Origin of the sequence: Mucilaginibacter panaciglaebae, from assembly GCF_039539265.1 — a bacterium.
GTDB lineage: Bacteria > Bacteroidota > Bacteroidia > Sphingobacteriales > Sphingobacteriaceae > Mucilaginibacter > Mucilaginibacter panaciglaebae.
Map to the genome: position 1 here is coordinate 1 of NZ_BAABCV010000004.1, position 115,343 is coordinate 115,343.

Annotated in this window: 104 protein-coding genes and 1 tRNA gene (1 of these 105 running past the window's edge); 70 read left to right on the forward strand and 35 right to left on the reverse strand. The window is 42.8% G+C overall.

The features are described 5' to 3' along the window. Nucleotides 1-504: 504 nt before the first annotated feature. The 9 genes from ABD772_RS06045 (at nucleotide 505) to ABD772_RS06085 (ending at nucleotide 11,616) form a co-directional block, all read left to right on the forward strand. Complete coding sequence (locus ABD772_RS06045) at nucleotides 505-1,314, forward strand: PI-PLC domain-containing protein (RefSeq protein WP_345101784.1); 810 nt, start codon at nucleotides 505-507, stop codon at nucleotides 1,312-1,314. A gap of 77 nt (nucleotides 1,315-1,391) precedes the next feature. Beyond that, on the forward strand, nucleotides 1,392-2,360 hold the full coding sequence (locus ABD772_RS06050; protein ID WP_345101786.1) for a DUF4271 domain-containing protein: 969 nt from the start codon (nucleotides 1,392-1,394) through the stop codon (nucleotides 2,358-2,360). 23 nt (nucleotides 2,361-2,383) lie between these two features. Next, nucleotides 2,384-3,142, forward strand: a complete 759-nt coding sequence (locus tag ABD772_RS06055) for a uroporphyrinogen-III synthase (protein WP_345101788.1) — start codon at nucleotides 2,384-2,386, stop codon at nucleotides 3,140-3,142. A gap of 269 nt (nucleotides 3,143-3,411) precedes the next feature. After that, nucleotides 3,412-4,758 (forward strand): T9SS ring complex lipoprotein PorK/GldK, encoded by a 1,347-nt coding sequence (gene porK, locus ABD772_RS06060; RefSeq protein ID WP_345101790.1) that lies wholly within the window; start codon nucleotides 3,412-3,414, stop codon nucleotides 4,756-4,758. A gap of 47 nt (nucleotides 4,759-4,805) precedes the next feature. Continuing rightward, on the forward strand, nucleotides 4,806-5,612 hold the full coding sequence (porL, locus tag ABD772_RS06065; protein ID WP_345101792.1) for a type IX secretion system motor protein PorL/GldL: 807 nt from the start codon (nucleotides 4,806-4,808) through the stop codon (nucleotides 5,610-5,612). Between the two features lie 50 nt (nucleotides 5,613-5,662). Beyond that, on the forward strand, nucleotides 5,663-7,201 hold the full coding sequence (gene porM / locus ABD772_RS06070) for a type IX secretion system motor protein PorM/GldM (RefSeq protein WP_345101794.1): 1,539 nt from the start codon (nucleotides 5,663-5,665) through the stop codon (nucleotides 7,199-7,201). Nucleotides 7,202-7,207: 6 nt separating this feature from the next. After that, nucleotides 7,208-8,194, forward strand: coding sequence for a type IX secretion system ring subunit PorN/GldN (porN, locus tag ABD772_RS06075; protein WP_345101797.1), 987 nt, complete (start codon nucleotides 7,208-7,210; stop codon nucleotides 8,192-8,194). A 211-nt stretch (nucleotides 8,195-8,405) separates the two neighbouring features. After that, the gene (gene fabG, locus ABD772_RS06080) at nucleotides 8,406-9,149 is read left to right on the forward strand and encodes a 3-oxoacyl-[acyl-carrier-protein] reductase (RefSeq protein ID WP_345101799.1); all 744 of its coding nucleotides are present in this window, start codon (nucleotides 8,406-8,408) and stop codon (nucleotides 9,147-9,149) included. A gap of 379 nt (nucleotides 9,150-9,528) precedes the next feature. Next, on the forward strand, nucleotides 9,529-11,616 hold the full coding sequence (locus ABD772_RS06085) for a vWA domain-containing protein (protein ID WP_345101801.1): 2,088 nt from the start codon (nucleotides 9,529-9,531) through the stop codon (nucleotides 11,614-11,616). Nucleotides 11,617-11,742: 126 nt separating this feature from the next. On the opposite strand, the gene ABD772_RS06090 is transcribed toward ABD772_RS06085, so the two are convergent. After that, nucleotides 11,743-12,366 (reverse strand): YdeI/OmpD-associated family protein, encoded by a 624-nt coding sequence (locus tag ABD772_RS06090; protein ID WP_345101803.1) that lies wholly within the window; start codon nucleotides 12,364-12,366, stop codon nucleotides 11,743-11,745. Between the two features lie 41 nt (nucleotides 12,367-12,407). After that, the gene (locus tag ABD772_RS06095; RefSeq protein WP_345101805.1) at nucleotides 12,408-13,373 is read right to left on the reverse strand and encodes an NAD-dependent epimerase/dehydratase family protein; all 966 of its coding nucleotides are present in this window, start codon (nucleotides 13,371-13,373) and stop codon (nucleotides 12,408-12,410) included. Between the two features lie 226 nt (nucleotides 13,374-13,599). Here ABD772_RS06095 and ABD772_RS06100 point away from each other — a divergent pair, with 226 nt between their 5' ends. After that, nucleotides 13,600-14,781: a formimidoylglutamase gene (locus ABD772_RS06100; RefSeq protein WP_345101807.1), complete on the forward strand. Its 1,182-nt coding sequence runs from the start codon at nucleotides 13,600-13,602 to the stop codon at nucleotides 14,779-14,781. 55 nt (nucleotides 14,782-14,836) lie between these two features. After that, nucleotides 14,837-15,988, forward strand: coding sequence for a redoxin domain-containing protein (locus ABD772_RS06105; RefSeq protein ID WP_345101809.1), 1,152 nt, complete (start codon nucleotides 14,837-14,839; stop codon nucleotides 15,986-15,988). Nucleotides 15,989-16,082: 94 nt separating this feature from the next. Here ABD772_RS06105 and ABD772_RS06110 read toward each other — a convergent pair whose 3' ends face one another. Beyond that, nucleotides 16,083-17,732, reverse strand: coding sequence for an NAD+ synthase (locus ABD772_RS06110; protein WP_345101811.1), 1,650 nt, complete (start codon nucleotides 17,730-17,732; stop codon nucleotides 16,083-16,085). Nucleotides 17,733-17,801: 69 nt separating this feature from the next. On the opposite strand from ABD772_RS06110, the gene gldB reads away from it, so the two are divergent. Continuing rightward, nucleotides 17,802-18,836, forward strand: coding sequence for a gliding motility lipoprotein GldB (gene gldB / locus ABD772_RS06115; RefSeq protein ID WP_345101813.1), 1,035 nt, complete (start codon nucleotides 17,802-17,804; stop codon nucleotides 18,834-18,836). A 75-nt stretch (nucleotides 18,837-18,911) separates the two neighbouring features. Here gldB and ABD772_RS06120 read toward each other — a convergent pair whose 3' ends face one another. Both ABD772_RS06120 and ABD772_RS06125 read right to left on the reverse strand, forming a co-directional pair. Further along, a complete protein-coding gene (locus ABD772_RS06120; RefSeq protein ID WP_345101815.1) occupies nucleotides 18,912-19,097 on the reverse strand; it encodes a hypothetical protein in 186 nt (61 codons plus the stop codon). 255 nt (nucleotides 19,098-19,352) lie between these two features. Beyond that, entirely contained in the window at nucleotides 19,353-20,336 is a 984-nt protein-coding gene (locus ABD772_RS06125; protein WP_345101817.1) for a type I phosphomannose isomerase catalytic subunit, read from the reverse strand. A gap of 66 nt (nucleotides 20,337-20,402) precedes the next feature. On the opposite strand from ABD772_RS06125, the gene ABD772_RS06130 reads away from it, so the two are divergent. Beyond that, complete coding sequence (locus tag ABD772_RS06130) at nucleotides 20,403-21,176, forward strand: hypothetical protein (RefSeq protein ID WP_345101819.1); 774 nt, start codon at nucleotides 20,403-20,405, stop codon at nucleotides 21,174-21,176. 48 nt (nucleotides 21,177-21,224) lie between these two features. Here ABD772_RS06130 and ABD772_RS06135 read toward each other — a convergent pair whose 3' ends face one another. Continuing rightward, on the reverse strand, nucleotides 21,225-22,454 hold the full coding sequence (locus tag ABD772_RS06135; protein ID WP_345101821.1) for an NADP-dependent isocitrate dehydrogenase: 1,230 nt from the start codon (nucleotides 22,452-22,454) through the stop codon (nucleotides 21,225-21,227). Between the two features lie 216 nt (nucleotides 22,455-22,670). Here ABD772_RS06135 and ABD772_RS06140 point away from each other — a divergent pair, with 216 nt between their 5' ends. Both ABD772_RS06140 and ABD772_RS06145 read left to right on the forward strand, forming a co-directional pair. Continuing rightward, a complete protein-coding gene (locus tag ABD772_RS06140; protein WP_345101823.1) occupies nucleotides 22,671-23,378 on the forward strand; it encodes a hypothetical protein in 708 nt (235 codons plus the stop codon). A gap of 69 nt (nucleotides 23,379-23,447) precedes the next feature. Continuing rightward, nucleotides 23,448-23,876, forward strand: coding sequence for a hypothetical protein (locus tag ABD772_RS06145; RefSeq protein WP_345101825.1), 429 nt, complete (start codon nucleotides 23,448-23,450; stop codon nucleotides 23,874-23,876). Nucleotides 23,877-23,911: 35 nt separating this feature from the next. On the opposite strand, the gene ABD772_RS06150 is transcribed toward ABD772_RS06145, so the two are convergent. The 3 genes from ABD772_RS06150 to ABD772_RS06160 all read right to left on the reverse strand — a co-directional run bounded on the left by ABD772_RS06150 (nucleotide 23,912) and on the right by ABD772_RS06160 (nucleotide 26,800). Beyond that, a complete protein-coding gene (locus ABD772_RS06150) occupies nucleotides 23,912-24,469 on the reverse strand; it encodes a hypothetical protein (RefSeq protein WP_345101827.1) in 558 nt (185 codons plus the stop codon). Nucleotides 24,470-24,563: 94 nt separating this feature from the next. Continuing rightward, nucleotides 24,564-26,384: a DNA polymerase III subunit gamma/tau gene (locus tag ABD772_RS06155; protein ID WP_345101829.1), complete on the reverse strand. Its 1,821-nt coding sequence runs from the start codon at nucleotides 26,382-26,384 to the stop codon at nucleotides 24,564-24,566. Nucleotides 26,385-26,512: 128 nt separating this feature from the next. Beyond that, nucleotides 26,513-26,800 (reverse strand): hypothetical protein, encoded by a 288-nt coding sequence (locus tag ABD772_RS06160; protein ID WP_345101831.1) that lies wholly within the window; start codon nucleotides 26,798-26,800, stop codon nucleotides 26,513-26,515. Nucleotides 26,801-26,990: 190 nt separating this feature from the next. Here ABD772_RS06160 and rpsF point away from each other — a divergent pair, with 190 nt between their 5' ends. The 7 genes from rpsF (at nucleotide 26,991) to ABD772_RS06195 (ending at nucleotide 32,956) form a co-directional block, all read left to right on the forward strand. Beyond that, nucleotides 26,991-27,356 carry a 30S ribosomal protein S6 gene (gene rpsF / locus ABD772_RS06165; protein ID WP_345101833.1) on the forward strand — a complete coding sequence of 122 codons (366 nt, stop codon included), beginning with the start codon at nucleotides 26,991-26,993 and terminating at the stop codon, nucleotides 27,354-27,356. After that, entirely contained in the window at nucleotides 27,356-27,619 is a 264-nt protein-coding gene (gene rpsR / locus ABD772_RS06170; protein WP_095705209.1) for a 30S ribosomal protein S18, read from the forward strand. Before rpsF ends, rpsR begins: the two co-directional genes overlap by 1 nt. 19 nt (nucleotides 27,620-27,638) lie before the next feature. Continuing rightward, a complete protein-coding gene (gene rplI / locus ABD772_RS06175; RefSeq protein WP_345101840.1) occupies nucleotides 27,639-28,082 on the forward strand; it encodes a 50S ribosomal protein L9 in 444 nt (147 codons plus the stop codon). Nucleotides 28,083-28,402: 320 nt separating this feature from the next. Next, nucleotides 28,403-30,325 (forward strand): DNA primase, encoded by a 1,923-nt coding sequence (gene dnaG, locus ABD772_RS06180; protein ID WP_345101842.1) that lies wholly within the window; start codon nucleotides 28,403-28,405, stop codon nucleotides 30,323-30,325. A gap of 3 nt (nucleotides 30,326-30,328) precedes the next feature. Further along, complete coding sequence (locus ABD772_RS06185; protein WP_345101844.1) at nucleotides 30,329-30,703, forward strand: YraN family protein; 375 nt, start codon at nucleotides 30,329-30,331, stop codon at nucleotides 30,701-30,703. Then, nucleotides 30,700-31,761, forward strand: coding sequence for a glutaminyl-peptide cyclotransferase (locus tag ABD772_RS06190; protein ID WP_345101846.1), 1,062 nt, complete (start codon nucleotides 30,700-30,702; stop codon nucleotides 31,759-31,761). Before ABD772_RS06185 ends, ABD772_RS06190 begins: the two co-directional genes overlap by 4 nt. 94 nt (nucleotides 31,762-31,855) lie before the next feature. After that, nucleotides 31,856-32,956 (forward strand): glutaminyl-peptide cyclotransferase, encoded by a 1,101-nt coding sequence (locus ABD772_RS06195; RefSeq protein WP_345101848.1) that lies wholly within the window; start codon nucleotides 31,856-31,858, stop codon nucleotides 32,954-32,956. 62 nt (nucleotides 32,957-33,018) lie between these two features. On the opposite strand, the gene pgi is transcribed toward ABD772_RS06195, so the two are convergent. Then, entirely contained in the window at nucleotides 33,019-34,665 is a 1,647-nt protein-coding gene (gene pgi, locus ABD772_RS06200; RefSeq protein ID WP_345101850.1) for a glucose-6-phosphate isomerase, read from the reverse strand. Nucleotides 34,666-34,918: 253 nt separating this feature from the next. Between pgi and ABD772_RS06205 the strand changes: the two genes are divergently transcribed. The 8 genes from ABD772_RS06205 to ABD772_RS06240 all read left to right on the forward strand — a co-directional run bounded on the left by ABD772_RS06205 (nucleotide 34,919) and on the right by ABD772_RS06240 (nucleotide 43,289). Then, complete coding sequence (locus tag ABD772_RS06205) at nucleotides 34,919-35,350, forward strand: hypothetical protein (protein ID WP_345101852.1); 432 nt, start codon at nucleotides 34,919-34,921, stop codon at nucleotides 35,348-35,350. A 96-nt stretch (nucleotides 35,351-35,446) separates the two neighbouring features. Further along, nucleotides 35,447-36,536 (forward strand): peptide chain release factor 2 gene (prfB, locus tag ABD772_RS06210; RefSeq protein WP_345101854.1). Its coding sequence is split into 2 segments (ribosomal slippage): nucleotides 35,447-35,506 and nucleotides 35,508-36,536, totalling 1,089 coding nucleotides; the frame shifts between segments, so codons are not numbered across the junction. Nucleotides 36,537-36,872: 336 nt separating this feature from the next. After that, a complete protein-coding gene (locus tag ABD772_RS06215; protein WP_345101856.1) occupies nucleotides 36,873-38,312 on the forward strand; it encodes a TlpA family protein disulfide reductase in 1,440 nt (479 codons plus the stop codon). A gap of 3 nt (nucleotides 38,313-38,315) precedes the next feature. Continuing rightward, a complete protein-coding gene (locus tag ABD772_RS06220) occupies nucleotides 38,316-40,091 on the forward strand; it encodes a sensor histidine kinase (protein ID WP_345101859.1) in 1,776 nt (591 codons plus the stop codon). Between the two features lie 10 nt (nucleotides 40,092-40,101). Continuing rightward, on the forward strand, nucleotides 40,102-40,857 hold the full coding sequence (locus ABD772_RS06225) for a LytR/AlgR family response regulator transcription factor (RefSeq protein WP_345101861.1): 756 nt from the start codon (nucleotides 40,102-40,104) through the stop codon (nucleotides 40,855-40,857). A gap of 18 nt (nucleotides 40,858-40,875) precedes the next feature. Continuing rightward, nucleotides 40,876-41,781 (forward strand): alpha/beta hydrolase, encoded by a 906-nt coding sequence (locus ABD772_RS06230; protein ID WP_345101863.1) that lies wholly within the window; start codon nucleotides 40,876-40,878, stop codon nucleotides 41,779-41,781. An 86-nt stretch (nucleotides 41,782-41,867) separates the two neighbouring features. Further along, nucleotides 41,868-42,770, forward strand: coding sequence for an alpha/beta hydrolase (locus ABD772_RS06235; RefSeq protein ID WP_345101865.1), 903 nt, complete (start codon nucleotides 41,868-41,870; stop codon nucleotides 42,768-42,770). A 48-nt stretch (nucleotides 42,771-42,818) separates the two neighbouring features. Next, entirely contained in the window at nucleotides 42,819-43,289 is a 471-nt protein-coding gene (locus ABD772_RS06240) for a universal stress protein (protein ID WP_345101867.1), read from the forward strand. Nucleotides 43,290-43,353: 64 nt separating this feature from the next. Here ABD772_RS06240 and ABD772_RS06245 read toward each other — a convergent pair whose 3' ends face one another. Further along, on the reverse strand, nucleotides 43,354-44,643 hold the full coding sequence (locus tag ABD772_RS06245; protein ID WP_345101869.1) for an HAD-IB family phosphatase: 1,290 nt from the start codon (nucleotides 44,641-44,643) through the stop codon (nucleotides 43,354-43,356). A 189-nt stretch (nucleotides 44,644-44,832) separates the two neighbouring features. On the opposite strand from ABD772_RS06245, the gene ABD772_RS06250 reads away from it, so the two are divergent. Next, nucleotides 44,833-45,540, forward strand: a complete 708-nt coding sequence (locus tag ABD772_RS06250; protein ID WP_345101871.1) for a DUF4136 domain-containing protein — start codon at nucleotides 44,833-44,835, stop codon at nucleotides 45,538-45,540. Between the two features lie 549 nt (nucleotides 45,541-46,089). Then, nucleotides 46,090-49,827: a S8 family serine peptidase gene (locus ABD772_RS06255; protein ID WP_345101873.1), complete on the forward strand. Its 3,738-nt coding sequence runs from the start codon at nucleotides 46,090-46,092 to the stop codon at nucleotides 49,825-49,827. A gap of 99 nt (nucleotides 49,828-49,926) precedes the next feature. Here ABD772_RS06255 and ABD772_RS06260 read toward each other — a convergent pair whose 3' ends face one another. Beyond that, the gene (locus ABD772_RS06260) at nucleotides 49,927-50,424 is read right to left on the reverse strand and encodes a hypothetical protein (protein WP_345101875.1); all 498 of its coding nucleotides are present in this window, start codon (nucleotides 50,422-50,424) and stop codon (nucleotides 49,927-49,929) included. Between the two features lie 141 nt (nucleotides 50,425-50,565). Here ABD772_RS06260 and ABD772_RS06265 point away from each other — a divergent pair, with 141 nt between their 5' ends. From ABD772_RS06265 to ABD772_RS06275, 3 genes are all read left to right on the forward strand, one after another. Further along, complete coding sequence (locus tag ABD772_RS06265; RefSeq protein WP_345101877.1) at nucleotides 50,566-51,024, forward strand: MarR family winged helix-turn-helix transcriptional regulator; 459 nt, start codon at nucleotides 50,566-50,568, stop codon at nucleotides 51,022-51,024. 107 nt (nucleotides 51,025-51,131) lie between these two features. Next, on the forward strand, nucleotides 51,132-51,650 hold the full coding sequence (locus ABD772_RS06270; RefSeq protein WP_345101879.1) for an FKBP-type peptidyl-prolyl cis-trans isomerase: 519 nt from the start codon (nucleotides 51,132-51,134) through the stop codon (nucleotides 51,648-51,650). Between the two features lie 33 nt (nucleotides 51,651-51,683). After that, nucleotides 51,684-52,610, forward strand: a complete 927-nt coding sequence (locus ABD772_RS06275) for an FKBP-type peptidyl-prolyl cis-trans isomerase (protein ID WP_345101881.1) — start codon at nucleotides 51,684-51,686, stop codon at nucleotides 52,608-52,610. A gap of 253 nt (nucleotides 52,611-52,863) precedes the next feature. Here the strand turns inward: ABD772_RS06275 and ABD772_RS06280 are convergent, their stop codons facing one another. The 3 genes from ABD772_RS06280 to dapF all read right to left on the reverse strand — a co-directional run bounded on the left by ABD772_RS06280 (nucleotide 52,864) and on the right by dapF (nucleotide 57,799). Next, on the reverse strand, nucleotides 52,864-53,778 hold the full coding sequence (locus ABD772_RS06280; protein ID WP_345101883.1) for a TIGR01777 family oxidoreductase: 915 nt from the start codon (nucleotides 53,776-53,778) through the stop codon (nucleotides 52,864-52,866). 195 nt (nucleotides 53,779-53,973) lie between these two features. Continuing rightward, a complete protein-coding gene (locus ABD772_RS06285; RefSeq protein ID WP_345101885.1) occupies nucleotides 53,974-56,868 on the reverse strand; it encodes a DEAD/DEAH box helicase in 2,895 nt (964 codons plus the stop codon). 139 nt (nucleotides 56,869-57,007) lie between these two features. Next, nucleotides 57,008-57,799, reverse strand: a complete 792-nt coding sequence (dapF, locus tag ABD772_RS06290) for a diaminopimelate epimerase (protein WP_345101887.1) — start codon at nucleotides 57,797-57,799, stop codon at nucleotides 57,008-57,010. Between the two features lie 186 nt (nucleotides 57,800-57,985). Between dapF and ABD772_RS06295 the strand changes: the two genes are divergently transcribed. Together ABD772_RS06295 and ABD772_RS06300 are read left to right on the forward strand one after the other, a co-directional pair. Further along, nucleotides 57,986-59,530, forward strand: a complete 1,545-nt coding sequence (locus ABD772_RS06295; protein WP_345101889.1) for a Do family serine endopeptidase — start codon at nucleotides 57,986-57,988, stop codon at nucleotides 59,528-59,530. A gap of 154 nt (nucleotides 59,531-59,684) precedes the next feature. After that, on the forward strand, nucleotides 59,685-60,872 hold the full coding sequence (locus tag ABD772_RS06300; protein ID WP_345101892.1) for a class I SAM-dependent rRNA methyltransferase: 1,188 nt from the start codon (nucleotides 59,685-59,687) through the stop codon (nucleotides 60,870-60,872). A gap of 88 nt (nucleotides 60,873-60,960) precedes the next feature. Here ABD772_RS06300 and ABD772_RS06305 read toward each other — a convergent pair whose 3' ends face one another. The 6 genes from ABD772_RS06305 to ABD772_RS06330 all read right to left on the reverse strand — a co-directional run bounded on the left by ABD772_RS06305 (nucleotide 60,961) and on the right by ABD772_RS06330 (nucleotide 67,169). Further along, nucleotides 60,961-61,500 carry an AAA family ATPase gene (locus tag ABD772_RS06305; protein ID WP_345101894.1) on the reverse strand — a complete coding sequence of 180 codons (540 nt, stop codon included), beginning with the start codon at nucleotides 61,498-61,500 and terminating at the stop codon, nucleotides 60,961-60,963. Further along, complete coding sequence (gene pnuC / locus ABD772_RS06310; RefSeq protein ID WP_345101896.1) at nucleotides 61,493-62,122, reverse strand: nicotinamide riboside transporter PnuC; 630 nt, start codon at nucleotides 62,120-62,122, stop codon at nucleotides 61,493-61,495. Before pnuC ends, ABD772_RS06305 begins: the two co-directional genes overlap by 8 nt. Nucleotides 62,123-62,425: 303 nt before the next feature. Beyond that, complete coding sequence (locus tag ABD772_RS06315; protein WP_345101898.1) at nucleotides 62,426-63,973, reverse strand: DHA2 family efflux MFS transporter permease subunit; 1,548 nt, start codon at nucleotides 63,971-63,973, stop codon at nucleotides 62,426-62,428. Nucleotides 63,974-64,096: 123 nt separating this feature from the next. Continuing rightward, on the reverse strand, nucleotides 64,097-65,155 hold the full coding sequence (locus tag ABD772_RS06320) for an HlyD family secretion protein (protein ID WP_345101900.1): 1,059 nt from the start codon (nucleotides 65,153-65,155) through the stop codon (nucleotides 64,097-64,099). A gap of 20 nt (nucleotides 65,156-65,175) precedes the next feature. After that, on the reverse strand, nucleotides 65,176-66,534 hold the full coding sequence (locus ABD772_RS06325) for a TolC family protein (protein WP_345101902.1): 1,359 nt from the start codon (nucleotides 66,532-66,534) through the stop codon (nucleotides 65,176-65,178). Between the two features lie 5 nt (nucleotides 66,535-66,539). Next, nucleotides 66,540-67,169, reverse strand: coding sequence for a TetR/AcrR family transcriptional regulator (locus ABD772_RS06330; protein WP_345101903.1), 630 nt, complete (start codon nucleotides 67,167-67,169; stop codon nucleotides 66,540-66,542). Between the two features lie 463 nt (nucleotides 67,170-67,632). Between ABD772_RS06330 and ABD772_RS06335 the strand changes: the two genes are divergently transcribed. The 5 genes from ABD772_RS06335 (at nucleotide 67,633) to ABD772_RS06355 (ending at nucleotide 73,250) form a co-directional block, all read left to right on the forward strand. Further along, nucleotides 67,633-70,110, forward strand: a complete 2,478-nt coding sequence (locus ABD772_RS06335; protein ID WP_345101905.1) for a PIG-L family deacetylase — start codon at nucleotides 67,633-67,635, stop codon at nucleotides 70,108-70,110. A 98-nt stretch (nucleotides 70,111-70,208) separates the two neighbouring features. After that, entirely contained in the window at nucleotides 70,209-70,589 is a 381-nt protein-coding gene (locus ABD772_RS06340; protein WP_345101907.1) for a hypothetical protein, read from the forward strand. Between the two features lie 417 nt (nucleotides 70,590-71,006). Then, a complete protein-coding gene (locus ABD772_RS06345) occupies nucleotides 71,007-71,189 on the forward strand; it encodes a hypothetical protein (protein ID WP_345101909.1) in 183 nt (60 codons plus the stop codon). Nucleotides 71,190-71,297: 108 nt separating this feature from the next. Further along, the gene (locus ABD772_RS06350) at nucleotides 71,298-72,995 is read left to right on the forward strand and encodes a sodium:solute symporter family protein (protein WP_345101911.1); all 1,698 of its coding nucleotides are present in this window, start codon (nucleotides 71,298-71,300) and stop codon (nucleotides 72,993-72,995) included. A gap of 66 nt (nucleotides 72,996-73,061) precedes the next feature. Further along, entirely contained in the window at nucleotides 73,062-73,250 is a 189-nt protein-coding gene (locus ABD772_RS06355; RefSeq protein WP_345101913.1) for a hypothetical protein, read from the forward strand. 626 nt (nucleotides 73,251-73,876) lie between these two features. Here the strand turns inward: ABD772_RS06355 and ABD772_RS06360 are convergent. Beyond that, nucleotides 73,877-74,374 (reverse strand): anti-sigma factor family protein, encoded by a 498-nt coding sequence (locus ABD772_RS06360; RefSeq protein WP_345101915.1) that lies wholly within the window; start codon nucleotides 74,372-74,374, stop codon nucleotides 73,877-73,879. Beyond that, nucleotides 74,371-74,955, reverse strand: coding sequence for an RNA polymerase sigma factor (locus ABD772_RS06365; protein WP_345101917.1), 585 nt, complete (start codon nucleotides 74,953-74,955; stop codon nucleotides 74,371-74,373). The genes ABD772_RS06360 and ABD772_RS06365 overlap by 4 nt, the downstream gene beginning before the upstream one ends. Nucleotides 74,956-75,246: 291 nt before the next feature. Between ABD772_RS06365 and ABD772_RS06370 the strand changes: the two genes are divergently transcribed. Then, nucleotides 75,247-75,612, forward strand: coding sequence for a DUF6249 domain-containing protein (locus tag ABD772_RS06370; protein WP_345101919.1), 366 nt, complete (start codon nucleotides 75,247-75,249; stop codon nucleotides 75,610-75,612). Between the two features lie 47 nt (nucleotides 75,613-75,659). Here ABD772_RS06370 and ABD772_RS06375 read toward each other — a convergent pair whose 3' ends face one another. Both ABD772_RS06375 and ABD772_RS06380 read right to left on the reverse strand, forming a co-directional pair. Further along, nucleotides 75,660-76,169, reverse strand: a complete 510-nt coding sequence (locus tag ABD772_RS06375) for a DinB family protein (protein ID WP_345101921.1) — start codon at nucleotides 76,167-76,169, stop codon at nucleotides 75,660-75,662. Continuing rightward, the gene (locus tag ABD772_RS06380; RefSeq protein ID WP_345102494.1) at nucleotides 76,162-77,382 is read right to left on the reverse strand and encodes a sensor histidine kinase; all 1,221 of its coding nucleotides are present in this window, start codon (nucleotides 77,380-77,382) and stop codon (nucleotides 76,162-76,164) included. Before ABD772_RS06380 ends, ABD772_RS06375 begins: the two co-directional genes overlap by 8 nt. A gap of 184 nt (nucleotides 77,383-77,566) precedes the next feature. Between ABD772_RS06380 and gltX the strand changes: the two genes are divergently transcribed. Then, nucleotides 77,567-79,069, forward strand: a complete 1,503-nt coding sequence (gene gltX, locus ABD772_RS06385; protein ID WP_345101923.1) for a glutamate--tRNA ligase — start codon at nucleotides 77,567-77,569, stop codon at nucleotides 79,067-79,069. A 105-nt stretch (nucleotides 79,070-79,174) separates the two neighbouring features. Here gltX and ABD772_RS06390 read toward each other — a convergent pair whose 3' ends face one another. Further along, nucleotides 79,175-79,651: an Lrp/AsnC ligand binding domain-containing protein gene (locus ABD772_RS06390; RefSeq protein ID WP_345101925.1), complete on the reverse strand. Its 477-nt coding sequence runs from the start codon at nucleotides 79,649-79,651 to the stop codon at nucleotides 79,175-79,177. Nucleotides 79,652-79,816: 165 nt separating this feature from the next. On the opposite strand from ABD772_RS06390, the gene ABD772_RS06395 reads away from it, so the two are divergent. Then, nucleotides 79,817-79,929 (forward strand) — tRNA-Asp (locus tag ABD772_RS06395). Nucleotides 79,930-80,258: 329 nt separating this feature from the next. Here the strand turns inward: ABD772_RS06395 and dcp are convergent. From dcp to ABD772_RS06410, 3 genes are all read right to left on the reverse strand, one after another. After that, nucleotides 80,259-82,391 (reverse strand): peptidyl-dipeptidase Dcp, encoded by a 2,133-nt coding sequence (gene dcp / locus ABD772_RS06400; protein ID WP_345101927.1) that lies wholly within the window; start codon nucleotides 82,389-82,391, stop codon nucleotides 80,259-80,261. A gap of 125 nt (nucleotides 82,392-82,516) precedes the next feature. Continuing rightward, on the reverse strand, nucleotides 82,517-83,800 hold the full coding sequence (locus ABD772_RS06405) for an SGNH/GDSL hydrolase family protein (protein WP_345101929.1): 1,284 nt from the start codon (nucleotides 83,798-83,800) through the stop codon (nucleotides 82,517-82,519). Between the two features lie 135 nt (nucleotides 83,801-83,935). Further along, on the reverse strand, nucleotides 83,936-84,517 hold the full coding sequence (locus ABD772_RS06410) for a porin family protein (RefSeq protein WP_345101931.1): 582 nt from the start codon (nucleotides 84,515-84,517) through the stop codon (nucleotides 83,936-83,938). Nucleotides 84,518-84,653: 136 nt separating this feature from the next. Here ABD772_RS06410 and ABD772_RS06415 point away from each other — a divergent pair, with 136 nt between their 5' ends. The 13 genes from ABD772_RS06415 (at nucleotide 84,654) to ABD772_RS06475 (ending at nucleotide 96,057) form a co-directional block, all read left to right on the forward strand. Next, nucleotides 84,654-84,869, forward strand: a complete 216-nt coding sequence (locus tag ABD772_RS06415; RefSeq protein WP_345101933.1) for a hypothetical protein — start codon at nucleotides 84,654-84,656, stop codon at nucleotides 84,867-84,869. 60 nt (nucleotides 84,870-84,929) lie between these two features. Beyond that, nucleotides 84,930-86,687 carry a S41 family peptidase gene (locus ABD772_RS06420; RefSeq protein WP_345101935.1) on the forward strand — a complete coding sequence of 586 codons (1,758 nt, stop codon included), beginning with the start codon at nucleotides 84,930-84,932 and terminating at the stop codon, nucleotides 86,685-86,687. A 130-nt stretch (nucleotides 86,688-86,817) separates the two neighbouring features. Next, on the forward strand, nucleotides 86,818-87,333 hold the full coding sequence (locus tag ABD772_RS06425; protein WP_345101937.1) for a hypothetical protein: 516 nt from the start codon (nucleotides 86,818-86,820) through the stop codon (nucleotides 87,331-87,333). Nucleotides 87,334-87,424: 91 nt separating this feature from the next. Then, a complete protein-coding gene (locus tag ABD772_RS06430) occupies nucleotides 87,425-88,198 on the forward strand; it encodes a UDP-2,3-diacylglucosamine diphosphatase (RefSeq protein ID WP_345101939.1) in 774 nt (257 codons plus the stop codon). Nucleotides 88,199-88,301: 103 nt separating this feature from the next. Next, nucleotides 88,302-89,375 carry a peptide chain release factor 1 gene (prfA, locus tag ABD772_RS06435; RefSeq protein WP_345101941.1) on the forward strand — a complete coding sequence of 358 codons (1,074 nt, stop codon included), beginning with the start codon at nucleotides 88,302-88,304 and terminating at the stop codon, nucleotides 89,373-89,375. 227 nt (nucleotides 89,376-89,602) lie between these two features. Beyond that, on the forward strand, nucleotides 89,603-90,517 hold the full coding sequence (locus ABD772_RS06440; RefSeq protein ID WP_345101943.1) for an FAD:protein FMN transferase: 915 nt from the start codon (nucleotides 89,603-89,605) through the stop codon (nucleotides 90,515-90,517). 189 nt (nucleotides 90,518-90,706) lie between these two features. Beyond that, nucleotides 90,707-91,033, forward strand: coding sequence for a hypothetical protein (locus ABD772_RS06445; RefSeq protein ID WP_345101945.1), 327 nt, complete (start codon nucleotides 90,707-90,709; stop codon nucleotides 91,031-91,033). A 22-nt stretch (nucleotides 91,034-91,055) separates the two neighbouring features. After that, on the forward strand, nucleotides 91,056-91,931 hold the full coding sequence (locus tag ABD772_RS06450; protein WP_345101947.1) for a hypothetical protein: 876 nt from the start codon (nucleotides 91,056-91,058) through the stop codon (nucleotides 91,929-91,931). 9 nt (nucleotides 91,932-91,940) lie between these two features. Then, nucleotides 91,941-92,624 carry a response regulator transcription factor gene (locus tag ABD772_RS06455; RefSeq protein WP_345101949.1) on the forward strand — a complete coding sequence of 228 codons (684 nt, stop codon included), beginning with the start codon at nucleotides 91,941-91,943 and terminating at the stop codon, nucleotides 92,622-92,624. 2 nt (nucleotides 92,625-92,626) lie between these two features. Continuing rightward, a complete protein-coding gene (locus ABD772_RS06460; RefSeq protein ID WP_345101951.1) occupies nucleotides 92,627-93,961 on the forward strand; it encodes a sensor histidine kinase in 1,335 nt (444 codons plus the stop codon). A gap of 159 nt (nucleotides 93,962-94,120) precedes the next feature. Next, nucleotides 94,121-94,894, forward strand: coding sequence for a DUF6515 family protein (locus tag ABD772_RS06465; RefSeq protein ID WP_345101953.1), 774 nt, complete (start codon nucleotides 94,121-94,123; stop codon nucleotides 94,892-94,894). Nucleotides 94,895-95,018: 124 nt separating this feature from the next. Continuing rightward, nucleotides 95,019-95,789 (forward strand): non-homologous end joining protein Ku, encoded by a 771-nt coding sequence (gene ku / locus ABD772_RS06470; protein ID WP_345101955.1) that lies wholly within the window; start codon nucleotides 95,019-95,021, stop codon nucleotides 95,787-95,789. Between the two features lie 112 nt (nucleotides 95,790-95,901). Beyond that, a complete protein-coding gene (locus tag ABD772_RS06475; protein WP_345101957.1) occupies nucleotides 95,902-96,057 on the forward strand; it encodes a lmo0937 family membrane protein in 156 nt (51 codons plus the stop codon). A 163-nt stretch (nucleotides 96,058-96,220) separates the two neighbouring features. On the opposite strand, the gene ABD772_RS06480 is transcribed toward ABD772_RS06475, so the two are convergent. Further along, the gene (locus ABD772_RS06480; RefSeq protein WP_345101959.1) at nucleotides 96,221-98,020 is read right to left on the reverse strand and encodes a M61 family metallopeptidase; all 1,800 of its coding nucleotides are present in this window, start codon (nucleotides 98,018-98,020) and stop codon (nucleotides 96,221-96,223) included. A gap of 126 nt (nucleotides 98,021-98,146) precedes the next feature. Between ABD772_RS06480 and ABD772_RS06485 the strand changes: the two genes are divergently transcribed. Genes ABD772_RS06485 through ABD772_RS06510 form a run of 6 tightly spaced genes read left to right on the forward strand, consistent with a single transcriptional unit; the run spans nucleotide 98,147 to nucleotide 105,439 of the window. Beyond that, nucleotides 98,147-98,608, forward strand: a complete 462-nt coding sequence (locus ABD772_RS06485; RefSeq protein ID WP_345101961.1) for a MarR family winged helix-turn-helix transcriptional regulator — start codon at nucleotides 98,147-98,149, stop codon at nucleotides 98,606-98,608. 15 nt (nucleotides 98,609-98,623) lie between these two features. Further along, nucleotides 98,624-99,709, forward strand: coding sequence for an efflux RND transporter periplasmic adaptor subunit (locus tag ABD772_RS06490; RefSeq protein WP_345101963.1), 1,086 nt, complete (start codon nucleotides 98,624-98,626; stop codon nucleotides 99,707-99,709). An 8-nt stretch (nucleotides 99,710-99,717) separates the two neighbouring features. Next, nucleotides 99,718-102,834 (forward strand): efflux RND transporter permease subunit, encoded by a 3,117-nt coding sequence (locus ABD772_RS06495; protein WP_345101965.1) that lies wholly within the window; start codon nucleotides 99,718-99,720, stop codon nucleotides 102,832-102,834. After that, nucleotides 102,821-104,167 (forward strand): TolC family protein, encoded by a 1,347-nt coding sequence (locus tag ABD772_RS06500; protein WP_345101967.1) that lies wholly within the window; start codon nucleotides 102,821-102,823, stop codon nucleotides 104,165-104,167. Before ABD772_RS06495 ends, ABD772_RS06500 begins: the two co-directional genes overlap by 14 nt. 37 nt (nucleotides 104,168-104,204) lie before the next feature. Further along, nucleotides 104,205-104,582, forward strand: a complete 378-nt coding sequence (locus ABD772_RS06505; protein ID WP_345101969.1) for a response regulator — start codon at nucleotides 104,205-104,207, stop codon at nucleotides 104,580-104,582. Continuing rightward, nucleotides 104,579-105,439 carry an N-acetylglucosamine kinase gene (locus ABD772_RS06510; protein WP_345101971.1) on the forward strand — a complete coding sequence of 287 codons (861 nt, stop codon included), beginning with the start codon at nucleotides 104,579-104,581 and terminating at the stop codon, nucleotides 105,437-105,439. The genes ABD772_RS06505 and ABD772_RS06510 overlap by 4 nt, the downstream gene beginning before the upstream one ends. Here ABD772_RS06510 and lnt read toward each other — a convergent pair. From lnt to rsmI, 3 genes are all read right to left on the reverse strand, one after another. Further along, entirely contained in the window at nucleotides 105,436-107,070 is a 1,635-nt protein-coding gene (lnt, locus tag ABD772_RS06515) for an apolipoprotein N-acyltransferase (protein ID WP_345101972.1), read from the reverse strand. The genes ABD772_RS06510 and lnt overlap by 4 nt on opposite strands. A gap of 84 nt (nucleotides 107,071-107,154) precedes the next feature. Then, the gene (locus ABD772_RS06520; protein WP_345101973.1) at nucleotides 107,155-107,673 is read right to left on the reverse strand and encodes a DUF1572 family protein; all 519 of its coding nucleotides are present in this window, start codon (nucleotides 107,671-107,673) and stop codon (nucleotides 107,155-107,157) included. A gap of 1 nt (nucleotide 107,674) precedes the next feature. Further along, entirely contained in the window at nucleotides 107,675-108,358 is a 684-nt protein-coding gene (gene rsmI / locus ABD772_RS06525; protein WP_345101975.1) for a 16S rRNA (cytidine(1402)-2'-O)-methyltransferase, read from the reverse strand. Nucleotides 108,359-108,543: 185 nt separating this feature from the next. Between rsmI and serS the strand changes: the two genes are divergently transcribed. Beyond that, entirely contained in the window at nucleotides 108,544-109,815 is a 1,272-nt protein-coding gene (gene serS / locus ABD772_RS06530; RefSeq protein ID WP_345101977.1) for a serine--tRNA ligase, read from the forward strand. On the opposite strand, the gene ABD772_RS06535 is transcribed toward serS, so the two are convergent. Next, entirely contained in the window at nucleotides 109,812-110,219 is a 408-nt protein-coding gene (locus ABD772_RS06535; protein ID WP_345101979.1) for a hypothetical protein, read from the reverse strand. The genes serS and ABD772_RS06535 overlap by 4 nt on opposite strands. A 102-nt stretch (nucleotides 110,220-110,321) precedes the next feature. Between ABD772_RS06535 and ABD772_RS06540 the strand changes: the two genes are divergently transcribed. The 4 genes from ABD772_RS06540 to ABD772_RS06555 all read left to right on the forward strand — a co-directional run bounded on the left by ABD772_RS06540 (nucleotide 110,322) and on the right by ABD772_RS06555 (nucleotide 112,326). Next, nucleotides 110,322-110,657 carry a tRNA-binding protein gene (locus ABD772_RS06540; RefSeq protein WP_345101981.1) on the forward strand — a complete coding sequence of 112 codons (336 nt, stop codon included), beginning with the start codon at nucleotides 110,322-110,324 and terminating at the stop codon, nucleotides 110,655-110,657. Then, a complete protein-coding gene (locus tag ABD772_RS06545) occupies nucleotides 110,654-111,022 on the forward strand; it encodes an SdpI family protein (protein WP_345101983.1) in 369 nt (122 codons plus the stop codon). The genes ABD772_RS06540 and ABD772_RS06545 overlap by 4 nt, the downstream gene beginning before the upstream one ends. 1 nt (nucleotide 111,023) lies before the next feature. Then, nucleotides 111,024-111,491 carry a nucleoside deaminase gene (locus ABD772_RS06550; RefSeq protein ID WP_345101985.1) on the forward strand — a complete coding sequence of 156 codons (468 nt, stop codon included), beginning with the start codon at nucleotides 111,024-111,026 and terminating at the stop codon, nucleotides 111,489-111,491. Between the two features lie 244 nt (nucleotides 111,492-111,735). Beyond that, on the forward strand, nucleotides 111,736-112,326 hold the full coding sequence (locus ABD772_RS06555) for a biliverdin-producing heme oxygenase (RefSeq protein WP_345101987.1): 591 nt from the start codon (nucleotides 111,736-111,738) through the stop codon (nucleotides 112,324-112,326). A 3-nt stretch (nucleotides 112,327-112,329) separates the two neighbouring features. On the opposite strand, the gene ABD772_RS06560 is transcribed toward ABD772_RS06555, so the two are convergent. Next, complete coding sequence (locus tag ABD772_RS06560; protein ID WP_345101989.1) at nucleotides 112,330-114,546, reverse strand: ATP-binding protein; 2,217 nt, start codon at nucleotides 114,544-114,546, stop codon at nucleotides 112,330-112,332. A gap of 229 nt (nucleotides 114,547-114,775) precedes the next feature. On the opposite strand from ABD772_RS06560, the gene ABD772_RS06565 reads away from it, so the two are divergent. Further along, nucleotides 114,776-115,343: the 5' portion of a superoxide dismutase gene (locus tag ABD772_RS06565; protein WP_345101991.1), read on the forward strand. 44 nt of this gene lie beyond the right edge of the window; 568 of the gene's 612 nt are visible here — the first part of the coding sequence; the start codon lies at nucleotides 114,776-114,778; the stop codon falls past the right edge of the window.

Genomic DNA, 115,343 nt, shown 5'->3' on the forward strand with positions numbered 1-115,343 from the left:
AACCGTACTTTAACGCTAAGCTACGAAATGTTAGACCCAACGTTAAATGATCATGCAAGATCTTTTCTTCTTTACTTTTGTTCATCGTTTACACTTTTAATTGTAAACCTATTTCAGGACAAGTCAGACTTTAAAGTTATTTTTTAGATGACTTGTTTTTTTGAAAATATAACCGGACAATGAAAAAGATAGCAGCAATATTTTACTGATTTTAACCAGCAGGCAGTCATCGCGCAGCAAAAGACATTAACTATTGGCCCATTGTTAAACGACAGGGTCAATAAGGACCCCGATGTTCTCTTCCCGACGCCGTACTATATTTCGAAGCTCCAAACCGGTCGCGATTCGTCTGCAGTTTTGCTATGACGACCTCAATTTAAAAGCTACTACGGCATGGCAGGATGAAGAGGAGTTGTTGTCGGCTGCCAAAACCTGTCTATACAGGTGATAAAAATTAACCGTTTGGTAACCTGATTTTTCTCAAAATGTTATAGTTTTATCGGCATGAAAATAAAATTTCCATTGTTGCTGTCGGCGGCTTTGTCTTTTGCCGCATTTGAAGGTATCGCGCAAGCAAAATTTACCCACTCGCATAATGACTATGCCAACAACACGCCATTTTACAAGGCTTATAATAATGGCTTTAATTCTATCGAAGCAGATATATTTCTGGTCGACGGTACATTGCTGGTGTCGCACAGCGATAAATACCTGGAACCCGAACGTACGCTGAAAGGCATGTATCTAGACCCGATACTATATGCATTGCGCCGCGATACTACCCGCCGGCTGAATTTATTGATCGATGTCAAGGACGACCATAAAAAAACACTACCCGCTTTGGTAAAAGAGCTCAAACCTTTGAACGCCTATTTACTAAGCCCTGAAAACCCGAACGGAAGGTTAAAAATCCTTATCAGCGGTAATCGCCCGGTGCCGTCAGATTATAAAGACTACCCCGATATTTTATGGTTTGATGATGATCTGGTTTATCCGCATACCCAGATTGAATGGGACAGGGTAGGGCAAGTGAGCCTTAATTTTGAAAATTGGTCTAAATGGAAAGGCCAGGGGCCCATAGCCGAGGCTGACCGTAAACGATTGAAAAAAACAGTTGACAGTGTGCATACACATACGGGCAAGTTGGTTCGGTTTTGGGGGGCGCCCGATACACAAGAATCATGGGATACACAGATTGGTTTTGGGGCAGATATTATTGGTACCGATAGGATCGAACAATTGGCGGGTTACCTTGCCAAAAAAACATTGCGTAAGCCAGTTACCGCATCTATCCCAAACAAGCAAGCTAAATAGCCATTTTATTTTTTAAGCGTAATCAGCAGAAAAGAAGGGATAATTGCGGTATTTTTACGGCTTAATTAGAGACATAAATGCGTTTTGCCGCTTTTTGTATACTGTTTTTACTTGCGGGTGCTTTTGTTGGTCGTGCGCAGCAGGACACCTCCGGGTGGGTTAACCCGCTAATAACAGCGCCTCAACAGGGAGGTATGCCTGTGCTTGATTCGGTGATCATGGCCACCGTCAAGCGCAAGCAATTTGTCCGGGACTCGCTGGCTTTTTTGTATATTAAATTTCCTGACTCGGCCATGATAAACCAGGCTGCAGCTCAGTATGTCAGGGACAGCCTGTACAGAGGCCATTATTTTTTAGATATTCCGTACAAAGCCAAAAGCACACTGCGTAGCGGCCATGTACGTCAAACCCGCGACCAATGGGTTATTGTAATGATCATCAGCCTGCTGCTCTACACGGCTATACTCAACATCATTATGAATAGGGATATTAAGAACGTGTTTTTGTCGTTTTACAGCAAGCGGGCTGTGATACAAGCCAGTAAAGACGATATACAGATTAATTTCTGGGCTTTTGTTGGGCTGTTTTTACTATTTGGAATGACGTTTGGGCTGTTTTTATATCAGCTGGCGGGTTATAAAAATATTTACTACAGCATCAGCGGTTTCAGGCTGTTCAGTACGCTCGTGCTGATTATTCTGCTGCTTTTTGCATGCAAATTTTTGGTGTTAAAGTTTTTGGGTTTTGTGTTTGATATTCAAAAGTTGGTAACAGATTACGTATCAGTGCTTTACCTTACTTACTTTAATATTGCGTTTGTGTTTTTGCCGGTTACGGTTTGCTTTAGTTTACTGGCGGCACAATTTATACCCGTCTTGCTTATTATTGCCATAATACTCGTTCTGGCTATTTTTACCTGGCTTTATTTGCGCAGCAGCGTGAGCATAATTTCCAATTTTCGATTTCATAAGTTCTATTTAATTATCTATCTTTGTGCCCTCGAAATTTGCCCTGTGTTAATATTAGTTAAGGCACTGAATATATAATTTTTACGTTTAAAATTACAGATTTGGAAGAAAGAAAGAAAAAGGTAAAAAGTATTTTGGTTACATTGCCTAAGCCAGAGAATGACAAGAATCCATATACTGAATTGGCTAAAAAGTTAAACCTGAAAATTGATTTCAGGTCATTTATACATGTTGAGGGTGTGCCGGCTAAAGATTTCCGCAAGGATAAAATCAACCTTGCCGATTTTACTGCCGTGATCTTCACCAGCCGTAACTCTGCTGATCATTTTTTCAGAATATGTGAAGAAATGCGTTTTGAGGTGCCGGTGGAGATGAAATATTTTTGTCTTTCTGAAACTATCGCGTTATATCTTCAAAAATATATTCAGTACCGTAAGCGTAAAATATTCTTTGGCAAACAAACCGCTTCTGATTTAGCCGAGGTGCTTAAAAAACACTCGGGCGAAAAGTTTTTATATCCATGCTCTGACGTAGCTGCAGAAGAAACCCAAAAGTTCCTTTTAGAGAACGGTTATGATTTCACTCCGGCAGTGTTATTTCGCACGGTATGCAGTGATTTGAGCGATCTGGCAGATGTTTTTTATGATGTCATTGCCTTTTTTAGCCCGTCAAGTATACAGTCATTGTACAAAAACTTTCCTGATTTTAAACAAAATAATACCCGTATAGCAGCCTTTGGTGCAACCACCCATAAGGCGGTGCTTGAAGCGGGGTTAATTTTGGATATTCCGGCACCAACTCCGGCTGCCCCCTCCATGACTATGGCTATCGAACAATATTGCAAACAGGTAAATAAATAGTCGCAGGGCAATTTTTTTAATTCCGATGCAACATTTTTTGTAATTTGCCGTATAAGCCCTAAGTTGAATAAGTTGCTATTATAACTAGTTAATTTAAAGAGGTTTGGTATTATAGCCCAAACTGTCCTTTCGTTAATTGATTTGCTTGATTATTTAAAAAGTGTTATATTTCGTTATAAAAAACATTTTTTAGAATTTGGTTAAGCAAATTTTATATATTCGGGGGGCATTTTGTGTTGATTAATGATCAGATTTTTGATTTGTAAAAAATGAAGCAAGTATACTTTTTAGTAGGAATTTTAGGTACGATGGCATTGAGTAGCTGCGGTCTTTTAGGCGGCGGCAAAGGGTCAGACAGAGGGGAGGTTATCGGCGCAAAGGGAAAGACTGCCAGGCAGGAAATCCCATACGGCATGGTTTACATTCCGTCAGGTACTTTCTTAATGGGGCAAACTGACCAGGACATTACTTTCGCGCAAATTGCACAAACAAAACAGGTCACTATTCCCGCCTTTTTTATGGACCAGACAGAGATTTCAAACAGCCAGTACAGGCAGTTTGTAAACTGGGTTCGTGATTCGATTGCGGTTACTAACTACCTTAATGATCCTAAATACTTCATTGGCGGTAATGGAACCAAAAAAGGCGCTGCGGCTCCAAATCCAAACGGACAAAAATATATTGACTGGCAATACGTAAAAAAATACCCGATCTGGGGCAGAGGTAATAAAAAAACCGGTAATGCCAATGGCCAGAAACTACAAGGTATGTACTATCAAGGGCTGGATCGTATATTCGATCGTAATGAGCTTGATGTACGTTTGTTAAAATATAACTATGCCATGCCGCTTTACCGTAAGGCTGCTGATCATAGAAGAGACCCTAATTTCAAGCGTTCAGACGCGATATTCCGTGATACAGTAGCAGTTTATCCTGATACGCTTGTTTGGCTGGCAGATTTCTCATATGCTGCTAATGAGCCAATGGTTGAGGGTTATTTCTCTCATCCATCATTTAAAGATTATCCGGTGGTGGGAGTTAACTGGCTGCAAGCCCGTGCCTTTACCGTATGGCGTACACGCTATAACGAGGCATATAAAGACTCCAGGCATTTACCACACCGGTCTGCTTACGATTTGCCAACAGAAGAGGAGTTTGAATACGCTGCCCGTGGTGGCAGGATAGGTACAGATTACCCTTGGGGCGGCCCGTATATCAGAAATGCTAAAGGCTGTTTATTAGCTAACTTTAAACCAGGCCGTGGTAATTATTCTGACGATGGAGGGACTTACACCGTTAAAATAAATTCATACTTACCAAATGATTATGGTTTGTATTGTATGGCCGGTAACGTAGCTGAGTGGACCTCATCAGCATTCGACCCATCAGCCTCAACCTTTGTTAATGATTTGTCGCCGACCTTCAATTACGAAGCCGGTAAAAATGACCCCGAAGTTATGAAACGTAAAGTAGTACGCGGTGGTTCATGGAAAGACATCGGTTACTTCCTGCAAAATGCATCACGCAGTTATGAATATCAGGATAGTGCTAAATCTTACATCGGTTTCCGTTGCGTTACCCACTTCCAGGGCCGCGATTTAAGAGACAAACGATAATTAAAAAATAAATCAAAAAAATTAAGAGAATATTTTATTAGAATTTTATGGCAGGGAAAAAACATCCATACGGAATTAATAACATTGTATCCTGGGGTGCAACCGTGGTTATTGTAGGTTTATTGTTTAAAATACAGCATTTGCCTTTTGGTGGCTTGTTCATTTCAATAGGTCTGGGTGCAGAGGCAATTTTGTTTTTTATATTGGGCTTTCAAAGAGAATCGGTTGAGATTGATTGGACAAGAGCATATCCTGAATTAGCACACGATTATACAGGCGAATTGCCTACCACTTCGCAACGTGGTGGTGGCGGTGGCGGTAACTTTTCGCAAACCGCCGCTTTAGACAAAATGATGGCCGATGCTAAAATCGGTCCGGAATTGGTTAACAGCCTGGCTGAAGGTTTAAGAACTTTTGGCGATAAGGTTAATGCTATATCAAAAGTCACTGATGCCGGCGAGGCTACTATAGCCTTTACCAACAAAGTAAAGCAAGCTTCGCAAAGCTATGACAACCTGACTGCATCGTTCGAGAAAGCATCAGGCAACTTGTTAGAGTTGGCTAATACTAATGTAGATTCAAAAGCATATCACGATCAGGTAAACAGTTTGGCTAAAAATTTATCGGCCTTAAACGCTGTTTATGAATTGGAACTACAGGACTCAAGCGCCCATTTAAAAGCAATGAACAAGTTTTATCAAAACCTGTCATTAACCATGGGTAATTTTACAGAGTCTATTGATGATTCAAAGCAGTTTAAAGAAGAGGTTAGCCGTTTGGCTAAAAATCTGTCGTCGTTAAATGCTATATATGGCAATATGTTAACTGCAATGAACCAACCACGCCAGGCATAGCCTTTTGTGAATAAACAGGATTTTTAATACAAAATAAAGATATATAACAAATGGCTGGAGGTAAACAGACCCCAAGGCAGCGGATGATGGGTATTTTATACCTGGTATTGCTGGGCCTTATTGCCCTTGATGTTCCGGATAGCTTACTAGATGCTTTTAAAAACATCAGCGACAGCTTATCGGCTTCAAAAACAAACGTGCAGAAAGGTATTGATAATACTTTTGAGGCGTTTGAAAAAACTAAATTAAAAGAGCAGCCTGAAAGGGCAAAGCCGATTTATGAACGGGCTCTGAAAGCAAGAAAACTTGCAGATGATTTGAATGCTTATGTAGAAACATTGAAAAAAATGTTGGTTGATGCGGCCGGCGGTTTTGACGAGGTGACGCAAGATTACAGAGGGCGCGAAAACATCGACATATCTGTGGATCTAATGGTAAATCGTAAAAAAAATGCTTACGAATTACATAAAAAGATCGACGAGACCAGAAAGAACCTACTTGCATTACTTGATCCCAGAGACCGGGCGGGCGTAAAATTACCATTAGAAACTACTCCGCCGCCTCATAGAACAGGTTTTGAAAACAAAAGCTGGGAACAGGCCACTTTTGGCGAAGGTATGCCAATGGGTGCAGCAATGACCGCATTAACCAAAATACAATCGGATACTAAAAATGCTGAAAACGAGGTGGTAAAAAAGATTTTAGGCGAAGTAGATCAGGCGGTTGTTAACCTGGACCAATTCTCGGCGGTGGCAGTGGCGCCAACCAGCTATGTATTGGTGGGTCAGCCATATACCGCCGAAGTGTTCTTAACTGCGTCTGATTCAAAATCATCACCGGATATCACTGTTGAAGGTTCAAGATTGCCAACAGAGGCGGGCCGCGGTAAATACAACGGCAGCACCAGCGCCGAAGGGGTACATACCTGGATAGGTACCATATCGGTTAAACAAAACGATGGTACCATTAAGACATACACAACACAACCCCAAACTTATACGGTAGCAAGACCATCTGCAGTGGTATCGCCTGACAAAATGAATGTATTATATATCGGTGTGCCAAATCCGCTATCGGTATCGGCACCGGGTATTGCTAAAAAAGATTTGCGTGTAAGTATGGCCGGCGGCACTATTACCCCGTCAGGCAATGGTTACATTGCTACGGTTACTGCACAAGGTACGGCAACTGTAAATGTATCTGGCGAGGTGTCAAAAGGTAAAGTCATGACTTTAGGTGCAACAACTTTCCGTGTAAAACGTATACCTGACCCTAAAGCAGAGTTTGCAGCTAAATCTGGCGGAACAACCAGCGCGGCTAATATAAAAGCGCAGGATGCCATATTTGCACGCTTAGAGAATTTTGAGTTTGATGCTAAGTTTAACGTTACACGTTTTACTTTATTAGTAATAAAACCACGTCAGGATCCGTTGAGTTTTACGGGCACCGGAAACCAGCTAACCAGCGCAATGCATTCGGCAATGAACAGCGTTTCGCCAGGTTCGACAGTGGTTTTTAAAGACATTGTTGCAGTTGGGCCAGACGGCACTCAGCGCGGATTAGATAACATTGTATTATTTGCAAATTAAAAGCATATGAAAAGTAGATTTTTGATTTTTGTACTCTGCCTGGCTTGCGTAACAGCGTTTGCGCAATCCAAAAAGAAGAAAGCGCCGGTAAAAAAACCGGTAGCCGGCAAGAATACAACTGCCCCTAATACGGCCAGTAAGCAGACCTCAATGCTTGACACTACTAAAAAGCCAACAGATGCGCCTATCACTGCCGATGCAACACCTGCTAAACCGTTTGACAGGCCTTTAGATGGTTACTATAAAAAGAGCAATATCCAAAATAACAAAGTGACTCCTTACGCTAATGTTCGCGAGTCGGACGTTGTATTTGCAAAACGGGTTTGGGAAGAGATTGACCTGCGCGAAAAAGTAAACGCTTACTTAGGCTCGCCTAAGTCAAGATTAATTGATGTGTTAATGGATGCTATTGCCGCCGGAGAACTGACCGCTTATGATCCGATACCTACCAAGGACGATCCAAATGGCGATGGATTTGCTGTTCCATTGACTCCCGCAAAAGCCAAAGCAAAAATGGCCGATAGCTCTTTGGTTAACATCATTAATGCAAATGGCGAAAAAACTGGGTCAAAAATGGTAGCAGGCGAATTTCAGCCTGACAGCATTATCAAATACCGTATTAAAGAAGACTGGATTTTTGACAAGCAACGTTCAGTATGGGAGCCCCGTATCATCGGTATTGCACCAATGATTAAACAAAAAGTTGAGGGTGCTAACCTTGCGTTAGATTATCAACCGGCGTTTTGGATCTATTTCCCGGCTGCACGCCAGGTATTGGTTACACACGAAGCCTTTAACAGAAACAATGACGCTACCGATCTAAGCTTCGATGATGTGTTCCTGAAACGCTTATTTCATGGTTACGTGGTTAAAGTGTCTAACGATAAGGATGAACGTATTAAAGATTACGCTCAAGGTATTGATAAGCTTTATGAGTCAGAACGTATCAAGAAGCAACTTATGGATTGGGAACTCAACTTGTGGCAGTACTAACCAGATATTAACATACACTTTTAAGCCTTTGCAGAAATGCAGAGGCTTTTGTTTTAAATACTACTTGCCTTTAGTGGTCCCGCTGCCCGAAGTTGCAGACTTCAGACAACAAAGTAAATATCTTGGCAGGTGCCATAGCTATCCTGCTACTTCATTAACTTTTCAACCTAAATTGTTATCTTCGCTGCCCAAACAGAACTGATCAAAGTTTATGAAATTATTAGAAGGAAAAACCGCGTTAATAACCGGAGCGTCAAAAGGAATCGGACGCAAAATTGCTGAAAAATTTGCCGAGCACGGCGCTAATGTGGCTTTTACTTATTTATCATCTGTTGAAAAAGGCCAGGCATTGGAGCAGGAACTGCAAAGCTTTGGCACTAAAATAAAAGGCTATCGCAGCGATGCTTCGAAGTTTGACGAAGCCGATAAGCTGATCAATGATATTATTGCCGATTTTGGTACGCTAAATATCGTGGTTAACAATGCCGGTATCACTAAAGACGGCCTGTTAATGCGCATGACTGAAGAGCAATGGGACGACGTTCTGGAAGTTAACCTGAAATCTATATTCAACGTTACTAAAGCGGCGTCAAAAATTATGATGAAAAACCGCGAAGGCGTATTTATCAACATGAGTTCTGTAGTAGGTGTCGACGGCAATGCAGGGCAAGCTAACTACGCTGCTTCAAAAGCAGGTATCATTGGTTTTTCTAAATCAATGGCTAAGGAGCTGGGCTCGCGTAACATCCGTACTAACGTTATCGCTCCGGGTTTTATCCGTACCGAAATGACCGAGGTTTTAGACCCGAAAGTAGTTGAAGGCTGGGCGGCCTCAATCCCGCTTAAACGCGCCGGCGAGACCGAAGACGTAGCCAATGCCTGCGTTTTCCTGGCGTCTGACATGGCAACCTACATCACCGGCCAGGTTATCCCGGTTGATGGAGGGATGTTGTAGTAGTGATTGAAGATTAATGATTGGTTGCAAAACTGATCAAAGCGGCCGATGTCATACTAAGGCTCCCGAAGTATAAGTGCAAAGGCCCTTATAAATCATATTTAAAACAGCATATTTGATATACAGATATGCTGTTTTTTATGCATAAACTTTTACTATTTCTCTCAGTATTTTGATGCCCGGTTGCCACCAGCCCAAGCTCAATTATCCTGTACCCAGTAAAACCGATATTGATAACATCTTCAAGGCTGTTATTGTAAAGCAATGGGAGACCTGGATTGAGTAACCATACCAATATTATTACACTAAACATTCACGATATTTTTGCATTTTGCAGGTATAACGTAAAACATATCAGGTACAACGTTTAAGCTTAAAGATGCTGCTATTTTCTGTCACATGGGGAACTGTATCCGGATGGTGGGCCATACCTTGCTTGCTGTTGGGTTTACTGTATGCCTGGCTCATGTACCGGCAGCCGCAAAATCTGCCGGATAAATTCAGATACCTGTTAGCTGCATTTCGAGCGTTAGGAGTTTTCCTGATTGCTTTGTTGCTGGTATCGCCGATGGTTAAATCAACCAATTATCAGCCTCAAAAACCGCTGATTTTAATAGCGCAAGATAATTCGCAGTCGGTCAATACATTTCACCCCAGAGATTTTGATGCCGATAAGTTTGTTGATGAATTAGCCAAATTAAAACATCAATTAGGCAATGGTTATGAGGTGCAGGAGTTTAACTTCGGCCATGATCTGAATAGCGGCTTATCAAAATCATTCAACGCTAAACAAACCAATATAGCAGCGGCATTGCGCCAGTTGAATGATCGCTTTGTAAACCAGAACATCGGTGCGCTGATACTTGCTACTGATGGCTCTTACAATCAGGGCGCCGACCCCCAATATGAGGCCCGCAATTTTAAAACAGGCATTTATACCATAGCCTTAGGAGATACCAATGCCAAACGCGATCTGCTTATAGGTAATGTCAATTATAACAAGACCGCTTTTTTAGGAAACGATTTCGAAATAGAAGTATTAACGCAAGCCTACCAAAGTAAAGGCGAGACCATGCATTTATCAGTCACCGAAGACGGCCGCCAGGTAAATGCGCAGATCATCCCGGTAGGCAATGATGCCTTTAAAAAGAATTTAACAATAAAATTGAACGCCGATAAAAAAGGCGTACATAAGTTCAATATCAGCATAACACCGGTTAAGAACGAGCTTTCTACTCAAAATAACACTGAAACCATTTATGTCGAGGTGCTCGATTCAAAGCAGAAGATATTGTTGGTGTATGATGCCGCCCACCCGGACATCAGCGTGATAAAACAAGCCATTGAGGCCAATAAAAACTATGAGTTGAAGACAAGTTTTACCGCGGACATTGGCTCGCTTAAATTAAGCGATTATAGCCTGATTATGCTGCATCAGCCAACTGCCGGCAGCTTTGTCGCGCTGAAAGACATTATCGCCAAAACTAAAACGCCGGTATGGTATTTATTGGGTGATCAGGCAGATATTTCAAACTTTAATACGGCACAAAAGCTAACCAATATCAGCACTACACGGGCGGACATGCAGGAAGTATTTGCACAGCCTGTTCCTGAGTTTACGTCATTTGTTTTGTCGGACTCGACAATGCAAAAGCTGGCCAAAATGCCGCCGTTGCTGGCACCGTTTGGTACTTACACTTTACCTGCAACCACCGGGGTGTTGTTTAAGCAACGGATAGGCACTGTAGCCACCAATTATCCGTTATTGTTATTTGGTGATGAAGGTGGTCGGCGTATAGGCGTATTAACTGGTGAAGGCCTGTGGCGATGGCAGTTGGCCGAGTATGCGCAATATGGCAGTCACCATGCCATGGAGGAACTGTTTAGCCAGAGTGTTCAATATTTGACCGCTAATGCAAACAGACAGCGTTTCAGGGTTTATCCCTCAAAAAATGTTTTTGACGAAGGGGAAAATGTACTCTTTAATACAGAATTATATAACGATGCTTTGGAACTGGTTAACACGCCCGACGTCAAGATCGAGCTTAAAAATACCGCAGGCAAAAACTACAGCTTCCTGGCCACCCGCACGGGACAAAGCTATCAGTTGGATGCCGGTATTTTACCGGTTGGCGAGTATACTTATACCGCCAGTACCACACTGGGCAACCGCTTGTTTAATGCAGCCGGACAACTTACTGTGAAGCCACTTAACTTGGAGATAAGCCAAAGTGCGGCCAATCATCAATTACTTAGAAATATAGCCGTTCAAAGCGGGGGTAAAATGCTGCCGCCGTCGCAAATGAATCAACTGGCCGATTTGATCCGCAAGAATGAAAACATCAAAACCCTGGTGTACGAAGACCGCCATTACAATGACATGATCGATGTGAAATGGATTTTCGGGCTGATTGTTGTATTGTTGGGATTAGAGTGGTTCTTGAGGAAGCGGGAAGGGGAGGTATAAAACACACTTTGTCATTCTGAGCATAGCGAAGAATCTGCCCGTAATGCTAATAGCAGTTATTGCCACGCAGCAAGATGCCCGTCGCCGGCATGACAGAAAGAAGTGAAAGACACCTCAAAAATTGAATTACTTATACTTCCAGTTTCTCGACTTACCTTCACTCATCCACTCTAACGCGGTTTCAATGCGCTTTTGGCGGGTGGCCTCTGTTTTGGCTTCGACAATCCATTCCAGGTATTCGCGTTTATTTGAAGGACTGAAATTTTGGAAAGTTGCTAAGGCCTTGGGTTTAGTTTCCAGTGCAGCGGCAAAATAATCCGGCACCTCGATAGGTGCTTTTGGCGCTTTAGGTACGACAGCTTTTTTCTCTGATTTCTGTTCGGGTCCGGCATCTTTTATTTTAATAGCCTGCAAGATAAAATCTTTCAGAATAGCATCATCCGGCAAGTCAGACACTTTAGTAATACGTCCAAAATTGCCGGCAGCGTCCCTTTCATCAGCGTGTTTAAGTACGCCATTCGGGTCATTCAAGGCAGTGCTGCCCCAGAAACCAAACACGCAATGCTCTTTAAATGCAGCCATGTTAGCCAAAATTCCTTTGTACTCAAAAAACGGATGCCCCCATTTAATGGTTTCGGTAATTTGCGGCGAAACCGAGTGCATTAGTTGGCGCAGGTGTTTTAATATCGGTTGCGCAAAAGCTGCTTTTTTGCCAATATATTCGTCGATGCGTGGGTCGTACTGTTCCATGCCACAAGATAATAGTTTATCATTGATTTATGCAACAGTTATTAGCTTGCCAGTCGCCTGCAAATTTCCAAAATAGATTTACTGATCGGTTTAAATTCAATGCCAATAGCAGCTTTGATCTTGCTATTATCAAAGTTGCGGATTTGAGTAGAAGCCTGAGCGGCAACCTTATCAATGGCCGGCGTTTTACCGGTGATGAACGAGGCTAACCGCGCCGCACGCCAGGCCACTTCCATCATCCAGGGTTTGGCTACAAATGGTGGCGGCTTGATACCGAAGCCTTGAGCAATTTCGGCGGTGAGTTGTTTATAATCACGATTTTCGGCGCTGAGAATGTAGCGCTGTTCGGTAATATCGGTTTCCATCAGGGCTATCATACATTTGGCTACATCTTCGACATCAACAAAGCCTGCGGTGCCCTCAGTATAAATTTTAAGTCCTTTGCGTACGGTTTCAAACAGCTGGCCGCTACCTAAAATGCCTGCATTAGCACCGATGATCAACGACGGATTTACTATTACGGCATCTAATCCCTCTGCAATGCCGCGCCAGACTTCCATTTCGCTTTCCAGTTTTGATATTGCGTAGCCGTCATTTTCAGTAGCAATGTCCAGGTGATGATTTTCAGTGATCAATTCGCCAGGTTTCGCAACGCCTATGGCTGCAATGGAGCTTACATGAACCAACCTGATATCGCGCCCCAAACAAAGGTTCACCAGATTGGCGGTACCTTTTACGTTAGTGTGTATCATGGGCTCTTTGTCTTTTTGTTTTAACGACACCCAGGCCGCACAATGATAAACGTGGTCGACACTTTCAAGCGCATCTTCCAACGCGAAGATATCCATCATATCAGCCTCAACCCATTCTATCTGCGGATAAGGTATCAGCAAGGCCGGTATAATTGACGATGCCCGCCTGGTACAGCGCACAGTCTCGCCTTTGTCAACCAATTGCCTGGCTACTTCTGAGCCTAAAAAACCTGTAGCGCCTGTTACGAGAACCATTTTCTTTGATATGCAGAGGTGCAAATGTGCAGATTGATGATTGAATTGCAAAATAAAACAAGCGTACCGTGACATATTGGTATACCGCTCAAGAATTTAAATTGTTGTTGCGCCGCGCTACATCAGCTGTATATGGTGATACTGGTGCGGTAATTAAATCATACTTACATTTGCACATCTGCATATCCGCACATTTACTACATTTGCATATTCGCACATTAATAATATGTCCTTATCAGATTTCTTTACATCTGTTGATTTAAATACCATCACCCCCAAAAACGGGTATTATACCAGCCACTTAGGTAGTAAGATAAACTGCTATGTAGACGAATTTCCCGACCTGGATCACTCTGTCGATATTGCTATCATAGGTGTGCAGGAAGATCGCAACGCCATTAACAATCCCGGTTGCGCCCTGGCCCCCGACTACGTGCGTGAAAAGCTGTATCAATTGCATGAAGGCTCCTATACGACAAAAATTGCAGATCTGGGCAATATCCGGCAGGGAGAGTCAATTACCGATACTTATTATGCACTAAAGACGGTTGTAGGCGAATTGGTTAAAAAAGATATTATTCCGCTGATCATCGGTGGAGGGCAAGACCTTACCTATGCACAGTATTTGGGTTATGAAGATCTGGAACAAAAGGTAGACCTGGTAATTGTCGATTCGCATTTTGATTTGGAAGAAGATGAAAATTCAGAAAGCATCGCCACCACATCAACCTCCTATCTGAGCAAGATCTTTCTGCATGAGCCTAATTATCTTTTTAATTACAGTAACCTGGGCTATCAAACGTTCTTTGCCAGTCAGGATAGCTTACGGGTAATGGATAAGCTATACTTTGATGTACACCGCTTAGGGCTATTGAGTAATAATGTAGGTGTAGCCGAGCCGGTTATCCGTAATGCTAATATGATCAGTTTTGATATCAGCGCCATAAAATCGGCCGATGCCGGTGCTAATGCCAATGCCACGCCTAACGGCTTTTATGGCGAAGAGGCCTGCCAGATTTGCCGCTACGCGGGATTTAATGATAAGTTAAGCTCGATTGGGTTTTATGAGTTTAACCCGGCCTATGACAATAATGGCCAAACAGCCATGCTGCTGGCCCAAATGATATGGTATTTTATTGACGGTGTATATAATCGTAAGAAGGATTTTCCATTAAGCCCTAAGTCGCAATACCTTATCTATAAAACCAGCCTGGTGCATGATGATCATGAATTGATATTTGTGAAAAGCAAAAAATCAGACCGATGGTGGATGCAGGTACCTTACCCAAGCGGTGGTTCAAAAAATGAGCGCTTCCACCTGGTGCCTTGCCGTTATGAAGATTACCAACTGGCGGTATCAGGCGAAATGCCCGATCTGTGGTGGCGTACTTATCAAAAGTTAACCTAATTATATAATTGTGACGGATAATCCGTTATTAGTCCTGAAGAGTTCAAAAAAAGCAATGAAGAAACTGATTTTAAATATAATGACGCTATTGCCTGTAATGGCATTTGCACAAGCCCCGGCTGGTAATACCTTTACGGTAAAAGGTAAAATTGGCAATGTAACTACCCCGGCATGGGTATACTTGCTTTACCAGGCCGGTGCCAATAAGGTAATGGATTCTACACAGATTGTAAACGGCAACTTTAGCATCTCTGGTAGTATTCCGAGTCCGTCAAACTCATTGATTGTACTTGATCATAAAGGAGTGGGGGTAGCTAAATTGGGTACGACCCCGGACATGCTTGAGTTTATGTTAGATAAAGGCATAACCAATGTCAATACCGAAAAAGATTCTGTAAAATATGGTGTCATTACCGGTTCTGAATTGAATGATGAAGATAAGTATCTGACGCAGCAACTTAATTATTTTAACGGCGAAGCTAAAAAGCTAAATGACGAGGCTAAGGCGGCTCCGGCAGCTACGCTAAAATCGCCTGAATACCAGGAGAAAATGCAGGCCAGGTTTAAAGTTTTACAGGATAAACAACATGCTATGCTTAAAGAGTTTGCTTCGACGCATCCGCATAGTTATGAAAGCCTGATGGTTTTGAACCTCATGACCCGGCAGGGCGCAAATGCTATGGAAACCGATGAGTTGTTTAACCAATTGGATAAATCTATTCAGGAGACCGAGGTAGGCAAGATGATCAGAAACGGTATTGATGATGCCAAGGTTACTTCGGTAGGTGCTACAGCTCCTGATTTTACGCAGCCCGATGTTAACGGCAACCCAGTTAAACTGTCATCACTCAGAGGTAAATACGTATTGATTGATTTCTGGGCATCATGGTGTGGCCCTTGTCGTGCCGAAAACCCGAATGTGGTAAAAGCTTACGGCAGGTATAAAACCAAAAACTTTACCATACTGGGTGTGTCATTAGATCGCCCGGGTGAAAAGGATAAATGGCAAGCAGCTATCAAGCACGACGGCCTGGCCTGGACTCAGGTATCAGACCTGAAATTCTGGCAAAACGACGCCGCTACTTTATATAAAGTGCAGTCTATCCCCGCTAATTTCCTACTTGATCCCAATGGCAAGATCATCGCTAAAGACCTTCGCGGCGCTGACCTGGAGCATAAATTAGAAGAGCTGTTTGGGAAGATATAAGTAATTTTGGCATAGCTGGCGTAGCGTGGCAATCGCGAACTTTTCTGCTCGCGATTGCTTCGTCCGTACCTCCTCGCAATGACAAGTTTAACTCTTATTGCAAATACTTGCCCACAATCGGCATCCTGCGGCCCATGCCAAATGCTTTTGGCGAGACCCGAAGAATAGGCGGAGTCTGGTAACGTTTATGCTCTGCCAGATTGGTTAGTTTAATAGTACGATGAACGGTCGTCTTCTCAAACCCCATTTGAATGATCTCATTAGCCGAACGGCGGTGCTCTATATGCTGAGCCAGTATTTTATCCAGAACATCGTACTCAGGTAGTGAGTCTGAATCTTTCTGACCTGGCCTTAATTCTGCAGAGGGTGGTTTAACAATAGAATTTACCGGAATAATTTCGCGATTGCGGTTAATATATCGCGCCAGCTCAAAAACCTGGGTTTTGTATACGTCGCCAATAACAGAAATACCGCCGCACATATCGCCATATAAAGTACCATAGCCTACAGCAACCTCACTTTTGTTTGATGTATTGAGTAGTATAAAGCCAAATTTATTACACATGGCCATCAATAAAATAGCGCGGCTTCGCGACTGGATGTTCTCTTCGGCAATATTAAACGGCAAATCTTTAAACTGAGGATGCAATGCCGTTTCAAACTGATCAGTAATATTTTTTATGGCGATAGTTTCGCTCATACAGCCCAAATTGGTCACCAGGTCTTCAGCGTCTTTGATGGAATGATCCGTTGAATACTTTGAAGGCAATAGTACTGCCATTACATTTTTAGGCCCCAATGCTTCGGCTGCTAATGCACAAACTACTGCCGAATCAATACCACCCGACAGGCCCAATATCGCGCGACTAAAACCCGATTTATGGAAATAATCGCGAATACCTAATACCAGCGCATCGTGTATCTGGGCGATGTCGCTATCGCGATTGGTCTTTAGCGTTGAGGGATGATCGAAAGTAATCTCACCATTATCGTCTAAAGTATAGTAGGTTAAACACTCCTCAAAATAAGGCAGCTCGTCAACCAGTTTTCCGGTTTTATCGAATACTAACGATCCGCCGTCAAAAATCAGTTCGGTTTGCGCGCCTACATGATTTATATAAAACAGCGGCAAATTGTAGCGCACTGCATTATCCTTTAAAATTTCAATACGCTCCTCATCATGGTTGTAGGCAAACGGTGAAGCAGCTATATTGATCATTACATCCGGATTTTGCTTAATCAGCGTATCCATCGGTCGGGTAACGTATAGCGGGTTTTCTATGGTGTTCCACAAATCCTCGCAAATGGTTAACGCTATGCGTTTACCCTTAAATTCAATGCAGTTAAATTCGGTCGACGGCTCAAAATACCGGTACTCGTCAAAAATATCATAGTTAGGGAGCAGCGCTTTATTGACAATTGCTTTTACCTTGCCGTTTTCAATAAAATAGGCCGAGTTATTCAAGTCCTTACCCTCGGGTTTGTTATTAGGAATAGGCAGACCGATAATGCAGGCGATATCTGTACATTCGGCAGCAATTTTTTGCGCCTCTACCTCGCATTGCTCAATAAACTCGGTAAACTCCAGGAAATCGCGAGCAGGGTATCCGCAGATACACAGTTCGGCAAACACAACCAGGTCGGCGCCATTTTCTTTTGCTTTTTTAATGTGCCTGATGATATGCGCCGTATTTGACTCAAAGTTGCCAATGTGATAGTTAAGCTGCGCTAATGCTAGTTTCATAGATATTACAGGTAGGGTATGTATCTAAATACAAATAATAGATTAATTTTGTTGAAAAGTATAAAATTGATGTCAAGCTTTTATAAGTTCAAACAAATTTATTTGATTTCTATTGCCGGCCTGCTGCTCACAGCTTGCGGACACAGCAAAAAAATTGATGTGAGCAATATACCAATTGACGTTAAGATTGATCGCTTTGATCGCGATTTTGACGGCTTGCGGACAAAACCGATGGAACAGCAAGCGATGTTCCTGATCAAAAAATATGGTATCTTTTATCGTGATTATACCGAACGTATCCTGGAGGCGGGCAGTATCAATGATACGAACTACTTTAGCATACTGCGCCCGGTTTTTGCAGGCCGTGCATATCATGATGTAAAAAATGATGTCGATTCGGTTTACCCCAACCTTAATAAACAGGAAGCTGAGCTAACTGACGCTTTCAGACGTATTAAATATTATTATCCGAAGAAAAACCTGCCAAAAGTTTATGCTTATTTTTCTGGGTTTAAAGCGCAAACTGCTGTAGGCGACGGCTATGTTGGTATTGGGTTGGACATGTTCTTGGGGGCTAACTCGAGGTTTTATCCGGCCTTGATAGAGACTTTTCCGCATTATGTATACAGGAGGTTTACGCCCGAATATATAGCGCCAAAAGTTGTTGAGAGCTTAGCTAAAGAAGATATGTTCCCCGAAAGTGATAATGATAAAACATTACTGTCCAAAATGGTGTATAATGGTAAGATACTTTACTTTATGGACCAGATATTACCTGATGTACCCGATTCGGTAAAAATCGGCTATACATCCCAACAATTAAAGTGGTGTACAGATTTTAAATCGACCATTTGGGCTTACCTGTTAGAGCAGAACCTGCTGTATGAAACTGACGACCAGAAAACCAACACCATGATTGGCGAGGCCCCGTTTACGCCGCAATTAGGCGATCATAATGAGTCGGCACCCAAACTTGGCGTCTGGACGGGCTGGCAAATTGTGAAAGAGTATATGGACAAACATCCTGAAATTACCCTGCCCGAGTTAATGATCAATAACGATGCACAAAAGATTTTGAATGAATCAAAGTATCGGCCAAAGTAGTATAGAAAGCTATTTAATAAAAAGCGTCCGGCAGATTACCTGCCGGACGCTTTTTTATTATGTATAAAATAAATTTTAGTCGATGATATTAAATACCGCTTTCAGCGCAACACCGGCACCAATTGCCATGATAACGTTGGCTACGGCAGAAGCATGTCTGAAATCAGCAAAGCGCAAATAAACGCCTACCAAACCAATAACTATAGCAATAACTAATAATATGTAATGACGTTCTGAATTTGCTTCTTGCATTGAGTTCATAGTACTTATCTTTTTTTATTGCTACAAAAATAGAAATGTTTGGGTAATTATCTAATAATTTAACTTTAAATATTTTGATGTCTCCAAAGACCATTCATTCTGAGTGAAACGAAGAATCTGCCGAGCGATTAGCAGAATTTGCGGATTTTTCACTTTGTTAAGAGAATAGTTCTTCGAGAGCCTTAGAATGACAGAGAGAGAGACAAAAAAAGCGCTGTACAAAGTACAGCGCTTTCCAATGAAGCTTAAAAACAATTACGCAATAAAGCTTTCCAATATTTTGAAACCGCCTTCGGTTTCTAATTCAATGTTATCAATAGTTTTTGGCAACAGGATACACTCGCCCATTTTAACCGGGTAACTTTCGCCATTGTATTTGATGGTGTAAGCACCTGCCAGGCAAACCTGGATTACAAATGAATCCAGGTTGCTGTAGTCTTTACCTGTGCTGTGGGTAGCGTCTAATACGCTGGTTGTAAAGTATGGGCAGCTAACCAGTTGAACGGTCTCGTCTTTTTCGGGATTATATTGAGTTTTATAGTTGCCGTAGTATTTATAGTCGATAGCAGCCAGCGCTTCCTGGGTATGCAGTTCGCGCTTGTGGCCGTTGGCATCAACGCGATCAAAATCATAGATACGGTAAGTGATGTCTGATGTTTGCTGAATTTCGGCCAATAGCAAGCCTGCACCGATGGTATGCACACGGCCGGCCGGCAAAAAGAACACGTCGCCTTCGTTAGCGGTTTCGCGGTTAAGCACGTCCATCAGGTGGCCACTGTTAAATTTCTCCAGGTACTTCTGCTCATCCATTTCCTGATTAAAACCGGCTATCAGGGTCGAACCCGGGTCAGACTCAATGATATACCACATCTCGGTTTTACCGAAAGAGTTGTGGCGTTTTTTAGCCAGCTCATCATTAGGGTGTACCTGGATAGAAAGGTCCTCGTTAGCATCGATAAACTTTACCAGTAATGGGAATATATTGCCAAAGTGTTTGTAAACTTTTTCGCCTACCAAATCGGCCCCATATTGCTCAAGCAGGTCGGCTAATGATTCGCCGTCAAGTGCGCCGCCGTGAACGATAGAAACGTCAGACTTAACACCCGAAATTTCCCAGGTCTCGCCGCAGTTAGGCAAGTTGCCAAAATCTTTATGCAGATAGGTGCGGATTTTTTGTCCACCCCAGATCTTGTCTTTAAATATGGTTTTGAATTTTAACGGATATAATGTTTTAGACATGATTGCTATAAATTTACTGACAAAGGTATCAGTTAAATATGAAACCTGAAATGCAGATTTAATTTAATGACTTTTGAGGTAACAAATATTGAACCTAAACAAAAAAGTGTTATTTTAATCACGATGCCATTTCTCTATAAAACAATTACAATCTTTGTCATAGGACTCATTAGTTGTAGCAGCGCAGATGCACAACACACGATATTGATCGATTTTCAACCTTCAAAGGTTAAAGTACAAAACTGCTTATATAATAATATAACTTTATTAGATGCTCGGGCTACCACAAAAAACTTGGGCTTAGTTGAAACGGGAGTTTTTAACAGAGATGCCTGCGTAGCAACAAAGACTCCTCTAGGTATACAGTTTCAAAATATTTTGGCTTACTCGGCAGACCAAAATGCGAAATCCGGAGAACTTTTATTTAGGTTAGAAAGAATCACCTATGCCGAGCGCCATACAACATGGCGTGAAACCGGCTTTTTTATTTTGCAAGCAGCGATTTACGCAAAGAGAAATAATACCTTTCTATTGCTTGACAAGATAGATACCGTTGCGGCTATATCGTCTACAATTGATGTAACGCACCCGGTTTTTAAGCTATCAAATAAGATTATATCAGATTTTATCGTAAGAAATTTAACAAAAGAGCCTGAAATTAGTGAACCGCACAGCTACGCTGAGTTGTTTCAAAACCAGGATAAAATGGTGTTTTCAAATTACGATATTGATAGTGTGCCACGACCAAAGGCACATTCGGCTGTATCTACTACAGAAACGGTTGCCTATACAGGAACTTTCTTAATATTGATGTTAATAGCATCACATATGAAAAAATAGAAAAGCCGGCTTCAACAACCGGCTTTTTTTATTTGAAGTGGATATAAATTACTTACCCAACTTAATTCTCAAATTCTCGTCAATAGCTTCCAAAAACTCTTCAGTATACAGGTAATCTGTACCGTGCTCCACTTTCGGCTTGATGGTAATGGCTAAGTCTTTGGTCATTTTGCCGCTTTCAACCGTTTCAATACAAACCCGCTCTAAAGTATGGCAAAAGTCAATTAACTCCTGGTTGTCATCCAGTTTACCACGGAACTCTAAACCACGGGTCCAGGCAAAAATAGAGGCAATAGGGTTAGTTGAGGTAGGGCGTCCAGCCTGATGCTCGCGGTAGTGACGGGTTACCGTACCGTGCGCAGCTTCGGCTTCCATAACGGTGCCATCCGGAGTAACCAGGGTAGACGTCATTAAACCTAATGAACCAAAACCTTGCGCTACTGTGTCAGACTGTACGTCGCCGTCATAATTTTTACAAGCCCAAACAAAGTTGCCATTCCATTTCAACGCAGAGGCCACCATGTCGTCAATCAGGCGGTGTTCGTAAACGATGCCCAGCTCGTCAAATTTAGCTTTGTAATCGTTTTGGTAGATCTCTTCAAAGATATCTTTGAAGCGGCCGTCGTATTTTTTAAGGATAGTATTTTTTGTAGATAGGTATAGCGGCCAGCCCTTCATGATTGCCTGGTTAAAGCAAGCATGGGCAAAACCGCGGATAGACTCATCGGTGTTATACATGGTCAACGCGACACCATCACCTTTAAAGTTAAATACTTCGTATGACTGTACTTCGCCGCCATCTTCAGGGGTAAAGGTTACGGTTAATTTACCTTTGCCTTTGGTCAAAAAGTCGGTAGCGCGGTATTGGTCGCCATAAGCATGACGGCCGATGCAGATAGGAGCAGTCCAGTTGGGTACCAGGCGTGGCACATTGCTCATCACAATTGGTTCGCGAAAAACCGTACCATCCAGAATATTACGAATGGTGCCGTTTGGCGATTTCCACATTTGTTTCAGATTAAACTCTTTAACACGAGCCTCGTCAGGAGTAATGGTAGCGCATTTAATACCTACACCATATTGTTTAATGGCGTTAGCGGCATCAACGGTTACTTGGTCATTGGTTTCATCACGATACTCTAAACCAAGATCATAATATTTTATATCAAGATCCAGGTACGGCACTATCAGTTTGTCTTTAATAAACTTCCAGATAATGCGGGTCATTTCGTCGCCATCCAGTTCGACTACCGGATTATTTACTTTAATTTTTGACATACCAGGTATTTGTTTTTTTAGTGGCACCAAAGATATAAAATACAGTGTATCAATAATTGCATGGCATTGTAAAATAGTGGTTAATTTTAAATAATTTAGAAGCGGATATGGTTTTTGTCGCCAATCCTGATAAATTTAACCAATGAATAAGCCGCTAATAAGTATAAACCTGACAGCGGGCTTTGTAGATTATAAATTATAGCCCCCGGATATTTGATGAATAACTATTTCAAAAGATTTTTTTTGCTGGTGATTGTTGTATTGGCTGCCAATATGGTTAAGGCACAAACCGGATATGATTATGCGCAATATGACCTCGGCCTGGGCCTGGATTTTAACAAACCCTATACTGACGCACAAAATATAACCAACACCCGCTCGGGGCGTTTAACGTTTAATTACAATGTGAGTCCGTTTGTTAATTACATTATAGAGGTGCAAACCGGCACTTTACGTGGAGGCGATTCTGTACTTACCACCTCTGGCAGGCAGTTTACTAATAATTTTAATGCGGTAATGATGAGAGGGCAACTGCAGTTTGGCGAAATAATTGATTACTCGCAAGGGGGGATGGCCAGCGCATTTAAAAATTTGTATGTTTCATCGGGTATTGGTTTTATGATCAATCACATTACTGAAATTAATCGTGCATCCGTAAAAGTTCCGGGATTCTATACAGCCGGCGAGAATAACTCCAATCAATTAGTAATACCGGCCCGTATAGGATATGAATTTAAGTTTTATAATAAATATGGCGAACCCGGTTTTAAAATAGACCTGGGTTACCAGTACAATTTTATTTTAGGGGACGGATTGGACGGTTTTACAGCCGGTAAACAAAAGGATTCGTACGATCAGCTATCTATAGGGTTTAAGTTTGCCGTTGGTGGCGTAGCTACATATCGAAAACAAATCTCTAATTAACCGCAATTTTGTGGTTGATTAGTTTTTTGGCAGGGTTTTTTCTATAAATAATTTTAAAGCAATAAACCTATGAACAAGAACGATCCATTTAACAATGACGACGCCGACAGGGATAGAACCCTGAAAGACGATTTGGGTGAAACCATTGACAAAGAGCAATTGCGTTTTAACGAGGAGAGTAATAGTTACGAAATAGATGTACCCAGCGATGACCCGGACTATGACCATCCAGATCCATACAACACGGCCCCAAAAGTCGGTGACGACTTTGATTCAACTTATGATGAAGCTAACCCATTTGATGCAGTGGATGAATATATCCCTAATGAATCATTAGAAACAGATGTCGATCAGTTAGGTATGCATTTGGATGACGGCGATATTGTAAACGTTGACCCGATTGACGAAGATCTGGCCCATACTCCTGAAGATGACCGCGATGATCTTGATGAAGAAGGTTATCCAAAAAACGATTTGCCTGACGACATCAGGCGTTAATAAGAAGAGGCTGATAGCGATATCAGCCTCCTTTGTCACTTTATCTTTACCAGTTCGAGCCGGCTGGCAGTATAGGTTTTTCCGTTAGCCGAATCATGTAACCGGTGATCAACAATGAGCCAGATCATGGACACCGCTGTTTCATTTAAAATTTCAACCGGCGTATTTGCATCCCTGAAAAACGGATCCTCATCAAACGTAATATAAGTCTTACCGGCATCTTTAGTCACCGTATAGTTATAATTGTTAGGTTCAGGGTGTTCAGAAGGGGTTAATTTAAAGGCAGCGACATTCTTCAACGAGTCGAAAGTGATCGAATAATAAAATGGATCTGCAGCGGCACTACTTTGCAATACCCCAAGCTGGCTGTAAATTTCGGCGGTATTGCTTTTACAAAACCAGAAGCCTGTAATAGGCGGACGATCTTTTTTGGCGGTGTCAGTGTTTCGGGTGGTGTCTCTTGATCCGGGAAGCGTGTTATCTGCGTTAGCTATGTAATCTTTATCGCCCGGTAATATCGGCGGATCGAGTTTACATGCAGCTATGATGCAGCAGTATAGTATCGCTATAAAAAGTAGATACCTGTGTTTCATACCAGCGCTTATAAGAGTTTTTAAATGTAATTACTTATAAACGTATAAAACTGTTTATTGGTTGCCTTATTACTCAGAAATGTGAGTTTCAAGTCTAATCAAAATCCAGATTGAAGCGCTGGCGAAGCTCAGCCAGTTTCGGGTTTTTAGTAGCCATATACTGATATTTTTCGAGGCTGGTATAAGGGCGCTTTACGCGCACCTGCTCGTCAACGCGGGTATTCACTTCTATGTCGTAATTGTTCAAAGCCTTCCGTAGATAGTTCATCAGTTGCGGCTTTTCATCGCGGAAAGACTGATCTAACATTTTGTTCTCCACAACCACCTCAAAAACATACGGTTTAAGCATTTTTGGCGCTTCAGAAGAAAAAACGGTAAAGAGATTCATTTTGCCTTCGGCTTTTATATTTGCAGCAAAGATGTTCCAGTGTTTCAAGAAATCGTCGAAGCTAAAATCGTCCTTAGCCTCGCCTTTTTCATAAGGATCCTCCTCATCAACAGCCGCTTCAGCTACGTTGCCGATATCTTTTAACGATGGTATTTTGACAGATGCAGTTGCGCCGGCGTTTGGTATAAATGCCGGTTTAGGACGGTCTTCGGCCACCGGAGCAGCCGTGGGGTGTAGGGGGGCTGCAACAGGTGCTTTTGGCTGTTCTGTCTTTGGGGCAGGAGTATAGGCTGCCGGTAAATCGGCCACCATAGCTATATTGTTACCCGGAGCTGCCGCCGTTTGAGGCGCCGCTACTGTTGGGGTATCAGGTTTTTTTTTTAATTGCCCGGTATCGGACATTGCAGTTTGGGGGGCCGTTGCCAGGTTAAACACCGACGGCAAATGGCACATTTTCAAAAGCGCCAGTTCCACCTGCAATCGCTGGTTTTTGCTCAGCTTATAATTCAGGTCGCACTGGTTAGCTATGTTCAATGCCGATATCAGGAACGACACACTTGCTGCCTGCGACTGCTGTAAATACTTGGCTTTAATACCTTCGCTTACTTCCAGTAGTTTTACCGTTGCGGTATCTTTGGTAACCAGCAGGTTTCGGAAATGCTCTGACAATCCGGAGATAAAGTGTGCACCGTCAAAACCTTTGGATAAGATCTCATCAAAATATAATAGCGTTTTGGCTGTGTTTTCGGTCAGCAGGCTTTCGGTGATGTTAAAATAGTAGTCGTAGTCAAGAATGTTCAGGTTATCAATGGCTGCGCGATAGGTAACATCGGCACCCGAGAAACTAACAATTTGGTCGAACATTGACAGTGCATCACGTAAGCCACCATCAGCTTTTTGAGCGATGATGTGCAAACCGTCGTCTTCATACTTGATGTCCTCTTTTTTTGCGATTGATGCCAGGTGATTGGCCATATCCTCTACACGGATACGGTTAAAATCAAATATCTGGCAGCGCGACAGGATGGTAGGCAGTATTTTGTGCTTCTCGGTGGTAGCCAATATAAATATGGCGTAATGAGGCGGCTCTTCAAGTGTTTTCAAAAAGGCGTTAAACGCCGCTTGCGACAACATGTGCACCTCATCAATGATATACACTTTGTAACGCGCACCCTGTGGCGGTATGCGTACCTGCTCAATCAGGCTTCTTATGTCGTCGACCGAGTTATTGGATGCCGCATCCAGCTCATGTATATTAAATGAGTTGCCATTTTGAAATGAAAGGCAGCTTGGGCAGGTGCCGCAGGCCTCACCATTGGGCTGTAAGTTTTCGCAATTGATGGTTTTGGCAAGGATACGCGCACAGGTAGTTTTACCTACACCACGCGGGCCACAGAACAAAAACGCCTGCGCCAGCTGGTTATTTTTGATGGCGTTTTTTAGGGTGTTTGTAATATGTTGCTGACCGACAACGGTTTCGAAAGTAACCGGGCGGTATTTACGTGCCGAAACAATGAAATTATCCACAGCTACTAAGGTAGCAAGAAATTGCGGCACCTAAAAGGGCGCGAGCGGATTGTTGAAAAATGCTGACAGAGTTGCGCCAGAAAGCAAAGGACGGAGATGTCATCCTTATGCTATAACAATAAATAGAATTACTCTTCCTCTTCCGGTAAATGATCGTCCTCCGGGTCAGGATTGGTGATGTCGTATTCATCGTCTTCGTCCGGTTCGTTCAGGTCATCATCTACGCGTATTTCATGAAGGTCGTCAACGTCTTCGGCCTCGTCGTCAAATTCCTCGTCGTCAAAATCTTCATCGCCTTCTTCTTCCCAATCGTCCCCGGTAGCATCATCTTCATCCGGATGCTGGAAATAAATAGTGTCATATCTAAAAGTGTTGTGATTGACAGATGCTTGGCTTTCAATATAATCAAATTCCATGTCGGTAATGTTTAATTTAGTAGCGTATAATAGACAATTTAACCTGACCTTATGTTTTAAAATTAAACATGTTATGTAGCCTGATAGTTAACTTAATATTATATTAAATATGCTTGCATTAATATAAACTTATACCTACATTTGCAGCCCCGATTTGTCGGGATAAATATTTAAAAATCAAAGTATAACAATGCAACAGTACGAAATCGTGATCGTTCTAACCCCGTTGTTGTCAGAAGAAACGGCTAAAGAGGCAATTGCCAAATACAGCAAAATTCTTACTGACGGCGGAGCCGAAATTGTCCAGGAGGATAATTGGGGTTTGAGAAAATTAGCGTACCCAATTCAAAAGAAAACTACAGGGTACTATCACTTAACTGAATTTAAGGCTCCAGGTGAATTAATTAACAAATTGGAAGTCGAGTTAAGACGCGATGAGCGTGTTTTGCGTTTCCTGACAATTGCTTTGGACAAACATGCCATAGCTTACAATGAGAAAAAACGCAGTGGTGCTTTTAACAAGAAACCTGCAGCTAAAGCGGAGGAGGCAAACTAATGGCAAATGATCAAATTAAATACGTAACCGCCCCTAAAGTAGAGGACAACCGTAAAAAATACTGCCGTTTTAAAAAGAACGGTATCAAGTATATTGATTACAAAGACGCTAACTTTTTGTTGAAATTTGTTAACGACCAGGGTAAAGTATTACCGCGCCGTTTAACCGGTACTTCATTGAAGTTTCAGCGTAAAGTGGCTCAAGCCGTTAAACGCGCACGCCACATTGGTTTATTACCTTATGTTACAGACTCATTAAAATAATCAGCGGAGGTAAAAGACAATGGAAGTTATTTTAAAACAAGACATAAAAAACCTGGGCGACAAGGATGATATCATAACCGTGAAGCCAGGATATGGCCGTAACTATCTTTTCCCGAAAGGTTACGCTGTATTAGCTACTGAATCTGCACGCAAAGTTTTAGCCGAAAACCTAAAACAAGCTGCATTTAAACAAGAAAAAATACGCAAAGATGCTGACGCTATTGCCGCACGTTTAGAAGGTGTTAAACTGACTATCGGTGCTAAAGCCGGCGAAACCGGTAAAATCTTTGGTGCTATCAACACTATTCAAGTGGCTGACGCATTGAAAAAAGAAGGTTTTGACGTTGATCGTCGTCGTATCAGTTTTGATCAGGAGCCTAAATTTGTTGGTGATTACACCGCAATTGTGAACCTGCACAAAGAAGTGAAAGTAAACGTTCCGTTTACTGTAGTAGCAGAATAATTAAGATCTGTTTTCAGATCTTGCTGATATAAAAGCTGTCCCGATTTGGGGCAGCTTTTTTTTTAATATCGATGCGCCTCTCCGACCGTCATTGTGAGCGAGGAACGGGCCTGACAATCTCTGCAAATATGAATTGTTGTCCCTAGTTTAAGTATCGTCCCGCTCAAAAGGAGAATACTATTTGATGTGTGCAATTACAAAAGGAAGTGCCGCAATATCCTCCAAAAATTTTAAACCACTTACCCACAAATAATTCGTATTTTGACAACCCTTAGATAGGGGAGGCAACCAATAATTGCCCTACATTTGCATTTTAACGCATGATACTCAAATCAACTATCGACCGTATAATGGAGGCCACAGATATTGTGGAAGTGATAGGCGATTTTGTGCAGTTAAAAAAGCGTGGGGCTAATTATGTAGGCCTGTCGCCGTTTGCTAATGAGCGTACACCGTCGTTTACAGTGTCGCCCGCTAAAGGTATTTTTAAAGATTTCTCATCGGGCAAAGGCGGTAGCGCCGTTACCTTTTTAATGGAGCTTGAAAAATTTACTTATCCTGAGGCGCTAAAGTGGCTGGCAAAAAAATACGGTATAGAGGTTGAAGAAACTGTTGAGACAGCCGAGAACAAAGAAGAGGAGAACCGCCGCGAAAGCTTAATGATCGTGTCGGCTTTTGCCGCTAAATTTTTCCATGAAAGCCTGCTGGACACCGACGAAGGCCAGTCTATTGGTTTGAGCTATTTTAAAGAGCGCGGCTTCACTACAGAAACCATCAAAAAGTTTGAGTTAGGCTATTCGCCCGACCAATGGGAAGCATTCAGCAGCAAAGCACTTAAAGAAGGTTACCTTGAAGAATTTCTGACAGATAGCGGCCTCTCGGTTAAACGTGAGAATGGTTCATTATATGACCGCTACCGCGGGCGGGTAATGTTCCCGATACACAGCTTTACAGGTAGGGTGATTGCCTTTGGCGGCCGCACACTGAAAAGCGATAAGAACGTACCCAAATATGTTAACTCGCCCGAGTCGGAGATCTATCATAAATCAAACGTACTCTACGGACTGTACTTTGCGAAAAAAGCTATCAGGGATGAGGATAACTGCTACCTGGTTGAAGGTTATGCTGATGTAATTTCAGTACACCAGGCAGGTATTGAAAACGTAGTCGCATCGTCGGGTACCTCCTTGACGGTCGAACAGATCCGATTGATCGGCCGCCTTACCAAAAACGTCACTATTTTGTACGATGGCGATGCCGCGGGTATTAAAGCCGCATTGCGTGGATTAGATTTAATTTTAGAAGAGGGACTTAACGTAAAGGTTGTCCTGTTTCCCGACGGACACGACCCTGACTCGTACGTGCGCCTGGTTGGTACCGCCGGTTTCAAAAAGCATATTGACGATCACAAAAAAGATTTCATCCTTTTTAAAACCGACCTGCTGCTAAAAGAAGCAGGTAACGACCCAATTAAGAAGTCAGAGGTAATACGTGATATTGTCGAAAGTATTGCCAAAATTCCTGATTCGATAAAGGCATCGGTGTTTATTAAAGAGTGTAGTAATTTATTGCAGATTGATGAGCGGGCCTTGTTGTCTGAGCTTAACAAAATGCGCCAGGCTAAAGCTAAAAGGGATAGTCAACAGCCAAACGATAGGATGATCACGCTGGTTGAGGATTATCCGGTAGCCGAAGATATACCACAAGAACATGCAGAGACTTTCTCGCAGGAGAAAGAGATTGTCCGCCTTCTGCTGCTCTACGGCAATAAGATGATTGACTGGGATGGCATCGCCAATACTTATATCGGTCCGTTTATGATTGCCGAATTGAATGATGTGGAGTTTGAGCATCCCGTTAGCAAAACATTTGTGCAACTTTATAGTAAAGAAGTGGAGAATGGTGTGCTGCCAGAAGATCAGCATTTTATCCACCACCCCGACAAAGAAATAGTTGACCTTGTAGTTACGCTTTTAGCAACTAAGTACACGCTGAGCGAGAACTGGTATGAAATGCATAAGATTTTAGTGAGTGATGAGCAGGATAACATGAAAGCCACCATTCTTGGCGCCATATTCCACCTAAAAAAACACAAGGTTGGTAAGATGCTCGAAGACCTGCGCAATGAACTGGCTAAGACGGAGTCGCCGGAAGATCAGGATATTCTGCTTACTCAATATATGCGGATGAAAAAGGTAGAAAAAACCATATCAGACTATTTAGGTTCGGTAATCATTAAATAATCAATGGCCCTTCACAACGACCTTGGCCGGCGCGGTGAAAGCCTGGCAAAAGCACACCTTGAAACGGCAGGTTACGAGATACTTGACTTAAACTGGACACACGGCAAAGCTGAGGTTGATTTAATTGCTTATAAGAACAAGGTTATTATATTTGCCGAGGTGAAAACCCGCACGGGCAATGGCTTTGGCGAGCCCGAGGATTTTGTAGATATCCGCAAGCAAAAGCTTTTGGCCACCGCTGCCGACGAATACATCTATTTAAAAAGCCACGAAGGCGAAGTGCGATTTGACATCATTGCCATTTTATTTAATAACGATACAGATTATACACTAAATCATATTGAGGACGCGTTTTGGCCTCAACCCGATAACTTATGAAGAACCAATCGAAGCTTTTTATTGCCGCCGCGCTTTCAATACTGATATTCAGTTGTAAAAGTTCTGATAATACCGCTAATGATATTTCTTTAAGTCCTGAGTCAGGCACAACTTATAAATCTGGCGATGCTGTGAACGTTAACTTAAAATTAGGGTCAGCTAAGATGGACTCGGTTGTTTATTTATTAGATTCGGTTAAGTTGGCTTCGAAAAAAGACACATCAGCCATAATATTAAAAACCGATACTTTACCGCTGGGGCCAAGAACCATTACGGCCAGGGTTTTTGATGGCGGCAAGAGTCAGGATATAGCAACAAACATAGTTTTACTAGCTGCCAGGGCTCCGGAAGAATTTACTTATAAGGTAGAAAAAGTGTTTCCGCACGATACCAGCGCCTATACTGAAGGTTTTTTATATCAGGATGGTTATATCTATGAAAGTACAGGTACTCAAGGATTGTCAGCAATAGAGAAATTTGACCTGGTAACTGGCAAAGTACTTCAAAAACAAAAAATTGATCCTAAATATTTTGGCGAGGGCAGTGCTATTGTAGGCAATAGAATAGTGATGCTTACCTGGAAAGATAGGATAGGTTACGTATTTGATAAGTCGACGCTGAAAGTTTTAAATACGTTTAACAATAATGTAGGTATTGAAGGTTGGGGTATGACGAACGACGGTAAAAAGCTGTATATGGACGACAGTACGAACCGTATATGGTTCCTGGATAAAGAAACTTATCAGCAAATCGGCCATATTGACGTATATGACAATAAGGGGCCTATAGACTCGCTTAATGAAATGGAATACATCAATGGTAAAATATATGCCAATGTTTATACTTATGATATGATCTTGGTCATCGACCCTAAAACCGGAGCCGTTTTGCAAAAGGTCGATATGTCAAACCTTTGGCCGGAGTCGCATCGCCCTTCAGGATATGATAATACCAACAATGTACTAAACGGAATAGCCTGGGACGAGAAGGGCAAACGCCTGTTGGTTACCGGTAAAAAATGGCCGCATATTTATCAAATTAGTTTAGTTAAGAAATAAGCTGTTAATACCTCAGGTTGTTATATTTGCCTGAATAAACAATAACCAAATTATAAAACCTCTTGACGAATGCTTTGACATTCGCCTCTTAATTATGAAGAATAAATATTTATTGTTAATTGCTGCTGGGGCACTTTTTGCAGCCTGTAAAAGCAAGTCGGACAATGGTGCTATAGCCATCACGATGACACCAAATGCAGGTTTGGGTGTGGCTGATAACAAGCCCGTTCAAGCTATGGTTCATTACCCGGCATCATTCAGCCCTGACTCTGTTGTGTATTATATGGATTCTGTCCGGATAGGATCTAAAGAAGATTCATCGGTCATGTCTATTAGGGTTGATACAATGCGCATGGGCTTGCGTACCATTATGGCTAAAGTTTGGAAAGACGGCGAGGTGCATTTGGGAATGACAACGTTTTTTAAGGTGCCTGCCCAAATGCCTGAACGCTTAACCTACAATGTAGTTAACAAATTTCCTCATGACACTTCGGCCGATACGCATGGTTTAAGTTATGACAACGGCTTTTTATATGAGAGCGTTGGCGATACTGCACATGCCGAGATCAGAAAAGTAGATTTAAAAACCGGTAAAGTGTTAATCCGTCAGGTGCTTTCCGGCAGCCATGCCGCCAGGGGAAACACCATAGTAGGCGACAAAGTAATTGTGTTTGTCGATAAAGACCGTGTAGGTTATGAGTTTGATAAAAATACACTAAAGCCAATGGGGCAGTTTACCCGTAGTGTTGGTATTACCGCCGGGGGCGCTACTAATGATGGCAAAAAGATCTATTTTGATGACGGCCGTAATCGTATTTGGACAATAGACAAGAATACTTATAAACCAGCGGGTTTTATAGATGTTTATGACAATGAATCTCCGGTAAGTCTGATCAATGAACTGGAATACGTTGACGGAAAAATTTATGCCAATGTTTACGGTTTTGACACCATTGTTATCATTGACCTGAATGGTGGCGTAAATCAGGCTATTAATATGATGAATATCTGGCCGTTTAAAGAACGACCTAAAAAATTCAATAACGAGGACAACGTGATCAATGGCATAGCTTATGATGCCCAGGGCAAGCGCTTATTTGTTACAGGCAGACACTGGTCATGGCTATTTGAGATTAAAGTTGCCAAACACCTGCCCGAAGGGATTGCGGCGCCCGAGCCGGCCCCGCAACAATAATATTTAAAAACAAGAAAGCCGCTTTAATGAAGCGGCTTTCTTGTTTAATGTGCAGAGAAATCTTATCTCCAGGCTTTATACTGATTGATCAATCCATTGGTTGATGAATCGTGTGAAGTGATCTCGTCGTTATTTTTCAGTTCAGGCAGTATTTTGCCGGCCAGTTGTTTACCCAGCTCAACTCCCCATTGGTCAAAGCTGTAAATATTCCATATAATGCCCTGAACAAATATCTTATGCTCATACATGGCTATTAAGGAGCCCAGGGTACGCGGAGTGATCATTTTAACCAGAATTGAGTTAGTAGGACGATTACCTTCAAACTCTTTAAATGGTGCCAGCTTTTCAATTTCTGCCGGCGATTTACCGGCTTTCTGTAGTTCGGCAACTACTTCCTCATGAGTTTTGCCATTCATCAACGCTTCGGTTTGGGCGAAGAAGTTAGAAAGCAGCATAGCATGATGCTCGCCCAGGGGATTGTGCGACTGCGCCGGCGCAATGAAATCGCAAGGGATCAACTTGGTGCCCTGGTGTATCAACTGGTAAAACGCATGCTGACCATTAGTACCCGGCTCGCCCCAGATAATAGGCCCGGTTGAATACTCAACATGTTTACCATTGCGGTCTACATGCTTGCCATTACTTTCCATATCACCTTGCTGAAAATAAGCCGCAAAACGGTGCATGTATTGGTCGTATGGCAATATCGCATTGGTTTCTGCGTCGAAGAAATTATTGTACCAGATGCCTACTAAAGCTAATATGGCAGGCAGGTTTTCATTCAATTCGGCAGATTTAAAGTGGTTATCCATGGCATGCGCACCGCCCAATAACTCTGTAAAGTTATCAAAGCCAACGCTAAGCGCAATAGATAAACCGATGGCGCTCCACAGCGAGTAACGCCCGCCAACCCAATCCCAAAACTCGAACATGTTTTTGGTGTCGATACCAAATTTTGAAACACCCTCTGTATTGGTGGATAGCGCAGCAAAATGTTTAGCCACGTCCTGGTCCTTGCCACCGCTTTTAATGAACCAGTCGCGCGCGCTGTGGGCGTTAGCCATGGTTTCCTGGGTAGTAAAGGTTTTTGATGCAATCAGGAACAACGTGGTCTCGGCATTCAGCCCTTTTAAGGTTTCAACAATATGCGTAGCATCAACGTTCGATACAAAGTGCATATTCAGGTGGTTCTTGTAGTGCTTAAGCGCTTCAGTAACCATTACCGGGCCTAAATCTGAGCCACCAATGCCGATGTTCACAACATCAGTAATCGCTTTGCCGGTATAACCTTTCCATGAACCTGAAATAATAGCCTCGCTAAAATCTTTCATTTGGTTCAGTACGCGGTTTACATCGGGCATTACGTCTTTACCGTCAACCAAAATTGGGGTATTACTTTGGTTACGCAAAGCAACGTGTAATACAGGGCGGCCTTCGGTAGCGTTAATTACTTCGCCGCTAAACATGGCTTTTATTGCATCATTTAGCCTACACTCTTTAGCCAATTGTATTAATAAAGCTATAGTTTCGTCAGTGATGCGGTTTTTTGAATAATCCAGTAAAATTTCCTCAAAGCGTATTGAAAATTTATCAAACCGTTCATTGTCAGCATCAAACAGAGACTTTAAGCTCTGCGAAACAATGTCGATATAATGATCGGCTAAATATTTGTACGATTGGGTTGTTGTGAAGTCAATGTTTGGCAGCATAATTGGTTGTGTTTTGAAAACAAAAATAGAATTTAATATCAAGGTGCATATTAAATTTTAAACTAATGACACCGGTGTTATTTCAACACCATCCCGTCTGGCTTTGTTTTTATTTCATTTAATTGTAATATTAATAATGTTTTAAGAGTTTTTATATTATTATAAAAATTTTTAATGAATATATTTGCGTTGTTGATAATGAAATAAGGCATCTATCAACAAATTGTTAACCAAACTTTAAAAATGATTTGTCATGTTTGAAAAACTTTTTATGCTAGTGAAAAATAACGCCGGGAGGGCAGTTGTTAACAATCCAATTATTCCTGTAAAATACCATGATGCGGTAATTAATGAAGCCTCGAGTTCCATTATCGAAGTATTAAAGGGGCAAATGGAAAATGGTAAGCTAAAAGACATGATCAAGTATTTTCAATATCCGGGTATTTATAACAATCCGCTTATTAACAGTGCGGTAAACAAGTTTGCCAATAAATTAAACAATTACTATGGCGTTGAGCCAGCGGCAGCTCAGTTAATTGCTAAAGATCTGATTCCACCCGTTATGCAGGAGATCATGAGACAATCAAGTAGACAAAACACCGATTTTACATTGAGTAAACTGCTCTCAATACTGAGTGGTAACTACGATATGAATAATTTACTGAGCGAATTAGCTATAGCATAACTTTCTGCCTATACCATAACGAGCCTGTTTGTTACCGCAAACAGGCTTTTTAATTTAGGGGAAGGTTTACTCATCGCTATTGTTATATTTGCTACCATGACTAAAGAACAGATCCAGGATTTAAGGGATAGATTAATTTCCCTGAGGAGGCATCTTTGACATCGACAAGAAGCTCGATGCACTACAAAAAGAACAAGAAATAACCGTAGGCCCGAGTTTTTGGGACCATCCCAAAGAGGCCGAAAAGGTTTTAGCTTCCATCAAAACTAAGAAAGTTTGGACAGATGAGTATCAGCGCGTATCGTCAGTGATTGATGATACAGGGGTGTTGTTTGAATTTTTTCAGAGTGGCGATGCTACTGAGGCCGAAATGCAGGAACAATTTAACCTTGCTGTAAAAGCTGTTGAGGACCTGGAGTTCAAAAATATGCTTTCGGCCGAAGAAGATCAGCTGAATGCCGTATTGCAGATCACAGCAGGGGCCGGCGGTACTGAAAGCTGCGACTGGGCCGGTATGCTGATGCGCATGTATGTAATGTGGGGCGAAAAGAACGGCTACAAAGTTTCTGAGCAGGATTTTCAGGAGGGCGATGTTGCCGGAGTTAAAACCGTTACCCTGCAATTTGAAGGCGAGTTTGCTTATGGATACCTGAAAGGCGAGAACGGCGTACACCGTTTAGTGCGTATATCGCCGTTCGATTCCAACGCGAAACGCCACACCTCATTTGCTTCCGTTTATGTTTATCCTTTGGTAGATGATACCATCGAGATTGAAATTAATCCGGCTGACGTGGAGTTTGAAACCTTCCGCTCGGGCGGTGCCGGTGGGCAAAACGTGAACAAGGTAGAAACGGCGGTGCGTTTATATCACAAGCCATCAGGCATTATTATTAAAAACCAGGAGTCGCGCTCGCAGTTGCAGAATAAAGATAACGCTATGCGCCTGTTGAAATCGCAGTTATACGAGATCGAGATGCGCAAGCGAATGGAAGAGGTAAACCGTATTGAGGGCAACAAAAAGAAAATAGAATGGGGCTCGCAGATACGCAACTACGTACTGCACCCATACAAACTGGTAAAAGACCTACGCACCGACTACGAAACATCAAACGCCGCAGCAGTGCTGGACGGCGATCTGGATGATTTTCTGAAAGCCTATTTGATGGAATTTGGCGGCAGTAAGTAACAAACAGCTAATTGAAATAAAGGCCATGTTGATACCAACATGGCCTTTATTGTTGGGCGCCAAACCGGTTAAGTGATCCACGCGAGTGTGGGTCACTTTGAATCAGTTGGATCAACCTGTTTTTGTAAGCCACTTTAAATCAGTTTCTTGTAAACTTGAATTTAATTTGGTGGATCACTTTGGATCATGACCCGTCCTGACCCGTCCTGAAAAAAATTTACACTATACTTGCCGGATTCTCGGCCATAGTGGTCATTTGCTCAGTGCTGGTTGAATATGCTATCGATCTATCGGATATTGGGATTATATGTTAACTTTAAGCACCTAACAAGCCTTATGTCTACCACCAAATCACACTGTATCGCCCTTACTGCTATTTTACTGCTGCTTTGCAATGCAGGTAAGGGACAAACCGAAAAAACAATTAAATCGCCAACCATCAAATCAAAACAACAGGCAACACTAACCTTCGATTTACAAAAGGTGTATGGTATGGGCCCTGCCGGAAACAGCAGTGTTGGCATTGGTAGTTATGATTCTTACGCTAATAGTGACGAAATAGCCGGATATCCGCAGTTAAAAAATAAACCTGCTGGCCTGCGTGATGTAAAAGAATACTGCTACATGCTTGATCATTATCAGTTCATCTGGCAAAATTATCTCCAAGGTTTATACACCCGTGAATCTTTTTTAAGGCAGGTACAAACGCAGCGCTGGCATTTAAAAGACACGGCCTCGCTTTCAAGAACGCCCATTAAATGTGCTATATCTGTGTTAACAGGTTACAACAAGTTTAATGAGATGGTTTATGTAGTGGATGCCAACCAGAACAGCGACTTTGGCGACGATGTTTTAAGAGCCGTACCCAGCCGTTCGCAAAGCAATTTTGAGGATGAATCAATGGCGGTGCCTGTACTTACCGAATATATGGAGGGCAAACAGGTGCGGCAAGAAAATATTTTAATACTGCCCGTGTACGACTCATATGCCAAAAGCAGCAGGCAGGAAGTAAGTTTTATATTCCCTGAGTTTAGATATGCCCGGTTTAACTACAAAGGAGAGCCATACTTTATTTGTACCAACGCTGTAAATAGCGGGCAGCAGTCGGTTTATGTAATGCCTGATATACCTAACTTTAACAGTGCGGCCCACGGCAGCCGCTTTAGTATTGGCCAGTATGCCCGGGTGGGTGACGACCAGTTTGGTTTAATTAAAGCTAACCGCAACGGCAATAAAATAACTATGGCTGTTGACAACGTAAAAGACTTTGCGCAGCCTGTTATCACGAAGCAGGTTGTTAAAAGTGTAAAGGCAAAGCCGGCGGGCAATCCAAACATAATATCGAATCAAATTGGTTTTAAGGCGCCCGAAATTAAGGGCGAAAATATCAACACTGCTGTAAAAAATGTATCGGCTGTTTCGTTAGCCGCGATGAAAGGCAAATATGTTTTTGTTGATTTCTGGGGCACATTTTGCCCTCCCTGCATTGCTGAATTCCCTTACATCAAAAAGGTTTATCAAAAATATGACCGCAGCAAATTTGAGGTAATTGGTGTGCTTGACGAGCGAGATGAAACCGTTACCCGCAATTTGATAGATGATGGTAAACTGGTGTGGCCTAATATTGTAATGGGCACCAATAGCCCCTTGTTTAAAAACTATCATGTATACAGCTACCCGTCGTCATATTTGATAAACCCTGATGGTATCATTGTGGCTGTCGATCTGCGTGGCGAGGAGCTTGCCGATAAACTCAAATCTCTTATAAAAAATTAATACTTGAAAAATCCCTTATCACTTTTATTGTTTTGTTATCTGCTGTTTGGGCAGGGCCTGTTACAGGGTTTTGCTCAACGCAGAGACAAATACTATTTTAAACACACCATTCAATTTCACTTTACCTCAACCGATAGCAGGATGGGCACCGGTGGCCCTTTTATTTATACCGTTCCGGATAGCCAGCTTTTCATAGCCCTTAATTATAAACAGCATAGAGCTAGCGTAGAGAGGAATCAGGCCCCGGTTAGCCCCATCATGCTGGGCGTTAAGCTTAATCCTGATTTGGCCGACTATGGTTCGGCACCACTAACATCCATTACCAAATCCTATTCGGGTTATATTATTGCAGATAGTTCAGACGCTATTTTGATTGCCGCCGGTATCACCGGGGACAATATTAAAGATTATGAATATCACATAGTTGAAAATGATAGTATTGAAGTGGTGCCCTGGAGCCCGATACCACGCCTTGAGCAAAATTATGGTGCCGACCGGCCGTATGGGTTCATCGGTAAATTTAATGCGCCGGGCAAGCAGTTGCTGGTAGAGGTAAAAAACAAACACAATTATGGTATAAGGGATGGTATTGTGTTTGACTGGCGGGTTAACTATAAACCGGTTGTCACCGAAATTATGGTCAATCTGGTGCCCAATGGTACAAACCGAATAGATTATTTTAACCTCAATTTTATCAAAATGAACAAAGGCTATGCTACGCGATTTGATAAAGCCGGCATGCCCCTCAATTTTAAATTCCCGGTAGATAGTGTGGAAAATATACGCCTGAGTTTTAAAAGCCACCCAACCGTACCCTACAGCATTTACCTGACCAAAGACATCAATGGAAAAAGAGACACCACGTTGCTTGAGGTTTACCTGTTAAATAACTTTTTGGGTAATTATTTAGATATAGCCAGCAACAATTTTAATAAGTCGGGTAAGTACCAATTTATTATTCAGCGTAACTCAGAGCTGAATTATTGGGGCGAGGATCAGAAACTGCGCATACCGTTTGAGGTGCTGTCGCCGCCGACTGCCGAGAAAAAAATTCTGCTGAAGCAATTGATGCCTTACATTGTTGGCGCCCTGGTTTTGATTGGTTTGTTGTTTTGGCTGTATCGCCGGCAGGCAAATATTAAACTTGCCCGTTCGGTGCAGGCTAAACAAAACGTGAACTTAAAAATGCGTTCCATCCGTGCGCAGCTCAATCCTCATTTCATGTTTAATGCTTTAACGTCTATCCAAAATCTGGTCAACAAAAAAGACATGGAAGGCGCCAATCACTACCTTTCGCGCTTTGCCAGCCTGACGCGCAAGGTGTTAAATACGGGCGAGAGGGAATTGATCAGCCTGGAAGATGAACTGAAGATACTGGACGACTACCTGCAAATGGAACAGCTTCGTTTCGGCTTTCGATACCGTATAGAGGCCGATGCACAAATAAATCAGGCAAACACCGAAGTGCCGGCCATGCTGCTACAGCCTTTTGTAGAGAATGCGGTGAAGCACGGCGTGTCTGACTTGCGCGACCGTGGCGAGGTCGTAGTGGCTGTGCGCAAAGAAAATAAGAACCTGAGGTTGATCATTACCGATAACGGTATCGGCTTTCAGCCAAAAGCAGAGGCACAAAACGGTAACTCTTTCGGTTTAAAGTTGAGTGAAGAGCGTATCGAATTGCTTAATCAACTTTACACGGGTAGTCCCTTTTCGCTTAGCATTGACAGCGATGCCGACGGTACTATGGTCGTCATTACTTTAACCGATTGGATATCGTAAATTGCAGGATATGAACATCCGCAGCATTATTATTGACGACGAGCCTAACAACGTAGAAAACCTGCGGACTATCATCAGTACTTATTGCCCCGGCATTGAGGTAATAGCTACTGCAAACAATGCGACAGAGGGAATAGAAGCCATCAAGGCTAATCAGCCCGATCTGGTGTTTCTGGATATCCAGATGCCCGGCGGCTCGGGTTTTGATGTGCTGCGGGCTTTTAACGCCATATACTTCGAGATCATCTTCATTACAGCTTACGACCAATATGGCATACAAGCCATCAAATTTTCGGCTTTAGATTATTTGCTAAAACCCATTGACATTGCCGAATTTAAAATAGCTATCGGCAAAGCGGTCGAAAAGATAAACAGTAAAAGGCAAAATCATAATATTGAAAATCTGCTCGAGTATATCAAATCGGGCCAGCGCGATTCACCAAAAATTGCGCTGCCGACATTATCGGAGATCCGCTATATCAAGGTTAATACCATTATCCGTTGCGAGGCTGAAAACAATTATACCACCTTTTACCTGGATAATGGCGAGCAGATTCTGGTATGCCGAACGCTTAAGGAGTATGCCGAACTACTGCAGCCGCGTCGCTTTATCCGCCCGCATCAGTCGCACCTGGTTAATTTGGCATTTGTAAAAAGCTATCTGAAAGAAGATGGCGGCACCCTGCTGCTAACAGATCACTCCAAAGTACCCATTTCCCGGCAAAATAAGGATAAGATAAAGGAACAATTAAATAAAAGCTTATAATTGCATAAGCCTTTTATTATGAAAATCTTCTGTATTACTTTGTTGCTCATGGTCACTGCTGTAACAACTTTTGCCCAGGGCACTGCGCCGGCAATCGCGCTATATCCTAAAGGGGTTATTAATTCAAAACCAACGCCGGCCAATTATGTAGAAACTACTACTGCCGATATGCACGTATCAAAAGTGAATGTGCCAACCCTGATCCCGTTTTTCCCGGAGAAGGGTAAAGCTAACGGTTCGGCAGTAATAATTTGCCCGGGCGGGGGGTATGCTATCCTGGCCATTGGCCATGAAGGTTATGCCGTAGCTAAAGAATTTAATAAAATAGGTATCGCCGCATTTGTATTAAAATACCGCCTGCCAAGTGATCAGATCATGGTCGATAAAACTATCGGTCCGCTGCAGGATGCGCAAACCGCTATCATGATAGTGCGTGAAAATGCAGCGCAATGGGGTATTAATCCGCAAAAGATAGGTATTCTTGGTTTTTCTGCCGGCGGGCATTTAGCCTCTACAGCCGGTACACACTTTAACAAACCGGTTATTGATAATCATGGCATCAGTGTCCGCCCTGATTTTATGGTACTGGCTTACCCGGTTATTTCTTTCGGCGACCAAGGTCATCGCGGTAGCGCAGAAAACCTTTTAGGTAAAAATCCTCCCCAGGAGCAGGTCACTCTTTACAGTAACGAGCTACAGGTAACACCCGAAACTCCGCCAACCTTCCTGATGCAGGCCGGCGATGACGGAGCAGTACCGGTAGAAAATTCCATTATGTTTTACGAGGCATTAAAGAAAAATAAAGTAAAAACAGAAATGCACTTGTTCCAGGCCGGTGGGCATGGCTTTGGCCTCATCAATCCAAAAAGTAAGGAGCTTTGGTTTGATTGGTGTACGGCGTGGCTAAACACCAACGGATTTTAATTTATGAAATTAACAATGGTTTTTAAAAGCCATCGCTACATATACATACCAAGCCGATGGCTCTTTAAAAAATTAGATAATAGACAATGAAAAAACTGATTGTAACTGCACTGACTTTTATAATTGCCGCAGCCATGGTTCGTGCGCAGGAAGTAACACCTATTCCGATTTATCCGAAAGGCGTTATTAACTCAATACCAGCTCCGGCCGACTATAAAGAGAACGACACTAAAGACTGGGCCTTCAAAGTAACCAATCCGGTGCTCCTGCCTTATCTGGCTGATAAAAGTAACAACACCGGTACTGCCGTGGTAATATGTCCCGGCGGAGGTTATGGTGGCTTGTCGATGGAAAACGAGGGAACCAATATTGCTAAAGCCTTTAATAAGATAGGCGTATCGGCCTTTATCCTGAAATATCGCCTGCCCAGCGATCTGATCATGAAGGATAAAACCATTGGGCCGCTACAGGACGCGCAGACGGCCTTACAAATAATACGCAGCCGTGCTGCAGAGTGGAACATCAATCCATCAAAAGTAGGTATCATCGGTGCGTCTGCAGGCGGCCACCTGGCATCTACTGTCGAGACTCATTTTAAACAAGTAGTGGCCGAAGATAAATCAATCAGCGTACGACCGGATTTTGCTATACTGATGTATCCGGTTATCACTTTTGGCGATAAAACTCATCAGGGGTCGAAAGAAAACCTGATCGGTAAAAATCCATCGCAAGAGTTGGTTGACTTATACAGCAATGAAAAACAAGTAACTCCCGACACCCCGCCAACCTTTATTGTAATGGCCGAGGATGATGGTACCGTACCGGTTGAGAACGCTTTAATGTTTTACAGCGCTATGATTAAAAATAAGGTGAAGGGTGAGATGCATATTTACCAATCCGGCGGCCATGGTTTCGGTATTCATAATTCGCACAGTAAAGAAGAATGGTTTAACTGGTGCGCCAGTTGGATGAAAGCCAACGGTTTCTAAAACATATTAGCGGCAAACAGGTTATATCAACAACCAACCGTCATCATCATGCTGATCAGGAAAATACTTATCGGGGTAGACAACAGTAAGTTTGCCGATAATGCCGCCCAATACGGCTTCGATATCGCTCATAAATTTAAAGCCAAAGTAGGCTTGGTGCATATTGTAGAACCGGTTGTTTTACCTTACAACAATACTACCGATCCGTTAATGGGAGCCGCGGACCTGGGCATGGCCGATGTAAATTTGGTAGATATTCAAAGCAATGCCTCAAAAGTTATTGTTGACAGTTTTATAAAAAAATATGGCGGCGACCTCGAAATTACCCACTTTAGCGAATTTGGCGATACTGCCGACGGTATTATACAGTGCAGCCGCGACTTTGGCGCAGATATGATTGTTGTAGGTACGCACAGCCGCAGCGGACTTGACCGCTTGTTAATGGGGAGTGTGGCAGAGCACGTTGTCCGGCATGCTCCGGTGCCTGTGCTGGTTGTCCCGTTAAAAGAGCAAGAATAACCCGTCTAAATCTCTTCCATTTTGTTTATCAAAGCTCTCCCTACCGGGGAGGGTTTGGGTGGGGCTAATACAGTAATCTGAATTTTATAGTATGCTCAATAGCTTTTAGCTGGTTGAGAACCTCAGTGTCATAGCCGGTATTTACGTCGGTTATTACATAGCCTATTTGTTCATTGGTAACCAAAAACTCGGCAACAATATTAATGTTGTGGCGGGCAAATACTTCATTGATCTTAGCCAGGATACCGGGTACGTTTTTATGAATATGTATCAGTCTGTGGGCATTATTTATACGCGGAGGCTGCAGATCAGGGAAGTTGCAGCTGGTGTGGGTTTTACCCTCATTCATAAATGCTATAACACGTTTTGGTAAAAAGTCGTCGCTGCGCGGATTGTGTTTCCGGTCGTCAAAAATAATGATCCCATTTGCGCAGGCAGCCTCGGCCAGTTTGCGGCTTGCTTTGCCAAAACAGCCAATTACTTTGAGGCGCCCAGCGTTTTGAATTTGCTCGGGGCTTGGCTGATTTTCTTCGTTGCATAATAACACACCGGCTTCTTCCAGATATTTTTCTTCGACGTTTTCGCGCTGGCGGATGTTATAACCCTCTTTGCGCATTTGGGCCAGGGCATCATCTTCAATATTGCCTGCCACCAAACATTTAATACGGTTTTTAGGATAGGATATGGCCCGAGGGAGTTTGTTGATGTATAAAAACTCATCAAAGCTCGGGGTAATATGATCCGCCTTTTCAGCGACTGATTTACGCTCGATGTTTTCGGTAAAGGCAAAAAACTTTTTGATCATTCCTGATTCCTTTAGCTGGAAATCAGAATAACCATCGCCAATGCCATAAATATCGCCCTCTAATTTCAATTCCTTTAAAAGTTTAACCTTCCCGCCTTCCTGCGACAAAGGATTGGAACGGTCATAACCAATTATATTTCCGGCTTCATCAAACACAAAGGTGTTTGCGTAGATATTTTCTTTTTTAATATGATATTCGGTTACCACCGGTGTAATAAACTCTTTAAATCCGCCGGATACGATCAATACCTTATCCTGATGGTTTTTAAAAAAGATGGTATTGCGTGAAAACGAAGTGGATACCTTTTTCTTTAGATGTGATATCAGTTGTTTTAGATGTTCGCGATTGGCTTGCAGTAACTTAACGCGGTTTTCAAGGCTCTGGCTGAATGATAGTCTGCCTTCCATCGACGCGTTGGTCAGATCTTCTATCTGCTGGTATATTTTTTCCCGGTCTGGATGGTTTTTCAGGGATATGCGGGCTAACTCATCTAATGCCTCAACTTGTGTAAATGTACTATCGAAATCTATAATAAAATATTGGCTCATGCTCTTAATAACAAATACCCCACCAAGTTTAGTGGAAGTGCGGAACGACAAAAGTGCAATTTTTGATTGTTTTTTCTGTTATTTTAGAGTAAGAATTATTAAAAAATATCAAAACGAAAAACTTAATTTGGTATTAAACCTTTTACCTGCAGCCAGTCTAATAGAATGATAATAAAGGGATATATCGCTATGAAAAGATCAGTTTTTGCATTGCTTACTATCGCAATGCTGTCGGGCTTATCGGCCTGTACAAGTTATGACTATTACACCGCCGGGCTAAACCGTACCAATTTAAGCGAATATCGAACGTTTGCGTGGATGCCCCCGGCGCGCAGTCGTAATGGCTCTGCGAATGGTAGTATGGCCGCTGATGCAAAAATTAAAGATGCAGCTACCGCAGCATTACAAAATAAAGGGTTAACACTAAACCAGCGCAATCCGGATATTATTGTGAGTTATTCAACTGCGGTTGGCAAAGGTACCCGCACTTATTATTACCCTGAATATTATGGCTATGGTGGTTTTTATCCGGGTTTTGGCCTTGGTTGGGGCGGCTGGGGTGGTTGGGGCTGGTATCGCCCTTACTACTATTACAATGCGCCCTTTATTTATGGTGGTGTAGGTGTTAGCCATGAGCAATATAAAGAAGGTACTTTAATTATAGATCTGATTGACCGCCGCAGCAGGCAGGTTGTTTGGAGAGGGTTTGGCGTAGGCGAGATACATCATAATCCGCAAAAAGATATCGATGCCTTACCAGAAGTGGTTAATGGCATATTAGATCAGTTAAGCCTGGCTCCGTCATCGGCTCCGCCTGCAGGCAGTCATTATGATAGCCGCGGGCCAAGAGGAAGAAGAGGTGGTTATATGTCGCCGGCCTCGAGCAGGTCAATATAATTGTTAAAGTATTGAGTGCCCCGTAGTGTATGCTAAGGGGCTTTTTTATGGGTTTGTCCCGTCCTGAAAAAAGTTGACTAAAGCTTAGTCAACACATGAGAAATCAAAGAGTAAAGCCAAAAGATGTAAGCCCCGGTGGGCGTTACAGCGAGGCCTTCAAAAAAAGTGTTGTTTAAGAATACGAAAGAGGCTTTTTGAACAAGTATCGATTACAAGTCATCGAGATCGTTGAAAGGAAGGTGGAAACATTCGAGTAAGAAATGTTTCCGGCTACATCTGTTTGCTTTAAACGGTAGAAGTTGTCTCCCAATATTGGTCGGATTAAGTCATTATAAGTACCTAAACCTGCCGAAGTAAAGCTGTCAAACATTTTAAAGGTTTTCCGCCGTCGCTGCTGCGTTCAGGTCTATAGGGTGTATAGCTGGCTTCATTTTCGGCAGTCGCCTTAAAAATATTTAGAACGTTGTTGCTTAAATATTTTATAAAGTGTGTAAAAATGTGGAAACTTGTTACGGGCTAAACTTTAAATAGCCGCTATTGAATTCATATATGAATAAACTTTACCGCCGGGCGATTTTGTGCGTTTTAATGGTATTTGCAGGCCGGGTCTTTGGCCAGCAGGTATTAGTTACCGAAGCGAGGAAAAAGGAACTTAACACTATAGTTAATGAGGCTCAAAGCAGTTTCGCCAAAAGCCATCAAAAAGCTTTGTTGCAAGCTAAAAATTACGGCTGGTTTACAAGCCGTCGTACACATAATGGCGGCTTGGTAGCTTTGGAAGGACTTACTAATCTCGGTTTTCCTAAATACCTGATTACGCACGACAATGTTGATGCAGCCGCTACCACCGGAACATTGCAGGTACAACCGGGCGGATCAACCGGACTTAACTTATCCGGTTCGAGTGCTTTTCTGAGTAATAAATTGGCTATGTGGGATGGTGGCTGGGTTTACAGCGCTCACCAGGAGTTTGCCGGTAAGATCATATCGTTAAAAGACACTTCGTCTATAGCAGATCATGCTACCCACGTGGCAGGTACTTTAATGGCTAAGGGTGTTTATCACCCGGCACGAGGTATGGCTTATGACATGGGTACTCTGCTTTCGTATGATTTTCAAAATGATGTTGCTGAAATGGGCCGGGCTGCTTCAGGTCTGTTATTGTCAAACCATTCGTACGGTGATGTTGCCGGTTGGGATTATAACAGTTCACAAAGCAGGTGGGAGTGGTATGGCTTACCCGGCGACACGGTTGACTACACCTTCGGCTTTTATGACGCGCGCACCGCTTCATGGGATAAAATAGCCTACAATGCACCTTATTATCTGATCGTTGAATCGTCGGGGAATAGCCGTGGATATCCAGGCCCCGATGTCGGAAGTACTTATTATGGATACGCCAGCCGAAACAACCCTACCATGGTAAACAAAGGTGCACGTCCCGCAAACATCAGCAGTAACACCGGTTACGACATTATCGCTACCACGGGTACTGCCAAAAATATTTTGACGGTAGGAGCGGTTGTTCCTTTACCTAATGGGCCGGCCGGTAGCACCGATATTAAAGTAGCCTCTTTCAGCAGCATAGGCCCTACCGATGACGGCCGTATTAAGCCGGATATTGTAGCTGATGGGGTAAATATACTTTCAACCTCAAGCAATGGCCCGCAGGCTTATACTACTGAAGATGGTACCTCGTTTGCGGCTCCGAATGTCAGCGGGTCCTTATTATTGCTTCAGGAATATTATGCTAAGAAAAACAGCGGCACGTTCATGAAGGCTGCCACCTTAAAGGGCTTAGCCTGTCATACTGCAATTGATGCGGGAAATGTCGGTCCGGATTATATTTACGGATGGGGATTGTTAAACATGGTAGCCGCAACCCAGGCTATTACAGATAACAATGCCAAGTCATTAATAAAAGAGAATACACTGCCACAGGGTCAAACTCAAACTTTTACAGCGGTTGCATCTGGTAGCGGTCCGTTAATGGCTACCATATCGTGGACAGACCCCGAGGCTTTGGCAACCGCCGACGGTGTGATCAATAACCGTACACCTAAGTTGGTCAATGACCTCGACATCCGCGTTAGCGATGGAACTACGACCTATATGCCCTGGGTACTGGATGTATTAAACCCGGCTACGCCTGCAACCAAAGGCGATAACATTCGCGACAATATAGAACAAGTGTATATTGGCGCTGCAACTCCGGGGAAAACGTATACCATCACCATTACCCATAAAGGCGCACTGCGATCGGGCTCACAGGCTTACTCACTTATCGTCACCGGTATCGGTGGGAACACCTATTGTGCCTCAGGGCCTTTATCATCGGCCGATTCGAGAATCAATAATGTAACTATCGCCGACATCAATAACACCCCGCCGACAGGTTGTACCGCTTACAGTGATTATACCAATCTCACAGCGGAACTAGAACAAGGCAAGACTTATCCGCTAAGTTTAACATTAGGTACCTGCGGCGCCAACTTCAATAAAATTGCCAAGGTATTTATTGACTGGAACAGCAATGGCGTTTTTGACGCCAACGAACTGGTAGCTACAACCGGCGTAATTAATGGTACAGGCAGCTACAACACCAATATTACAGTACCTACCAGCGTTGTACCGGGCAATTATAGCCTGATGCGCGTTGTATTAACCGAAACCAGCGACACATCTTCCATACAGCCATGTGGGGCTTACGCCAAGGGAGAGACACAGGATTACCGTATCACATTTACGCAAACCAAAAACGATGCAGGCATAAAGGCCATTGTTACTCCTACTATTTCGGGTACTTGTAATGGCGTAAATAATGTTACGGTGACATTAAAAAATTATGGCAGTGCGCCAATATCGAATATCCCGGTGACGGTTTCTGTTAAAGCCGCTGATAATACCGTGACGAGTTTTACAGAAACCTATACAGCTACTTTGGCTCCTTTGCAAGAAAATAATTTCACGCTGAGTCATACATTTAATTTTGCCGCCGGCGCATCTGATGTCATTACGGCCACGGCTTCATATCCTAACGATCCATTTACTGACAATAACGCAGTGTCCGAAACTGTAGTTATAGCTATACCAGGTGTACCAACCGATTTAAGCGCTATTTATTGTGATAACCTAAAGCAATACCAATTATCGGGTTCTGGCGATGGCACTTTGTTTTGGTATAAAAATGTAGGCGATACCCAGCCGATTGCTTATGGTAGTCCGGGGCTTACAACTGAAGTTCCGGTAAATAATACTTTTTATGCGGGATTAAATGATTTTAGCGCATCGGTAGGGCCGGCCACTAAAAATGTTTTTACAGGGGGCGGATACAATCAGTTTACGCCTTCAATTAAAGTATATACAGCTGTGCCTGCAATTATCCAGAGTGCACGTTTGTACATTGGCAACCCGGGAGTGATCCAGTTTAATGTTTCGGACAGTAACGGCAAGGTGGTTTCAAGTGTGTCTATCAATGCTCCTGCTACGCGGTCTAACCCCGGTCCGGGCGCATTGGATGATGATCCTAACGACCAGGGGCAGGTATATAACTTAAATCTTTTGTTACCAGCGGCGGGCAACTATATCATAACGCCGGTATATGATGCCAAGGTAACACTGTATCGCAATAATGCCGGTGTTGATGGTTATCCGTTCAGCGCGGGAGACATATTCAAAATAACTGGCAATGACGCCACCTTGGGTGTAGGTAATGATAACTATTACAAAGGGTTTTATTATTACTTATATGATGTTAAGTTTAAAAGCGCGGGTTGTACTTCGGGTGTGCGGGTGCCTGTTACTGTTACAAAGCCGGCCATCACCCAATCGGGTGTTACTTTAACCTCAAACTACCCGACAGGCAACCAATGGTATCTGGATGGTAAACCGATACAAGGCGCAAGCGGGCAAACTTTCAGTGCGCAACAAAGCGGCACTTATTATGTAATAGTCACTTTAAATACGGGATGTATGGTACAGTCAGATAATTTTGCTTACGCATTAGTGGCGTTACATCCGGGTACCGATACAGATATTGGCCTCATCACCTTCCCGCAGCCGGCTGATAAGATATTGAATGTGTTATTTAAGGCAGATGCTACCGATAATCTTACCCTATCATTAATAAACAGTAAAGGCACCATGGTTTACAGTAAAACCCAGGCCATTGCTGCAGGTAATTTCAGTACAACTATTAATGTGGCTAACCTGGCCCCGGGTACTTATGTGCTCAGAACTAAACTGGGTTCGAAGGTTTATGGCAAAAAGGTCTTGATAGTGCGGTAGGTAAATTGATTATCTGTTATAAAAACGAGCCTGCATAAAAACAGGCCCGTTTTATATTACCAATTCGTCATCGCGGGCAATAGCTAATGCTGATAGGATTTATTTAAATACATACTTAACCCCTAAACCAGGCGCCAGGTCTACAAACGGACCGCTGGCCAGTTCTATACGCGGGTCAAGGTCAAGGCTAACCGCAATAGGCGACTGAGGGATCAGGTATTCCAGCCCCACTACACCATCCACACCTAAAAACAATTGGGCGCTGTTATAGTACCGGTATTCGCCGTTAAAGGTTCTGTACTGTCCCTGGCCCATAGAGCCAATGTGTGCACCAAAACCATAATAAAACTTTAATTCAGGTACGTTAAAGGCTATCTGATTAATTTCATAAAGCCCGGTAAAAACTGCTCCGTGTTGCCTGAAGCCTAAAACGCCTTCGAGCGAAACATTCTTGTCCATAAAGTATTTACCGGAAATGCCGTTTTCATAACCGCCAAATTTTAATCCGGCAGCAGCTGTATAATCCTGGGCTTTTGATTGCGTAGCAAAAAGTAATAAAACGACTGCAATAAGTAGTGTGTGAGTTGTGTTTTTCATGTTAGTATAACGGTGTATTTTTAAATTTATGGTAATAACAGCTAATTATAGAATGGTTTAACAGCTATAAAGCCATTTGGTTTAGGGCATAGTTTCATAAAATTTACTTACACTTGTGTGCTCAAACCGTATATTTGATTGATGCCGTCAAACCCAAGACCTCAAGAAACCATTGACTATTTTTTGAAAATAGTTTGGCAAACGGTGGCAAACCGTTATAATGCATTGGTTGCTGATTTTGGCATAACGCAATCTATCGGCTATTTACTTATCAATATTGACGAAGAGGAGGGAACCACCGTTTCGCAGGTGGCGGCGCTGTTGGGTTTAAAGTCGACCAGCTTGTCGCGAATGCTGAATCAGCTCGAAACTATGGGTCTCATTTATCGCGAATCAAACAAAGGCGATAAGCGGTCGGTAAAAATATATCTTACACCATTGGGTAAAGAAAAGCGTCATTTGGCCCGTGTGGTGGCCCGGCAGTTTAATAACTATCTGAATACGCACATAAGCGAGGCCGATAAGCAATACCTTACCGATATGCTGAAAAAGATCAATCAACTCACCTTAAACTACAAGCCAGAAAACATTCAAAAATAAGTTTTGCTGCCGCGATGCGTTATAAGCATAAATTTATTTAAATGTTAAAAAGTGTTAACCTGCCGTTTTTGAATTTTAAAAGAATAAATTTGCCCCTCGGAAATGTAATGAACAGGGCCACAGTAATCATATTGTTTTTGTTAGCCGGGTTAGCTTCCTGCAAAAAAGATTTGCTGGGTAGTGTTGAAGGTTACAAGGCGCAGGCTCACAAAGATGATAAGATCATTGCCGATTATTTGGCGGCCAATCCTTCGCTGGTTGCAACTAAGATAGATACTTCTGGTGTTTATTACATTATTGAACAGCCAGGAACCGGTAATGATTTGTTTACTAACTCAACCCAGGTTACGGTTGGATATACAGGCAAGCTATTAAGTACCCAGCAGATATTTACGCAAACAAATAATTTTCATCCAACGTTTGTGTTGTCGCAGGTTATAAAAGGCTGGCAATTGGGGCTTCCTTTCGGAAAAAAAGGTGGTATTATACGATTGTTAATACCATCGCGTTACGCATATGGGCCAAGCCCGCAACCTTTAGTAGGAAGGGAATTTGGATTAAAGGGTGGCCTGCCTGCAAATGCAGTGCTTGATTTTGAAATTACGTTGTACGATATTATTAATTAACATAGACTGCCGGCAAAGGCAGCCATAATACAAATGAGACAAATTACATATACGCTTTTATTTTTTGGTTTAATAGCCCTGGTAGCTTGCCGACGCAATAATTACGACCCCACTATTAATCAATATGATGATGACCAAATAAAGGCTTATATGTCTTCAGGCGGTCTTTCCGGCTTTACACGCGATACGTCAGGCATCTACTATAAAATTCTCAATCCGGGCCGCGACACCGCCTTGCAATATACCAGTAACGTATCTATGGTATTTACCGTTAAAAGTGTTGACGGTAAATATGCGTCAAACGATACTATTACCAATCATTATGATGGTTACTTAGGCCATATTTCAACCGCTACCTCGCCGTTGGGTTTAGATATACCTGGCTTACAGCAGGCGGTACATAATATTATTAAGCATAACGGAGGCATAGCCCGTTTAATTATTCCTTCAAAACTGGCTTACGGAGTTTCTGGTGCGGGTGTAGGTAGTAGCTCGAATACATCGGGCCGTATTGCCGGTAATCAAAGTTTGGATTATTATGTTCACCTTATTGGCGATACAGTTGCGCAGGAAGCTTATGATCAGCTGGTGATTAAAAACTACATAGCTCAAAACGGTTTGACGATGCAGCAGGATCCTGATGATCATTACTGGTATTCAATTGATGAACCAGGCACCGGCACTGTACCTATTACCTACCAAAGTAGTATCATCATTAGTTTTACTACCTTGTTACTTGATGGTACAATTGCCAGCCAGTCTAACAATGCGCCCTACGCATCATTCGATATACCAGATATGATACCAGGCGTACAAAAAGCATTAAAAAAATATGGTAGGGCAGGAGCTTTAATGACTTTCCTGTTTCCATCACGTTTAGCATACGGCAAATTAACAACCAGTATACCGCCAAACAGTGTTATCAAATACGCTGTACGTGTTATCAGCGTTTCGCCCTGATTAAACGGGCGACGCTTTGTTGAAAGCTTATTAAACAACGTTCGCGCACGAAAGCATGATCTGCAATGGGTTTTGGATGGCTAAAGACAGCATACTCCGGAACCCATTTTATTTATTTCAAATTCGGACGCGAGCGCTTAGTTTATGTTTCTGAAATCTATAAAAGTGCAGCGTTGGTCCCCGTCTGCATCCTTATTAACAATCCCGTTTTGTAAGAGGTGTTTGTATTAAAGCCAACTTTGCCCGGAAGGGTTCAGGAGGGGCCGAATAGCTTCTTTAACGCCCAGATTAAAGTAGGATATTTAAACTTGAAACCGGCTTCGTCAATTTTTTGTGCCGATGCTTTTTGACTGCCCAGCACCATATTGCTCTTCTCGCCCAGTGCCAGATGCAGCGCAAAAGCCGGCACTTTGGGTAACCACAAAGGGCGGTGCAGCTCTTTAGCTATAGCTACGGTTAACTGCTGATTAGTTACCGGATAAGGCGCGACCATATTATAGTTACCTGCAAGGTCTTCATTTTCAATGGCGTATAAATACATCGCTATTACGTCGTCGATATGTATCCAGGGCATCCATTGCCTGCCGTTTCCTACGGGCGCGCCAAATCCAAATCTGACAGGCTTAGCTAAAATTGGTAACGCCCCGCCTTTAGCATCCAACACTACCCCCATCCGAAATTTCACCAAACGTAAACCCAGGCTTTCGCCCACCTCAACCGCATGTTCCCATTGCAGGCAAACATTAGCCAGGAAATCGGTACCGGGTGCGCTATTTTCGGTAAGCAGTGTGTCGGCTCTGTCGCCATAAAAACCTGTGCCTGATGCAGATATCACAGTTTTAATGGTATGCTGCGGTTTTGATTTAAGCAGCTTATAAATTAAGCCGATAGATTTGGTGCGGCTTTCAATGATCTCTTTCTTACGTTCGTCCGTCCAACGGCCTTCAGATACATTAGCGCCGGCCAAATGTACAACAGTGTCCACGCCATTTATGCAGTGCTCATCAATCTGCCCTTTATGTACATCCCAAACAAAAGTGTTTACTTCGGCATTGGTGCCCGGCTCGCGGCTTAGGTGGTTAACCTGGTAACCCCTGCTTAGTAAAACATCCGTCAGTTTTCGGCCAATTAAGCCTTTGCCCCCTGTTATTAATATACGCTTGCTCATTGGTGTTATTGTAATAGTTAGGACACCCGTCGGCATAATGATGCCGGAATGTTCAGGTGTGATAACAAGAAATGTAGGGTGCGTGTTTTGTTATTGCTATACTATTGTCAGTACTATCTAACGGCAGTCGCAACGGGCGCGGAAGGAACGCGTGCGGTTGCTTCTTCGTTCCTTACAGCAATGATAAATCGAATTTTACCTCAAAATCTCCTTAATATCATCGGCCGACAGCGATTTAATAAAACTATCCTCGGTAGTAATTAGCGCGCGCGACATGCTAAGTTTGCGCTGTTGCAGCGCCAATATTTTTTCTTCTACGGTATCTTTGGTGATGAACTTATATATAAACACATTTTTAGTTTGGCCAATGCGATGCGTACGGTCAATAGCCTGTTGTTCAACCGCCGGGTTCCACCATGGGTCGAGGATAAAGACGTAATCGGCCTCTGTAAGGTTGAGGCCTACACCGCCTGCCTTTATAGAGATCAGGAACACGCGAGTGTTCTTGTCCTCCTGGAACTGTTTTACCACATCGCCCCGGTTTTGGGTTGCACCATCCAGGTAAACATAAGGGATCTTTTGCTCCTCAAAATAATTACGGTAAATGCTCAACTGCTTCACAAATTGCGAGAAGATCAAAACTTTGTGTCCGCCGTCCAGCACCGTATTCAGCGTATGGGTAACGTTTTCAAACTTGCCCGAATCGCCCTCATAATTTTGGTCGATCATGTACGGATGATTGGCTATCTGCCGTAGCTTGGTCAAGCCCTGTAATACCTGTATCTGGGTTTTGGCAAACGTGCCATCCTCCAGGCTGCGCAGTAACTCATTGCGGTATTCTGACTTCACTTCTTCATAAACTGATGCTTGTTCTTCGCTCATCTGGCAGTAAAACAGGTTTTCTGTTTTGGGCGGCAGCTCAGTAGCTACCTGTTCTTTGGTACGGCGCAATACAAAAGGTTTGATCAGTGCCTGTAGTTTGCGGGCTTTTTCTTCGTCCTTTTTCTTTTCAATAGGCGTTACAAACTCATTAACAAAGTATTGCTGTGTCCCCAACAAGCCGGGGTTAATGAACGACATTTGTGTCCACAGGTCATTAACAGAATTCTCTACCGGCGTGCCGCTTAGTATCAGTTTATAACGCGATTTTAACTGCTTAACCGATTGATAGGACTTAGACGCAGGGTTTTTAATGTTCTGGCTCTCGTCGAGTATCACGTACTCGAAGAAATAATTTTTTAACAGCTCTACGTCGATGCGGGTAATACCATAGGTAGTAATCACCACATCATAATTGGCAAACACTTCTGCCGATTTATAACGGAAAGTGCCGGTATGTACCATCAACCGCAGTTTGGGGGCAAACTTTTTAGCTTCGTTAAGCCAGTTATAAATAAGCGATGTAGGCATGATAACCAGCGAGGTGTTTTTTCCACCGTCGGCCTCGGTTACTTCTTTATGTTTCTGCAGCAGTGCCAGGGTTTGTATGGTTTTGCCCAAACCCATGTCATCGGCCAGGCAGCCACCAAAATGAAAGTGTTTTAAAAAGTGGAACCAGTTATAACCTGCCTGCTGATAAGGTCTTAAACTACCCGAGAAGTGGCTTGGCCGGGCCACATCTTCCAGCTCGTCAAAGTCCATCAGCTTTTGAAGTTTACGATTCATGGTTACCTCAGCCATTTCGCCGTTACCAAGGTCGTTTACCAGCCCCAGGTGATGGCGGCGCAACTTGATCTGGTCGCCGGATTCGCTGAAGTGCAGCAGGTTGCCGTATTGCGAAAACCATTGCTCAGGTATTACTGCAATCTCGCCTGAAGGCAGGGTAAATTCCTTTTTATGATTGAGGATATGGTTTTTTAACTGGATAAAAGGAATCTTATAGGGACCAAAATAAACAAAGGCATTAATATCAAACCAGTCGTTATCTTCTCTAACCTCCAGGTCGATCTTGCTGGTACCAAATACATAGCGTTTCTGACCTTCGGGTTGCTCTATCTCGAAGCCTTCGCGCTTCAGCTCATCATGGTGCTGGTTTAGCCATTCAAATATTGAGAATGCCTGATTAGTATCATCTTCGTTATGAACCACTTCCAGGTTTTGAAACAACGAAGACGCCGTTTTTAGTCCCCATGCTTCTAATTGATTTAGTTTGCCTTTTTCCCAGGCTACAGACCGTTTAATGCGATGGAAGGTATAATCATCGCCGCGGCGTTCCATGCGTACCGAGATATGACGGCCATCGCCATACGGAAAGATATAACCTGCATATTTAAAGTACAACTGTAGTTGCGATGTGCCACCATCAACATATATAGGTTTAAGCATGGGAATAGCCTCATGCTTTTCGGTATCAATGGTAAAACCTTCGGCGTAAACGTTGTGCTTTTCTATTAGTGGCGCTACAAATTTTTCAAAGTATGATTGCTCCGATGATTTCGGTATGGCGATATACCGTTTATTCAGGAAAGGCACAAGCTTTTTACCTTCAATCTCCTTGTCGAAATGGTAAAGCGTATCATCCATGAGCATCCAGGCCGGCTGATTGCAAATGATCTCGGCATTTTTGAACATAAATTCAATACGCATGCCCTGGTATTTGATGGTAGGAAAATAGCGGATCTCTTCCTCATTACGGCGGAAATGAAACAGCACCGACGCCGGTTCTCCTGCAATGTTGAGTTTACGCTCGGCAGGATAGCCCTCTTTACTCATCAGGTACACCTGCCTGTCGCTCAACAGGTTCAACGCCTCGGCCATGCGCTTTTCTATTTTCGGGCGGATGGTTTCGAAAAGTTGGTCGGTAAATATCCGGGCAAAAAACTCAGATGGGCGAATTGGCTTTTTGTAGAACTTTTTAATGACGTTGCCCTGCTCAATCTCTTCTAAAAGTTTAATGAGCTTAATGCCCGTTTCATCAAGGCAGTTTGCAAACTCGGTAGCAGTATTTGAGAATAGTCGCTGATGGGTTAAAGAGAATTCGCCATTGGGATTTAGCTGAACTACGTGCGGCTCAATAACATAGCCCAGGTACTCATGCCGGGCTATGGCATAAATTATTTGACAAGGCTTTGAACTATCTACACGTAACATTAGCTTCAGAGAAAAATTTAAGAGAAGCTACGACAGAAAAAATTCAAACGTAAACAGAATTTGTTTGAATTGGAAACGAATACTGTTAAATAATTATTAACAGCAGAAGATGTTAATAACGAAGGGGCATCTCCAATCTCTAATCGCCTATCTCAACATCCCCTTCAAAAACCAGCTTAGCCGGCCCTTCCAGGAAAATATCGCTAAAGCGATTACCATCATAATTAAACCGAATATTCAAATCGCCGCCTAATACTTTTATCGGAGTTTGAATACTGCCGGTTTGGTTATGGTGTTTGGCCATGGCCAGGGCGACGGCAGTTACGCCAGTTCCGCAAGCGTAGGTTTCGTCCTCGACGCCGCGCTCAAAGGTGCGTACAAAATAGCCCTCGCGCGATGGTTCCACAAAATTTACGTTGATGCCGTTGGCTTTATAAGTATCATTATTACGGACGGCATAACCATCGGCATATACATTTTTATTGGCCAGATCGGTAGCAAAAGCTACATAATGCGGAGAGCCGGTGTTCAATACATAAGCCTCTTCGTCTTTATGGATATCGGCTACATCGATCATTTGCAGGCTTACCCAGTCGCCGGTTGCTGAAATTTTGGCATGATGCGGGCCGTCTACTGCCAAAAAATCTGTTTCAGCGTCGATTATGCCTAAAAATTTGGCAAAAGCCACAATACAGCGTCCGCCATTGCCGCACATGCTGCTTGGCTGGCCATCGGCATTGTAGTAAACCATTTCAAAATCGTAGCCATCTTTATTTTGAAGGAACATAATACCATCGGCACCAATACCAAAACGGCGATCGCATAAACCGGCTATCATCTTCGCATTGTGGTGATTTACAGTGATTTCTCGGTTGTCAACCAAAATAAAATCATTACCTGCGCCCTGGTATTTGTAGAAATGTATTTTCACGATTTTGTATATTAAGCAGTTGATGTTAGTCAAACCAGGGGCCAAATATCAAAAGCCGAAGACCCAACTTTAACATTTTTTAACACAAGTTGCTATAACTTACTGTTGTTTATACCGTCTATATGGTATTAAATTTGAATACCAAAATTAGCAATTATCAAACAGAATTAAATAAGAATATATAATATGAAAAGAATTGGTTTAACATTATTAACAGCATTTGTAGGCGGTGCAATGGCACTGGGTACCTACAAAGTGATTGAGAATAAGTATGCTGATAACATGGGCTTTGATGAAAAGCAACAAGTATACTATGCAAGTAACCGTATGACGCCTAACATTGTGTCGTCGGCCGGAGAGGTTGATTTTACGCAGGCAGCTGCAGCGGTAACCCCGGCGGTAGTTTATATCCGTACTACTTACTCAAGTTCGTCAGACCCGCGCCAGAGCGAGTTTGAGCGTATGTTCGGCGATATGTTTGGTCAGCGTATGCCACAGCGCAGCCAACCGCAAATGGCATCAGGTTCGGGTGTAATTATCTCGCCGGATGGCTATATCGTAACCAACAATCACGTTGTGTCTAAAGCTGATAAAATTGAGATCACTACTAATGACCACCGCCGTTTTAAAGCTAAAGTTATCGGTACAGACCCAAATACTGACCTGGCTCTGATTAAAATCGATGCTGAAAATCTACCTATCGTAAAATTAGGCAACTCTGATGAGGCTAAAGTAGGCGAATGGGTGTTAGCAGTAGGTAACCCTTTTAACCTGACATCAACCGTCACTGCGGGTATAGTTAGTGCTAAAGGTCGTGGTATCGGCATCATTGGTTCAGAAGATAACAGCGATGACAATCCATTTGGCCCGACACGTATGTCAAACGAGCCAAAGGTTAGAACCGGAATTGAGTCATTTATCCAAACCGATGCAGCTATCAATCCTGGTAACAGCGGTGGCGCTTTGGTAAATACTAAAGGCGAATTGATTGGTATCAACTCTGCTATTGCATCACACACCGGTTCATACGAAGGTTATGGTTTTGCCATCCCTATCAACCTGGCTAAAAAGGTATTAAACGATATTAAAAAGTATGGTGCCGTTAAACGCGGTATGATAGGTGTTAGCTTTGCCGACCTGAGCGAAGCCTACAAGACCCCGGGGATAAATACTGACAAAACCAATGGTTTATACATTACCGGCGTTTTACCTAACAGCGGCGGTGCAGCTGCAGGTTTAAAAGAAGGCGATATTATTACTAAAGTTGAAGGTACCACTGTTTATGAGTCGTCTGACTTACAAGAACGTGTTGCACGCTTACAACCCGGCGATAAAATTAACCTGACTGTTTTGCGTGGTAACGCTGAAAAGAATGTTACTGTAACTTTGAAACCTGAAAACGCTACTGGTACCCGTACCGCTTCGGTTCCAAGATCAGCAACCGAGTTATATAATAAACTGGGTGCAAGCTTTATGCCTTTAACTCAAAGTCAGAAAGCTAAGTTCCGTGTAACTAATGGTGTTGTGGTGACTCAAGTGCGCGAGGGTGGTATCTTTGATCAGGCCGACCTGCCATCAGGTACTGTCATTACCAGCATTAATAAACAGCCAATAAACAATGTTAACGACATTGATAAAGCAATTACCAATCTAAGAAACGGTATGCTTACCATTGGGGGTTACTATCCTGACGGAACCAGATTTAACAATACATTTTCGGTAGACGAATAAGCTGCTGAAAGTAACGAATAAGAAGAACCCGGCGATGAGCCGGGTTTTTTGTTTATAAATTGTCGCAAGTTCGCGGTCGCCACGTCGTTTCACTCCCGCGCAATGACATATAAATGAAACCCTTTATAACCAAAAACCTACTACCTTTGCCCTCATGATTGACGTAATACTAAAAAAGGGTAAGGAGAAAGCAGTGCATCAACGCCATCCGTGGGTTTTTTCGGGAGCAATTGAGCGCGTTAAAGGCAAGCCGGCTAATGGTGATATTGTGCGACTGGTAAATGCCGGAGGCGATTTCTTAGCCTATGGTTTTTATAACGATCAATCGCGTGTAGCGCTGCGACTTTTAGAATGGGATGAAAATACCGAGGTTGACGAGGGCTGGTTTCGCATCAAAGTTGCTGAAGCTGTTGCCGGCCGTAACGATATTTTGAGTACCGGCGACACCAATACCTGCCGGTTGATCTTTAGTGAATCTGATTATCTGCCCGGATTGATCGTCGACCGGTATGCCGAGCATTTGGCGGTACAGGTTTTGACTTCAGGCATTGAGAAGATGATGCCGGTGATCATTGACGAGTTGCGCCGGTTACTTAATCCGAAAAGCATTTTTGACAAGAGTGATGCCTCGTCGCGACAGCATGAGGGTATGGATACCGAGAATGTGGTTCTGTTTGGTGATAACCCGCCTGCATCTGTCGAAGTAAAAGAAAACGGGCTGCTCTACAATATCAATATAGCCGAAGGCCAGAAATCAGGCTTCTATTGCGATCAGCGCGACAACCGTCGTAAAGTTGCAGCTCATGCCAAAGACAAAAAGGTGCTCGATTGCTTTAGTTATACAGGCGGTTTTACATTGAACGCGTTGTACAATGGTGCCGCCTCTGTTACCAGTGTAGATAGCTCGGCGCTGGCTATTGAAACATTAAAAGAAAATATCCAACTTAATAAGTTAGACGCAGGTAAGCATCGCGCCATACAGTCTGACGTAAATAAACAGCTGCGCGCTTTCAAAGATGCCGGCGAGACGTTCGATATAATTGTATTAGACCCACCTAAATACGCCCCCTCGCGTTCGGCGCTGGATAGGGCGTCGCGGGCTTATAAAGACCTAAACCGCATTGGCATGTTATTGCTTAATAAAGGCGGCTTACTGGCCACGTTCTCCTGTTCGGGCGCCATGGATCTGGATACCTTTAAACAGGTGTTAGCCTGGGCCGCGTTGGATGCGGGTAAGCAAGTACAGTTTATCAGCCAGTTCTGCCAGCCCGAAGATCACCCTATACGCTCGTCATTTCCGGAAGGTGAGTATTTGAAGGGATTGTTTTGCCGGGTGTTTTAATTCTCCGTTTGTTGTACTGATCGTGGCGAAGAATCTGCAAACCCGGCTTAATCTCACGGTAGACCTTCGCTGCGCCCGCAACAAAAAATCAGATTAACTCTGCCCGACCTGCCACAAAATCATCAATTACTTTCACCGCACTTTCATACCGATCTTGCCCGGCACCGCTGATGACAACATAGTTAGCATGCAATGCTTTTAACTCATCATGCCATACCTGCATAAAGTGCTCGCGCATGTGGGGGAAATCGCGAAGAGGATCATCCTCCCAGGGCAGATCTATGTCGAGTAGTAAGTATAAGTCGTATTGATAATGTGGCAGGGCGTCCAATACCTCCCGGGGGCTTTTACCAAATATTTCATCGCTCCATATTTTTACAGTGATGAAAGTGGTATCGCAGATCAGGATCTTATTGGCTTGAGGAAGCAGTTCCTTTTCAAGTGCTATCTGACCGTAAAACATATTGATCTCATCCTGCCAGGTAGGCGGTTCGGTTAGCTTCTCGCAATACCCGCGGGCATATTCAGGTACCCACACCGTATGGTAATGATCGGCTAAAAAAGCTGACATTGTTGATTTGCCCGTTGATTCAGGCCCTACTACGGCGATCTTGATGGGATTATTCATTAACATCAGTGTTATGAGGGTAAGCTATTTGTTTGCGCCAGTCTTTTTTCCAATCCAGGTAGCCCAGCAATGCTATGGGGATGTAGATAGCATACATAACGGCGGTTGCATCAAGTTCTTTTGCTAGATAAATTCCTACATAAATGGTATCAACAAAAATCCAGATCAACCAATTCTCAACCACTTTTCGGGCCAGCAAAACCTGTGCTACAAGGCTGCAAGCTGTACAAAAGCTATCCAAATAGGGAAAAGAGGCGGTAGTATATTTCAATACAGATCCCAGGAAAAACGTAAACAGGGCCGTTGCTAAAACTGATATGCCAGTCTCCTTTCGGGTGATGCGCTTTACGGGCTTCTTATTTTCAGTCAGAGCTGTCTTGCTCCAAAAATACCAGCCATATATGTTTGTTGCTAAAAAATAAAACTGCAGGCCCATATCGGCAAACAGGTTTTTTTCGTAAAAAATAAAGATGTAAATGGTTACGCTAATAATAGCGAAGGGCCAGTTCCAGATAATGTTTTTGGCAGCCAGGTATACACACAGTAAGCCGGTAATAACCCCAATTATCTCCCACAGAGATTGTTGTTGCCACCAGGCTTGCAGCTCATGTAGTATTCCCATTGGTCAAATATAAAAAAACAGCTATGTTTTGTCAGCTATTTACGTGTTATGAAATGAGATTGAAATTGGTTTGACCTGCTTAACTGAAGAAAAATTCATTTAATTTTCATTTAAGGCAAATTAAGTTAGGTATTGTAAATTAAAAACCCCTAAATTTATGCCTAAGATTTAAACAGGTACTGCCGGGAGCGCTTTTGTTGTGAAGATAGCCCCAAGTGAGAGAAGCAATACCAAAAATTTAATTGTTAATTTTTTTGTGAAAAAAGAAAGCCGTTCCTCTTTTCGGGGAACGGCTTTTGTTTTTTAGTGCACATCGGTTGGCACTTTAACATTCTTTTTAAATGGTTGCAGATACAGCAATGGTATTGAAAACAACATTACCAACCCCGATATATAATAGGCATCGTCATAAGTTAAAAGCAGCGATTGCCTTACAACCGCCCCTTCAATAGCGGCGTAAGCCATATGCAGGGCGTCAATAGCCGATTTGCCTTTGGCCAGAAACGCCTGTTCTAACATATGCAAACGTTCGTTAAAAGCGTTGTTATACGGGTTGATATTAGTTAACAAGTTACTGCGGTGTACCGCCGTGCGAAGGTGAATAATGGTAGTCAATACCGCAATACCGAATGAACCGCCCAACTGGCGCATCATATTATTTAAACCGGTACCCTGGCCCAACTCCGGGCCCTTCAGGTCGGCAATGGCAAGGGTGGTTAACGGCACGAATAATAAGGCCATGCCGACGCCCCTGATCAGTAATGGTATCAGTACGTCTTTCTGCCCGGTACCCAGGGTTGAATTGCTCAGCATGGTTGTAAACACGAAGAACAGGAACATACCCGCAGTAGCCATAAATTGCGCAGGGATACCTCTATTCAACATCTTACCTATAAAAGGCATCATCACAATGGTACACAACCCACCAGGGAATAGCAGTTCGCCGGTTTGCTGTGCCGAGAAACCCAGCAGGTTCTGACAAAATACAGGGAACACAAATACAGATCCGTACAAACCGAAGCCTAACACAAATGAGGTAAACATACCCACCGAAAAGCTGCGGTGACGCAGGATGCTAAAGTTTACAATAGGATAGTCGATACTCATTTCGCGCCAGATGAACAGCAGTACACCCAATATAGCGGTGATGGTTAGCACCAGTATATAGGTCTTGGCAAACCAATCTTCAGACTCGCCTTTTTCCAATATTGTTTGCAAACTACCTACAGAGATAGCCAGCAGGGCGATGCCCCACCAGTCGATGGGTTTACCCTTGGCATCCTTAGGTGTTTCGTGGATGAATGTATAGGCACAAAATGCAGCCAATGCACCAACCGGAATGTTTACATAAAATATCCAGCGCCACGAAAAGTGGTCAGTAATATAACCACCTATGGTAGGACCCACGGTAGGGCCAACAACCGCACCTAAACCAAATAATGCCGTAGCAGTGCCAATCTGTTCGCGCGGCCAGGTTTCAACTAATATAGCCTGCGAGGTTGATATCAAACCACCGCCAGCTAAACCTTGCAGAATCCTGAACAGCACCAGTTCATCTAAACCTGTTGCGTTACCACACAGAAAAGAGGCAATGGTAAATACGACAATAGATGATATAAAATATTGTTTACGCCCGAAGCGGCTGCCCAACCAGCCCGACATGGGCAATATAATTACGTTTGCTACCGCATAACCGGTAACCACCCAGGCCACATCCTCGAGGGTTGCACCCAGGTTACCTTGTATGGTAGGCAGGGATACGTTTACAATCGTAGTATCGATAAGCTCCAGCAATGAAGCCACGATAACCGTGATGGTAATGATCCATTTTTTAAAGCCAGTTTCAGCCATTTTTGATTGATGTTATAAGTTTGTTAATCCTTAGTCTGAAGCCTTTGGTACTTAGCCCGGGGCCTTAAATATTAAAGCTCGACTAAAGAATTAAGACTCCCGACTTAAGGCTCAAGACTGCAATTAATCTTGAGTAATTACAGATACGTTCACGCTCATACCGGGGCGTAATTTATCCAACACTTCTTTTGGAGCGTTGATCTTAATTTTAACCGGGATACGTTGTACCACTTTTACGTAGTTACCTGTTGCATTATCCGGAGGTAATAGCGAAAATTTAGCACCTGTAGCAGGCGAGAAATTGTAAACGGTACCTTCAACTTTCGTGTCAGGATAAGCATCAACCTCAATTTCAACTTTTAAACCATTTTTGATTTTCTCTAACTGTGTTTCTTTAAAGTTGGCAGTGATATACAGGCTGTTATCGTTAACAATCGAGAATAAGGTCTGTCCGGCTTGTACCAACTGGCCTATTTGAACATTCTTTTTAGACGCGATACCACTTGCAGGGGCTTTAACTTCAGTGTAGCTTAATTGCAGTTTGGCATAGTCAACATCAACCTGGCGTTGGTTAACACCGGTATTGGTAACTTTTAACTGATCGCGGGTAGTACCTACTTGTTGTAAAGCGGCTCTGTACTGATCTTTAGCAGCCGCCAGGTTAGCCTGAGCCACCTGAAGATCAGATTTAGCCTGATCAAACTGTTGTTGAGTAATTGAGCCGTCTTTTACCAGGTTGGCAAAGCGCTCGTAATCTTTGGCTACCTTGTCATACCGGGCTTGCGCCGATACAACACCTGCTTTAGCCACTGCCGAATTTGAAGCGGTGGCAGATATTTGCGATTGGCCAACGTTTACGCCTGCGCTGGCACCAACTTGTGCAGCCAGGGCTTGCTCCAATTTTACTTTGTAATCGCGTGGGTCAATTTTAACCAGGACCTGGCCTTTGTTAACGTGCATGTTCTCCTCAAAGAAAATACTGTCAACATAACCGCCAACGCGTGCAACTACAGGGCTTATGTCGCCGTCAACCTGAGCATCGTCAGTATCAACGTGTTTACTGTAGTATATATATTCTTTTACACCAAATATAGCTCCCGCTAAAAGCAGTATACCTAAAATAATAGGAAGTACTTTGTTGGTTTTTTTTGCGGGTGTTTCGTGTGTGTCTTGCTTTGCCATTTTATTATTGTGTTGTGTTATTATTTGTTAAGTTTTCCGGTTGATTTCAGTAGGGTGTAGTACGCTAATCCGGCATCGGCTTTAGCCAATTCAAGATTTATTTGTGCCTGGTAGAGTAGGGTCTCGGCATCGGCTCTGTCCGTTGCCGACGCGATGTTGCTTTTGTATTTTGAGGCCAGTATATTATTATTTTCGCCGGCTTGCTCAATAGAAGTCTGTAAAAGTCTGATCTTATCTAAAGCGGTCTGGTAAGCATGGTAATTTTGGTTCACTTCGTTTCTGATATTATCTAAAGTGATGCCTTTGTTAATTTCTACCTCATCGCGTTGAATGCGTGCTTCAGATATTTTGTTTTTGTTGGTCCATAATGAACTGAATTTCCATGATGCAGTCAGGCCCAGGGTTACCGGGGTAATAAAATTACCGATCTTAGGTATTGGGTTGCCAGAGGCGTCAACATAATAACCACCTACTGATGCCGCCAGGGTAGGCTTGGTATTGGCATTGATGGTTTTGATGTTGGTTTCGGCATATTTACCACGCAGATCAAGCTGTTTTAATTCCTGACGATAGTTAAGTGCGGTGTCAATGTAGTTGTTCATCGCACCAAGCTCTCTGTTGGCTTCAGTGATCTGATTGATATTTAATTGAGTGCTTTCAGGAAGTCCTAATAAAATATTCAAATCATAGTTGATCACCTTGCGGTTGTTTTCCAGATCGATGCCGGTTAGCTCAACATTTGAGCGCTGCAGCTGAAACTGTAATACGTCGTTCTTGGTAACCAGGCCTTGTTCAAAAAATCGTTGCGACTGGTGTATCTGCGCGTCAATAGTTTCCAGGTTTTGTTTAACTACCTTTTGGCTTTGCAGCACTTTATACAGGTTGTAATAGGCATTGATGATCTGGTAAGTAATCTGGTCGCGGTCTTTATCGGCGTCTAAACGCGAAATACTGATCAACAGTTTGTTCGACTCTTGCGCGTACTTAAATTTACCGCCTGCAAAAATGGTTTCGTTTAAAGATGCTATACCTAAATAAGCGTTTGCACTTTTGGGCAGGTTAATGCCGTTTTCGCCAAATGCCAGATGGTTGTACGGAATTTCGGCACGGTTATAAGCAAAGCTTACTGAGCCGGTAGGTAATACGTTGTCTCTTACCTGGTTGTATTGCGAAACCGCTTCGTCAATTTTTGATTGCGATAGTTTTAAAACCTTACTGTTGGCAATACCAAGTTTAACTGCCTCGTCTAACGTGATGGTTCTGTCCTGAGCGGAAGCTCTGTTTGATATTAACGACATCAACAACAGCGATAGCGCGACGGCTAAAACCGGTATTTTGCAGAGATGTAATTTGTGGGATGTATTAAATTGTATATTCATAGTTGTTAGTTGAACAGGTATGCTTTTAGTAGATTTTTCATGAAGCTTTTGATCTGCGGCTTCAGTTTTGTTTCTATCATCTTTTCGTCAGTAATGTCATAACCCAGCAGGGGTTTTGCCATTATAGGCGTATTTAGAATATAGTTTTTGGTACCGTAAAGGGCGGCTATTACCATGGAGATATCGATGTCTTTTTTAAACTCGCCATTGGCAATGCCCTCGCGAAGTATTTTGTCAAGCGTACCGACGTTTTTTAGCAACATATCACGCAGCTTATCAGACAGATCGTTCCCTCTATTCATACCCATTTCCTGATATAAAAGTTTTTGGAAACAATTATTAGTAACCACTTTATCGCCATACAGTTCAATGTATTGCTCCATCTTGGTCCAGGCGCTAATACTTTCGTCATTGCCCAGGTTTTGCAGGATGATTTGAAAAGATGCGATCTTACGTTGAAACACTGCCAGGAACAATCCTTCTTTCGATCCGAAATAGTAATTGAGCATGGCCATATTAACACCGGCCTCACCTGATATCAATCGGGTTGATGCGCCGTCAAAACCTTTTTCTGAAAATACGCGCTCGGCTACATCCAGAATGTGGTCTTTTTTATCAATTTTATCTTTATCCATATTTTTAACGCCACAAAATTAATCAAACGATTGATTAAAGTAAAATTATTTTTTTGTTAACTTTATAACCAATTGATTATCAGTGTTAAAAATTAATCAATCGATTAACTAATTTTTAACAGTGGCCTTAAATCTTTGTTTGTTTGACGATTGAAATGACAGGAATTGGACAAAGGGTGTAGGGATGTTACAAGTGATAATTGAGCGCCCGGCGAAGATAGATCACGGGTCATGATCCAGAAAAAGACTTAAAAGTCATTAAAAGTGATCCAAAGTGATCCATTAATTCAGGCTTGAAAATATAATTCGTTGGTTTACAAAATGTTATAGCTAACGGGTGATCCAAATGATTCAAATTGATACACATTCGCCGTGGATCACAATAGTGTTGTTTATCACCAAAATTTTACCTGCCCCCAATCAGGGCCATCATTCAACTCCCGATCTTTTAATATCTTTGGCTATGAAGCGTATCATCCTACTTGCCGCAATTTCACTTATTGTTAGTCGGGCTTTTTCACAAACCGCTCCGCCTGCTGATTTAGTAACCATTCAGCAAAGCTTAAACAAATTAAATGTATTGGGCAGCGTACTTTACGTAGCGGCACACCCGGACGACGAGAATACCCGCCTTTTAGCCTACCTGGCGCAAGAGAAGCATTATCGTACCGGTTACCTGTCATTAACCCGTGGCGATGGTGGCCAAAACCTTATTGGTAATGAGCAGGGCGAACTTTTAGGGCTGATACGTACACAGGAGCTTTTGGCAGCCCGCCGTGTAGACGGGGCCGAGCAATTTTTTAGCCGCGCTAATGACTTTGGTTTTTCAAAAGGACCGGACGAAACTTTGAAAATATGGGATCATGAAAAAGTATTGGGCGATGCCGTTTGGGTGATCCGCAAGTTCAGGCCCGATGTGATCATTTGCCGTTTCCCTACTACGGGCGAGGGTGGGCATGGTCATCATACCTCGTCTGCTATTATTGCACAAGAGGCCTTTGCCGCAGCTGCCGACCCGAAACGTTTCCCTGAGCAATTAAAATATGTGCAAACCTGGCAGGCTAAACGTTTATTGTGGAACACGTTTAGTTTTGGTTCGACAAATACTACCGCCGCTAACCAGTTTAAAATTGATATAGGGGTTTATAATTCAACCATCGGTAAAGGGTACGGCGAGGTAGCTGCCGATAGCCGTTCTAATCATAAAACACAGGGCTTTGGTACCGCTAAACAACGCGGCCGGGCTTTAGAATATTTTAAAACCATTTTGGGCGATGCGCCCAAAGATAGCCTGATGTACGGCGTTAACACAACCTGGACCCGTGTAACCGGTGGCGAGCCGATAGCCGAACAGATTAATTATATCAAAAAAAACTTCGACCGGGAAAATCCGCAGAACTCGGTGCCTGCATTGATTGATGTCTTGGCCCGGGTTGGCGCTATAAAAGACACTTACTGGCGCACCCAAAAATCCAGGGAACTTAAAGACCTGATTGCTGCGTGTGGCGGACTATGGTTTGAGTCGTATGCCATGGAGCCAACTTACGCCGTAGGCGACAGCATTGGCATCATCTCACAACTGTATACGCCTTACTTGCTGCCTATCCCACAATTTGAAGTCCGCTCTACACCTAAATATTCAAACATTTATGAGGACAGGCTCGGACATGCCTTTAAACCCGGCGAATTGTTACGCGACACCCTCAACAAAGGCGCCGGTAAGATCGAAGCTAAATTGACGCAGCCTTACTGGCTGGTTAGTCCGCATAGTTTGGGTACTTATACGCTGGCCAATGACACACTGGCTGGTAATCCGGAAAATCCTGACTATCCGCGTATATGGTTTTCCTATAATATGGGTGGGAAGAAAGTTACTTACGAACGCAAGATCATGTATAAATACGTGGACCCTGCCAAAGGAGAGATCTATGCGCCGGTTGTAGTGGCCCCGCCGGTTACAGCTAATATCCTAAGCAAAGATTATATTTTTAGCACGCAACAGCCGCAAACTGTACAAGTAAAGCTGCAAAGCTTCACTAATGCCACCGGCAGCATCGGTTTACAGGCGCCATCAGGCTGGAAGGTCAGTCCCGAAAAAATCACCTTTGCTAATAAAGCTAAGGGTACCGAATGGGTGGAGACATTTACAGTAGTACCTACCAGCACCAAACCGCACACAGATATTTTGAAAGCGGTGGTTACTACAGGCGGTAAAGAATGGTCAATGGGGATACAGCGAATTACTTATGAACATATCCCTGCAATTACCCTGTTTCCACCTGCTGAGGCTAAGCTGATCAACATCGACCTTAAAACTGCCGGTAAAAAGGTGGGTTACATAGCCGGAGCAGGTGATATGGTACCAGAAGCTTTAACCCAGGTGGGATACGAAGTACATCAATTGACCGAGAGCGACATCATGAATACCGATCTTTCAAGTTATGATGCCATTGTAGTAGGTGTGCGGGCTTACAACGTTAACCGGCGACTGGTGGTTGAGCAGCCTAAGCTCATGGAGTACGTAAATAATGGAGGCAATATGGTGGTACAATATAATGTGTATCAACCACTGGTGCTGAACAAGATTGGCCCTTATCCATTTAAAATAGTCAATGAACGTGTTACTGACGAGAATGCTAAAGTTACTTTCCTGGAGCCGCAAAGCCCGGTACTGAATTATCCTAATAAAATTACTGACGCTGACTTTGACGGGTGGATACAGGAGCGCGGCCTTTACTTTGTAAATAATATTGACAATCAATACCATAAAATATTAAGCATGGCCGACCCTGGCGAAAAACAAAACCCGGGCTCATTGATCGTATGCGATTACGGTAAAGGCCGGTTTGCCTACACGTCGCTCGATTTCTTCAGGGAGTTGCCGGCCGGGGTTGCAGGGGCGTACAGGTTGTTTGTCAATTTGTTAAGCAGGCCGAAATAGAAAGTTTATTGTATATACAAGTTTTAATGCAAATTTTCCGTTACATATTTATTTATTAACCATATCATTATCACTTTTGAGTGAATTGTTTAACTCAAATGCCGAAATCGAAATTTGAATTCCTTTTGCTCTTAGCGCTGCTCATGTTTGTGGCTAAGCCGTTTGTAGGTTTTAATTTGCGACATCAGCATTATTTTCAGGCACTGCATCATTGCACACCTAATATTCTGGTAAAATCATTCAGCAAACATGTGCTTGGGTTTTCAGAGAATAGGGAGTTTGGCATGGCGGGTATCAGCAAAAAACTGGCTGATCCGGTGTTACCGGTCATAGCACTGTTAGCCTTTGCACTGAATGTTTTTTTACCGCGTCTTTTTAAATCAGCCCAAACCGGAACACATAGCGCCTTAGCTGCCATACTTTATAATCTGCATCCGCCGCAACCATTGTATCTGCTTGGCGGCAAGCTTACCATTTAAATCGCCCTTTGCTGGTCTAATTTACATGATTGCCCGACAGCGTGATCATCCCCCTGTCATTTCATTTTTATTTTTAAACTATTGCACAGCAGCCCGCTCCTTAATTGTAAAGGCGTTGGTAATTACTGTCACCCAAAGTGCTGGCGCTGCTGCCGATTCAATAGGCAAGGCTCAAAGTTTTCAGCAATTAAACGCCTGGCGATAAGATACTCAACAATGCCAATGATGAGGTGAAGGATGGCGAAACCATCCGTTAATTGTGAGCCGCTTAGTTAATTCTAAGCGGCTTTTTTAATTTGCTATTGTTCAACAGCGTGATAATTAAGTCCGTCTTTAAAAACAATTCAACATTTACCATTAAACTATTGCTACACATCATATAATAAATTACTTTTGCACGTACTACATAACAAGATCATGAAACAACAATCAGATAAAGACTTAAACTATATTTATTACCTGGTGGCTATTTTAAGCGGCGCTTTTGTTGGTGCTGTTATCAATGTTGGTTTTAAATGGGTTATCATTGGTGCCATTTTAGGATTTTTAACTGCAGCCTTCTTCGTAACCGTATTGGCTAGAAGCAGTGAAGAAGCCTGATTCAGAGCTACCTTCATTTATACGTAACTGGAACCAGTTTTACGGCGTTGTTGCCGCATGGCTGGTTTTTTTAATTATCATTTTCTGGCTCATTACCCTTTATTTTAAATGAGCTTAACCGACTGGATCGTTCTTGGCGCTACTATACTACTCATTGTAGTTTATGGGCTTTGGAAAAGCGGTAGTAATAAAAATATCGATCAGTTTTTGGTGGGCGGCCGCTCTTTATCCTGGTACCATATAGGTTTTTCGGTTATGGCTACACAAGCCAGCGCCATCACGTTTTTGTCGGCGCCGGGGCAGGCATATAGCGATGGGATGCGCTTTGTGCAGTTTTATTTCGGTTTGCCGCTGGCGATGATTGTGTTGTGTATCACTTTTGTCCCGATATTCCACAGGCTTAAAGTCTATACTGCTTATGAGTTCCTTGAACAGCGCTTTGACCTCAAAACCCGCGCCTTAACGTCCATGTTGTTCCTGATACAACGCGGACTGTCAACCGGCATCGCTATTTATGCGCCGGCTATTATTCTGTCTATTATCTTAAATATTAATACTATTTATACCACTCTATTTATTGGTGGCCTGGTTACCTTTTATACTGTACTGGGCGGTACCAAAGCGGTATCATATACTCAGCTACTGCAAATGAGTATTATTTTTCTGGGGATGTTTGCTGCCGGAGCACTGGTGGTTGTTTTGCTACCGCATCATATCGGTTTTATACACGCAGTAAAGCTGGCAGGCAAGATGGGCAGAATGAATGTTATCGACTGGAAATTTGATCCCGCTAATCGTTATAATATCTGGAGTGGTATAATCGGCGGATTTTTTTTGCAGCTGTCGTATTTTGGTACCGACCAAAGCCAGGTGGGGCGGTATCTAACCGGAAGTTCGGTAGGGCAGAGCCGCATGGGGCTGATCATGAATGGGCTGATTAAAATACCTATGCAGTTTTGCATATTATTAATAGGCGTTCTGGTTTTTGCCTTTTATCAGTTTAATCGCCCGCCTATGTTTTTTAACCAGTATGAAGTTAAGCAGGTCAAAAAAAGTGCTTACGCCCGTGAATACAACGCGCTGGAAAATAAATATACCGGTGCTTTTGAACAACGAAGGGTAAACGCCAAGGCATTGATTACTGCTTTTGACAGCCATGATAAAACCCGAATTGCACAAGCCCAAGTTAACTTAAAACAGACTGATGCCGTAGTAAACGATATCCGCAAAGAAAGCATAGGCCTGATGAAAAAAAGTAACCAACAGGCAGATACCAACGATACTAATTACGTTTTCCTGAATTTTGTTACCCATTATTTACCACACGGAATGATAGGTTTATTGATAGCCATTGTTTTAATGGCATCTATGGGTTCAACAGCCAGTGCCCTAAACTCGCTGGCGTCAACCACCGTGGTTGATATATATAAACGTACGGTCAACCCTAAAGCATCCGATAAAAAGTACTTACTGGCGTCGCGGCTGGCCACTGTTTTTTGGGGAATAGTATGCGTCGGCATGGCATTATATGCCGGTAAAATGGGGAATTTATTAGAAGCCGTTAACCAATTGGGGTCGTATATCTATGGCACTATCCTAGGTGTGTTTGTAGTGGCTTTCTATGTTAAAAGAGTTAAAGGCAGTGCGGTTTTCATGGCTGCAATTATTTCTGAAGTGATAATCTGCATACTTGGATATTATGGTCAGGTGGCCTATTTGTGGCTAAATCCTATTGGCTGTATGCTGGTTATATCATTTGCTTTGCTTATTAATCCTTTTGTCAACGAAAAGGCAAAGATCGTCTAAAAAAAAAGCCCTTCGCCATTGGCAAAGGGCTTTCAGCTTTATATTGTTTATTAATTACAAACGCATTTGTCTGTTACTTTCGGGCACGTTGCTTTGCTTGTGCATTTTGCTTTTTTGCAAGATGTACAGGTAGCTTGTTTGCTTTTTTTAACAGGAGGAACAGCTGGGTTTGCAAATACAGATGCGCCTGCGATCATTGCTACAGCTGCGCCTAAAATTATTTTTTTCATGATGAATTTTAAATTGAATGTTTAATAAATTTGATTACTGCTATTAATTATTAAACTTTTGGCGGTTTCCAATCTGAAGTGGAATAGCCGGCTGCATCACCCATTTGATATTTGCAAAGTGGTGATTTCAATGTAATGAAAGTTGTGGCCTGTAGTGTTGTCGGCTGTTGTATTAAAAAGCCACATATACTGCAAGTTAACATTAAGCTGCATCCCTGGCTGTTGCAATCATCGCCTGCTTTTTTGTCAGATTTGCAGGCACCGGCCTTTTCCATCTTTTTGCAGCAATCCGGTTTTACATTGCGGGTGTTAGCCCTTGTCGTCGGTATATACGAAGACAAAAACAGCAAACACACAATTTGTAAAATTGCCAGAAACTTCATTAATCAAATATAGCCAATAATTAGCTAATGGTAATACTTAAATTTTATTAAAAATAAATGCCCCTTCGAACTTGCTTCTTGGGGGCATTCAACCTAAACCTTATCACAATTAAACTGGCAAGTTTGCCAGCTTGTAATTATTAACGCAATTACTATACCAATATTACCCGCATTTTAAGATACTTTTAAAAAACTGTGATTTTGTGCCAGACGGCTTTTTATTGCTCAAATGATTGTCCTTTTTAGGAAGCAAAGTGTACAATATACATTACGCTTGTTTGTGTAAAATACCATTATGCAGAAGCCGGTCTGCCAAATACAACAACAATATGGTATCAAAAAATAGAAATATTTTTAAAGTAGTGCCGCCTATCAGATTTTTAAAGTCGGGTAAGTGTGTACTGTTTGATGCAAACTGCCCCCCAGCCGACCAATCTAAACTGGCCAGAACCAGCACCAACATGGCTATTATACTGACGATAAAAAAACCGCCAATAACACCTATCAGGCTTTTATTTACCCGCGTTTTAAGGGGATGCTGCGTGGCATATTCGGTCCGGACAGTTTCCATCACGTGGTAAGTAAAGGCCATGGGCGGTTCGTCCAATTCCATATCAGTTGCCATTTCCTGGTTAAAGGCTAATAGCTCCTGATATTTGTGCCGGTAATGTTCGTCGCAAGTTATCAGTTGATCAATAGCTTCCCGCTCGGCAGGTGTACAGGTGCCGTCTATGTATTCCCAAAGTTTTTCTTCAATGCTGCTCATATCAGTTCTTTAACTTCGTGTTTTAAATTACGCTCCAGTTTTTCTTTTAAGCGCTGGCGCGCTCTGAATAATTTTACTTTTACGCTGTTGGCTTCGATACCCAGGGTTTGCGATACTTCTTCTATCGACTGCTCGCCTTTATAAAACAGCATAATTATAGTTGCGTCGTCAGCTGATAGCTGCCCGATAGCCTGGTTAAGGTAAAAAGACCTCGACTGGTTCTCGGCATTATTAGCGTCATCGCCCAACGATGTGTTTTCGACTTGTACATGCGTACTCTCGTCGTCTATAGACGTGGTATCTAATCTTTTTTTGCGCAGCGAGGTCATGGCAGTAGTATATACAATAGTATATAACCAGGTACTAAACCTTGATTGCTGTTTGAAGGAACCCAGCGAGCGATAGGCCTTAACGAAGCAATCCTGAGCTACTTCCTCTGCGTCTTCGCGGTTTTTGGTAAAGCGCAGAGCCAGCGTAAACACAAAACGTTGGTGCCGTTTAACCAGGTCGGCATACGCCGATTGGTCGCCCGCCATTGTTTTGATGATCAGTTCGATATCTGAAAGCTTGCTTTGCATCATTTATAGTCTGTCTGACTACATCACTTTAATTTAGGTTACACACTTTGATAAATATCGGGATTTAGAAATTATTGAATTATTAGATTTAATAAGTTTGACAATACTACTTTGAATCAACATAAATGTGACAAATTCGAACATCCTAAATAAAAACAAATCAATAATCGGTATTCTCATAGTTAACAAAAAAAAATAATTTGGCTGTAACCTGATTTAAAATGAGGTAGTCATAACCAGTAAATACACCAACGGGGTGTAATTGTAAATGATTAACCTTTAAAATTAAATACAATGAATGCACAAACTTTAGGCGTAATGATACCCATGGTGGTATGTACAGGCATGTTTGCCATGATATTTGGGATCGTTTATTTACGCAACCGCGAAAGAATGGCCATGATTGAGCGTGGTATGAATCCGCGAAAAAACGAAGAAAACTCCGGCGCACTTAGTTCTATACTAACCTGGGGGCTTTTGCTGATAGGGGCGGGGCTTGGTTTGTTTCTAGCCTATATTTTAGACAGTACGCTTCCGTTTGCTAAAGGCCAGGACAATACCGCAATTTATTTTGCACTGATTGCGTTGTTTGGCGGTGCAGGCTTATACCTGGCTTATCATATTCAACGTAAAGAAATCAGAAAACAAACCGAAAAATAGAATTCTGTTTTATACAGAAAGGTAAGAGGTATAACTTTCACCTTTTGTTATATTCCATAGCGTTCTTTCAAAATATTAAGATGGTGCACCTCATGCCCGGCCATAATGTAAACTATGGTATTGACCTGCACCGGGCTACCGTTGGCAATACCATGGGCATCCAATTGAGCAGGCGTTAAGGCACGCAGCATATAAAGGTTAGCGTTGCGTACTGTGCTAAACTCAGTTGCCAGGTCTTGTATCGTACGATCATTTGAATTTGAAAGTTCAACATAAATGTTCTCATCAAAACCAGGCAGTTCGACTTGTCCCCGCGAAAAAGCCAATACGCGATAGGCAAATGTGCGTTCGGCATCAATTAAATGTCCTGCTACTTGTTTAATGGTCCATTTTTCCGGCGCATAAGCATAGTTAGCTTGTTCGCCGGTAAGGTTGCTTAATAATTGGTAAGTAGATGCCTTTAATTTTTCAAGGGTTTCCAGGATAGGTTCCTGATCTACCAGTTTAATGTATTTGCTGTAAAATTGCTCGTAGGCTGCAGGTTCTGGTTTATGCATTTCGTCTTATTTTTTTTAAAACTATTCTAAAGGTAGTACCTTTTCCTAATTCAGAATCACGCACAAAAACTTGTCCGTTATGGTAGTTCTCCACAATACGTTTGGTGAGCGATAAGCCCAGGCCCCAACCACGCCGGCGGGTGGTATAGCCGGGTTGAAATACCGTGGCAAATTTTGAACGGGGGATGCCTTTACCGGTATCAATAACATCGATATAGATTGATTCTCTGGTCTTATTAGCAGATACATCGACCCTTATACTGCCTTTACCTTCAATAGCGTTAACCGCATTTTTAAGCAGATTCTCTATCACCCAATCAAACAGGGGTATATTCAAGCCTGCAACCAAATCTTTATTTCCGGTAACCTCGAAATTAATATTGGCGCTCACGCGAATTTTAAAGTAGTTCACAAAATCGTTAACTACCTCATAAACCGAATGCTCTTCTAGTTTCGGTTTCGAGCCAATCTTTGAGAAGCGGTCGGCCACTATTTCGAGGCGTTTTACGTCATTTTCCATTTCGGCTACGAGCGGGTCCTCTTCGGCATTGAATTTATCTTTCAACAACTCTATCCACGCCATAAGCGAGGATATGGGCGTACCTAACTGATGGGCAGTCTCTTTAGCTAACCCTACCCACACCTGGTTTTGCTCAGATTTACGCGACGAGTTAAATGTACTGTAAGCCAGCGTTAAAAATACTGCAATAACCGACAGCTGCACATAAGGAAACAACTTTAATTGACTTAACAGCGCCGAATCTTTATAATAGATCAAATTATTACCGCGCCCTAATCCCGGCAAACTAATAATTATCGGCTCGTGCTGCGATTTCATGATCTCCAGTTCATCCTTAAAATATTGGGGGTCATATTTTGGGGTTTTAGCCTCTGCAGGCATATCAGACGGTAACTCTATAAAGGTTTTAGTGGTGTCGAGGCCCCTTACGGTTATGATATCTCCCTTTTCGTCGGTAACAATTGCCGGTACTGCCGAGCTATCGCGCACAGCCAAAACGTAGGGCAGAAAATCATTGTCGTCCGATGTTAAACTTTGCCTGATACTCAGAGCCCATAGTTGGGCCCGGGTGCGCTCGGCTTTTGCGATATTACGTACCAGATACTTAGTATAAAATAAAGACCCGCTGGCAATTATTACCGCAAAGGCAAGTAAAATATATTTCCAGAGCCGTTTATTTTGGAAGGTGTTGATCATCTCAGCTTCAAATAACGTAATTTTTGGGCTTAAAGTTTAAAGCTCAAGGCAGAAATTAAATACAATAAGCTTAACCTTTGGCCTCTCAGCTTTCGGCTCATTAAGGCAAAAGTTAAACATGACAAAGCTTTAACCTTTTGCCTGTTAGCTTTCTGCTCCTTAATTCTATCTTTGCTGCACAATGTCAGATAAAAAAGTTAGAGTAAGATTTGCACCAAGCCCAACCGGCGGCTTGCACCTGGGCGGTGTGCGTACCGCATTGTTTAATTACTTATTCGCTAAGCAAAATAATGGCGATTTTGTTTTACGCATTGAGGATACCGACCAAAGCCGCTACGTTGAAGGTGCAGAGCAATATATTATCGACTGCCTTAACTGGTGCGGCATTACACCTGACGAAAGTCCGGTTGATCCCGGTCAGTACGCACCTTACCGACAAAGTGAGCGCAAAAGCCTTTACCGCCAGTATGCCGAGCAACTGGTGATGCAGGGCCATGCTTACTATGCTTTTGACACCGCCGAAGAGCTGGAAAAAAATAGAAAAGAAATACCTAATTTTCAGTACGGTCAGGTTTATCGCGATGGCCTCCGTAATTCTTTGTCGCTGCCGCAGCACGAGGTCGACCAGCTTTTGGCTAACCATACACCACATGTTATCCGCATAAAAGTACCTGCCGACCAAACTGTTGGCTTTACAGATATGATTCGCGGCCGCGTTAGTTTTGAAACCAACCAGGTTGACGATAAAGTTTTATTAAAAGCCGATGGAATGCCTACCTACCATTTGGCTGTGGTGGTTGATGATTACCTGATGAAGATCAGCCATGCTTTTAGAGGTGAAGAGTGGCTGCCATCCGCACCCGTACATTTATTATTGTGGGAATACCTTGGATGGAAAGCAGAGATGCCACAATGGGCACACCTACCGCTGATATTAAAACCTGATGGCCACGGTAAGCTAAGTAAGCGCGATGGCGCACGCCTGGGCTTCCCGGTATTTGCATTAGATTGGGAGGGCAGCCAGGGTTTTAACGGCATGGGCTTTTTGCCCGAGGCGTTTATAAACTTTTTGGCGATGCTGGGATGGAATGATGGTTCGGGACATGAAATATTTACGCTCACTGAATTAGTTGACAAGTTTTCAATCGACAGAATAAATAAAGCAGGGGCCAGATTTGATTTTGAGAAAGCTAAATGGTTCAATGCCGAGTGGATCAAGAAGGCGAAAGCTGAAAGCTTAAAGGCAAAAGTTAAAGAGGTATTAACAGATAAAGGCATTGATGTTAAAGACGATGCTTATTTGATAACTGTCATTGATTTGATTAAGGACCGTTGTACCTTGCTAACTGATTTCTATCAGCAGGCATCCTATTTTTTCCAGATCCCTGCCGAATACGACCTCAACGCCGTTAAACCTAAATGGAGCGATGAGAAAACGGCTTTCTTTAACGAGTTTATCAGCATATTAAATAAACAGGAAGATTTCACCAGTGCTAATATCGAGGCCGAGTTCAAATTATTGATGGAACAAAAATCGCTCAAGCCCGGCGATGTGATGCTGCCTTTCCGCATTATGCTGGTTGGCGGCAAGTTCGGCCCGCATGTGTTTGATATTGCGACGCTATTGGGCAGGGATGAGACTATTAATAGGATAGAGCAGGCCTTGGCGGCGTTTACGGTGTAATACCGCACCCAAATTACCACCACGTTATAGCATTATTGTAAATTTGACAAAAAAGCCCGGCGTACACACGCCAGGCCTTCATTATAATAAAGTGTTAAGTAAAGTTTACTCCAAAGTAATTTGTCTCCTTATGCTTTCTTCTAATGATATAAATGTTTCAGTACGCTGAATGCCTTTAACGCCCTGAATTTGCTCATTTAATACCTCGCGCAGGTGGGCGGTATCGTGGCAGATGATCTTAGCGAAGATGCTGTAGCTACCGGTAGTATAATGTAGTTCTACAATCTCTTTTACAGCTTTTAATTGTTTAACTGCCTCGTTATACTGCGAGCCTTTTTCCAGAAATATCCCCAGAAACGCGGTGATATCATAGCCCAGTTTTTGCGGATCGACCTCTAAACTGGCGCCTTTAATAACCCCCATTTCCTCCAACTTTTTCATCCGCACATGGATTGTTCCGCCCGAAACGATTAACTCTTTAGCAATTTCTGTATAAGGAGTGGTGGCATTTTTCATCAATATTGATAAAATCTGAATGTCAAGATTATCAATTTCTAAATTTTGAGCTTTTCTGTGCGACATAAATTTAAATTTCTTTATTGAAATACAAGTATAATTATAATTTGAATAAAAATAAAATATTTTTGTTGAAATATTTGCAAGGAATTGCTAAGTCTATTATGTTTGTAACAAGCAAACGGACCTAAGAAGCTTAATCCAGTTCTTTAAAACATTTGACAACAACAATGTTGGGTGGTGAAATTTTTGGCAGACACACCTCCTTGTCCCGGTGGTAGAGATCATAGGAAACCCTTTCGGGGGCTAACTACTCTGTGGAGGTTCGAATCCTTCCCCAACAGCTATTAAGGTCGAGTCGAGAGCCTCAAGTTCAAAGTCTTAAGTCAAGACTCGGGACTAAAGACTCCGGACTTTGTACTTAATACAATCCTGTAGGATGGTGAAATTTTTGGCAGACACACCTCCTTGTCCCGGTGGCGGAGAATATGGGAAACTCTTAGCGATAAGAATAACCACTCCGTGAAGGTTCGACCCCTTCTCCTACAGCTCTTCTCATAATTTAGGTTTATAATTGGTTAGTAAAGGCCCCTGCCCATCAGGGGCCTTACTTTTTTATAAACTTTTAAGTCTTCGGGGGCGCCACGCTACGCTCGCAAATGAAAAAATATCACTACTTTTTAATCAATCCTCTATGCACCATCATCGGCACTACGCTTGGATCATGACCACGGAAATCGCGGAATAGCTTGCCTAAGTCTTCAGTATTACCTCTTGATAGTATCATGTCGCGGAAACGCTGACCATTGACACGGGTTAGGCCGCCATGTTCAACAAACCAGAAATAAGCATCATTTTCCAGCATAGATGTCCACATATAAGCATAGTAGCCCGACGCATAACCGCTGCCCCAGATATGCTGAAAATAGCTTGACCGGTATCGTGGCGGTACTTGCGGCAGGTCAACGCCCTTGTTATGCAGCGCATCAGCTTCGAATTTATCAACGTCGGTAATCAATGGTGCATCGGCAGCTAACGAGTGCCAGGCCAGGTCGAGGTAGTCAGCAGCCAGCAGCTCGCCGGTGCTATAGCCTTGATTAAAGGTGCCTGCTTTTTTGATCTTATCAACCAGTGCCTGCGGCATTGGCTCCTTCGTTTTATAATGCAGGGCGTAATGCTTAAAGACTTTCGGATCGAGCGCCCAATGCTCGTTGAATTGCGACGGGAACTCAACGAAATCTCTCGCTGTCGACGTTCCTGACAGCAAAGGATACTTCTGGTTGGCAAACATACCATGCAACGCGTGCCCAAACTCATGGAACATGGTAGTCACCTCATCAAATGTTAATAACGCGGGCTGCCCGGGAGCCGGGTGTGCAAAGTTGCCCACGTTATAGATCACCGGCTTAGTACCCATCAATTTCGATTGGCCTACCATATTACTCATCCAGGCACCGCCTCGCTTGTTGTCGCGTTTAAAGTAGTCACAATAAAACAGGGCTAACAGCGAGCCGTCTTTATCGTAGACATCAAACACGCGTACTTCGGGATGATACACCGGGATATCTTTTCGCTCTTTAAAGGTTAAGCCGTATAATAAATTGGCGGCATAAAACACACCGTTGCGTAAAACATTGTCAATCTCCAGGTATGGTTTGATCTGGCTTTCGTCCAAATCGAAACGCGCTTTGCGTACCTGCTCGGCATAAAAGTCCCAATCCCAGGGTTGTAGTTTAAAGCCACCGTTTTGCTGATCAATTACCGCTTGTATGTCCGCAGCCTCTTCTTTTTCTTTAGCAATGGTTGCGGGAGCCATATCATCCAAAAATTTATTCACTGTCGCCGGTGTTTTGGCCATCTGGTTCTGTAATTTCCAGGCCGAGTAGTTTTGATAACCCAGCAACTTAGCTTTCAGTGCACGGATCTGCGCTATGCGGGCAATGGTTGCACGGGTATCGTTGGCGTCGCCTTTTTCATTACGGGTATATGATGCCTCAAATAACTTTTGGCGAGTTGACCGGTTAGTAAGCTGCTGTAAATAAGGCTGCTGTGTGGTATTTTGCAAGGCAATGAGCCATTTGCCCGCATGCCCAGCAGCTTCGGCCGCCTGGGCAGCAAAGTCCAGCTCGGCACTAGTAAGCCCGGCTAATTCTGCTTTATCGTTAACCAATAAACCGGCGGCCTTGGTGCCGGCAAGTAGTTGATTGTTAAACTTGGTGCGCAAGCTGGCTTCTTCCTGATTGTATTTTTTAAGTGTTGCTTTATCAGTTTCTGATAGCAATGCGCCAGCCAGTGTAAAGTTCTGATAATAAATCATTGCCAGGCGGCGCGACTCGGCGTCCTTTATTTGATTGCGCTTTTTGTAAATGGCCTCAACACGTTTAAATAGTTTGGTATCAAGATATATAGCGTCGCTGTTGGCAGCTAATTCAGGCGCTGTTTCAGCTTCGACCTTTTGCAACTCGGCATTAGTGTTAGCACCGGTGAGCAGGTTAAACACCCGGTTGGCGCGCCCGAGCAGTTGTCCGCTTTTTTCTAATGCGACAAGCGTATTCTCAAAAGTGGGCCCCGCTTTGTTATTGGCTATTTTCTGCACCTCGGCCATTTGCTGGCGTATTCCTTCTTCAATTGCGGGCTTGAAATCACTATTTTTAATTTTAGTGAAATCGGGCGCTTGCAGGTGCAGTTTACTTGGCGCAAAAAACGGATTAGTTACCGGCAGATCCGTAGGTTTATCCATGTTATTCTGGGCCTTGGTTACCACGGCAGTAAACATCGCCAATGATAAAATAGAGAGTTTTTTCATAATTCTTTAGCGAGAAAAGATCAGTGTTCACAAAGTAGCAAAATATACTTGTTTGCTAAAATGAAACGGCCACATCTTTTAAGATATGGCCGTTTCATTAATGCTTTATTGACGATATATACTTACTATTTGACCCTGCTTAATGTATTAGTGCTTTGCGCTAAATTAACCAGCACATCTTTTAAAACAACATGTTGATCATCTAACGGAGCATATAATTCCAGGCTTGATTTTAGCAATGTATTTTTGGTAAGAGCTTTAACTTCGTCTAAATTCATCCCTGAACGATAAAATAGCCAATTTTTAATGTCGATGCTTTTATCGTTTTTGCCACCCAGAGAAAGTTCTTTTAATACAATCCGCTCATCAACGTGGCCTTGGAACGTACTGTCGCAGTATAGCGAGGTTTCGCTGTGTGCGTAATAATGAGTAAGGGTTATTTTATGCCATTTCCCATCGACTATTTTTGTGTTGCCTGATATTTGCTGACGCAATGGTGAGTTATATACGACACAACCCTTATCATTAATAGCTATTGAACCAGCGTTGCCCAGGGTGTCTTTTAACAGGATGATCTGGCCTTTGCCATCTGCTTTAACATCGATAGTAGTAGTAAAAGGGTGTACAATATTTTCAGGTTTAAAATTGATGAGCCCTGTATTGTTTTTGTTGATTTTGAGATAAGAACCATTCACCCATTTTGGCTGCGGCTTGCCATTGCTCAGGGCATCAAATAATGACGGTACTATAGTATAAGACAATTCAAGGTGCCCCGCATCATTAGGGTGGCCGTCATTATACCAGTAGCCGGCTGCCCATTTGCCTGTACCATCATCAATGCCACCCAATAAATTTACCGAAGGTACATCTAAAGTATGGATCCATAAATTCATTTGTTTGGTATAATAATAGTCTTTATCAGTAAAATCGTTACGTGTGTAGCAGTTGGTAACTACTGGTATGTATCCGCTATCACGGGCCATAGCGATCAATTTAGGCAGGTTTGTTTTAAACTGGTCGTACATGCTTTTGCCCTTCTCGTGAAGCCCTTCATTACCTAATGATAAGGCTATTAATACATATTTTGCATGCTGAGTGACGAAATCTCTATGCCAGCGTTTCATTAAACGCATCGTATTGTCGCCGCCTATAGATTTGTTTACAGGGTGCCAGTTCTTGCCTAAGTCATCGGCGGCGCGTTGTTTTAATATCTCACTATAATAAGAGGTATAACCAAAATTGTTTTTTGCGCCTATGCCTAATGGAACTGACGAGCCGAAATAAACTATCTTCAATGTGTCTAATGCACCGATATTTTTAGTGGTATCAATGGTTGATGCATGAGCTTTAGGAACGCCTATAATAAATATTGACAATAGAAACAACAGCACTGTAATTTTTAATCTCATAAGCGTGGGTATATTCCAGATTGCAATTTTATGCAAAAAAGAGGTAAAACAACTACATCGCCCAAAAACAAAAAAGCGGCCACCATGATGTTACATGATGATCGCTTTGACACGCCAGTTATGTGTTACTGCGTGTTAAAAGAATTTGAAGCCCACACTCAGTGCCCAAAGGTTGTTACGCTGCCCATAATTTTCGTTTACCCTGGTTAAGTCACCTTCATAACGTAAGTCGGCCGTAATGGGGCCAATGTCAACACCTGCGCCGGCCTGATAACCCAGTGTGCTATTGCGGTAGTTGCCAAAATCATTAAAAGCACCGGTAAAGTTATTCGAAAAGCTTTGGTGCTTATCCAAAATATAAGAATAAATAGGGCCAGCCATAACCCTGAAATTCAGGTTCTTTTGACCAAATGAGCCACCAAATAATAGTGGTACATTCAGATCAGTAAATTTAACTTTGGCACTGTAATCTGTACCATTTTGGCTGGAGTCGAATTTGCCGCCTTTACTACTCACATACAACTCAGGTTGTACATAAAATGCTCCACCAAAGCGGGCAAATAAACCAGCCTGGTAACCGGCAACGGATGTGTTGTGGAAGTTATCTGAACTTATTTTTGAATAGTTAACGCCTCCTTTAACACCAAGACTAAATTGCGCTTTTGCCCCAATTGTGGCCGCTGTAAGCAGCATGGCGCTTAATAGATACTTTTTCATAGTTGTAGATGTTTAATTTATAATACGGCATTTTAATTTTTAGGGGTGCCGTTACATGAGGTTAACAATAGCTGTACCAAATTTTTGACACTGCTATGCATTGTATTTTTTATATTTTTGGCAAAAATATATTATTATGGCAGAAATAAGCATCAGCAACAAAGAGTGGGAGCGTGTGAAAATTAAGGTTCAGCGCAAGTATAATCACTTAACCGATGCACAACTGAGTTATACCGAAGGCCAGGAGGAAGCATTGATTAATAACCTTATGCACCTGGTTAACCGCAACCGCGAGTACGTGGTTTTTACTCTTAAAAAAGCTTTGGTCAATATTGACAATAATCGCCTGTAAAATAAGTTAATTATTTTGCAGACAGTTTTTTGTAGCTTTATATTTTAAGATTTCTATTTGATGAAAAAGGGTGTAGCAGTTAGGTATAAAGGTATATTGATATCGGCGGGTGTTGTAGTACTGTCATTGGGTATATGGAGTTTTAGTGACGACTTATTTCAGATATCCAAAAACCTGGAAGTGTTTGCATCTTTATACAAAGAGGTTAATATTAATTATGTAGATGACATTAACTCGGCAAAATTTTTAAAAACCGGTGCCGATGCCATGCTTGAGGGCCTTGACCCTTATACTGAATTTGTACCTGAATCTGAAATTGAAGATTACAAACTGCACTATGTAAGCACTCAGTATGGCGGTATTGGCGCCAGCGTTTTTGCGCGCGACAACAAAGTATTCGTATCAACTGTATTTGAAGGCTTTCCGGCCCAAAAAGCTGATGTCCGCCCGGGCGATCAGGTGTTGAAGATCAACGATATTGCCTTAGATGGTAAAAACAGCGAACAGGTTAGCCAATTGCTTAAGGGATCAAAAGGGGCGGGTGTTAAGCTATTGCTTAAACGCGATGGCGATATCAAGCCGGTTGAAAAAAATCTGATCCGTGACGAAATTAAACAGCCTAACGTTTCTTATTATGGCATGGTAGCCGGTAACATGGGCTACATTAAGCTGGATAGATTCCTGGAAAACTCTGCTCAGGAAGTAACGGATGCACTCATCGCCCTTAAAAAGAATAATCCTAATGGTATGATACTCGACCTGCGATCAAACGGCGGCGGTATCTTACAGGAAGCAGTTAAAATAGTTAATCTTTTTGTACAAAAGGATGTCGAGATAGTAGCGCAAAAAGGGAAGGTAAAGGAGAAAAATTTTACCTATAAAACAATGGCTACGCCGCTGGCAGCTGATATGCCGCTGGTAGTACTGGTTAACTCGCGCTCGGCTTCAGCGTCAGAGATTGTTGCAGGCTCATTGCAAGATCTGGACCGCGCTATCATTATAGGCCAGCGCAGCTATGGTAAGGGCCTGGTGCAGCAAACGTTTCCGCTGCCTTATAATAGTTTAGTCAAAATCACTATTGCTAAATATTATGTTCCTTCGGGTCGTTGTATACAGGAGATAGATTATACGCACCGCAAAGAAGATGGTACCGTTGTAAAAGTTGCGGACTCACTAATGCATGAGTTTAAAACTAAAAACGGCCGTTCGGTTTATGATGGCAGCGGTATCTATCCGGATATTTTTATTAAACGCGACCTGTTTGCTAACATCACCCAAACACTCATTACCAGGTTCTTTATTTTTGATTACGCTACCAGGTATCGCTTATCGCACCCAAAAATTGCCGAAGCAAAAGATTTTGTTTTAACGGATGCCGAGTACAATGACTTTGTGAAATACCTGGCAAACAAAAATTATACTTATAATACTACATCAGAGAGAGTTTTGGCTGCCTTGAAAACGGAGAGTACTAAAGAAAAGCAATTTGACCAGATACAGACAGAGTACGACGCCCTGAAAAACAAAATGACAGCGAATAAGAAAAACGACTTACAACTGCATAAAGAAGAGATCAAGCAAGCACTTGAGAGTGAAATTGTAGGCCGCTATTATTTTGATAAAGGGCGTTACGAAGCTTACTTTAAATACGACAAAGAGCTTTCTCAGGCAATAAAAACCATGCAGGATAAAAACCAGCTGGCAGCTATTTTAAAAGGCGAGGGGGCTTATAAAGTAATAGGAAAGCCGGTACTGGCAGCAATGAACGATAAGAAAGACGACGCGGGAAAAGATAAAGCCGGTAAAGACGATCAGTAACATTCGAGATAAGAGTTTAAGAGAGCGATGTCAAACCATCGCTCTTTTTATTTGTTGGGCTATCATCGAAAAAAATAAACCATTTTCTTTAACTAACGTCTTACAATCAACAACAATAAAACACACACTTATGAAAAAGATCCTTTTAACAGCAGTATTGGTAATAAGCTGTTTCGCTTTTAAAGCCGATGCCCAATTACGTATTAGTTTAGGTTTAAACATTGGCAGCCAGCCTGACTGGGGCCCGGTAGGATATGATCATGCCGAATATTACTATATGCCTGATGTTGATGCCTATTATGATGTGCCTAATCATCAGTATGTTTATTTAGAAGGCCGCAGATGGACGCGCGCCGAGGTTTTACCTGCCAGGTATCATTTTGACCCTTACAATAATTACAAAGTTGTAGTAAACGAGCCTACACCATGGGTGCATGCTGCTACTTACCGTACTAAATATAAAGGTTACAAGGGCCGCCGAGGCCAGACTGTTATTCGGGATAGTCGCGAAGCCAAATACCGAAACCATTGGAACGGACATGACAACGGAAACCACAATGGTTGGGATAAAGGCCGCGGTCATGATGATCATGGTAGAGGTCGCGAGGATCATGGCAAAGGTCATGATAATCACGGACATCATTAATAATTAAAAATTATGACGTATTAAGCCCTTCAGTCTGAAGGGCTTTTTTTGTTGGCCTTGATATCGGCGATAAAATGTATTTTTGGCCGGTATGGCCACAGGTACAAAAATTTATTTCGGGTCTGATTTTCATTTAGGGGCAGGCAGCTATGAAGGCAGTCGTGAGCGCGAAGCCCGCATAGTGCGCTGGCTGGACATGATCAAAGCCGATGCCGCCGAACTGTTTTTAATGGGCGATATTTTTGACTTTTGGTTTGAGTATAAAACCGTTGTGCCGCGCGGTTACATCAGGTTTCTAGGCAAGCTGGCCGAGTTGGCGGACAATGGGGTTAAGCTCTATCTTTTTAAAGGTAATCATGATATGTGGATGTTTGATTATTTTGTTGATGAACTTAAGGCTACAATCGTTAGCGACGAACTGGAGATTGAACGTAACGGCAAGAAGTTTTACCTGCACCATGGCGATGGCCTTGGTCCCGGCGACGCGATGTATAAGGTGTTGAAAAACATTTTCCGCAGTAAGCTTTGTCAATGGCTTTTTGCTAGGCTGCATCCAAACCTGGGCGTAGGCATTGCCAACTATTGGTCGAAACATAGCCGTATTGCCGGTTTAAGCAATGAAAAACGCAAAAGCCTGGAGCAGGAGTGGCTGGTAGTTTACAGTCGTGAAATGCTTGCTCAAAAGCATTTTGATTACCTGGTATTTGGTCATCGGCATTTGCCGCTGGATATCCGGCTGAATGACAAAGGCAGGTATGTAAATCTGGGGGAATGGGTTAATTACAACTCTTATGCCGTGTTTGACGGGGAAGAATTGAAGCTTGACTATTTTGAACAGCACAACAGTACTGTCATCCTACCATAACCTTTTAGCTTTAAGGCACCGGCGTTATGCTTTGCGCACAAAAAACTGTATTTTTGCATCTTTTAAAGTGGCTGGTTCTTTTAGCTGGCCGAAGATTTAGTATATGTTAGAAAAATTAGAATTAATATATCAACGCTGGAAAGCAGTAGAAGCGGAATTAAGCAGCCCTGATGCCATGGCTGATATGAAGCGTTTTGCTCAACTGAACAAGGAATATAAAGATCTGGCTAAGATTGTTGACGAGTACCACCTCTATCGTAATATCGTGAGCAATATTAATACTAATAAAGAAATATTGGCCACCGAGAAGGACGAAGAGTTTCGTGAGATGGCAAAATCTGAGTTGGACGAATTGTTGGTTCAGCAAGAGGAAAAAGAGGAACAGATCCGTTTGATGCTGATCCCTAAAGATCCTGAAGATTCTAAAAATGCCATTGTCGAAATTCGCGGTGGTACCGGTGGGGACGAAGCTTCTATTTTTGCCGGCGACCTTTACCGTATGTACATGCGCTACTGCGAAAAACGCGGCTGGAAAACTGAGCTGGTTGACTACACCGAAGGTACAGCAGGCGGCTATAAAGAGATTGTATTTAACGTAAACGCTGAAGACGCTTACGGAACGTTGAAATATGAATCGGGTGTACACCGGGTGCAGCGCGTACCTGAGACTGAAACACAAGGCAGAGTGCATACCTCGGCGGCATCGGTTGTGGTATTGCCTGAGGTTGATGAGTTTGATATTGTATTAAACCCTGCCGACATCCGTAAAGATTTATTCTGTGCATCAGGTCCGGGTGGCCAGTCGGTAAATACAACTTATTCTGCCGTAAGGTTAACCCACCTCCCCACAGGTATAGTAGCCCAGTGCCAGGATCAGAAATCGCAGTTAAAAAACTTCGATAAAGCTTTACAGGTATTGCGCTCGCGTGTTTATGAGTTGGAACTGCAAAAGCACCTGGAAGAAGCGTCTAAAAAACGGAAGACCATGGTATCAACCGGCGACCGCTCGGCTAAGGTACGTACATATAACTACCCCCAAGGTCGTTTAACTGAGCACCGTATTGGTTTGACCATCTATAACCTTTCGGACGTAATGAATGGCAATATCCAGGAAATTATGGAGGCCCTTCAATTTGCTGAAAATGCCGAAAAACTAAAAGAAGGAAGCGTGGCGTAAATTCGCGTTCGCTATTGATGTGCAAATATGTAAGTGTGCAGGTATGCAGATGAATGAATCATTAGCATATCTGCATTTTTGTGTATAATGCCTTTGTTATTAAATCCAACTCCCCATCTGTGTATGCATACATGTCTGTTTAACACTTTTTTGCATTTACAAAGCTGTTTTCATCTTGTTTTCATAAAGCTGATCTAATTTAGTTTTTAGAAATAAAAGACTAGATTATGCTGGCTCTAAAAAAGGTAATAGCGAATAACTCGACCATCTACAGACGTGAAGTTATGTTGATGGGTAACAAGTTTGAAATCAGTGTGGTAGGGAATGATCCGATTTGGGCCGGCGAGCGTATCTATAGCGCTATCGCCGAAATTAATCGCGTCGAAAAGTTGCTAAGTACCTTTGGCGAGGACAGTGCAGTAAATACCATTAACCGCAATGCGGGCGTTAAACCGGTAAAAGTTAATGCCGAGATCTATAAACTGATTGAACGCTCTCTGCAAATTTCTGAATTAACTCACGGATCATTCGATATTACCTATTATAACGACGATACCGAGAATAACGGCGTCGCTACAACAACGCCTGCTGTAAACTATAAAGATGTGGTATTAAACGCTACAGCTACAACCGTTTTCCTTAAAGAAAAGGGTATGCGTATAGGCTTTGCGGCTAATAGCAAGGGTTATGCTGCAGATCGTGCCAAATATGTTATGCAGTTAGAGGGCGTGAGCAACGGTGTTATCAATGCCGGCGGCGACTTGCTTACCTGGGGCCTGCAGCCTGATATGGAACCCTGGACCGTAGCCGCTGCCGACCCGCGTCAGGCTAATCAGCCGTTTGCGCATCTGTATATCAGCAACGCGGCGGTAGCTACCTCGGTAAATGTAGAGAAATATGCCACCATCAGCAATAAAAAATTAAGCACCGCTAAACCGTCAAATGGTTTTGCAGTAAGTCAGATTAAAAGCGTAAGTATCATAAGCCCCACTGCCGAGTTTGCCGACGCTATGGCAACACCGGTAATGACTATCGGCGTTAACGCCGGTATTTATCTGATCAATCAATTAAATCAGATCGATTGTGTGATCATTGACGATCATAGCCGCATATATCCATCAAAAGGGATCAGCATTGCTTAATTGACAAGGTTTAGCCGGTGGTTTTATACTATCCGGTATGTGCCTTGTTGGTATACACTTGTTGGTGCGCTAAAAAATCCATTAAAAATTATAAAGTTTAAGTGCATTACTATAAATTAGACAGGTGCTTTTGCATCTGCCTTTAATTAACTGACTTTTGGAAAAATATTTACCCAATTCATCTCGTCGATGTTAAAGCGACTTGCTTATATTGTATTGTTGTTGATATTTGCAGCAAGCTTATCATCTGCCAAGACGGGTTCGGTGCGCCGAGCACTTGCTTTTGGTAAGAGTATGCAACATGTTTTGGCTACCGATACTACCAAAAAGCAGAAGGCGGAAGAGGAGGCAAAAAAAATAAAGGAAATATCAAAGGCCAAACGCCAGGTTAAGCCCGAAAAGATAAGTGACGGAGATAATGTGCAGGACTCAAAGGCCAAACCTAAGCATAAGCGCGAGCGTCGCCCTGAGGGTTTGGACAGACCGCCTGAAATTCCGAGACGAAATGGTAATTAACCTAAACTAAATAAGCCGATCAATGAAATACCTGCGTATACTAATTTTAATTGCTGTATGTAGTCCCGCTGCCGCCGCGGAGTTGTTGCGTCATGATCTTAATTTTAGGTATCCTGACTACGCTGTAAGAGATACCGATACTATAATTCGTAAACAATCGCTTTCAGCTGGTATCAATTATGGCAGCGATGCGATGTTTTTTGGTCGGGTTGGGCTAATTAAGTATCCATATTTTTCGGCAGATGTGGTATACAATTTCAAGAGTGGTTTTTTTGTTTACGGGTCTGCTTTACGGTTGATAGGCTATAACACTTCGGTAGATGAGGTCGATGTAGGAGGAGGCTATTTGTATCGTCCCAGCAAGCGATTCTCGGGTGCTTTATCTTATAACCGCTTTATATTTAACAAAGAAGAGCGCATAATAGAGTCGGCCACCTCGAATGACGTTAACTGGAAAAATGCTTACGACTGGGGGCCTATAAAATCAACAGTGACACTGGATTACCTGTTCGGCAAATCGAGCGATTTCTTTATGACGGTAACACATTCTAAATATTTTGAAACCAAGGGCAATATATTTGATGACAAGGATTATCTGTCATTTAATCCCGGTTTTAGCTTCATTATCGGTACTCAAAATTTTGTGCAACGCTATTCGGTAGATCATCAGGTGCGGTTAAATTCCATTAATATATACCGCTTTGGCACATCGACAGATTTTAACAACGGCCGGCTGAATATGCTCAATTATAGCTTTAAACTACCTATAGCTTACAACCGGCCGCATTATACTTTTGAACTTGCGTATAAATATTCAATACCAGTTAACGTGGAGGGCGCTTTACAAAATAAGCATGAATCATTTATAAATGCATCGTTTTTCTACGTTTTTTATTAAGATAACCCCATGAACGTTTTAATAATTGAAGATGAGGCAGCATTAGCACAAGAACTGGAGATTTTCCTGAACAATAATAATTACATTACCGATGTTTGCTATAATGGTATCTCGGCCTCAGAAAAAATTGCTACCAGTTTGTACGATTTTATACTGATTGACTTGGGGTTGCCTGATTATGAAGGCCTGGATCTGCTTAAAGAGGCTAAGAAAAATAATCCGGATGCGGCTTGTATTATATTAACAGCCCGTGCCGAGGTGAATGACCGCGTGCGTGGCCTTGATCTGGGCGCTGACGACTATCTGCCCAAGCCTTTCTCATTATTAGAACTGCAAAGCCGTATGCAGGCTATTATGCGTCGTAAATTTGGTTTAAAACAAAATATAGTCGAACTGGGCGATTTCCTGATCAACCTGACCGATAGGGTAATTAGTTGTCAGGATACTGTGGTAAATACCATCACCAAAAAAGAGTTTGACCTGATTGCCTACCTTATTCTGCATAAAAACCGTACACTTAGCCGCACTCAATTAAGTGAGCATATATGGGGTAGCGTGATCAATGACGATTATGACTCTAATTACATTGACGCGCATATCAAAAACATCCGCAAGAAACTAAACGTTTATTCATCACCCGATTGGCTGGAAACGGTACGTGGCCTGGGTTATAAAGTTAAAATGAACACTTAGCATTGAAGTTAAAAACAAAACTTACGCTGTTTAATGCCATCTCAAAACTGGTGATCGTGGTTTTGTTTGTTTTGCTTGTACCTGTTCTGATAAAAAAGATCAGCCGGAATTACGTTGATAACAACCTCATCAAGCAACAAAAAAAATTCCTGCAGATAGTTAAAACCCAGGGCATAAAAAACTACATCCCCGACGGTGAAACTTATGGCAGTTACTACCTGCCGCTGAAAGAAGAGTACCTGACTATTGAAACCGATACTATACCGGGCCATGTAGTTGATACTATCAAAAACGAGCGCCGCCTGGTGGAGCGGGATACTATAGAATACCGAATTTTAAGCCACACCTTTACAATTGACAGGCATAAATACCTGCTCGAAATAGGTAAAAGTGTCGCTACGCTCGACGAAACCAGTGCCCCGCTGCAAAACATAGCCTTTGTGGTGTTGATTGGTATGATATTGCTCACTATCCTGGCCGATTTGTTTTACACCAACCGCGTACTTGACCCGCTGGGACTAATCATCAAGACAAAGCTGATAGGGCAGAAGTTCCCGAATTTTGGGTCGTATAAGGAAGTCAAGACAACAACGTCCGATTTCCAATACCTCGATATCAGCATACATCAAATGATCGAAACCATTGAGGCAGCGTTTCAAAAGGAACGTGAGTTTATATCCAACGCCTCGCACGAGTTGATGACGCCCATATCTATCCTGCAATCAAAGATCGAAAACATGTTTGAACAGGAGGATATAGCCGACGATTTAAAGGTACGCTTACTGGAAATGCTGAAGATTTTGAACCGGCTAAAAAGTATTACCAAAACACTATTACTGATATCGCAGATCGAGAATGAGCAGTTTTTAAAAGAAGATCAGATATCCATTAACCAATTGCTGCAGGAAGTTTATGACGAGATAAGTGTGCGCCTGGCCGAAAAGAATCTTACATTCGATATACTGGTGCCTGAGGATGTGACGCTGGTAAATGTCAACCGTTTTTTGCTGTTTAATCTGTTTTTTAACCTGGTAAACAATGCTATTAAATATAACAAGGCAGACGGCGAAATAGTGATCACTACCGAAACGGACGGAGGTAACCTGATTGTGAACATAACCGACAGCGGCATAGGTATAAGTATGGAAGATATGCCATTTATTTTTAACCGGTTCAAAAAGTTCAGACAGTCAATGCAACAGGATAGTTTTGGTTTGGGGCTACCAATAGTTAAGTCAATAGCTATATTTCATAACGTCAAAATAGAGGTAGATTCGGTGAAAGACCTGGGTAGTAATTTCAGGTTGATCTTTCCGTCACAACTCATTAAAAAGTGAGGATTAAAAGGATGAAAAGGAAATCGCACTGAAATGAAATATTTTTGTGTGCAGATTAAACCCTTTGAACCTGAAATTGTCTAATAAAGGTTATGTTAGTAAAAGTTTTTGTAAGCGTATACTATCTAACACCAAAAGGAGTTAAGTTTTTTACACTATATGAAAAAGATATATAAATATGCTTCTGCGTTATTATTCACCGGAGCATTATCATTAATGATTGTTTTTAATGCCGATGCACAACGCGGGGCAGCACATGCCGGCGGCGGTGGTGGCGGCGCAACCTTTAGCAGGGGTGGCGCCGGAAGCGGGGGCGGTTTCCGAGGAGGCGCAAGTTTCAATACGGGTTACCGTAGCCGCGTTAATCTGGGTTTAGGTTTGGACTACCGTACAGGTTTTGGTTACCGTGGATTTTACGGCTATCCTAGCTTAGGGTTTTATTTTAATGCGCTGCCTTTCGGATACTACCCGTTTTATATGGGCTCATCTTTATTTTATTATTACGATGGTATTTTCTATCGTACGTACGATGACGGCTATGTAGTGACAGCGCCGCCGGTAGGTGCGGCAGTGCCTTCATTACCAAAAGGTGCTAAAGCTATCATGATTGATAACCAGCAGTTTTTTGAATACGGTGGTGTATACTACAAGATAGTCATCAATGATAAGGGTGATAAGGTATATGTAGTGGCCGGTAAAGACGGCGTGTTAAACACGGATAAAAGCGATGGCCGCAATGGTGATGACAATGGTACAGTTAATCAGGTACCGCATGTTGGCGATATTATTGATCAACTCCCTGAAAACGCCCGTCGCGTTACCCTTAATGGTAAAAAATACTACGTTACTGCCGAAGATATTTACCTGGAAGAAACCAAAGACGCCAGCGGCGTTACCGTATATCGCGTAGCAAGCGTTCCTGACGTCCAATAACTTGTTGGTCTTGAATTTTAAGCCTCCTTACAAGGGGGCTTTTTTGTTTGTAAGCGACGTTTGATTTGCTCATCTGCAAACCGTTTTAGCGTTTCATAGTTATATCTGTTACAAACATTTAATTATGAGATCTATCTGGAAAGGTTCAATTGGTTTCGGACTGGTGAGCATACCGGTTAAGCTGTATTCGGCGGTGCAAACCAGTTCACTTGATTTCGATATGCTGGATGCCCGCGACCACTCGCGCATACGTTACCAGCGCGTAAATGAGCATACACATAAAGAAGTGCCTTATGATAAAATTGTGAAAGGCTACAAAATGGGCGACGATTACGTGATCATGGAAGATCACGACTTTGAAGATGCCGCCCCGGAAAAAAGTAAGATCATCACCATTGAAAGCTTTGTGGATGTGGACGACGTAAACCCGATGTTTTACGAAACCTCTTACTACACAGAACCTGATACTAAAAACAATAAAGCTTATGCGCTATTGCTGCAAGCCCTGATAAAATCTAAGAAAGCTGGACTGGCACGCTTTGTACTGCGCAGCACCGAGAGTTTGTGTATTGTGCACCCGGTAAAAAATGTGCTGGTGGTTACCCGTATCCGTTTTGGGCAACAAATTAGGGATACCGAAGACCTTAGTGTTCCGGATAAGGTCGACATCAGCAAAAAAGAACTGGATATGGGTTTGGCGCTGATTGAGCAGTATGCTGAAAAATTTGATGTGTCTAAATTTAAAGACGAATACAACGCACAACTGCTCGAAATCATCAAAGCCAAATCGAAAGGCAAACGCGCAACAGTCAAAAAACTTAAACCACAAAAAGCCACTGGTACAGACTTATATGATCAATTAATGGATAGTTTAAAAGTGAAAAAAGGTGCGTAAAATGCCATTAAAAGCTATAATCGAAAATTTTGGATTAATAATTGTAAAACATTTTACAACTAACGGATATTATAATAATATCTATGAAAACATTAACTAAAAACAAAAAATTATGAATTCATTATTGTATATCATAGCGGTTATCCTGGTGATAGGATGGGCGTTAGGTTTCTTCCTTTATTCAGCAGGTGGTATTATCCACATATTATTGGTAATTGCCATTATTGCCTTTCTGATAGGTTTGATAAGAAGACCAACTGCACTCTAACTATCAATTAGAAAAAAATCCGGGCTGATCATCGATCATCAGTCCGGATTTTTTGTTTGGATTTGGTTCGATATTTTGTAGGGACGAGATGCATCGCGCCTCCCTATTACGTCTGTGAGTTCAGAACACGCGCCGACCACACCAGGTATTGTGATATATCATTTTATTTCAACGTCAACCATTTTTTACGTACAACTAATTGTTGTGCTGTTGGGTTAGGCAACTCGTCAACCTTATATTTAACTTTAGTGCTTTTCAATAAGGTCACCGGTATATCCATTAGTATGCCGTCGCGTGCTATGGTAACTTTTATTTTGTCGCCAACTTTTTTGCCGGATAAGAGCTTGCCGGCTTCAAGCGCAGGTTCGCCGTCGATAGCAATGATTTCATCGTTAACATTAATGCCGTCTTTCCAGGCTGCGCTGCCGCGGGTAACAGTAGCTACAATCAGCCGCGGTATATTGGGTATAGTAGTGATGCCTAAGGCGGGGTCATTGTTGTCGGCCAGTTCATTGGTTAATTTATAGCCCGCAAGGCCCAGGTAATAGGCATAATCTACCGGTGTAAGGCCGTTGATATATTTGGCGTAGAAGTCGTCCAGATTTTTTCCGGCAAATTTCTCCAGGCCGGCTTTGAACTCAGCATCGGTATAACCGCGCTGTTTTGTTTTGTAATACTCATTGTACATATATCGCATCACATCATCCAATGAGTATTGGCCTTTGCTGTCGTTAATAATCTCCAGGTCGAGCAACAATGCAACGATAGAACCTTTGGTATAGTAAGATATCGTACTATTGCCCGAGTTCTCATTAGGTCGATAAGCCTTTATCCAGGCATCATAGCTCGACTCAGCCAGTGTTTGCACTTTAGCTCCTTCTGAATTTTCTAAGAGGTTGATATCCTCCGCCAACATACCTAAATAGTTTTCGGGCGAATAAAGTTGGGTACGGCGCACAATGATATCCTGATAATAGGCGGTAAAGCCTTCAGCTATCCAGAGGTTGGTAGTATAGTTCTCGTTGTCATAATCAAACGGACCCAACGCTATAGGACGCAGACGTTTGACATTCCACAAATGAAAATGCTCATGTGCAGCCAGGCTTAAAAAGTTTTGATAGCCGCGTTCTGTAGTATAAGCATCGCGCGAGGCGCCTAAGGTGGTTGAGCTTAGGTGCTCTAAACCGCCCCCGCCTTTAAGCGCATTGTGAATAATGAAGGTATAATGTTTATTAGGGTTTTCGCCATATATAGCAACTTCTTCGGCAACAACTTTAGCCAGGTCTTTTTTCAGGCGCTCCTTGTCATAGTTACCACCGCCCTGCATACATACTTCGTAGTGTACGCCATAGGCATCAAAATTAAAAATTTCCTGATTGCCTATTTCGATAGGCGAGTCGAACAAAATATCGTAATTGGGCGAGTAACGGGTAAAGACATCTCCATTGACTTTTTCTAAACTGGTTGAAACCTTATCCCAGGCTTTATAAGGTTTAATATGGATAGTTGATGCAGAATGCAGCATATTACCGGGATATAGGAACATATCGGGTGATGACAGGAATGCGTGCGAAGCATCAATAAAACTGGTACGTACTGATATCTCAAAAGCATACACACGATATTTAATTACGACGGTGCCTATACCTGCTATATGCAACTGCCAGATGTTTTTGCGAATCTTTTTTGCAGACAGAGATTTACCATTGGCGCTGGCGCTCAGACCTTCAATATTACGGGCAAACTCTCGCACCAGGTATGAGCCGGGTGTCCAAACGGGCATTTTTAATTCAAGTTCATCTTGTTTTAAACCAGTGATCTTCATTTCAATATCAGCATAATGAGCTTGTGCTTCGGGGAACGATACGTTATAGGTGATCTGAGTATTATCTGCCGCATTGCCGGTAGTTACCATAAATAATAGTATTAAAGAAAAAATAACTGATAATTTAATTTTTTTCATTACGCAAGGTATAAAAATTTGCGCTGTGCTATAAATCACAAATTAACAAAGTTAAATCTATGTTGTAAAATGGTTGATACATGCAACTAATATATTGTATTGCTGTTTATTTTTACTGAAATGCTTATGGCAACAAAATTAATTGAACCGGTATCGCGCAAACTCAATGTCGTGGGACGAGAGTATTTGTCAGCGTTAGACGATCATATGGCCCGGTTCGGTATAGACCGGCATTACTATCCGTTAACAATAATTGTTCATTATGACGGGCAGTTAACCCAGAAGGGATTGGCCGAAATATTGAACAAAGATAAGTCTGTCATTGTAAAGATTATTGACCGCCTTACAGCCAGAGGCTTCGTTCAGCGACAAATTAACCCAGAGGACCGACGAGAACATTTTCTAGCCCCTACAAATAAAGCCAGAGACGTAGTACCACATCTCATCAAAATATTTGAGCATATGAATAAATCGGCCACAAAAGGCATATCCAAACAGGATATGGAAATATTTGAAAACGTATTGAATAAGATGAGAGAAAACTTAGTTGATTTTGCTAAACAAGAACCGGCCCCCGACACCATTTAAAAATATCATCACACCATGAAGACCAAGTATATCATATACATTTTATTGGCATTAGCTATAGGCGCTTTAATTTATAACAAGTTTTTTAGTACACGCGCTAAGAAAATACATCAAGAAACCACAAGTGGCGGGGGTAAAGGTAAAAGAGGCCGTAACGGCCCGGTTGCTGTTAAGTTAATGATTGCCAAAGACACTGTCCTTGACAACAACATTGACGTAACGGGCAGCATCGATGCTAATGAAAAGGTTAACCTGGTAAGCGAAACATCAGGCAATATAACCGGTATCTATTTTCAGGAAGGCAGCCATGTAAAAAAAGGCCAGCTGTTGGTTAAAGTTTATAATCAAGACCAACTGGCGGCGCTTAAACAGGTTCAGTACCAGATAGCCCTGGCTAAACAAAATGAAAACCGCAACAAAATATTACTACAAAAAGAGGCCATCAGCCAGCAGGAGTATGATACCTCATTAACTAATCTGAACAGTTTACAGGCTCAGGCCGAAATGCTAAAGGCCCAGATTGCCAAAACCGAAATACGTGCACCGTTTTCAGGCACCATTGGCTTACGTAACGTGAGCCCGGGCGGGTATCTGTCGCCCAATACCACAATAGCTTCGTTAGTAAATGTCGACCCCGCAAAAATTACCTTTGCTGTTCCTGAAAAATATTTACCATTAATTAGTAAAGGCACCAAAGTAACTTTTAACGTTACCAGTTCAGATGAAAATTTTAAAGCCCTTGTGTATGCTATTGAGCCCTCTATTGACGTTAATTCGCGTACTATAACGGTGAGGGCCAAAGCCGATAACCCTAACGGTATATTAAAAGCGGGCAGTTTTGCCAAGATCAATCTTCAGTTAGATCAGATACCTAAAACTATTATGCTGCCTACCGAGTGTGTAGTACCAGGCTTAAAAACCAGCATTGTATATGTTTATCATCACGGCATAGCGCTGGATAAGCCGGTGAAAACCGACGTACGTACCGCTACCCGCGTGCAAATTACCAGCGGTATTAAACCCGGCGACAGCGTAGTAATATCGGGCATTATACAAATGCGTCCAAAAGTGCCTTTAAAAATAGTTAAAGTAATTAAATAGCAGTTACCATGAGTTTATCCTCAGTTAGTATAAAAAGGCCGGTACTGGCAACAGTTATGTCTATAGTAATTGTTGTTTTCGGTATTATTGGCTATAATTTTTTGGGCATTCGCGATTTCCCTTCTATCGATCCGCCTATTATTTCTGTAAGTACCAGCTATACCGGCGCCAACGCTGATGTAATTGAATCGCAGATCACCGAGCCATTAGAAAAAGCTATCAACGGTGTGCCGGGTATTCGCAATATTTCGTCCACCAGCTCTGTAGGTAGCAGCAGGATCACCGTTGAGTTTGATCTGGATGCCGATTTGGAAACCGCAGCTAATGATGTTCGTGATAAGGTAAGCCAGGCTCAACGCCAGTTGCCGCAGGATATTACCGCCCCGCCGGTTGTTACCAAAGCCGACGCTGATGCTGACAATATCATCACGCTGTCTGTAACCAGTGATAAGCGTAATATTATGCAGGTAGACGATTATGCCGAGAATGTATTACAGGAAGGTTTACAAACTATTCCGGGTGTGAGTGCTATCAACATTCAGGGTCAACGTCAATATGCCATGCGTTTATGGATAGACCCCGCTAAGTTATCAGCCCTGGGTTTGGCTACATCAGATATTACCGATGCCTTAAACAAAGAGAATGTGGAGCTACCCGCTGGTAAAATTGAAGGCAATAATACCGAGCTGATTGTCCGGGCGATGGGTAAAATGAGCACGGAAGCCGAGTTCAATAATATGATAATCCGCGCAGACAGCAGTCGCGTGATAAGATTAAAAGATATAGGTTACGCCGTGATGGGCTCTGCTAATGAGGAAACCGCATTTAAAGAATCGGGCGTGTTGCAGGTGGGCTTGGCAATAGTGCCACAGCCAGGTGCCAACTATGTACAGATAGCTAAAGACTTTTATAAACGTTTTGAAGATTTAAAGAAAGATTTACCGGCAGATATACACGTAAAAGTATTACTTGATAACACCACGTTTATTAACCAGTCTATATCTGAGGTAGAGGAGACCCTGGCAATATCCTTTATACTGGTTGTAATTATTATATACCTGTTTTTCAGAGACTGGTTGATTGCTTTCAGGCCCTTAATAGATATACCTGTGTCTTTGATCGGTGCGTTTTTCATTATGTATATATTCGGCTTTTCCATCAATATTCTGACGCTGCTGGGTATCGTACTCGCCACCGGTTTGGTAGTGGATGATGGCATAGTGGTCACGGAGAATATCTACAAAAAAGTGGAGCAGGGCATGCCTGTCAGAAAGGCGGCGTTCGAGGGTTCAGCCGAAATTTTCTTTGCGGTTATATCTACCTCGGTCACCCTGGCAGCGGTGTTCCTGCCTATTGTGTTCCTGCAGGGTTTCACAGGGCGTCTGTTCCGGGAGTTTGCCGTGGTAGTAGCAGGTTCGGTATTGATATCGGCATTTGTGTCGCTGTCATTAACGCCAATGCTCAATGTAAAACTAATCCGTAAGAATCAGAAGAAGTCGAAATTCTACGAACGCACAGAGCCGTTCTTTGAAAATATGACTACCTCCTATACCCAGAGCCTAATCAGATTTATGAAACATAAGTGGGTGGCGATAGCGATCTTATTAGGCTCGTTAGTGATAATTGGAGTGTTAAGTAAGGTTATACAATCTGAGTTAGCTCCGTTGGATGACAAAAGCTTAATTCGTTACAATGTAACAGGATCGGAAGGTGCATCATACGAATATATGACCAAGTACATGGACAATATCTCTAATATGATAGCCGATTCAATCCCAGAGTGTAATAATAACCTCGAACTTGTTGCAGCAGGTGGCGGCGGCGGAGCGGTAAATAGTGGTTTTGGCCGCATTGGCCTGGTGCCACCCGGCGAGCGGGAAAGATCGCAGAACGATATTGCCAATTGGTTAACCAAACAAGTAAGCCGTTTTCCTGACGCCCGCGTGACAGTTACACAAGAGCAAACTATAAGTGGCGGCGGACGCAAGAGCGCACTCCCTGTCCAATTTGTTATTCAAAATCAGGATTTCGAAAAAATACGTAAGGTGCTGCCGGTTTTCTTTGATGAAGTAAGCAGAAGCCCGGTTTTTACAACCCCAGACGTCGACCTGAAGTTTACTAAGCCTGAACTGCGGGTTATTACAGACCGGGAGCGCGCCCGGGATTTGGGTGTATCAGTAGCTGATATCGCATCTACTTTGCAACTTTATTATAGTAACAGCCGCTTAGCTTATTTTTTACTAAATGGTAAACAATATCAGGTAATAGCTCAGGCCGACCGCGCTAACCGCGATCAGCCGCTAGACCTTAAGACTATTTACGTACGTAACAACAAAGGCCAGTTAATCCAGCTGGATAACGTGGTAAAAGTTGATGAGGATGCAACGCCTCCTGCAATTTATCACTTCAATCGCTTTAAATCGGCTACATTCCAGGCGGGTTTGTCGCCGGGCCATACCGTGGGCGATGGTGTTGCCGAGATGAACCGCATTGCAAAGGAAACACTTGACGACAGTTTCAGCACCGAACTAAGCGGTGCCTCGCGCGACTTTGCCGAGAGTTCGTCGAATATCAGTTTCGCGTTCATCTTTGCATTGGTGCTGATCTACCTGGTTCTGGCCGCCCAGTTCGAGAGCTTTAAAGATCCGATCATAGTGATGCTTACCGTGCCACTGGCAATTGCGGGGGCATTCCTGTCGCTGTGGCTGTTTGACCAAACACTTAATATCTTTAGTCAGATCGGTATCATTACCCTCGTAGGTCTGGTAACCAAAAATGGTATTCTGATTGTTGAGTTTGCCAATCAGCGTATGGAGCATGGCCTGCAAAAGTATGAGGCAGTAATTGAAGCCGCTACAGCGCGTCTGCGTCCAATCCTGATGACCAGTATGGCTGTAGTATTAGGCTCGGTGCCTATTGCGCTCGCATTGGGCGCAGGTGCAAAAAGCCGTGTGTCATTAGGGATCGTAATTATTGGCGGTATGTTATTTTCGTTGGTGTTAACACTGTATGTTATCCCAATGATGTATGTATTAATAGCGTCTAAAAACCGGAAAAACCCTGATGCGCCAGATGTTGATGAAGTACAGGAAAAGAAGAAAGTATTACTGATTGAAAACGAATAAAGCAATGATGATGAAACTTAAAAAATTAGCTTGCTTGCTTTGTTGCTGTATAGGTTTTAGCGCCATCGCCAGGGCGCAAACCGCCCCGCCGCTGCTCACATTGAAAGAGGCGGTGGAGATAGCTTTAAAAAATAACTATAATATTATACTGGCTAAGAACAACAAAATCATAGCCCAAAATAATGTCACTCCCGGAGCGGCGGGTATTTTGCCGGCGGTTGGTGCTACTTTAACCCAAAATAACAGCAATCAGCATATTGAGCAAACGCGGTCTGACGGCTCGGTAAACAAAATACCCAGCGCTAAAAACAGCAGCCTGAGCTTTGGTCCTAGTTTAAACTGGACAATATTTGACGGCTTTGGGATGTTTGCCAATTACGACCAACTAAAGCAACTGAATGAGTTAAGCACGGTAACCGCGCACGATACGGTATTGAATACCACTACCGATGTTATTTTAACCTATTATGATCTGATTAATCAATATGAGCAGATAAAGGCGCAGCATGGGGCTATTGCTATATCGCACACTCAGTTAAAATATGCCAATGATAAATATAGCGTAGGGACGGCATCGCACCTGGATGTGTATAATGCCCAGGTAAACTTGAACACCGATACCGCTGCTTTATTGAATCTGTTGGCACATTTTAAATCTACCAAAATTAGGCTGAACCAAATGCTGGTGCGCGATCCGCAAACTGATTTCTCGGTCACGGATACAATTATTGTGGATGACAAACTGGTTTTGGGCGATATTTTAAGCAGTGCACAGATACAAAATCCGGCTATTATTTCGGCGCAAATCAATAAGCGTATTGCTGACATTAACTTAAGGCAGGTACAATCTACCCGCTACCCGGTAGTGAGCCTAGGGGCAGGCTATACGTGGAGCCATAACCGAACGCCGGCCGGTTTTACACGTACACAGGATGCCAACGGACTTAACTATGGCTTGACAGCATCTATCAATATATTTGACGGTTTTAACCAAAACCGGCGCGAACGGAATGCGAAAATACAGATTGACAATGCCGCTATTGGTATTAAAAAAACCCGCCTGAATGTTGAGAGCCAGATAAGCAATTTATATGTGAGCTATTTATCCGGGCTTGATTTGGTGAAGCTCGGGCAGTCAAACGTCGCGATAGCTAAACGTAACCTGGATATTTCATTAGATAAATATAAAATAGGAACCATTACACCCTTAGAGATCCGAGAAGCGCAACGCAATTATCTGGATGCCCAGTCAACCTTTTTTGCAGCCCAGTATCAATCAAAAGTGGCCGAGGTAACATTAAAACAAATAACTAATAATTTAAATATCCAATAACTAGATAAGATTTATTTAATTACATTTGAAATGTAAAATGACTGGATCTTATCATACATGCTTGCTGGTTGATGACAATTATATCGATAATTTTGTCACACGCAGGCTATTGGAAAGCAGCAAGTTTGCCGAAAACATAATAGTTACCGAATCGCCTACCGAAGCTATCAGCATGCTGGAGAGCGGCGTTGTAAAGCCTAACGTTATTTTTCTGGACATAAGGATGCCGCTGATGAGTGGATTTGAGTTTCTGGATGCTTTTGACAAGCTTGCCATTGATAAAACCGGCATTAAGGTTTTCTTGCTCTCATCGTCGTTTGATCCTACTGATATCCGTAGGTCGTCAGATAATAAATATATTACCCAGTTTATACACAAACCGCTAACCCACAAAATACTCGAAGAATTACCATGATCTTAGTTGCCGATAGTGGATCGACAAAAACAGATTGGTTGTTAAAACAACCCGGCCAAGAGGCCAGGGCCTTCAGAACTCCGGGATTAAATCCCTACTTTTTAACCGAAAAAGAAATAGTAAAAATATTGCAGGATCAGGCTCCCGACTTAGTTGCCTATGGCGCTGGGGTTAAAGAGATCTATTTTTTTGGAGCAGGCTGTTCAAGCCCCGACAGGCATGAAATTGTGAGCAATGCTTTGAGCCAGCTCTTCAATAAAGCGTATGTTAGTGTGGATAGTGATCTGCTGGGTTCTGCTTATGCCACCTGCGGTCGCGAGAAAGGTTTATGCTGCGTGTTGGGCACAGGCTCAAATATTTCTTTTTTTGATGGCGAGGAGATACATGCCGGCAAACATGGTTTAGGTTATATCCTGGGCGATGAAGGCTCGGGAACCTGGTTTGGAAAAGCGCTGATAACCGATTACCTATACGGTAATATGCCCGAAGAGGTTAATACACTTTTTGGAAATACTTATCCCATAACCAAAGAAGAGGTAATCCGGAATGTATACCAGAAACAGTCAGCAAATTCTTACCTGGCATCATTTGCAAGATTTCTCAATGTTATCCGTAAAACCGAATATGGTAGTAACCTTATTAAGGCCGGCTTACAGGAATTTATAGATACCAACATCAAATCATACCCGGAGTACCACGAATATAAAAGCCACTTCGTTGGCTCTATAGCCTTTGTGTTTAGCAAAGAACTACATGAACTGGCCAAAACGCAGAATATCCACATTGGCAAGATCATTAAACAACCCATCAATGATTTGCTGGAGTTTATTTTGAAGAGAGAAAATATCGGGCGTTAAGCCGTTGTCTTGATTAAAGTCTTCTTTTTATAACGAATCCTGGTTCCCAAAAACAATATCCCGAAAATAGCCAGCAAGCTCGCAAACTTAGGGATATAATCGCCATGATCTACATAAAAGGTGATATCCGAGTTTAGATTGATATTTTGCTTCAGCGCCGTACGTACCCACCATTTACTTTGCTGCACTATATCGCCACGCTCATTAATGAATGCTGATATACCTGTATTGGCCGACCTGCACACCCAGCGGCGTGTTTCGATAGCTCTTAATTTGGCATAGTCCAAATGCTGATCTTTACCCGAAGTGTTTTCCCACCAGCCATCGTTAGTTATGATGGCAATGAATTGAGCGCCGTTTCTCACCGATTTAGCTACCCACTCGCCCCATATAGATTCATAACAAATTACCGGCGCGGCGCCAATGCCGCTGGCTGCATATAATTCGCTTGGCTGATCCTGACCGCCATAAGCGCCTACCGCACCACCCAAATGCTCAAATACAGGTTTCAGGAAAGATAATGCATTGCCGAATGGCAGTGATTCTGCTCCCGGTACCAGTTTTGATTTGTGATAAAATTGTACCTCGGCCGAGTTTTCAATGTTTACCGCTGTATTAAAATGATCCATAAACTGATCGCTGCCAGGCACCGCATCGGCCGTTTTGGTTTCGCGACTATTGTACAGCTTATAGGTTTCGGCACCGGTAATAACGTTGCCGTTTTTGTATTTTGACAAGAAGCGCTGCACCTGCAAAAAGTAATTACTGCTGCGGATATGGTCTTCATTGATATAATCCGGAATAGCCGTTTCTGGCCAGATGAAAAACTCGGTATTTACTTGTGACAATGAGTCGGATAATTTGGTCAAAATGTCTATTTGTTGCGAGGTAGGTATCTCGCCGCTCTTGGCATAAGGGTCAATATTAGGCTGGACTACCACAATATTTGATGGATTAACCTGCTCGGTGTAATGGTTGTAACGATATAATGAAAAGCCGATGGGCAACGCAATGATCGCAGTTAATGCGGCAATCAGTTTCAACCTTACTTGCCCGGTTTGCGCCTCACGGAATCCCACATAAATTAAAAATATCAGGATGTTGCATAACCATATCCACACGGTACCGCCGTAAACGCCCGTATATTCATACCATTGCACCCATTGATGCGCCACGGCAAAACCGTTGCCTAAAGTCATCCACGGAAACGCCAGGTCCCAGCTTTGATGCAGGTATTCGTAACCTGTCCAGAAACAAATTAATGCAACAAATCCCCACGTGCGACTGGTGGCTATGCGCATACGGTAATACAACCAACAAGCCGACGACATTAGCAGCGGCCCTAAAGAGTAGGGTATAAGTGATATCGGAATAGCCACGACTTCTCCAACCGTTTTCAGCGAGTTATAAACCCAGTAAATGCTCAGTGTGTTCCAGATAAAGAAACCTGCAAAAGTGGTCCAGAATATCTGCTTGCCTTTGCTTTTTGATGTTGATTGGATAATATTTTCCATGGCCAGTAACATTGGTACTAAACCAAAAAACAAAAACCAGGCGGTATAATGCATAGGCGGCCAGGCCAGCCACAGTAATAAGCCTGAGAATATGGATAGGAGGACGTTTTTCTTCATTAATTAATTGTAAATAGTTTTTATATAAGCTGCGTCATTGCGAGAACGAAGGAATAACCTGGTGATCGTATGGTTATTACATTATTACTTCTTTCCAAACATGTCATCATTAAACGTCTGTGATTTTCCTTTCGGTATCGTCAGCGCCTGCCAGCCTGATGCTGCCATTTTGCCGATGAAAACAATTTGCCCGATATGATAAGGATAGTGCGCCAACTGGCGATTGATAGCATCAACAACGCTATGTCGCTCACCGCGAATAAAGACAGGCTTATTCCAATCTTCAGGCTTAATAGCGTCCAGCGCATCAAACAGGCATCGCCAGCCGGCATTCCACTTGTCCATTAAATCTGCGCGGGTTTTGATTACTGCTTCAAACTCCTGGTCGCGGTTGCGCCAGGGTTTTTCGCCATCACTGGTTAAAAAGTCGGTCCAGCGCGAAAGCATATTACCCCAAAGGTGCTGAACAATCATGGCAACGCTATTACTTTCGTCATTATAGATCCAAAACAGGTCTTCATCCTGCAATTGAGCCATGGTCTTTTCGCCCACCGACTTGTAGTATAGTAATTGCTTTTTTGCGCTGGTTAAAAAATCTTCCATATTAATTAGTTTTCCCTGCAACACAAATTACAAATTCACCTTTAACGGGGTGCGTTTCAAAATAGGTCTTTACCTCGTTAACCGTGCCGCGTACGGTTTCCTCAAACATCTTGGTCAACTCGCGCGATACAGAGATTTGCCTGTCTTCGCCAAAAAACGTAGCCATTTCATCCAGTGTTTTTTGTAAACGATGTGGTGATTCGTAAAATATGATGGTACGCTCTTCTTCAGCCAAAAACTTGTAACGAGTTTGGCGGCCTTTCTTTAACGGTAAAAATCCCTCAAAACAAAATTTATCGGTAGGGAACCCCGAGTTAACTAAGGCAGGTACAAAAGCTGTAGCACCCGGCAGGCACTCAACCGCAATGTCATATTTCAAAGCCTCGCGCACCAGGTAGAAGCCCGGATCAGATATAGCAGGAGTCCCCGCATCTGATATTAGCGCGATGTTTTTACCTTCCAGTAAAAACTTAACGATCTCGTTGGACGATTGATGCTCGTTATGCTGATGATGCGCAAATACTTTTTTCTGAATATCAAAATGCTTAAGCAACGGTGCGGATGTACGCGTGTCTTCGGCAAGTATCAGGTCGACTTCTTTTAAAACACGTAAGGCTCTAAAGGTCATGTCCTCCAGGTTGCCTATAGGGGTAGGTACTAAATATAGTTTGCCGGGTTGCGTCATTGCTATTGGTTCATAGTTGATAGTTCATAGATCATAGTGTTGTTTGTTTAAACTGTAGGTTCCCTTCAGCAGCCATAAACTATTGACCACGAGCCATGAACTACAAACCAACTTTTTCATATTTGGCCATTAACAATGAACCACAAACTATGAACTAATTATATCTTTGTCGAAAAATAAGAATAATGCTGCAAGTTAGTTATATCCGCGAAAACAGGGAACAGGTTTTAGATCGTTTAGCTGTAAAAAATTTTAAACAACCCGAGTTGGTTGATGAGATCCTGCAATTGGATGACACACGTCGCCAAACGCAGGTAAAGTTGGATAATACATCTGCAGAAGCAAACTCGGCCGCTAAACAAATTGGTGAACTGATGCGCACCGGCAAAAAAGATGAGGCCGGGGCCATTAAAGCTAAAACGGGGGTTTGGAAAGAGGATATCAAGAAATATAATGAAGAACTGGCTGCAGTTGAGGCCGATCTGTATCAAAAACTGGTGCAGCTACCCAACTTGCCGCATGCGTCTGTACCTAAGGGAACAAGCCCTGAGGATAACGAAGTAGTGCTGCAAAACGGTGCTATTCCTGAACTGCCTGCCGGCGCCCTGCCGCACTGGGAACTGGCCGCAAAATATAAACTGATAGACTTTGAGCTCGGCGTTAAGATCACCGGCGCGGGCTTTCCGGTTTATACCGGTAAAGGGGCTAAACTGCAACGCGCGCTCATCAACTTCTTTATTGATGAAGCCGAGAAAGCCGGCTATAAAGAAGTTGGTGTGCCGCTGGTGGTAAATGAGGCCTCGGGTTTTGGAACCGGACAGTTGCCCGATAAGGAAGGGCAAATGTATTTTGTCAATGAAGATAACCTGTACCTTATACCAACTGCCGAGGTGCCTATTACCAACCTATACCGCGATGTCATTTTAAAAGCTGATGAGTTGCCTATAAAGAATTGCGGGCATACACCATGCTTCCGCCGTGAGGCGGGTTCATATGGTGCGCACGTACGTGGTTTGAACCGGTTGCACCAGTTTGATAAGGTAGAGCTTGTACAAGTGGTTAATCCCGAAACTTCATACGATGTGTTAGAGCAGATGAGCAGCCACGTGCAGGGTTTGTTACAAAAGTTAGGCTTGCCGTACCGCGTACTACGTCTTTGTGGCGGCGACATGGGCTTTACCTCGGCGCTTACTTATGACATGGAAACCTGGAGCGCGGCACAGCAGCGTTGGTTAGAGGTGTCATCGGTATCAAACTTCGAGACCTATCAGAGCAACCGCTTAAAGTTGCGTTTCCGCAATGCTGAGGGTAAAACCCAGTTGGCTCATACCTTAAATGGCAGTGCGCTGGCCCTGCCACGTATTGTGGCTACCTTGCTGGAGAATAATCAGACTAAGAAGGGCATAAAAGTGCCCGAGGTATTAATACCTTATACCCGCTTTGAATGGATAGATTAATTGGCTACATCCATTAGGTTAGTACCCGCTGCGCTGTCAAATACATAGCTGAGCAATTTGCCGGCTATATTGACCTTCGGTTTTTTTGCGGTATCCTTATAGATGAATTGGTGGACGCCCAAAACAGCAAGCAGTCCATCAACTTTGGTATGCGCACGCGACTTATAACAATAAATTTTGATCTTGCTGTAAAACGGATTAACGGTAAGGCGTCGCAGAATTTTCTCTGTCTCTGAGCCCAAATAATCATAATCCAGTACGATCCCGTAGGGTTGTTGTTCGTGAATTGACGGGAAAATACGGTTCACATCGGTTACCTTAACCACATTTTTTGTGGCTGGTAAGGTTAGGTTTGCGGTAGTTCGGGTAACTACAAGTAACGGCTTGTGTAGGTTTCGCATCATTAATTAATTACGGATGTTGCTTTATACGATAGTGCGAAATTAAAAGTTACATCACTTGGCGTTCAACCGGTATGGTATTTTAAATGATTTATATTTGTGTTTATGGAGACCATTAGTTGGAATGATTTTGAACGGGTCGAGCTGCGTGTAGGCGCTGTATTAGAGGTAGTAGACTTCCCCGAAGCGCGTAAGCCGGCCTATAAAATACGAGTCGATTTTGGCGAATTTGGTATCAGGTGGTCCAGTGCACAGATCACCAAACATTACACAAAAGAGGAGCTCGTGGGAAGGCAGATTATAGGTGTCATAAATTTTCCTAAAAAGCAAATCGCCAACTTTATGTCTGAGTTTTTGGTGACCGGTTTTGCTGATGAAAATGGTGATATCGTACTAAGCAGTATAGATAAGAAAGTACCTAACGGCAGCAAACTGGTATGAACATAGGTAATTACATTTTTGGGCCGCAGCTGGTAGGTATATTCATATACGCGGCAGGGGTGATCATGCAGCGGTTTCCGCCTAAAAGTATTAATGGCTTTTACGGCTACCGCACACTGTCATCTATGAAAAACCAACATACCTGGGATGTGGCCAACCGCTATGCCGCCAGACTGATGGCAGGTGTGGGTATATTGAGCTTTACTGCAGGTATTGCCATAACCATAGCACTTAATTATTTAATTGCTGATGAACAAAAGACTGAAGAATTTATGGCTGCAATAACTATTTGTTCAGCTATCGCCCCGGCAGTGCTGGTGATTGTACTAACTGAGCGGCACCTCAATAAAACTTTTAAGAATTAAAATGAGATATGTTAGTTTCGGCGATGAGCCGGTTATGTCGCCTGACGAGTTTTTTATGGATCAGGCATTAAAGGAAGCACAACTGGCTTATGCCGAAGATGAGATACCCATAGGTGCGGTAGTAGTTTGCCAGGGCAAGATTATTGGTCGGGGCCATAACCTAACCGAGCGGTTAAATGACGTTTCGGCTCATGCCGAAATGCAAGCACTAACCGCTGCCGCTAACTTCCTGGGTGGAAAGTATTTGAAGGATTGTACGCTGTACGTAACGCTCGAGCCTTGCGTAATGTGCGCAGGCGCGTCGTATTGGTTTCAGATAGGTAAGATAGTCTTTGGAGCTTATGATACGCGTTTAGGTTTCGGCCGGTTGAACCAGAAGATAACACACCCTAAAACCATCATTACCGGCGGTATCCGTGAAAATGAGTGCGCCGAGCTGGTGAGGAACTTTTTTAAAAGTAAACGATGATTAAGCAAAACCAATGTTTGTTTTGTTTCACGTCAATGTGAAACAAAACAAACATTGTTTCGACATAACAACCTGTTAAACAAGTGTTTGTAAAATACGAGTGAAACAGGATGAAACAAGATTGCTGACAAAACGTTTCCACCAGATAATTTAAATAAATCCCACTGTGATCTCGAGCGATAGCGAAGATCTTATACCTCTCATTATTGTATATTATATAAGGTCTCTGCTCGTTCCTCGTCCAATGGCAAGGAAAAATAAAAACATCAACCCTATGTTGGCAGATAAAATAAAAGAAGCCACGCTGCAATATCATCAGCAAACCGAGAAGGTGCTTGTCGGCAAATTAAAAAGTATGCGCTCGAAGCGGGATTATATTGACTTGCTGACTTTGTTCTACGGTTACTTTGGCGGGCTGGAAAAACACATAGAGCGCTACATCAACGCCTCAAACCTGGCCGACTACGAGAATCGCCGCAAAACATCAGCCATTGCTGATGATATCCTGACTTTAGGTGGAGCTATTCCAGCTTTAACGGCCGAAGACCAGCTTCCTGAAATTGACAACTACCTGAAAGCTTTCGGCGCCCTGTATGTTATTGAAGGCTCAACCTTGGGTGGCCAAATTATCAGTAAAATGGTACAACAGCACCTGCATATTGCGGACGGCAAGGGCTTGTCATTTTTTAACAGCTACGGCGGGCAAACCGAACAAATGTGGTCGAGTTTTAAAGAAACATTGAATGGCATCGCCATGACCCCGCAGGACGAAGAGATGATCATTGAAGCTGCTAATCAAACCTTTATCAACTTTAAAGGCTGGCTCGACAAATAAGCACTATTTTTTGAAAGCGACGTAGAAAGTAGAGCCCTCGCCCAGCCTGCTGTCAACCCATACCTTTCCATTGTGTTTCTCTATAATACGTTTAACAATAGCCAGGCCAACACCAGTTCCCTCGATATCCTGCACGTTATCCATACGTTTGAACAATTCAAAGACGCGGGGTAATTGCTTAATATCAATACCCACCCCGTTGTCTTTTATCATATAAACTACTTCGCTTTCATCATCTTTGGCGTCAATGGTAATTTCGGGTGCGCCCGATGGCAAGCTATATTTAACCGCGTTACTTAACAAGTTAGCAAACACTTGCGATATCATGGTCGGGTCGCCCATTACCGGGGGCGTATTTTTAATGTTTACTTTTAGATGATCAGCGCTATAAACCAGTTTCAGGTCGCGGATATGGTCATCAATAATCGTAGCCACATCTATCTCAACCGGGTCCAAATCAACACGGCCGATACGTGAATACTCCAATACCTCATTGATCATAGAGTTCATGCGGTCAACCTTGCTGTCAATTTTGGTTAGCACATTCTGCGTACGCAACTCCAGGTTTGAAGACCTGGAGAGCATCTGCGCATACCCTTTAATGGTCGATAAGGGGTTTTTCAAATCGTGCGATATGGTAAAGCTGAAGGTGTCGAGTTCCTCGTAAGCCTGTTTTAACCGCTCGTTCAGCATACGTATAGCACCCGCTTTCTGGGTAATAGCGTAACTGACCTCTGCACGTAAACGGGCCACAGATTTGATCTCCTCATCAGTCCAGGGCTTTGATTTACCCGATACCTCCTGCACCCAGGCTTCGAATGAGGCGCGCGGCGAAATTTTGACACTGCCATCGGCATTTATTTCAACCGGTTTTTCGGGGTTACCGGCCCACGTTACTAATTCCAGATGCTCAGGCTTAAACCAGATGATATACTCCGATAGTTCGGCCGATAAAGTCAATATCATAATGCCGCTTGCTACCCTTTTGTAAGCGTCAGCTTCCGCATAGTGATAAGGCAGTTCATTGGTATAATAAAATGGCTCGTCGACATTTTCTTTAACCCAACCTAATAATTGTTGTATCTGCTCCTCGTTGGGTGTATTGCCTACTTTGGTTATGTTATTTTCGTATATTAAAACTGCGCCTGTTGCATCAGTAATATGCATAATGTTAATAGACCGCAGGGTCAGAGCCTCTTCAATGCTGTTGTTTTTCAACATGTTTTTAGACAGCGCATTCACGTTGGTATTGTATTTATCCTGCAAATATTTATTGGCTTCATCCTGCCTGAATTCCAGGGCAGATGACAGTATCTGGCCGATAAGTTTTGCCGAATCGCGCGCTTTGTAATCAATAAAACGCGGGGTATAATTATGGCAGGCAATCAATCCCCACAATTCGTTTTTATATAAGAGCGAAATACTGAAACTTGATTCCACACCCATATTTTTGAGGTATTGAATGTGGATAGGTGATACCGCTCGTAATTGCGAGTGTGTCAAATCCAACGGATCTTCGCTCAGTTGTTTGGTGGTTACAATTTTTGACGGCGTGGTGTGCACATTGGCAATAAGCCTGGTCAAATTTAGTTTATAGAGTTCGCGAGCCTGTTTTGGGATATCGGATGCAGGGTAATGCAAACCCAGCCAGGGTTCAAGTTCAGGGTTCTTTGATTCAGCTACCACCTCGCCATGACCATCTTCGGCAAAGCGGTAAATCATTACCCTGTCATACTCAATAATATTTTTTACCTGCGAAGCGCTGTTTTTCAACAGATTATGTAAATCCTTATCGGCCAGCATTTCTGAAACAGAGCGGCCAATCATGCGTTGCAAATCGGTTTTCAGGTTAGATTCAACGGGTTCAAATTCCAATAGGTACAGGGGCCCTGATTCATTGATGACCAAATAAAAAGGTGTGCCTTGTAAATCAGTGCTGAAGGGGTTGGTTTGATCAAAGCTTTTATTGCTCCTGCCAAAGCTTATCAGCTGATTAATAAAGTCAGGCGGTTCATTTGCACCTATGAGGGGTTCGATATCATTTATAAGACGCCCTAACAGGTTGTCGGGCAGGTTATCCAAATATTCGGAAATATTTTCACTGTGAAATTTGATGATACAACTTGAGTCAATGGCGATTAAAAATCCATGCGACTGTATTTGGCCGGGTATATGGATTGGTTCAATTTCGCAATTGTTAAGATTAATGTTTTCGGTCATAGGTGTTGTTGTGAGCCACTATGGAATTTTGTTCTAAGTTATTAATTTAATTATAATTAAAAAATTTAATCAAAATTGTCATATACATTAATGCAATATAAATACTGGTTGGTATGGTTATACCTTAATTGCCCGGTGCTTAAAAAACATGACATTATTTTACTATAAAAACCGCAATAGCGCATTATATTTGCTAAACAACAATTTTTAAACTTTAATATAAGTAATTATGGCATTTACACTACCGGCGTTATCTTATGCTACTGATGCATTAGAACCGCACATTGATAAACTAACCATGGAAATCCATCATGGCAAACATCATCAGGCTTATGTTACCAACTTAAACAAAGCGTTAGAAGGTAAAGCAGAGGCTGATGGTAATCTGGATGACATCATCAAAAATATTTCAAAATATCCGGCTGGCGTACGTAACAACGGCGGTGGCCACTACAACCATACTTTATTCTGGACGTTGCTTTCGCCAAATGGCGGTGGCGAGCCTGCCGGTGCTTTAGCCGATGCTATTAAAAGCACTTTCGGTTCATTTGATGAGTTTAAAACTAAAGTATCTGAAGCCGGTGCTACCCGCTTTGGTTCGGGCTGGGCCTGGTTGATTGTTACTGCTGATAAAAAGTTAGCTGTAACCTCAACTCCAAATCAAGACAACCCGCTAATGGATATTGTCGAAGTAAAAGGCACCCCAATTTTAGGTATCGATGTTTGGGAGCATGCTTATTACCTGAAATATCAAAACCGTCGCCCAGATTATTTGGCGGCTATCTGGAATGTAATTA

Excerpts from the sequence above, each read along its gene's own strand:
- ABD772_RS06475 (WP_345101957.1), top strand. The coding sequence starts at position 95,902 with ATGAATTCATTATTGTATATCATAGCGGTTATCCTGGTGATAGGATGG.
- porL (WP_345101792.1), top strand. The coding sequence starts at position 4,806 with ATGGCAGGGAAAAAACATCCATACGGAATTAATAACATTGTATCCTGG.
- gldB (WP_345101813.1), top strand. The coding sequence starts at position 17,802 with ATGTCAAGCTTTTATAAGTTCAAACAAATTTATTTGATTTCTATTGCC.
- ABD772_RS06415 (WP_345101933.1), top strand. The coding sequence starts at position 84,654 with ATGGCAGAAATAAGCATCAGCAACAAAGAGTGGGAGCGTGTGAAAATT.
- ABD772_RS06050 (WP_345101786.1), top strand. The coding sequence starts at position 1,392 with ATGCGTTTTGCCGCTTTTTGTATACTGTTTTTACTTGCGGGTGCTTTT.
- ABD772_RS06130 (WP_345101819.1), top strand. The coding sequence starts at position 20,403 with ATGACTTTTGAGGTAACAAATATTGAACCTAAACAAAAAAGTGTTATT.
- ABD772_RS06185 (WP_345101844.1), top strand. The coding sequence starts at position 30,329 with ATGGCCCTTCACAACGACCTTGGCCGGCGCGGTGAAAGCCTGGCAAAA.
- ABD772_RS06240 (WP_345101867.1), top strand. The coding sequence starts at position 42,819 with ATGCTGATCAGGAAAATACTTATCGGGGTAGACAACAGTAAGTTTGCC.
- rpsR (WP_095705209.1), top strand. The coding sequence starts at position 27,356 with ATGGCAAATGATCAAATTAAATACGTAACCGCCCCTAAAGTAGAGGAC.
- ABD772_RS06125 (WP_345101817.1), bottom strand. The coding sequence starts at position 20,336 with ATGTCTAAAACATTATATCCGTTAAAATTCAAAACCATATTTAAAGAC.
- ABD772_RS06085 (WP_345101801.1), top strand. The coding sequence starts at position 9,529 with ATGCTGCTATTTTCTGTCACATGGGGAACTGTATCCGGATGGTGGGCC.
- ABD772_RS06360 (WP_345101915.1), bottom strand. The coding sequence starts at position 74,374 with ATGAGCAGCATTGAAGAAAAACTTTGGGAATACATAGACGGCACCTGT.
- ABD772_RS06330 (WP_345101903.1), bottom strand. The coding sequence starts at position 67,169 with ATGGATAAAGATAAAATTGATAAAAAAGACCACATTCTGGATGTAGCC.
- ABD772_RS06315 (WP_345101898.1), bottom strand. The coding sequence starts at position 63,973 with ATGGCTGAAACTGGCTTTAAAAAATGGATCATTACCATCACGGTTATC.
- ABD772_RS06250 (WP_345101871.1), top strand. The coding sequence starts at position 44,833 with ATGAAAAGATCAGTTTTTGCATTGCTTACTATCGCAATGCTGTCGGGC.
- ABD772_RS06260 (WP_345101875.1), bottom strand. The coding sequence starts at position 50,424 with ATGAAAAACACAACTCACACACTACTTATTGCAGTCGTTTTATTACTT.
- ABD772_RS06370 (WP_345101919.1), top strand. The coding sequence starts at position 75,247 with ATGAATGCACAAACTTTAGGCGTAATGATACCCATGGTGGTATGTACA.
- ABD772_RS06430 (WP_345101939.1), top strand. The coding sequence starts at position 87,425 with ATGGCCACAGGTACAAAAATTTATTTCGGGTCTGATTTTCATTTAGGG.
- ABD772_RS06045 (WP_345101784.1), top strand. The coding sequence starts at position 505 with ATGAAAATAAAATTTCCATTGTTGCTGTCGGCGGCTTTGTCTTTTGCC.
- ABD772_RS06535 (WP_345101979.1), bottom strand. The coding sequence starts at position 110,219 with ATGATGCGAAACCTACACAAGCCGTTACTTGTAGTTACCCGAACTACC.
- ABD772_RS06425 (WP_345101937.1), top strand. The coding sequence starts at position 86,818 with ATGAAAAAGATCCTTTTAACAGCAGTATTGGTAATAAGCTGTTTCGCT.
- ABD772_RS06440 (WP_345101943.1), top strand. The coding sequence starts at position 89,603 with ATGCTGGCTCTAAAAAAGGTAATAGCGAATAACTCGACCATCTACAGA.
- ABD772_RS06350 (WP_345101911.1), top strand. The coding sequence starts at position 71,298 with ATGAGCTTAACCGACTGGATCGTTCTTGGCGCTACTATACTACTCATT.
- ABD772_RS06095 (WP_345101805.1), bottom strand. The coding sequence starts at position 13,373 with ATGGTTCTCGTAACAGGCGCTACAGGTTTTTTAGGCTCAGAAGTAGCC.
- ABD772_RS06505 (WP_345101969.1), top strand. The coding sequence starts at position 104,205 with ATGACTGGATCTTATCATACATGCTTGCTGGTTGATGACAATTATATC.
- ABD772_RS06420 (WP_345101935.1), top strand. The coding sequence starts at position 84,930 with ATGAAAAAGGGTGTAGCAGTTAGGTATAAAGGTATATTGATATCGGCG.
- ABD772_RS06545 (WP_345101983.1), top strand. The coding sequence starts at position 110,654 with ATGAACATAGGTAATTACATTTTTGGGCCGCAGCTGGTAGGTATATTC.
- ABD772_RS06285 (WP_345101885.1), bottom strand. The coding sequence starts at position 56,868 with ATGTTACGTGTAGATAGTTCAAAGCCTTGTCAAATAATTTATGCCATA.
- ABD772_RS06160 (WP_345101831.1), bottom strand. The coding sequence starts at position 26,800 with ATGGAATTTGATTATATTGAAAGCCAAGCATCTGTCAATCACAACACT.
- ABD772_RS06300 (WP_345101892.1), top strand. The coding sequence starts at position 59,685 with ATGATTGACGTAATACTAAAAAAGGGTAAGGAGAAAGCAGTGCATCAA.
- ABD772_RS06540 (WP_345101981.1), top strand. The coding sequence starts at position 110,322 with ATGGAGACCATTAGTTGGAATGATTTTGAACGGGTCGAGCTGCGTGTA.
- dnaG (WP_345101842.1), top strand. The coding sequence starts at position 28,403 with ATGATACTCAAATCAACTATCGACCGTATAATGGAGGCCACAGATATT.
- ABD772_RS06495 (WP_345101965.1), top strand. The coding sequence starts at position 99,718 with ATGAGTTTATCCTCAGTTAGTATAAAAAGGCCGGTACTGGCAACAGTT.
- ABD772_RS06455 (WP_345101949.1), top strand. The coding sequence starts at position 91,941 with ATGAACGTTTTAATAATTGAAGATGAGGCAGCATTAGCACAAGAACTG.
- ABD772_RS06560 (WP_345101989.1), bottom strand. The coding sequence starts at position 114,546 with ATGACCGAAAACATTAATCTTAACAATTGCGAAATTGAACCAATCCAT.
- ABD772_RS06490 (WP_345101963.1), top strand. The coding sequence starts at position 98,624 with ATGAAGACCAAGTATATCATATACATTTTATTGGCATTAGCTATAGGC.
- ABD772_RS06190 (WP_345101846.1), top strand. The coding sequence starts at position 30,700 with ATGAAGAACCAATCGAAGCTTTTTATTGCCGCCGCGCTTTCAATACTG.
- ABD772_RS06510 (WP_345101971.1), top strand. The coding sequence starts at position 104,579 with ATGATCTTAGTTGCCGATAGTGGATCGACAAAAACAGATTGGTTGTTA.
- gltX (WP_345101923.1), top strand. The coding sequence starts at position 77,567 with ATGTCAGATAAAAAAGTTAGAGTAAGATTTGCACCAAGCCCAACCGGC.
- rpsF (WP_345101833.1), top strand. The coding sequence starts at position 26,991 with ATGCAACAGTACGAAATCGTGATCGTTCTAACCCCGTTGTTGTCAGAA.
- ABD772_RS06150 (WP_345101827.1), bottom strand. The coding sequence starts at position 24,469 with ATGAAACACAGGTATCTACTTTTTATAGCGATACTATACTGCTGCATC.
- pnuC (WP_345101896.1), bottom strand. The coding sequence starts at position 62,122 with ATGGGAATACTACATGAGCTGCAAGCCTGGTGGCAACAACAATCTCTG.
- ABD772_RS06325 (WP_345101902.1), bottom strand. The coding sequence starts at position 66,534 with ATGAATATACAATTTAATACATCCCACAAATTACATCTCTGCAAAATA.
- ABD772_RS06480 (WP_345101959.1), bottom strand. The coding sequence starts at position 98,020 with ATGAAAAAAATTAAATTATCAGTTATTTTTTCTTTAATACTATTATTT.
- ku (WP_345101955.1), top strand. The coding sequence starts at position 95,019 with ATGAGATCTATCTGGAAAGGTTCAATTGGTTTCGGACTGGTGAGCATA.
- ABD772_RS06090 (WP_345101803.1), bottom strand. The coding sequence starts at position 12,366 with ATGGAACAGTACGACCCACGCATCGACGAATATATTGGCAAAAAAGCA.
- ABD772_RS06105 (WP_345101809.1), top strand. The coding sequence starts at position 14,837 with ATGAAGAAACTGATTTTAAATATAATGACGCTATTGCCTGTAATGGCA.
- ABD772_RS06520 (WP_345101973.1), bottom strand. The coding sequence starts at position 107,673 with ATGGAAGATTTTTTAACCAGCGCAAAAAAGCAATTACTATACTACAAG.
- ABD772_RS06140 (WP_345101823.1), top strand. The coding sequence starts at position 22,671 with ATGAATAACTATTTCAAAAGATTTTTTTTGCTGGTGATTGTTGTATTG.
- ABD772_RS06280 (WP_345101883.1), bottom strand. The coding sequence starts at position 53,778 with ATGAGCAAGCGTATATTAATAACAGGGGGCAAAGGCTTAATTGGCCGA.
- ABD772_RS06145 (WP_345101825.1), top strand. The coding sequence starts at position 23,448 with ATGAACAAGAACGATCCATTTAACAATGACGACGCCGACAGGGATAGA.
- ABD772_RS06100 (WP_345101807.1), top strand. The coding sequence starts at position 13,600 with ATGTCCTTATCAGATTTCTTTACATCTGTTGATTTAAATACCATCACC.
- pgi (WP_345101850.1), bottom strand. The coding sequence starts at position 34,665 with ATGCTGCCAAACATTGACTTCACAACAACCCAATCGTACAAATATTTA.
- fabG (WP_345101799.1), top strand. The coding sequence starts at position 8,406 with ATGAAATTATTAGAAGGAAAAACCGCGTTAATAACCGGAGCGTCAAAA.
- ABD772_RS06305 (WP_345101894.1), bottom strand. The coding sequence starts at position 61,500 with ATGAATAATCCCATCAAGATCGCCGTAGTAGGGCCTGAATCAACGGGC.
- prfA (WP_345101941.1), top strand. The coding sequence starts at position 88,302 with ATGTTAGAAAAATTAGAATTAATATATCAACGCTGGAAAGCAGTAGAA.
- ABD772_RS06275 (WP_345101881.1), top strand. The coding sequence starts at position 51,684 with ATGAGACAAATTACATATACGCTTTTATTTTTTGGTTTAATAGCCCTG.
- ABD772_RS06410 (WP_345101931.1), bottom strand. The coding sequence starts at position 84,517 with ATGAAAAAGTATCTATTAAGCGCCATGCTGCTTACAGCGGCCACAATT.
- porK (WP_345101790.1), top strand. The coding sequence starts at position 3,412 with ATGAAGCAAGTATACTTTTTAGTAGGAATTTTAGGTACGATGGCATTG.
- ABD772_RS06320 (WP_345101900.1), bottom strand. The coding sequence starts at position 65,155 with ATGGCAAAGCAAGACACACACGAAACACCCGCAAAAAAAACCAACAAA.
- ABD772_RS06485 (WP_345101961.1), top strand. The coding sequence starts at position 98,147 with ATGGCAACAAAATTAATTGAACCGGTATCGCGCAAACTCAATGTCGTG.
- ABD772_RS06205 (WP_345101852.1), top strand. The coding sequence starts at position 34,919 with ATGTTTGAAAAACTTTTTATGCTAGTGAAAAATAACGCCGGGAGGGCA.
- ABD772_RS06445 (WP_345101945.1), top strand. The coding sequence starts at position 90,707 with ATGTTAAAGCGACTTGCTTATATTGTATTGTTGTTGATATTTGCAGCA.
- ABD772_RS06375 (WP_345101921.1), bottom strand. The coding sequence starts at position 76,169 with ATGCATAAACCAGAACCTGCAGCCTACGAGCAATTTTACAGCAAATAC.
- rplI (WP_345101840.1), top strand. The coding sequence starts at position 27,639 with ATGGAAGTTATTTTAAAACAAGACATAAAAAACCTGGGCGACAAGGAT.
- ABD772_RS06255 (WP_345101873.1), top strand. The coding sequence starts at position 46,090 with ATGAATAAACTTTACCGCCGGGCGATTTTGTGCGTTTTAATGGTATTT.
- ABD772_RS06245 (WP_345101869.1), bottom strand. The coding sequence starts at position 44,643 with ATGAGCCAATATTTTATTATAGATTTCGATAGTACATTTACACAAGTT.
- ABD772_RS06345 (WP_345101909.1), top strand. The coding sequence starts at position 71,007 with ATGAAACAACAATCAGATAAAGACTTAAACTATATTTATTACCTGGTG.
- lnt (WP_345101972.1), bottom strand. The coding sequence starts at position 107,070 with ATGAAGAAAAACGTCCTCCTATCCATATTCTCAGGCTTATTACTGTGG.
- ABD772_RS06340 (WP_345101907.1), top strand. The coding sequence starts at position 70,209 with ATGCCGAAATCGAAATTTGAATTCCTTTTGCTCTTAGCGCTGCTCATG.
- ABD772_RS06195 (WP_345101848.1), top strand. The coding sequence starts at position 31,856 with ATGAAGAATAAATATTTATTGTTAATTGCTGCTGGGGCACTTTTTGCA.
- ABD772_RS06225 (WP_345101861.1), top strand. The coding sequence starts at position 40,102 with ATGAACATCCGCAGCATTATTATTGACGACGAGCCTAACAACGTAGAA.
- ABD772_RS06450 (WP_345101947.1), top strand. The coding sequence starts at position 91,056 with ATGAAATACCTGCGTATACTAATTTTAATTGCTGTATGTAGTCCCGCT.
- ABD772_RS06270 (WP_345101879.1), top strand. The coding sequence starts at position 51,132 with ATGAACAGGGCCACAGTAATCATATTGTTTTTGTTAGCCGGGTTAGCT.
- ABD772_RS06465 (WP_345101953.1), top strand. The coding sequence starts at position 94,121 with ATGAAAAAGATATATAAATATGCTTCTGCGTTATTATTCACCGGAGCA.
- rsmI (WP_345101975.1), bottom strand. The coding sequence starts at position 108,358 with ATGACGCAACCCGGCAAACTATATTTAGTACCTACCCCTATAGGCAAC.
- ABD772_RS06555 (WP_345101987.1), top strand. The coding sequence starts at position 111,736 with ATGGCAAGGAAAAATAAAAACATCAACCCTATGTTGGCAGATAAAATA.
- ABD772_RS06365 (WP_345101917.1), bottom strand. The coding sequence starts at position 74,955 with ATGATGCAAAGCAAGCTTTCAGATATCGAACTGATCATCAAAACAATG.
- ABD772_RS06390 (WP_345101925.1), bottom strand. The coding sequence starts at position 79,651 with ATGTCGCACAGAAAAGCTCAAAATTTAGAAATTGATAATCTTGACATT.
- porM (WP_345101794.1), top strand. The coding sequence starts at position 5,663 with ATGGCTGGAGGTAAACAGACCCCAAGGCAGCGGATGATGGGTATTTTA.
- ABD772_RS06215 (WP_345101856.1), top strand. The coding sequence starts at position 36,873 with ATGTCTACCACCAAATCACACTGTATCGCCCTTACTGCTATTTTACTG.
- porN (WP_345101797.1), top strand. The coding sequence starts at position 7,208 with ATGAAAAGTAGATTTTTGATTTTTGTACTCTGCCTGGCTTGCGTAACA.
- ABD772_RS06110 (WP_345101811.1), bottom strand. The coding sequence starts at position 17,732 with ATGAAACTAGCATTAGCGCAGCTTAACTATCACATTGGCAACTTTGAG.
- ABD772_RS06295 (WP_345101889.1), top strand. The coding sequence starts at position 57,986 with ATGAAAAGAATTGGTTTAACATTATTAACAGCATTTGTAGGCGGTGCA.
- serS (WP_345101977.1), top strand. The coding sequence starts at position 108,544 with ATGCTGCAAGTTAGTTATATCCGCGAAAACAGGGAACAGGTTTTAGAT.
- ABD772_RS06405 (WP_345101929.1), bottom strand. The coding sequence starts at position 83,800 with ATGAGATTAAAAATTACAGTGCTGTTGTTTCTATTGTCAATATTTATT.
- dcp (WP_345101927.1), bottom strand. The coding sequence starts at position 82,391 with ATGAAAAAACTCTCTATTTTATCATTGGCGATGTTTACTGCCGTGGTA.
- ABD772_RS06265 (WP_345101877.1), top strand. The coding sequence starts at position 50,566 with ATGCCGTCAAACCCAAGACCTCAAGAAACCATTGACTATTTTTTGAAA.
- ABD772_RS06550 (WP_345101985.1), top strand. The coding sequence starts at position 111,024 with ATGAGATATGTTAGTTTCGGCGATGAGCCGGTTATGTCGCCTGACGAG.
- ABD772_RS06235 (WP_345101865.1), top strand. The coding sequence starts at position 41,868 with ATGAAAAAACTGATTGTAACTGCACTGACTTTTATAATTGCCGCAGCC.
- ABD772_RS06230 (WP_345101863.1), top strand. The coding sequence starts at position 40,876 with ATGAAAATCTTCTGTATTACTTTGTTGCTCATGGTCACTGCTGTAACA.
- ABD772_RS06135 (WP_345101821.1), bottom strand. The coding sequence starts at position 22,454 with ATGTCAAAAATTAAAGTAAATAATCCGGTAGTCGAACTGGATGGCGAC.
- ABD772_RS06120 (WP_345101815.1), bottom strand. The coding sequence starts at position 19,097 with ATGAACTCAATGCAAGAAGCAAATTCAGAACGTCATTACATATTATTA.
- ABD772_RS06335 (WP_345101905.1), top strand. The coding sequence starts at position 67,633 with ATGAAGCGTATCATCCTACTTGCCGCAATTTCACTTATTGTTAGTCGG.